General features: G+C 72.4%; 102 protein-coding genes (1 of these 102 running past the window's edge). 49 read left to right on the plus strand and 53 right to left on the minus strand.

Annotated elements, in window-relative coordinates; translation table 11 throughout:
• From ACIHFD_RS20920 to ACIHFD_RS20930, 3 genes are all read right to left on the minus strand, one after another.
• Positions 1–58: helix-turn-helix domain-containing protein (locus ACIHFD_RS20920; RefSeq protein WP_397368498.1), on the minus strand; the 58-nt coding region annotated here is incomplete at its 3' end.
• A gap of 147 nt (positions 59–205) precedes the next feature.
• Positions 206–919 carry a polysaccharide biosynthesis C-terminal domain-containing protein gene (locus tag ACIHFD_RS20925; RefSeq protein WP_397368323.1) on the minus strand — a complete coding sequence of 238 codons (714 nt, stop codon included), beginning with the start codon at positions 917–919 and terminating at the stop codon, positions 206–208.
• A 440-nt stretch (positions 920–1,359) separates the two neighbouring features.
• Positions 1,360–4,056, minus strand: coding sequence for an AAA family ATPase (locus ACIHFD_RS20930; protein ID WP_397368324.1), 2,697 nt, complete (start codon positions 4,054–4,056; stop codon positions 1,360–1,362).
• 536 nt (positions 4,057–4,592) lie between these two features.
• On the opposite strand from ACIHFD_RS20930, the gene ACIHFD_RS20935 reads away from it, so the two are divergent.
• The 9 genes from ACIHFD_RS20935 to ACIHFD_RS20975 all read left to right on the plus strand — a co-directional run bounded on the left by ACIHFD_RS20935 (position 4,593) and on the right by ACIHFD_RS20975 (position 15,810).
• Positions 4,593–5,381 carry a hypothetical protein gene (locus ACIHFD_RS20935; RefSeq protein WP_350740287.1) on the plus strand — a complete coding sequence of 263 codons (789 nt, stop codon included), beginning with the start codon at positions 4,593–4,595 and terminating at the stop codon, positions 5,379–5,381.
• Positions 5,382–5,383: 2 nt separating this feature from the next.
• A complete protein-coding gene (locus tag ACIHFD_RS20940; RefSeq protein ID WP_397368325.1) occupies positions 5,384–5,953 on the plus strand; it encodes a hypothetical protein in 570 nt (189 codons plus the stop codon).
• Positions 5,954–6,052: 99 nt separating this feature from the next.
• On the plus strand, positions 6,053–6,190 hold the full coding sequence (locus ACIHFD_RS20945; RefSeq protein ID WP_397368326.1) for a hypothetical protein: 138 nt from the start codon (positions 6,053–6,055) through the stop codon (positions 6,188–6,190).
• A 41-nt stretch (positions 6,191–6,231) separates the two neighbouring features.
• The gene (locus tag ACIHFD_RS20950; RefSeq protein ID WP_397368327.1) at positions 6,232–7,245 is read left to right on the plus strand and encodes a LacI family DNA-binding transcriptional regulator; all 1,014 of its coding nucleotides are present in this window, start codon (positions 6,232–6,234) and stop codon (positions 7,243–7,245) included.
• Between the two features lie 37 nt (positions 7,246–7,282).
• Positions 7,283–10,777 carry a protein kinase gene (locus ACIHFD_RS20955; protein ID WP_397368328.1) on the plus strand — a complete coding sequence of 1,165 codons (3,495 nt, stop codon included), beginning with the start codon at positions 7,283–7,285 and terminating at the stop codon, positions 10,775–10,777.
• A gap of 37 nt (positions 10,778–10,814) precedes the next feature.
• A complete protein-coding gene (locus ACIHFD_RS20960) occupies positions 10,815–11,867 on the plus strand; it encodes an NAD(P)-binding domain-containing protein (protein ID WP_397368329.1) in 1,053 nt (350 codons plus the stop codon).
• Between the two features lie 137 nt (positions 11,868–12,004).
• On the plus strand, positions 12,005–13,675 hold the full coding sequence (locus tag ACIHFD_RS20965) for a protein kinase (protein WP_397368330.1): 1,671 nt from the start codon (positions 12,005–12,007) through the stop codon (positions 13,673–13,675).
• A 113-nt stretch (positions 13,676–13,788) separates the two neighbouring features.
• The gene (locus ACIHFD_RS20970) at positions 13,789–14,787 is read left to right on the plus strand and encodes a coiled-coil domain-containing protein (protein WP_397368331.1); all 999 of its coding nucleotides are present in this window, start codon (positions 13,789–13,791) and stop codon (positions 14,785–14,787) included.
• Between the two features lie 12 nt (positions 14,788–14,799).
• On the plus strand, positions 14,800–15,810 hold the full coding sequence (locus tag ACIHFD_RS20975) for an aldo/keto reductase (RefSeq protein WP_397368332.1): 1,011 nt from the start codon (positions 14,800–14,802) through the stop codon (positions 15,808–15,810).
• A gap of 80 nt (positions 15,811–15,890) precedes the next feature.
• On the opposite strand, the gene ACIHFD_RS20980 is transcribed toward ACIHFD_RS20975, so the two are convergent.
• From ACIHFD_RS20980 to ACIHFD_RS20995, 4 genes are all read right to left on the minus strand, one after another.
• A complete protein-coding gene (locus ACIHFD_RS20980) occupies positions 15,891–17,372 on the minus strand; it encodes a sugar ABC transporter ATP-binding protein (RefSeq protein WP_397368333.1) in 1,482 nt (493 codons plus the stop codon).
• A gap of 403 nt (positions 17,373–17,775) precedes the next feature.
• A complete protein-coding gene (locus tag ACIHFD_RS20985; RefSeq protein ID WP_397368334.1) occupies positions 17,776–18,180 on the minus strand; it encodes a DUF5360 family protein in 405 nt (134 codons plus the stop codon).
• Entirely contained in the window at positions 18,164–18,715 is a 552-nt protein-coding gene (locus ACIHFD_RS20990) for a TetR/AcrR family transcriptional regulator (RefSeq protein ID WP_397368335.1), read from the minus strand. Before ACIHFD_RS20990 ends, ACIHFD_RS20985 begins: the two co-directional genes overlap by 17 nt.
• A 782-nt stretch (positions 18,716–19,497) precedes the next feature.
• Entirely contained in the window at positions 19,498–20,298 is an 801-nt protein-coding gene (locus tag ACIHFD_RS20995; protein ID WP_350740321.1) for a DeoR/GlpR family DNA-binding transcription regulator, read from the minus strand.
• A gap of 162 nt (positions 20,299–20,460) precedes the next feature.
• Between ACIHFD_RS20995 and ACIHFD_RS21000 the strand changes: the two genes are divergently transcribed.
• From ACIHFD_RS21000 to ACIHFD_RS21025, 6 genes are all read left to right on the plus strand, one after another.
• Entirely contained in the window at positions 20,461–22,992 is a 2,532-nt protein-coding gene (locus tag ACIHFD_RS21000) for a PA14 domain-containing protein (protein WP_397368336.1), read from the plus strand.
• A 255-nt stretch (positions 22,993–23,247) separates the two neighbouring features.
• On the plus strand, positions 23,248–24,324 hold the full coding sequence (locus ACIHFD_RS21005; RefSeq protein WP_397368337.1) for an ABC transporter substrate-binding protein: 1,077 nt from the start codon (positions 23,248–23,250) through the stop codon (positions 24,322–24,324).
• 1 nt (position 24,325) lies between these two features.
• Entirely contained in the window at positions 24,326–26,038 is a 1,713-nt protein-coding gene (locus ACIHFD_RS21010) for a sugar ABC transporter ATP-binding protein (RefSeq protein ID WP_397368338.1), read from the plus strand.
• Positions 26,031–26,990, plus strand: a complete 960-nt coding sequence (locus ACIHFD_RS21015) for an ABC transporter permease (RefSeq protein ID WP_185074262.1) — start codon at positions 26,031–26,033, stop codon at positions 26,988–26,990. The genes ACIHFD_RS21010 and ACIHFD_RS21015 overlap by 8 nt, the downstream gene beginning before the upstream one ends.
• A complete protein-coding gene (locus ACIHFD_RS21020) occupies positions 26,987–27,940 on the plus strand; it encodes an ABC transporter permease (protein WP_350740333.1) in 954 nt (317 codons plus the stop codon). The genes ACIHFD_RS21015 and ACIHFD_RS21020 overlap by 4 nt, the downstream gene beginning before the upstream one ends.
• 86 nt (positions 27,941–28,026) lie before the next feature.
• The gene (locus tag ACIHFD_RS21025) at positions 28,027–30,516 is read left to right on the plus strand and encodes a protein kinase (protein WP_397368339.1); all 2,490 of its coding nucleotides are present in this window, start codon (positions 28,027–28,029) and stop codon (positions 30,514–30,516) included.
• On the opposite strand, the gene ACIHFD_RS21030 is transcribed toward ACIHFD_RS21025, so the two are convergent.
• The 4 genes from ACIHFD_RS21030 to ACIHFD_RS21045 all read right to left on the minus strand — a co-directional run bounded on the left by ACIHFD_RS21030 (position 30,513) and on the right by ACIHFD_RS21045 (position 34,793).
• Positions 30,513–31,427, minus strand: a complete 915-nt coding sequence (locus ACIHFD_RS21030) for a pirin family protein (protein ID WP_397368340.1) — start codon at positions 31,425–31,427, stop codon at positions 30,513–30,515. The genes ACIHFD_RS21025 and ACIHFD_RS21030 overlap by 4 nt on opposite strands.
• 46 nt (positions 31,428–31,473) lie before the next feature.
• Positions 31,474–32,595 carry an MBL fold metallo-hydrolase gene (locus tag ACIHFD_RS21035; RefSeq protein WP_363968928.1) on the minus strand — a complete coding sequence of 374 codons (1,122 nt, stop codon included), beginning with the start codon at positions 32,593–32,595 and terminating at the stop codon, positions 31,474–31,476.
• A gap of 162 nt (positions 32,596–32,757) precedes the next feature.
• Complete coding sequence (locus ACIHFD_RS21040) at positions 32,758–33,348, minus strand: DUF3152 domain-containing protein (protein ID WP_350740345.1); 591 nt, start codon at positions 33,346–33,348, stop codon at positions 32,758–32,760.
• 206 nt (positions 33,349–33,554) lie between these two features.
• Positions 33,555–34,793, minus strand: coding sequence for an NAD(P)/FAD-dependent oxidoreductase (locus ACIHFD_RS21045; protein ID WP_397368341.1), 1,239 nt, complete (start codon positions 34,791–34,793; stop codon positions 33,555–33,557).
• 149 nt (positions 34,794–34,942) lie between these two features.
• Between ACIHFD_RS21045 and ACIHFD_RS21050 the strand changes: the two genes are divergently transcribed.
• Entirely contained in the window at positions 34,943–35,839 is an 897-nt protein-coding gene (locus ACIHFD_RS21050; protein ID WP_397368342.1) for a hypothetical protein, read from the plus strand.
• Positions 35,840–35,896: 57 nt separating this feature from the next.
• On the opposite strand, the gene ACIHFD_RS21055 is transcribed toward ACIHFD_RS21050, so the two are convergent.
• Positions 35,897–36,895, minus strand: a complete 999-nt coding sequence (locus ACIHFD_RS21055) for an AraC family transcriptional regulator ligand-binding domain-containing protein (RefSeq protein WP_397368343.1) — start codon at positions 36,893–36,895, stop codon at positions 35,897–35,899.
• A gap of 251 nt (positions 36,896–37,146) precedes the next feature.
• On the opposite strand from ACIHFD_RS21055, the gene ACIHFD_RS21060 reads away from it, so the two are divergent.
• Positions 37,147–37,980: an oxidoreductase gene (locus tag ACIHFD_RS21060; protein WP_397368344.1), complete on the plus strand. Its 834-nt coding sequence runs from the start codon at positions 37,147–37,149 to the stop codon at positions 37,978–37,980.
• A gap of 33 nt (positions 37,981–38,013) precedes the next feature.
• Here the strand turns inward: ACIHFD_RS21060 and ACIHFD_RS21065 are convergent, their stop codons facing one another.
• Positions 38,014–38,796 carry a MerR family transcriptional regulator gene (locus ACIHFD_RS21065; RefSeq protein WP_397368345.1) on the minus strand — a complete coding sequence of 261 codons (783 nt, stop codon included), beginning with the start codon at positions 38,794–38,796 and terminating at the stop codon, positions 38,014–38,016.
• Between the two features lie 113 nt (positions 38,797–38,909).
• A complete protein-coding gene (locus tag ACIHFD_RS21070) occupies positions 38,910–40,457 on the minus strand; it encodes a serine hydrolase domain-containing protein (protein WP_397368346.1) in 1,548 nt (515 codons plus the stop codon).
• Between the two features lie 328 nt (positions 40,458–40,785).
• Between ACIHFD_RS21070 and ACIHFD_RS21075 the strand changes: the two genes are divergently transcribed.
• Positions 40,786–41,769: an alpha/beta fold hydrolase gene (locus ACIHFD_RS21075; RefSeq protein WP_397368347.1), complete on the plus strand. Its 984-nt coding sequence runs from the start codon at positions 40,786–40,788 to the stop codon at positions 41,767–41,769.
• 104 nt (positions 41,770–41,873) lie between these two features.
• Here ACIHFD_RS21075 and ACIHFD_RS21080 read toward each other — a convergent pair whose 3' ends face one another.
• The 5 genes from ACIHFD_RS21080 to ACIHFD_RS21100 are packed head-to-tail and all read right to left on the minus strand — an operon-like array spanning position 41,874 to position 48,528.
• Positions 41,874–43,340, minus strand: a complete 1,467-nt coding sequence (locus ACIHFD_RS21080) for an alpha-N-arabinofuranosidase (RefSeq protein WP_397368348.1) — start codon at positions 43,338–43,340, stop codon at positions 41,874–41,876.
• A gap of 3 nt (positions 43,341–43,343) precedes the next feature.
• A complete protein-coding gene (locus ACIHFD_RS21085) occupies positions 43,344–45,467 on the minus strand; it encodes a family 43 glycosylhydrolase (protein ID WP_397368349.1) in 2,124 nt (707 codons plus the stop codon).
• 3 nt (positions 45,468–45,470) lie between these two features.
• Complete coding sequence (locus ACIHFD_RS21090; RefSeq protein WP_355199121.1) at positions 45,471–46,280, minus strand: carbohydrate ABC transporter permease; 810 nt, start codon at positions 46,278–46,280, stop codon at positions 45,471–45,473.
• On the minus strand, positions 46,277–47,188 hold the full coding sequence (locus ACIHFD_RS21095) for a carbohydrate ABC transporter permease (protein WP_397368350.1): 912 nt from the start codon (positions 47,186–47,188) through the stop codon (positions 46,277–46,279). The genes ACIHFD_RS21090 and ACIHFD_RS21095 overlap by 4 nt, the downstream gene beginning before the upstream one ends.
• The gene (locus tag ACIHFD_RS21100; RefSeq protein ID WP_397368351.1) at positions 47,188–48,528 is read right to left on the minus strand and encodes an ABC transporter substrate-binding protein; all 1,341 of its coding nucleotides are present in this window, start codon (positions 48,526–48,528) and stop codon (positions 47,188–47,190) included. Before ACIHFD_RS21100 ends, ACIHFD_RS21095 begins: the two co-directional genes overlap by 1 nt.
• A 124-nt stretch (positions 48,529–48,652) precedes the next feature.
• Between ACIHFD_RS21100 and ACIHFD_RS21105 the strand changes: the two genes are divergently transcribed.
• Complete coding sequence (locus tag ACIHFD_RS21105; protein ID WP_350734835.1) at positions 48,653–49,699, plus strand: LacI family DNA-binding transcriptional regulator; 1,047 nt, start codon at positions 48,653–48,655, stop codon at positions 49,697–49,699.
• A gap of 60 nt (positions 49,700–49,759) precedes the next feature.
• On the opposite strand, the gene ACIHFD_RS21110 is transcribed toward ACIHFD_RS21105, so the two are convergent.
• A complete protein-coding gene (locus ACIHFD_RS21110) occupies positions 49,760–50,185 on the minus strand; it encodes a hypothetical protein (RefSeq protein ID WP_397368352.1) in 426 nt (141 codons plus the stop codon).
• A 6-nt stretch (positions 50,186–50,191) separates the two neighbouring features.
• Positions 50,192–50,788 carry a hypothetical protein gene (locus tag ACIHFD_RS21115; RefSeq protein WP_397368353.1) on the minus strand — a complete coding sequence of 199 codons (597 nt, stop codon included), beginning with the start codon at positions 50,786–50,788 and terminating at the stop codon, positions 50,192–50,194.
• Between the two features lie 221 nt (positions 50,789–51,009).
• Here ACIHFD_RS21115 and ACIHFD_RS21120 point away from each other — a divergent pair, with 221 nt between their 5' ends.
• Both ACIHFD_RS21120 and ACIHFD_RS21125 read left to right on the plus strand, forming a co-directional pair.
• On the plus strand, positions 51,010–53,610 hold the full coding sequence (locus ACIHFD_RS21120; protein ID WP_397368354.1) for an NACHT domain-containing protein: 2,601 nt from the start codon (positions 51,010–51,012) through the stop codon (positions 53,608–53,610).
• A 204-nt stretch (positions 53,611–53,814) separates the two neighbouring features.
• A complete protein-coding gene (locus ACIHFD_RS21125; RefSeq protein WP_397368355.1) occupies positions 53,815–55,113 on the plus strand; it encodes a UDP-glucose dehydrogenase family protein in 1,299 nt (432 codons plus the stop codon).
• 563 nt (positions 55,114–55,676) lie between these two features.
• Here ACIHFD_RS21125 and ACIHFD_RS21130 read toward each other — a convergent pair.
• The gene (locus ACIHFD_RS21130; RefSeq protein WP_397368356.1) at positions 55,677–55,952 is read right to left on the minus strand and encodes a hypothetical protein; all 276 of its coding nucleotides are present in this window, start codon (positions 55,950–55,952) and stop codon (positions 55,677–55,679) included.
• Here ACIHFD_RS21130 and ACIHFD_RS21135 point away from each other — a divergent pair.
• Together ACIHFD_RS21135 and ACIHFD_RS21140 are read left to right on the plus strand one after the other, a co-directional pair.
• Positions 55,951–56,283, plus strand: a complete 333-nt coding sequence (locus tag ACIHFD_RS21135) for a hypothetical protein (RefSeq protein ID WP_397368357.1) — start codon at positions 55,951–55,953, stop codon at positions 56,281–56,283. The genes ACIHFD_RS21130 and ACIHFD_RS21135 overlap by 2 nt on opposite strands.
• Positions 56,284–56,725: 442 nt before the next feature.
• A complete protein-coding gene (locus ACIHFD_RS21140; protein ID WP_363968892.1) occupies positions 56,726–57,028 on the plus strand; it encodes a hypothetical protein in 303 nt (100 codons plus the stop codon).
• Positions 57,029–57,122: 94 nt separating this feature from the next.
• On the opposite strand, the gene ACIHFD_RS21145 is transcribed toward ACIHFD_RS21140, so the two are convergent.
• The gene (locus ACIHFD_RS21145; RefSeq protein ID WP_397368358.1) at positions 57,123–57,704 is read right to left on the minus strand and encodes a peptidase; all 582 of its coding nucleotides are present in this window, start codon (positions 57,702–57,704) and stop codon (positions 57,123–57,125) included.
• A gap of 377 nt (positions 57,705–58,081) precedes the next feature.
• Between ACIHFD_RS21145 and ACIHFD_RS21150 the strand changes: the two genes are divergently transcribed.
• From ACIHFD_RS21150 to ACIHFD_RS21160, 3 genes are all read left to right on the plus strand, one after another.
• Positions 58,082–59,080, plus strand: coding sequence for a LacI family DNA-binding transcriptional regulator (locus tag ACIHFD_RS21150; protein ID WP_363968888.1), 999 nt, complete (start codon positions 58,082–58,084; stop codon positions 59,078–59,080).
• Positions 59,081–59,183: 103 nt separating this feature from the next.
• A complete protein-coding gene (locus ACIHFD_RS21155; protein ID WP_397368359.1) occupies positions 59,184–59,324 on the plus strand; it encodes a PEP-utilizing enzyme in 141 nt (46 codons plus the stop codon).
• Between the two features lie 128 nt (positions 59,325–59,452).
• A complete protein-coding gene (locus ACIHFD_RS21160; protein ID WP_397368360.1) occupies positions 59,453–59,959 on the plus strand; it encodes an alpha/beta hydrolase in 507 nt (168 codons plus the stop codon).
• On the opposite strand, the gene ACIHFD_RS21165 is transcribed toward ACIHFD_RS21160, so the two are convergent.
• The 4 genes from ACIHFD_RS21165 to ACIHFD_RS21180 are packed head-to-tail and all read right to left on the minus strand — an operon-like array spanning position 59,935 to position 63,415.
• Positions 59,935–60,366, minus strand: coding sequence for a type II toxin-antitoxin system PemK/MazF family toxin (locus tag ACIHFD_RS21165; protein ID WP_350734816.1), 432 nt, complete (start codon positions 60,364–60,366; stop codon positions 59,935–59,937). The genes ACIHFD_RS21160 and ACIHFD_RS21165 overlap by 25 nt on opposite strands.
• On the minus strand, positions 60,350–61,516 hold the full coding sequence (locus ACIHFD_RS21170; RefSeq protein WP_397368361.1) for a glycosyltransferase family 4 protein: 1,167 nt from the start codon (positions 61,514–61,516) through the stop codon (positions 60,350–60,352). Before ACIHFD_RS21170 ends, ACIHFD_RS21165 begins: the two co-directional genes overlap by 17 nt.
• A complete protein-coding gene (locus ACIHFD_RS21175; RefSeq protein ID WP_397368362.1) occupies positions 61,440–62,309 on the minus strand; it encodes an SGNH/GDSL hydrolase family protein in 870 nt (289 codons plus the stop codon). Before ACIHFD_RS21175 ends, ACIHFD_RS21170 begins: the two co-directional genes overlap by 77 nt.
• A complete protein-coding gene (locus ACIHFD_RS21180; protein ID WP_397368363.1) occupies positions 62,306–63,415 on the minus strand; it encodes a glycosyltransferase in 1,110 nt (369 codons plus the stop codon). Before ACIHFD_RS21180 ends, ACIHFD_RS21175 begins: the two co-directional genes overlap by 4 nt.
• Positions 63,416–63,594: 179 nt before the next feature.
• Between ACIHFD_RS21180 and ACIHFD_RS21185 the strand changes: the two genes are divergently transcribed.
• On the plus strand, positions 63,595–64,707 hold the full coding sequence (locus ACIHFD_RS21185; RefSeq protein ID WP_397368364.1) for an anion permease: 1,113 nt from the start codon (positions 63,595–63,597) through the stop codon (positions 64,705–64,707).
• A gap of 13 nt (positions 64,708–64,720) precedes the next feature.
• Complete coding sequence (locus tag ACIHFD_RS21190) at positions 64,721–64,960, plus strand: hypothetical protein (RefSeq protein ID WP_397368365.1); 240 nt, start codon at positions 64,721–64,723, stop codon at positions 64,958–64,960.
• Positions 64,961–64,973: 13 nt separating this feature from the next.
• Here the strand turns inward: ACIHFD_RS21190 and ACIHFD_RS21195 are convergent, their stop codons facing one another.
• Positions 64,974–66,050, minus strand: coding sequence for an epoxide hydrolase family protein (locus ACIHFD_RS21195; protein ID WP_397368366.1), 1,077 nt, complete (start codon positions 66,048–66,050; stop codon positions 64,974–64,976).
• 51 nt (positions 66,051–66,101) lie between these two features.
• Here ACIHFD_RS21195 and ACIHFD_RS21200 point away from each other — a divergent pair, with 51 nt between their 5' ends.
• Genes ACIHFD_RS21200 through ACIHFD_RS21210 form a run of 3 tightly spaced genes read left to right on the plus strand, consistent with a single transcriptional unit; the run spans position 66,102 to position 68,967 of the window.
• Positions 66,102–67,046, plus strand: coding sequence for a helix-turn-helix transcriptional regulator (locus tag ACIHFD_RS21200; protein ID WP_397368367.1), 945 nt, complete (start codon positions 66,102–66,104; stop codon positions 67,044–67,046).
• A gap of 4 nt (positions 67,047–67,050) precedes the next feature.
• Complete coding sequence (locus tag ACIHFD_RS21205; RefSeq protein ID WP_397368368.1) at positions 67,051–67,824, plus strand: acyl-CoA thioesterase domain-containing protein; 774 nt, start codon at positions 67,051–67,053, stop codon at positions 67,822–67,824.
• Positions 67,825–67,866: 42 nt separating this feature from the next.
• Positions 67,867–68,967, plus strand: a complete 1,101-nt coding sequence (locus tag ACIHFD_RS21210) for a helix-turn-helix domain-containing protein (RefSeq protein ID WP_397368369.1) — start codon at positions 67,867–67,869, stop codon at positions 68,965–68,967.
• A gap of 34 nt (positions 68,968–69,001) precedes the next feature.
• Here the strand turns inward: ACIHFD_RS21210 and ACIHFD_RS21215 are convergent, their stop codons facing one another.
• From ACIHFD_RS21215 to ACIHFD_RS21225, 3 genes are all read right to left on the minus strand, one after another.
• Positions 69,002–69,352 carry a VOC family protein gene (locus ACIHFD_RS21215; RefSeq protein WP_397368370.1) on the minus strand — a complete coding sequence of 117 codons (351 nt, stop codon included), beginning with the start codon at positions 69,350–69,352 and terminating at the stop codon, positions 69,002–69,004.
• A gap of 223 nt (positions 69,353–69,575) precedes the next feature.
• Entirely contained in the window at positions 69,576–71,000 is a 1,425-nt protein-coding gene (gene gndA / locus ACIHFD_RS21220; RefSeq protein WP_397368371.1) for an NADP-dependent phosphogluconate dehydrogenase, read from the minus strand.
• 63 nt (positions 71,001–71,063) lie between these two features.
• Positions 71,064–71,756, minus strand: a complete 693-nt coding sequence (locus ACIHFD_RS21225) for an HAD family hydrolase (protein WP_350734796.1) — start codon at positions 71,754–71,756, stop codon at positions 71,064–71,066.
• Positions 71,757–71,780: 24 nt separating this feature from the next.
• Here ACIHFD_RS21225 and ACIHFD_RS21230 point away from each other — a divergent pair, with 24 nt between their 5' ends.
• From ACIHFD_RS21230 to ACIHFD_RS21240, 3 genes are all read left to right on the plus strand, one after another.
• A complete protein-coding gene (locus ACIHFD_RS21230; protein WP_397368372.1) occupies positions 71,781–72,419 on the plus strand; it encodes an SDR family oxidoreductase in 639 nt (212 codons plus the stop codon).
• Between the two features lie 5 nt (positions 72,420–72,424).
• Positions 72,425–73,459, plus strand: coding sequence for an aldo/keto reductase (locus tag ACIHFD_RS21235; RefSeq protein WP_397368373.1), 1,035 nt, complete (start codon positions 72,425–72,427; stop codon positions 73,457–73,459).
• An 82-nt stretch (positions 73,460–73,541) separates the two neighbouring features.
• On the plus strand, positions 73,542–76,025 hold the full coding sequence (locus ACIHFD_RS21240; RefSeq protein ID WP_397368374.1) for an ATP-dependent Clp protease ATP-binding subunit: 2,484 nt from the start codon (positions 73,542–73,544) through the stop codon (positions 76,023–76,025).
• Between the two features lie 132 nt (positions 76,026–76,157).
• Here ACIHFD_RS21240 and ptsP read toward each other — a convergent pair whose 3' ends face one another.
• Genes ptsP through ACIHFD_RS21280 form a run of 8 tightly spaced genes read right to left on the minus strand, consistent with a single transcriptional unit; the run spans position 76,158 to position 82,654 of the window.
• Positions 76,158–77,768 carry a phosphoenolpyruvate--protein phosphotransferase gene (gene ptsP / locus ACIHFD_RS21245; protein ID WP_397368375.1) on the minus strand — a complete coding sequence of 537 codons (1,611 nt, stop codon included), beginning with the start codon at positions 77,766–77,768 and terminating at the stop codon, positions 76,158–76,160.
• Positions 77,761–78,042 carry an HPr family phosphocarrier protein gene (locus ACIHFD_RS21250; protein ID WP_350734787.1) on the minus strand — a complete coding sequence of 94 codons (282 nt, stop codon included), beginning with the start codon at positions 78,040–78,042 and terminating at the stop codon, positions 77,761–77,763. The genes ptsP and ACIHFD_RS21250 overlap by 8 nt, the downstream gene beginning before the upstream one ends.
• A gap of 10 nt (positions 78,043–78,052) precedes the next feature.
• Positions 78,053–79,057 (minus strand): zinc-dependent dehydrogenase, encoded by a 1,005-nt coding sequence (locus tag ACIHFD_RS21255; RefSeq protein ID WP_397368376.1) that lies wholly within the window; start codon positions 79,055–79,057, stop codon positions 78,053–78,055.
• Positions 79,054–79,482, minus strand: a complete 429-nt coding sequence (locus ACIHFD_RS21260) for a PTS sugar transporter subunit IIA (protein ID WP_397368377.1) — start codon at positions 79,480–79,482, stop codon at positions 79,054–79,056. Before ACIHFD_RS21260 ends, ACIHFD_RS21255 begins: the two co-directional genes overlap by 4 nt.
• Positions 79,475–79,783, minus strand: a complete 309-nt coding sequence (locus ACIHFD_RS21265) for a PTS lactose transporter subunit IIB (protein WP_225963163.1) — start codon at positions 79,781–79,783, stop codon at positions 79,475–79,477. Before ACIHFD_RS21265 ends, ACIHFD_RS21260 begins: the two co-directional genes overlap by 8 nt.
• A 3-nt stretch (positions 79,784–79,786) precedes the next feature.
• Positions 79,787–80,908, minus strand: a complete 1,122-nt coding sequence (locus tag ACIHFD_RS21270) for a PTS mannitol transporter subunit IICB (RefSeq protein ID WP_364241617.1) — start codon at positions 80,906–80,908, stop codon at positions 79,787–79,789.
• Between the two features lie 31 nt (positions 80,909–80,939).
• Positions 80,940–81,896 carry a 1-phosphofructokinase gene (pfkB, locus tag ACIHFD_RS21275; RefSeq protein WP_397368378.1) on the minus strand — a complete coding sequence of 319 codons (957 nt, stop codon included), beginning with the start codon at positions 81,894–81,896 and terminating at the stop codon, positions 80,940–80,942.
• On the minus strand, positions 81,893–82,654 hold the full coding sequence (locus ACIHFD_RS21280; RefSeq protein ID WP_350734778.1) for a DeoR/GlpR family DNA-binding transcription regulator: 762 nt from the start codon (positions 82,652–82,654) through the stop codon (positions 81,893–81,895). Before ACIHFD_RS21280 ends, pfkB begins: the two co-directional genes overlap by 4 nt.
• Before the next feature lie 88 nt (positions 82,655–82,742).
• Here ACIHFD_RS21280 and ACIHFD_RS21285 point away from each other — a divergent pair, with 88 nt between their 5' ends.
• From ACIHFD_RS21285 to ACIHFD_RS21295, 3 genes are read left to right on the plus strand one after another with little or no spacing between them, the layout of a single operon-like run.
• Positions 82,743–83,597, plus strand: coding sequence for a hypothetical protein (locus tag ACIHFD_RS21285; RefSeq protein WP_397368379.1), 855 nt, complete (start codon positions 82,743–82,745; stop codon positions 83,595–83,597).
• Positions 83,597–84,538, plus strand: coding sequence for a phosphotransferase family protein (locus ACIHFD_RS21290; protein ID WP_397368380.1), 942 nt, complete (start codon positions 83,597–83,599; stop codon positions 84,536–84,538). The genes ACIHFD_RS21285 and ACIHFD_RS21290 overlap by 1 nt, the downstream gene beginning before the upstream one ends.
• Positions 84,539–84,571: 33 nt before the next feature.
• The gene (locus ACIHFD_RS21295) at positions 84,572–84,799 is read left to right on the plus strand and encodes a 4-oxalocrotonate tautomerase family protein (RefSeq protein ID WP_350734772.1); all 228 of its coding nucleotides are present in this window, start codon (positions 84,572–84,574) and stop codon (positions 84,797–84,799) included.
• Positions 84,800–84,814: 15 nt separating this feature from the next.
• Here ACIHFD_RS21295 and ACIHFD_RS21300 read toward each other — a convergent pair whose 3' ends face one another.
• From ACIHFD_RS21300 to def, 5 genes are all read right to left on the minus strand, one after another.
• Positions 84,815–85,162 carry an MmcQ/YjbR family DNA-binding protein gene (locus tag ACIHFD_RS21300; protein WP_364241605.1) on the minus strand — a complete coding sequence of 116 codons (348 nt, stop codon included), beginning with the start codon at positions 85,160–85,162 and terminating at the stop codon, positions 84,815–84,817.
• A gap of 10 nt (positions 85,163–85,172) precedes the next feature.
• Complete coding sequence (locus tag ACIHFD_RS21305; RefSeq protein ID WP_350734769.1) at positions 85,173–85,589, minus strand: CBS domain-containing protein; 417 nt, start codon at positions 85,587–85,589, stop codon at positions 85,173–85,175.
• Between the two features lie 85 nt (positions 85,590–85,674).
• On the minus strand, positions 85,675–87,081 hold the full coding sequence (locus ACIHFD_RS21310) for a pyridoxal phosphate-dependent decarboxylase family protein (RefSeq protein WP_397368381.1): 1,407 nt from the start codon (positions 87,079–87,081) through the stop codon (positions 85,675–85,677).
• Positions 87,074–87,694: an XRE family transcriptional regulator gene (locus ACIHFD_RS21315; RefSeq protein ID WP_350734765.1), complete on the minus strand. Its 621-nt coding sequence runs from the start codon at positions 87,692–87,694 to the stop codon at positions 87,074–87,076. The genes ACIHFD_RS21310 and ACIHFD_RS21315 overlap by 8 nt, the downstream gene beginning before the upstream one ends.
• Before the next feature lie 7 nt (positions 87,695–87,701).
• Positions 87,702–88,241 carry a peptide deformylase gene (gene def / locus ACIHFD_RS21320; RefSeq protein ID WP_355199052.1) on the minus strand — a complete coding sequence of 180 codons (540 nt, stop codon included), beginning with the start codon at positions 88,239–88,241 and terminating at the stop codon, positions 87,702–87,704.
• A 146-nt stretch (positions 88,242–88,387) separates the two neighbouring features.
• On the opposite strand from def, the gene ACIHFD_RS21325 reads away from it, so the two are divergent.
• Complete coding sequence (locus ACIHFD_RS21325; protein ID WP_397368382.1) at positions 88,388–89,182, plus strand: class I SAM-dependent methyltransferase; 795 nt, start codon at positions 88,388–88,390, stop codon at positions 89,180–89,182.
• A gap of 98 nt (positions 89,183–89,280) precedes the next feature.
• Here ACIHFD_RS21325 and ACIHFD_RS21330 read toward each other — a convergent pair whose 3' ends face one another.
• Positions 89,281–89,796, minus strand: a complete 516-nt coding sequence (locus tag ACIHFD_RS21330; protein WP_363968828.1) for a hypothetical protein — start codon at positions 89,794–89,796, stop codon at positions 89,281–89,283.
• Positions 89,797–89,931: 135 nt separating this feature from the next.
• On the minus strand, positions 89,932–90,858 hold the full coding sequence (locus ACIHFD_RS21335) for a hypothetical protein (RefSeq protein ID WP_350734758.1): 927 nt from the start codon (positions 90,856–90,858) through the stop codon (positions 89,932–89,934).
• A gap of 130 nt (positions 90,859–90,988) precedes the next feature.
• On the opposite strand from ACIHFD_RS21335, the gene ACIHFD_RS21340 reads away from it, so the two are divergent.
• A complete protein-coding gene (locus ACIHFD_RS21340; RefSeq protein ID WP_397368383.1) occupies positions 90,989–91,924 on the plus strand; it encodes a GNAT family N-acetyltransferase in 936 nt (311 codons plus the stop codon).
• A gap of 36 nt (positions 91,925–91,960) precedes the next feature.
• Positions 91,961–92,734 (plus strand): arylamine N-acetyltransferase, encoded by a 774-nt coding sequence (locus ACIHFD_RS21345; RefSeq protein WP_397368384.1) that lies wholly within the window; start codon positions 91,961–91,963, stop codon positions 92,732–92,734.
• Positions 92,735–92,759: 25 nt separating this feature from the next.
• Here ACIHFD_RS21345 and ACIHFD_RS21350 read toward each other — a convergent pair whose 3' ends face one another.
• Genes ACIHFD_RS21350 through ACIHFD_RS21360 form a run of 3 tightly spaced genes read right to left on the minus strand, consistent with a single transcriptional unit; the run spans position 92,760 to position 96,996 of the window.
• Positions 92,760–95,615, minus strand: coding sequence for an ATP-binding protein (locus ACIHFD_RS21350; protein WP_397368385.1), 2,856 nt, complete (start codon positions 95,613–95,615; stop codon positions 92,760–92,762).
• The gene (locus ACIHFD_RS21355) at positions 95,612–96,361 is read right to left on the minus strand and encodes a DNA polymerase beta superfamily protein (RefSeq protein WP_397368386.1); all 750 of its coding nucleotides are present in this window, start codon (positions 96,359–96,361) and stop codon (positions 95,612–95,614) included. Before ACIHFD_RS21355 ends, ACIHFD_RS21350 begins: the two co-directional genes overlap by 4 nt.
• Positions 96,358–96,996, minus strand: coding sequence for a DNA polymerase beta superfamily protein (locus tag ACIHFD_RS21360; RefSeq protein ID WP_397368387.1), 639 nt, complete (start codon positions 96,994–96,996; stop codon positions 96,358–96,360). The genes ACIHFD_RS21355 and ACIHFD_RS21360 overlap by 4 nt, the downstream gene beginning before the upstream one ends.
• 45 nt (positions 96,997–97,041) lie before the next feature.
• Between ACIHFD_RS21360 and ACIHFD_RS21365 the strand changes: the two genes are divergently transcribed.
• Both ACIHFD_RS21365 and ACIHFD_RS21370 read left to right on the plus strand, forming a co-directional pair.
• Positions 97,042–98,919 (plus strand): propionyl-CoA synthetase, encoded by a 1,878-nt coding sequence (locus ACIHFD_RS21365; RefSeq protein ID WP_397368388.1) that lies wholly within the window; start codon positions 97,042–97,044, stop codon positions 98,917–98,919.
• Between the two features lie 74 nt (positions 98,920–98,993).
• Positions 98,994–101,819, plus strand: a complete 2,826-nt coding sequence (locus tag ACIHFD_RS21370) for an NACHT domain-containing protein (protein ID WP_397368389.1) — start codon at positions 98,994–98,996, stop codon at positions 101,817–101,819.
• Here ACIHFD_RS21370 and ACIHFD_RS21375 read toward each other — a convergent pair whose 3' ends face one another.
• Positions 101,820–102,980 carry a sensor histidine kinase gene (locus ACIHFD_RS21375; protein ID WP_397368390.1) on the minus strand — a complete coding sequence of 387 codons (1,161 nt, stop codon included), beginning with the start codon at positions 102,978–102,980 and terminating at the stop codon, positions 101,820–101,822.
• A 2-nt stretch (positions 102,981–102,982) separates the two neighbouring features.
• Positions 102,983–103,639: a response regulator transcription factor gene (locus ACIHFD_RS21380; RefSeq protein WP_350734744.1), complete on the minus strand. Its 657-nt coding sequence runs from the start codon at positions 103,637–103,639 to the stop codon at positions 102,983–102,985.
• 152 nt (positions 103,640–103,791) lie between these two features.
• Here ACIHFD_RS21380 and ACIHFD_RS21385 point away from each other — a divergent pair, with 152 nt between their 5' ends.
• From ACIHFD_RS21385 to ACIHFD_RS21400, 4 genes are all read left to right on the plus strand, one after another.
• Positions 103,792–105,231: a phospholipid carrier-dependent glycosyltransferase gene (locus ACIHFD_RS21385; protein ID WP_397368391.1), complete on the plus strand. Its 1,440-nt coding sequence runs from the start codon at positions 103,792–103,794 to the stop codon at positions 105,229–105,231.
• A gap of 186 nt (positions 105,232–105,417) precedes the next feature.
• Complete coding sequence (locus ACIHFD_RS21390; RefSeq protein WP_397368392.1) at positions 105,418–106,305, plus strand: hypothetical protein; 888 nt, start codon at positions 105,418–105,420, stop codon at positions 106,303–106,305.
• A gap of 23 nt (positions 106,306–106,328) precedes the next feature.
• Positions 106,329–107,237 carry a hypothetical protein gene (locus tag ACIHFD_RS21395; RefSeq protein ID WP_397368393.1) on the plus strand — a complete coding sequence of 303 codons (909 nt, stop codon included), beginning with the start codon at positions 106,329–106,331 and terminating at the stop codon, positions 107,235–107,237.
• A 21-nt stretch (positions 107,238–107,258) separates the two neighbouring features.
• Entirely contained in the window at positions 107,259–108,143 is an 885-nt protein-coding gene (locus ACIHFD_RS21400) for a hypothetical protein (protein WP_397368394.1), read from the plus strand.
• 129 nt (positions 108,144–108,272) lie between these two features.
• Here ACIHFD_RS21400 and ACIHFD_RS21405 read toward each other — a convergent pair whose 3' ends face one another.
• Together ACIHFD_RS21405 and ACIHFD_RS21410 are read right to left on the minus strand one after the other, a co-directional pair.
• Positions 108,273–109,403, minus strand: coding sequence for a UDP-N-acetylglucosamine--N-acetylmuramyl-(pentapeptide) pyrophosphoryl-undecaprenol N-acetylglucosamine transferase (locus ACIHFD_RS21405; RefSeq protein ID WP_350734736.1), 1,131 nt, complete (start codon positions 109,401–109,403; stop codon positions 108,273–108,275).
• A 4-nt stretch (positions 109,404–109,407) separates the two neighbouring features.
• Positions 109,408–110,223, minus strand: coding sequence for a formylglycine-generating enzyme family protein (locus ACIHFD_RS21410; protein WP_397368499.1), 816 nt, complete (start codon positions 110,221–110,223; stop codon positions 109,408–109,410).
• 154 nt (positions 110,224–110,377) lie between these two features.
• Here ACIHFD_RS21410 and ACIHFD_RS21415 point away from each other — a divergent pair, with 154 nt between their 5' ends.
• The 3 genes in view from ACIHFD_RS21415 to ACIHFD_RS21425 are tightly spaced (at most 58 nt apart) and all read left to right on the plus strand, a layout consistent with a single transcriptional unit that may run on beyond the window.
• A complete protein-coding gene (locus ACIHFD_RS21415; protein WP_397368395.1) occupies positions 110,378–111,598 on the plus strand; it encodes a cytochrome P450 in 1,221 nt (406 codons plus the stop codon).
• A 15-nt stretch (positions 111,599–111,613) separates the two neighbouring features.
• Entirely contained in the window at positions 111,614–112,576 is a 963-nt protein-coding gene (locus ACIHFD_RS21420) for a Ppx/GppA phosphatase family protein (protein ID WP_350734730.1), read from the plus strand.
• A 58-nt stretch (positions 112,577–112,634) separates the two neighbouring features.
• A protein-coding gene (locus tag ACIHFD_RS21425) for a hypothetical protein (RefSeq protein ID WP_397368396.1) crosses the window boundary here: on the plus strand, positions 112,635–112,817 show its 5' portion. 177 nt of this gene lie beyond the right edge of the window; 183 of the gene's 360 nt are visible here — the first part of the coding sequence; it begins with the start codon at positions 112,635–112,637; its stop codon lies off the right edge, out of view.

Genomic DNA, 112,817 nt, shown 5'->3' on the forward strand with positions numbered 1-112,817 from the left:
CCTGCTCGGGGGTCGGGTAGAAGCGGTACTTGTAGGCCCGCTTCACCAGCTGCGCCACGCATCACATTTTTGCAGGAAGACCAGCCAAGTGCTGCCCGGTTGTCGTAGACAGCGGTCCGCCTGGCGGCGAATCGCTTGCTCCTGCCCTGCTCCGCAGGAGTCCGATTCCTTTCCCCGCCTGAAGGCGGGGGTCTCCTCGGAGGTATCAGATGACGACCGTGGCCGACATCGGGAGGCCCACCTTGGCCATGCGCCAGATCTCCCGCGGGCGGGGGCGTCCGGGCCACGGCGATTCTCCCGCCAGTCCCGGCAGGCGCAGCAGGAGAACGTTGGACACGGTGACGGCCAGGGCGGTGGATGCCAGGAGCGCGATGGCGGTGCCGTGGATGCCCATTCTCGGCACCAGGAGGAGGAGCAGGGTCACCTGTACGGCCGTGCTCGACAGGCTGGACCAGAGCACCAGCCGGCTGCGTCCCAGCGCGATCAGCACCCCGTTGGCGCCCCCGCCCGCGGCGGCCAGCAGCACCTGGAGGGCGAAGAGCGGAGGCACCGCCCCGAACTCGGCCGTCACCTCACGAGACACCCCGCCGACCCGCGCGATCAGAGGGACTCCGAGCATGACGCCTGCGCCGATCACCCCGAGCACGAGGGACAGCCAACGCGCGTCTTTCAGGATGGGCAGCGCCTCGGCGGGACGATCGCGGCAGGCGGCCACGAACGGAGCCATGCCGCGCAGGTCGCCGGACACGGCCGCGGTGACGGGGGTGAGCACCGCGCCGACGAGGGCGAAGGCCGCCAGTTGAACCGTCGCCTGGTGTCCGAGCAGGGAAGTGCCGACGAGCTGGGCGATGACCCCGGCGCTCATGGACAGGAAGAGAGGCGCTGCCGCGTTCATGATCACGCGGTGAGGAGTGGGCATGAAAAGCAAAATCCCGGGCGGCCAACCGCTCGGGACAAGGTCATTATACCCCGACCGAGCTCGCGCCGGGTGGTGGCGGTGAGCAGGCACGTAGGGTGCCCGGATGATCGGGATACCGGAGGTGTTCGCGCGGAGCACGGTCGAGCGTGAGGGAGACCCGGGCGCGTCGTGGCTCGCCGAACTGCCCGGGATCGTGGACGAGCTGCTGGAGCGTTGGGGGTGCGTGCCGGACGGCGAGGTCATGCATGGAGGCGTCGGCGTCGTCGTCCCGGTGCGCCGGCGCGCTCACGACTCCGCGGGTGCGCATAGGCCTGCAGCGAGGCCGGCACTCACCGGTCGGCGCAAGTCCGCAAGGCATCCCGGTCCGGGGCGGGTGTCAGTCGGCCCACCGCTTCGTCGGTCAACGGGTGGGCGGGCCCCGGCGAACGCCTGCAGCGGGCTCAGTGCATGAGCTTGGTGGCGAGGGCCACGCGTGAGCTCACCCCCAGCTTGGCGTACGCGTTCCCCAGGTGGTACTCGATCGTCTTCACGCTCAGCACCAGCTCCCTGGCCACCTGCCGGTTCGTCATCCCGGTGGCCACCAGTCGCGCCACCGCCTGCTCCTGCGGGGTCAGCCGCAGCAGTGGCGAGGCGCCCGACCCGGCGCGCGGCAGCCCGCACGCGCTCAGCTCCCGCTCGCACCGCCCCACGTACGGCGCCGCGCCCAGCTTGGTGAACAGCCCGAGCGCCAGCTCCAGGTGGGATTGGGCCTGCCTGCGGCGGCCCAGCCTGCGCAGGAACCGCCCGTACGCCAGCCGCAGCCGGGCCTCGTCGAACGGCAGCCCGGCCCCCGCCCCCGGGCCGGTCGAAGAAGCGTGTGCGAGAGCGGTGGTGAAGGCGGTGTCGGCCAGGGCGTTCTCGTGGCGGGCCGCGTGCAGGCCGCCCCGGCAGCGGGCCGCCGTGGCCAGTGCCGAACGCCTGCCGCGCCGCCCCGCCAGCCGCTCGACCGCGACCAGGCAGGTCTCGGCCCGGTCCAGCTCGCCCAGCCCCACCAGGGCGTCGATGAACAGGTCGAGCCACTGTACGACGCCGGGCTCGTACACGATGTCGTGCACCTCCACCGCCCGCAGCGGCTCCAGCGCCGTCACCGTCGCGGCGTGGTCGCCCCTGGCGGCGGCCAGGTGCGCGGCGGCGCTGCATCCGTGCGCGAGCGCCGCCACCGAGTCCGCGCCGGCGACGGCCGCCCGGACGTGGGACTCCGCGAGCGGCCAGTCGCCGCGCGAGGCCGGGACGAGGGCGGCCAGCCCGTGGCAGATGGGCGAGAGCCACCGCTGGTCGGCGTCGTCGGCCACGGACGCCGCGGTCTCGGTGTGCAGGGCGGCGTCGTCCCAGCGGCCGGAACGGTACTCGACCTGCCCCAGCATGGCCGTGGCCAGCATGCGGAACGGCACCGAACGCTCCCCGCACGCCGCCACCACCCCCGACAGGTCGGCCAGCCCGCCCGCCAGGTCGTCGGAGCAGGTGCGCAGCAGCCCGCGGCCGAGCAGCGCGTCCAGGTCGGCGATCGTCGCCGACGCGGGCGGCGGCAGGTCGGCGGTCGCGGCCAGCGCCGCGTCGATCTCGCCGGAGACGGCCAGGCCGGTGAGCTGGGTGAAGCGGTTGTAGTCGATGCTGAGGCGGTAGCCGGGGGAGTCGCGGGCGCGTTCGGCCCAGCGGGCGGCCTGCCCGCCCTCGGCCTTGACCAGGCAGAGCATGGCGAGCTGCTGCGCCGCCCGCGCCGCCAGGCCCGACTCGGGCGGCCCGGCCTGCTCCCAGGCCGTGATGAGCTGCGCCCGCGCCTCCTCGACCTGGCCGCGCACCATGGCCAGGTGGCCGAGCGCGTAGCCGCGCACCGCCGGGTGCGCGGCCTCGGGCAGGCTCGCGGTCAGCCCGGCCGCCTCGTCGACCCGTCCGTCCAGCAGCAGCGCCTCCACCGCCTCGGCGGCCAGCGGCGCGGGGTCGCCCGACAGCTCCGCCGCCGCCTTCAGATGCTCGGCCGCGCCGCCGAACGCGCCCAGCCGTACCTGCGCCCGGCCCAGCTCCGCCAGCTCGGCGGCCAGCTCCGGGCTCGGGCCCGCCACCGCCTCGATGCGGTGCCGCAGCCGCGCCTGCTCTCCCTCCGCCACCAGCGCCGCCCGCGCGTGCAGGGCCGAGCGCTGCGCCGGGCCGAGGTCGCGGTAGACGGCTGCGCGGATCAGCGGATGCGCGAACGCCGCCACGGGCCCGCGCGAAGAGGACCGTTCCAGCAGCACGCCCTCGCGCACGGCCTGCTCGAGCGCCTGCAGCGGCTCAGCCACCCCGGACACCCGCGCCGCCAGGTGCAGCGGGCACGACATGCCCAGCACGCTGACCGCGCCGACCAGCTCGCGCACCGGCGGCGCGCACCGGGCCACCTTGGCCAGCACCAGCATCGTGTACGACCTGGGCGCCGGCAGCGGCTGCGCCAGGTCGTCCAGCGCCTCCAGGGGCACCTCCTCCAGCAGCGCCCGCAGGTGCAGCGGCACGCCCTCGGTGTGGGCGACCAGCCTGGCCACGGCCCGCTGCGACACCCGCCCGCCGACCAGCGCGGCCACCTCCGGCTCCCGCAGCCCGCGCAGCCGCAGCCGGTGGGTGGTGTCGGCGGCGATGAGCCGCCGCAGCCCCTCGGGGCCCGGCAACGTGGCGGCCTCGCGCAGCATGAGCACCGCCATGACCCGGTCCACGCGCAGCCTGCGCAGGCAGAACGTCAATGCCCGCAACGTCGGCGCGTCCGCCCAGTGCACGTCGTCCACGACCAGGCAGAGCGGCTCGCTCGCCTGCCGCTCGCTCAGCTCGGGCAGCAGCGCCGCCCCGACCGCGAGCGGATCGGGCGGCTCCGCCGTGGCCGGCGCCTCGATCTGCGCGGGGAGCCCGCCGAACAGCCTGGTCAGCGTCCCGTACGGCAGCAGCGCCTCACCCTCGTCGCCGTCGGTGAACAGCACGTTGCCCGTCCCGCAGGTCTCCAGGAACCGCTGGACCAGCGTCGTCTTCCCGATCCCCGCCGGTCCCTCGACCACGACGAGCCTGGGCAGTCCGGCGCGGGCGCGCTCGAACTCCGCGGCCAGGCATCGGAGCTCCTGATCCCGTCCGACGAACGTCATACCGGCCTCCGCACGCTGGGAAATCCAACGTTGCGCGGCAGGGCGGGCGGCTCAAGTAAGACTTGCCTGTCCCCTTGTCCAGAGGTCGCGCGAAAACCAGGGGTTATCCCCAGGTCGCCGGGGCCGGTCCGGGTCCCCGCCGCCGTCGTACGGGTGGCCGGATCTGCCGCGCGGGCGCGGAGGCCCGTACTCCAGGGGAAATCCCCGGGGCGCTCCCTGAAGCGCGGGCCCCCGGGCCGGCGGATCATGTGAGGCGGGCCTCATCGGGAGGGGTGCGGGCGAGGGCTGCCGACGGTTCGCGCAGGACGGTCACGGTCCTCGCCGCGCAGGAGGGCACGCCTCCCGGACCCGTGTAACCATCGCCACACGGGAGGCCCGGCGGGGCGGTCACGAGCGTAGCCACAGGTGGCCGCCCCGATCCCGTTCATCGACTCGCGCCAGACCCGGCCGCGGGCCCGCGGTTGCCCGGGCCTTTACCGATCTGTGCTTCGCGCCATCATTGCACTGTGTGATAGTAATGTGACGTTGCGTATCCGATGAGTTTCGGGAGATTCTTCATGGTGGCGTACACGCTCTCAGTCGTGGCGGCGGTGGGCGCGGTGGCGCTCACCGCGCTGATCTTCAGGAAGGTCAAACGAGCCGAAGAGGACCGCGACCCCGGCGGGCCGTCGGTCGCGCACGCGGGAGCGATGCTGTCGGCGATGTTCCTGCTGGTCTTCGCCATCGCGATCATCGTTCCCTGGACCACGGCCGACGCCGCCCGCCTCAACACCCACACCGAGAGCCAGGCGGCCGTCGACGCCTACTGGGCGGCCGACGCCCTGCCGGGCACCGCGCCCCAGGACGTGCGCAGGGCGCTGCGCGACTACATCACGTTCGTGGTCAGGGACGAGTGGCCGCTCATGGGCGAGGGCAGGATGGACCCGGTCGGCGCCGCCAGGATGGACGAGCTGCGCGGCCGCGTCACCGACCTGCAGGTGACCGGCGACAAGCAGGACGACGCCAAGAGCGCCGTGCTGGAGAAGCTCAGCGCGATCTCCACCGCGCGGGCCCAGCGCACCGCCGACGCCGCCGCCACGCCTCCCGCGGGGCTGCTGCACCTGACCATCCTCACCGGGGTCCTGGTCACCATCTTCCCGTTCCTGGCGGGGGCCAGGCCGAGAGGGCTGGCGCTGCTGCCGCTGCTGGCGACGTCCGCGCTGCTGGGCTTCGGCATCTACCTGACGTGGGACATCTCCCACGCCTTCGCCGGGCCGCTGGCCGTCGGGCCCGAGGCGTTCCAGGGGGCGCTGCAGGAGTTCACCCGCATCGGCGGGGGAGTGTGAGCGTGGGCGTCCGGCGTGCTCCGCTGCTGTTCGCCGTCGCCCTGGCCGCCGTGACCGTCGCGGGCCCCGCCGCGGCCGACGGGGTGCCGTGGCCGCGCCCGGTGCCGCGGGTGACCGTACGTCCCCCGGCGCCGCCGGCACCCCCGAAGAACGTGACCGTCGGCCCCACGGTGACGGTGCCCCGGGTCCGGACGCGGCGTTCGCCCAGGCCCAAGGTGTCGATCTCGGTGCCGCCCCGCAAGCGCTGGGCGCCGCCCGCGGTCGTGCTGCCGCACGTGACGGTCTACCGCGACGGCGTGTGCACGGCGGAGGTCCACGTGGGGGAGTGCCCGCGCAGGAGAGCGGGCCGGGTGCGCCCGTCCGCCCCCTGGTCGGCGCCGGTGCCGGTGCCGACGCCCACCCCCACGAAGACGACGTCCAAGCCGAAGGCGGCCGTCCCGCTGACGCGCTACCAGCGGGCCGCGGCAGGCCCGTCCCGGCGCAAGAGCCCGCTCAACACCGTGCTGGTGATGACCGTGGTGGTGTCGGCGATCACCTCGACGACGGCCGTGGCCTTCCGCTCCCGCCGCTGAGCCGTTATTCGGATGCCCTGTCCCGGCGCCGCGTGACACACTGACCGCCGGGCCCCGGAGATCATCGTCCGGGCCCGGCGGTGATCGGGAGAGGCGGCCGTGGCCGACGAAGAGGTGCTGACCGGTGGCGGCGTCAACCACGTGGTCCGGGGCGACGGCCGGTTCTACGATGCGGACATGGCGCACCTGGCCCGCTGCGAGCCCGCGTTCCGGTCCGCCCTTGTGACACCCCGATGATCGGGCCGGCCGCGGCACGCCCGTCGAGGCGAGGAGGCACGATGCCGGACACCCCCAGGCGCGCCACCCTGGCCACCGTAGCCGCCTCGGCCGGCGTGTCGGTCGCGACCGTCTCCAAGGTGCTCAACGGCCGCAGCGACGTCGCGCCCGCCACCCGATCGCTGGTGGAGTCGCTGCTGCGGGAGCACGAGTACGTCCCGGCCACGGCGCGGCGCGAGCTGTGCGGGAGCGTCGAGCTGCAGTTCGACGACGACCTGAACGCCTACTCCATCGAGATCATCCAGGGCGCGGTGCAGGCCGGGGCCGAGATCGGCGTCGGGATCGTCGTCAGCATCAAGAAGGACGCCGGCCACAGCACCGCCTGGGTCCGCGACCTGGTCGCCGCCGGGCGCACCGCGCTGATCGCCGTCACCTGCGAACAGCTGGCCACCCAGCAGGTGGCCGCGCTGGCGCGGGCCCGTCTGCCGCTGGTGCTGATCGACCCGCTCAACCTGCAGAGCGCCAGCGTGACCAGCGTCGGCTCCACGAACTTCGCCGGCGGGCTGGCCGCCACCCGCCACCTGCTCTCGCTCGGCCACCGCCGCATCGCCTACGTCGGCGGCCCGGCGACCGCCGCCTGCAACCAGGCCCGGCTGCACGGCTACCGCGCCGCCCTGGAGGCCGAGGGCGCGCCGGTGATCCCCGGCTACGTGTGGACCGGCCAGTTCCGCTACCACGACGGGCTGCTGGGCGGCGCGGCCGTCCTCGATCTGCCGCGGGCGCCGACGGCGATCTTCGCGGGCTGCGACGAGCTGGCCCTGGGGGTCATGGAGGCCGCCCGGGCGCGCGGGCTGCGCATCCCCGAGGACGTCAGCGTCGTGGGCTACGACGACACCCAGGTCGCCCGGATGGCCTCGCCGCCGCTGACCACGGTCCGCCAGCCGCTGCGGGAGATGGGCGGGATGGCGCTGCGCACCGCGTTGCGGCTGGCGGCCGGCGAGAGGATCGACTCCCGTCACGTGGAGCTGGCCACCGAGCTGATCGTCCGCAGGTCCACGGCACCCGTGCCCGGGTGAGGCCAACCAATCGAGCCCCATCCGCATCAAAAGTCACGTGGAGAGTCTGGCGCCGGGTGATCCGGTCAAGATCGGCAAATACTGGCTGGCCGGGCGGCTCGGCTCCGGCGGCCAGGGTGTCGTCTATGAGGCCTACGACGACGACGGCGGCCGGTACGCGCTCAAGGTGCTGCACGCGGAGGTACGCGACCGGCTGGCCAAGGAGGCCGCCGCCGCCCGCCGGGTGGCGTCGTTCTGCACCGCCAGGGTGATCGACGCCGACCCGGCCGCCACCCCGCCGTACATCGTGAGCGAATACGTCGAGGGTGTAGACCTGCGGCGCGCCGGGCGGCGGTTCGCGGGCGACGACCTGCACCGGCTGGCCACCGCCGTGGCGACCGCGCTGACCGCGATCCACGAGGCCGGGGTCGTGCACCGGGACCTCAAACCGGACAACGTCCTGCTCGGACCCGACGGGCCGCGCGTGATCGACTTCGGCATCGCCCGCACCGAGGAGATGTCGCGCACGGCCGGCGACTACATCGCGGGCACGCCCACGTACATGGCGCCGGAGGTCTTCTCCGGAGACCGGGCCGGCGTCGCGGCCGACGTGTTCGCCTGGGGCGGGATCATGGTGTTCGCCGCCACCGGGCAGGACCCGTTCAGGGCGGAGACCCTGGCGGGGGTCATGCACCGGGTGCTCACCTTCGAGCCCGACCTGGACACGCTGCCCGCGTCGCTGCGGCCGCTGGTGGCGGCGGCGCTGAGCAAGGACCCCGGGCGGCGGCCGAGCGCGCGCGGGCTGCTGCTCGCCCTGGTCGGAGGCGCGATCGACCCGCTCGGCGAGGGCAGCCAGCGCGGCGAGGGCCTGCGCGCCGCGGCGGCCGATCCGGGGCTCGGCACCCTGGCCGAGGACGCGTACGACCTGCTCGCCCCCGAGGAGCGCGAGCTGGTGCCCGACCTGCTGCTGCGGCTGATCACGATCGACGGCGACGGCACGGAGACCGTACGGCGCGCGTCCGTGGACGACCTGCTCCCCGAGCGGCCCGCGCAGCGGCGGCGCATCCTGGACGTCTTCGGCTACATCCTCACCGAACGCGGCGGCGAGGTGAGCATCGTCCGCCCGGCCGTGCTGCGCGCCTGGCCCCGGCTGCGCGGCTGGGTGGAGGCCGACCGGCAGGGGCTCGGCGTCCTGCCCGAGATCTCCCGCGCCGCCCACGCCTGGCACGACCACGGCCGCAAGGACGGCGACCTGCTCCAGGGCAGCAGGCTCGAGGCCGTGCTCGACTGGGCCGCCACCGGCCGGAACCAGGTGACGCTGACGCCGCTGGAACGCGACTTCCTGGGCGCCGCGAGCGGCGTCACCCGGCGCCGGGCCGGCCGCCGCCGCCTGCTCACCGCGGCGCTGGCGGGACTGCTGGTGGTGGCGGTGATCGGCGCCGGGGTAGCGGTCCAGCAGGGACGCCAGGCCGCCGAGCAGCGCGACCAGGTGGCGGCCGAACGCGACCGCGCCCGTGGCCGCGAGCTGGTCCACCAGGCCGCCGACCTGCGCACGGTGAACCCGGTGCGGGCCATGCTGCTCAGCGTCGCCGCCTGGCGGCTGGCCCCGGGCACCGACACCCGCTCCAGCCTCACCTCGGCCGTCTACCAGCGCGAGACCACGTCGTTCAGCCCGCCCGCCGACAAGGGCGCGGCCACCCGGGCGGTCAGCGGCGACGGCCGCGTCCTCGCCGCCGTGAGCGAGCGCGGAGTGCGCGTGTACGAGGTCGCGACCGGCCGCCAGGTCGCCTCCTGGACCTCGTCGCGGCTGGCCGAGGGCGTGAACCAGGTGGCGCTGAGCCGCACCGGCCGGCTGCTGGCCGTCGCGGCCGGCCAGGCCGTGACCGTGTGGCAGACGCGCACCGGCCGCCTCGTTGGCGTCAAGAAGAAGCCGGGCGACGACCCGGAGCTGCTCCGCCCCGATTTCGGCGACCAGGACTCGCTGCTGTCGATCAGCGTCACCGACGGCGTGACGGACCTGTGGGACGCCGAGCGCGGCCGCGAGATCCCCACCAAGGAGTGGGGCGAGCTCACCCAGTTCACCGTTGCCTCCTCGGGCAGGCTGGTCGCGAGCGTGGCGCCCCCGGGGCAGACGATCCGCGTGTGGCGGCTGCCGGGCATGCGGCGCGTGCCCGCTCTCGAGAAGAGCTGCGGCATGGAACCGGTCGTGGGATTCAGCGCGGACAGCCGGCTCATGTACTGCGCCGGGGAGCGGTTCCAGCTCCGGGACACCGCCTCGGGCAGGCTGGTCGCCGACTCGGAGGCGGAGGAGGACGGCCTGACCTGGGGGGATGCGGTGAGCCAGGCGGCCCCCGGCACCCGGTGGGCGGTCCGGCTCAGCGCCGACAACCAGCTGGTCGCCGGCGCGCGCGGGCAGCGCGTCTGGGTCTGGAACGTGACCACGCACCAGGAGATCCTCAGATACGAGGCGCCGGGCGAGGTCACCGAGGTGTGGTTCGACCCGACCGGCCGGACGCTGCGCTACCGGGTGGACGAGCGCATCGTCAGCCTCGCCCTGCGGTCCGGCACCGCGAGCGCCCGGGCGCCCTCCGGAGCGCGGATCGAAGCGATCAGCCCGGACGCGCGCCGGCTGCTGATCAGCACGTCGTCCGCGTACCGGACGTGGGACGTGGCCGCGCGGCGCTCGATCGCGTCGTACCCCAATCCCGGCAACCCGACGCCGTGGCTGTTCAGCCCCGCCAACGACAGCCTGGTCTTCCAGGACGGGGAGGCGGTCATCGCGTACAGCCTCACCGACGGGCGGCGGCTGTGGTCGTTCGGGGGCATTCCGGCGTTCCTCCCCATGGGCGGGGCCTACAGCAGGGACGGCCGCCTGTTCGCGGCGGTCTTCGCGCAGAACAATCAGAAACAGGATGACTTCCGCCTGCGGGTGTGGGACGCGCGCACCGGGAAGGAGGTCAGCAGCGTGAAACTGCCGTTCGCCACCCGCGACTTCGTCTTCCTCGCCGACGGCAGGACGATCGCGTCGGCGAGCGGGCGGTTCTACGACATCATGACCGGCAAGCCCGTCGGCACCGGGTTCGGCGCGGCGCGGAGCCAGGGTTTCATGGTCGTCGATCCCGCCGGGCGGCGGCTGGCCACGCACGACGGGCACCGCCTCAGCCTGTGGGACCTGAGCGCCCGGCAGCTGCTCGTACCCGACCTGCGCGTTCCCGGCCAGGAGCTCGACGCCGTCGTGTTCGCCCCCCGAGGGGACGTGGTCGCCGTCTCCGACGCGGGCGGTGGGATCCATCTGTGGGACGTGGCGACCCGGCAGCCGCTGGGCGGGGAGATCCGGCTCGACAACAACGGCAGCGTGCACCTCATGGCCTTCACCGGCGACGGGAGACTGCTGCGGGTGGTCGACGTGTCGGAGCGGGTTCACGACCTGCCGGTCGCGCCGGAGGCGATGGTGGGCCAGGTGTGCGCGCGGGCCGGCCGCACGCTCAGTGTCCAGGAGTGGCGCGAGTATCTGGGTGCCACGCCGTACCGGGACGTGTGCGCGAAGACGTGAGGGAAGAGCGCGGGCCCGGCGGCGGTTTCACCTGATCGTGGAAGAGACCGAAGTGGTGGTGATCGGCGCCGGGCAGGCCGGGCTGTCCGGCGCGTACTTCCTGCGCCGGTACGGGTTCGAGCCGGTTGTCCTGGACGCGGCCGACGGCGCGGGAGGGGCGTGGCGCCACCGGTCGCCGTCGCTGACCATGGACAAGGTGCACGGCATCTTCGACCTGCCCGGCATCGCCCGTCCCCCGGGCGTGGACGGGCGCCGTCCCGCCGCCGAGGTGGTCCCTGCGTACTACGCGGCCTACGAGGAAGAGCTGGGGCTGGACGTCGTACGGCCGGTGCGGGTCGCCTCCGTCCGGCACGGCGACGGCGGCCGGCTGGTGATCGGCACGGACGCGGGGGAGTGGTCGGCCCGCGCCGTGATCAACGCGACGGGCACCTGGACCCGGCCCCACTGGCCCTACTACCCCGGCGCGCCGGACTTCGCGGGCCGCCAGCTCCACTACGCGGGTTACCGGGGGCCGGAGGAGTTCGCGGGGCGGCGCGTGATCGTGGTGGGCGGCGGGGCGTCGGCGATGCACGTGCTGTCGGAGATCGCCGGGGTCGCCGCGACCACGGCCTGGGTGACGCGGCGGCCGCCGGTGTTCCGGGACGACGACTTCGGCGAGAACGCCAGGCGCGAGGCCGTCGCGCTGGTCGAGGCGCGCGTGCGCGCGGGGCTCCCGCCGCAGAGCGTGGTGAGCGTGACGGGCCTCGGCTACAGCACGGTCGTACGCGAGGCCCTGGCCAAGGGCGCGCTGGAACGCCTGCCCATGTTCCGGCGCATCACCGCGGACGGCGTCACCTGGTCCGACGGCCTCCACCTGGAGGCGGACACGATCGTCTGGGCCACCGGCTTCCGCTCGGCCCTCGACCACCTCGCGCCCCTGCGGCTCAGGGAGCCGGGCGGCGGGATCAAGGTGGACGGCACCCAGGCCGTCAGGGAGCCGGCCCTGCAACTGGTCGGGTACGGCCCCTCGGCCAGCACCATCGGCGCGAACCGCGCCGGACGCGCGGCGGCGCGCAATGTCCACGGTTACCTGGCGCGGCAGGCGGCCTGACCGGACCTACTATGCGAAGTAGTAAGAATACCGATTGCGACAGCGGTCCGGTTACTCCCGCGAAGGGACTCGACACGGGGTGTGACCCCAGGTTAGCGTCCTGACATAAGGATCTTTATCCGGTCAGGAGGTCCCACATGGAAGTTCCCGGCTACACCGAGATCCGGGAACTCGGACACGGCGGGACAGGCCGGGTGATGCTCGCCGTACGGGACTCCGACGGGCTGGCCGTCGCGATCAAGCACCTGTCCGAGCCGCTGCGCGCGGACGCGGGGTTCGTCGAGCGGTTCCGGGCGGAGGCCGAGGTCATCCGCGAGATCGACAGCCCGCACACCGCCCGCCTGCTCGAATACGTCGAGGGCCAGGACGACGCCGTCATCGTGATGGAGCTGGTCGACGGCGTCACGCTGCGGCGGCTGCTGGAGCACGAGGGCGCGACGGGCCCGGAGGCGGCGCTCGTGGTGCTGAAGGGCGCGCTGCTCGGGCTGGCCGAGGCGCACCGGCGCGGTGTCGTCCACCGGGACTTCAAACCCGAGAACGTCATCATCACCCAGGACGGCCAGAGCAAGCTCGTCGACTTCGGCGTGGCGGCCCACTTCGGGGAGACGGCCGCGCTCGTCGGCACGCCCCCGTACATGGCGCCCGAGCAGTGGGACGACGGGCCGGCCAGCGCCGCGACCGACGTGTACGCCGCCACGCTGGTGTTCTTCGAGTGCCTGACCGGCCACCGCGCCTTCCAGGGTGAGAACGTGGCCGCGCTCGCCTACCAGCACCAGCACATCCTGCCCCCGCTGGGGGAGGTCGAGGAGCCGCTGCGGCCGCTGCTCGAACACGGCCTGGCCAAGGACCCGGCCGGGCGGCCCGCGTCGGCGGAGGCGTTCCTGGCCGAGCTGGAGGGGGCCGCGCTCGCCGAGTACGGCGAGGAATGGGAGACGCGCGGGCGGGCCGGGCTCGGCATCTTGATGCTGCCGCTGGCCGCGCTGTTACCGAAGCCGCAACCGGTCGCCGAGAGCACCACCAGCGTGGTGCAGAGCACGCTGGCGCCGGCGGCCAAGTTCGCGGTGACGGGCGGGCTGGTGCTGGCGACCGCCGCCGCGGTCGTGTCGGCGTTCGTGATCCTGGGGGACTCGCCGGAGCCGGGGCCTGGGCCGGGCGTCGCGCTCCCGCCCGCCACGTCCGCCGCGCCGGAGCCGTCGCGGACCCCGGCGCCCGCCTCGCCGACCTCCGCGCCGCCCACCTCCGCCGAGCCCACCCCGAGCGGGTCGGTCACGGGGACGCCGCCCGTCACGTACGCCGGTCAGCCGACTGCTCCCCCTACGGCTCCTCCCACGGCTCTTCCTACGGGCGGCCCCGGCTCGCGGCCGCCCACCGCCACCCGGGAGCCGACGCGGGAGCCGACCCGGGAGCCGACGCGGTCCGGCCGGCCGACCGAGCGGCCCACCGAGCGGCCGACCGAGCGGCCCACCACGCGGCCGCCCACCGGCGAACCCCCGGCCACGAGACCCCCGGCGACCAGGCCGCCCGCCACCCAACCGCCCGCCACCAGGCCTCCGGCCACGAGCGCGCCCGACCCCGGCACGCCGCCCGCGACCAGGAACCGGGAGCCGCTCATCTCCGTCTCCGTCAAGGTGTCGGTGAACCTGCCGATCCTCGGCGGCGGCGGCGATGACGGGCTGCTGGACGCCGACATCGACCTCGGTCTGGGGTCGAGCCTCCTGGGGATGGTGGTCGTACCGGGCTCGGTATTGGTCGGACGGCAGATCGTGGCGCGGAGGGTACGACGGCCGCGCGATACCGAAAAGTTGTGAGTTGTGTGCGGAGCGGGATGATCCCCTACTATCAGCAGTCGGATAGAGGGCGTCCCCCCGGCCTGGATTACTGCTGACCGGAACCTGCCCTGCGGCTCGGGGTGAGGAGAAGTGTGGCGGTTGCGTCCCACGCCGACCGGCTACGCGGACTGGTCCGTACGCTCTCCGCGGCGACGCTCGCCGTGGCGCTGCTGACGGCGGGGGCTCCGGCGCAGGCCGCGCCCAAGCCCACGGTGAAGCAGCTCAAGAAGGAGCTCGCCGCGTTGCAGAAGGAGTCGGACAAGCTCATCACCGACTACTACAGCAGCAGAGTCGCCCAGCAAAAAGCCGATAAATCGGAAAAGTCGGCGCGGGAGAAGCTGGCCGTGGCCCAGGCGGTCTACGACCGCGAGTCCGCCGAGCTCCGCGCCATGGCCGTCGCCCAGTACATCGGCGGCGACCCCGGCCAGATCTCCATGCTCACCTCCGACCGGGACCCGACGTCCCTGCTCGGCCGGATGGCGCTCAACCAGCACCTCGTCGTGCTCCAGGAGACCCGGCTGCGCGGCTACGCCCAGGTCAGGGACGCCCACCAGCAGGCCAAGGACGAGGCCGACGCGCGTGCCAAGGAGCTCGCCGAGACGGTGGACGAGCTGGAGAAGCGCAAGAAGAAGGCCGAGAAGCAGATCGACCGGATCAAGGAGAAGATCGACCAGCTGTACGTCGGGCCGGGCGTGCGGCGGCCGGACGGCACGTGGGTGCCGCAGCTGCCCGGCGGGGCCGACAACATCACGCCCCGGATGCGGCTGGTCAAGCAGCTCGTCCAGGAGCGGTTCGGCGTCCCGAACGGGATCGGGTGTTACCGGGCGATCCAGGACGGCGGCGAGCATCCGCTCGGGCGAGCCTGCGACTTCATGCTGAGCCGCGGCGGCGCGATGCCGTCGGGGGCGGAGGTCGCGCGCGGCAACGAGATCGCGGAGTGGGCGATCAAGAACTCGAAGCGGCTCGGGATCATGTACATCATCTACCGGCAGCGGATCTGGCACGCCAGAACCGGCTCCTGGCGCACCATGTCGGACCGGGGCGGCACGACGGCGAACCACTACGATCATCCCCATATTTCGGTCTATTAGGGGGTTCGGGCGATGCGCTATCGGCTGCTGGGCAACACCGGGTTACGGGTGTCGGAGCTGTTCCTCGGGGCTATGACGTTCGGGGAGCAGGGCGGGGTGGGCGCGCCGATCGAGGAGTGCCGCCGCATGCTCGACCTGTACGCCGACGCGGGCGGCAACGTCGTGGACACGGCGATCAACTACCGGGGCGGGGCCAGCGAGGCCATCGTGGGCGAGCTGCTCGAAGGCCGCAGGGACCGGTTCGTCCTGTCCACCAAGTACACCGTCAGCCGGGACGGCGCCGACCCGAACGCGGCCGGCAACCACCGCAAGAACCTGCGGCTGTCCCTGGAGACCAGCCTGCGCCGGCTCCGGACCGACTACGTGGACATCTACTGGGTCCACCTGTGGGACCGGCACACGCCGATCGAGGAGACGATGCGCGGTCTCGACGAGGCCGTGCGGTCCGGCAAGGTGCTCTACGTCGGCATATCCGATGCTCCGGCGTGGGTGGTGTCGAGGGCCAACACGGTCGCCGAGTTCCGCGGGTGGGCGCCGTTCGCGGGGCTGCAGGTGCCTTACAGCCTGCTCCAGCGGGACATCGAGCGGGAGCTCCTGCCCATGGCCGAGTCGTACGGGATGAGCGTGACCGCCTGGAGCCCGCTGGCCGGAGGGATCCTGTCGGGCAAGTTCACCCGGGGGACGGCGCAGCCGGGGACGCGGGTGGCGGCCGGCTCGGTCAGCGAGCACGACCACGCGGTGGCGCGGGCGGTGCAGGAGGTGGCCGACTCGCTGGGGGCGTCGAGCTCGCAGGTGGCGATCGCGTGGACCCGGGCACGGTCGCGGGCGGTGCTGCCGATCGTGGGGGCGCGGACGGTGGAGCAGCTGGCTGACAACCTCGGGGTGGTGGACGTCGACCTTCCGGAGGATGCCGTACGACGCCTGGACGAGGCGACGGGCTTCACCCTCGGCTTCCCCGCCGACTTCATCGCACAGACCTCACCCTGGGTCTTCGGCGAAGCCTCCCGCCACCTGGACGCCTGACTCTTCCGCCACCTGGACGCCTCCCGCCACGTGGATGCCTGGCCCTCCCGCCCTGGCCCGCTGCTGCTCCCGACCTGGGGCTAGTCCTTGGCCAGGGCCGCCAGCAGCCGGTCCTCCGTGACCTCGGGCCCGACCAGCTGATCGGTGATCGCCCCGTCGCGCAGGACGACCACGCTGTCGCAGTTCTCCACCAGTTCGCTCACGTCCGACGAGATCAGCAGGATCGCCAGCCCGTCCACCGCCAGCTCGTCCAGCAGCGCCTGCATGTCCACCTTCGTCGCCACGTCCACGCCCCGGGTCGGCTCGTCCAGCAGCAGCACCTTCGGGTGCATGGCCAGCCACCGCGCCAGCAGCACCTTCTGCTGGTTCCCGCCCGACAGCTCCCCGGCGGGCTGCCGGGGGGAGACGGCCTTGATCCCGAGCCGCTTCATGAACGTCGCCACGATGCTGTCCACCCGCGCGTCCGACACGATCCCCGCCCGCGACAGCCGGGGCAGGGCCGCCAGCGCGATGTTGTCGCGCACCGACAGCGTGGGCACGATGCCCTCGGTCTTCCGGTTCTCCGGCACGAGGCCGACGCCGGCGCGGATGGCGTTCCTGATCGACCACTTGCGGGAACGCGCCCCCGCCACCGTCACCTGGCCCGCGTCCACCGGCAGCACGCCCGCGATGGCCCGGGCCGTCTCGCTGCGCCCCGCGCCGAGCAGCCCGCCCAGGCCGACCACCTCGCCGGCCCGCATCGCGAGCGACACCCCGTCCAGTACGTGATGGCGGGTCAGACCCTTGGCCTCGAGCACCGGCAGGTCGGCGGACTCGGCCGGCTCGCCGGTGTGCAGGGCGGGCTCCACGGGGTGGAACGGCCGTCCCAGCATGAGCGAGACCAGTCGTAACCGGTCGAGCCCCGCCAGCGGTCCCGTGTGCACGACCCGCCCCTCGCGCAGCACCGTGACCCGGTCGCAGATCTCGTACAGCTCCTCCAGCCGGTGCGTGACGTACACGACAGACCGGCCCTCCTCGCGCAGCCGCCGCACGGCCCCGAACAGCGTCTCCAGCTCGCCGTGCGCCAGCGCCGACGTGGGCTCGTCCATGATGACCACCCGCGCGTCCGCCGAGGCGGCCCTGGCCAGCGCGACGAGCTGGCGCGCGCCCTCGCCCAGCGCGCCGAGCGGCCGGCGCACGTCCACCTCCAGCCCGTACGTGGCCAGCACCCGCTCGGCCTGCGCGTGCACGGCCGCGGAGTCGATCAACCCGAGCCGTCCCCTGGGCTCCCTCCCCAGGAGGAGGTTACGGGCGACGCTCATGGTCGGTACGAGGTTCGTCTCCTGGTGGACGGTGGCGATCCCGGCCCGCTTGGCGTCGGCCGGGCTGGCGAACCTGACCGGCTCACCCGTGAGGCGCAGCTCGCCCGCGTCCGGCTGGTGGACCCCGGAGAGCACCTTCACCAGGGTCGACTTGCCCGCCCCGTTGCCGCCGATCAGCGCATGCACCTCGCCGGGGCGTACGGACAGGGTGACGTGGTCGAGGGCGGTGACACCCTGGAACGTCTTGAGAACGCCTGCCACCTGTAGCACGGTTGCCTCCGCCTCGATCGTGGTCGAGGAAGGAAACATTACAGTAACGGCCTTGTCACATTCGATCAGAAACGAGCGCAACCCGTCACACCCACTCCGTCGCCAACCGTCCATCCCCGGGCCCCGGAGTCAAGGGTGTCGAGCCCCGACGGCCGAGCCCCGACGGCCGAACCCCGTCGGCACAGCGCACGTCATCCACTGCCACCACCCACCCCGGGCCGACGGGCTCGCTCCTTCGGCAGCATGCGGACAATCCTTGGCAAGGCGTCCCCTTGGCCACCGGCAGCCCCAGCCGCGCCCCCAACCCGGGCTCTGGCGTGTTATCGGTCGGGCAGGCAGGCCAATCAACCCGGCCACCTGCTCGGCGAACGCCGGCACCCACGTGCGGCTATCCCTATGAGGCGGTGAAGCTTGGTCGGGACCGCGTGAGACAGAGGATCGCGGGGACCGGGAAGAGCATGAGGTAGAGGTTCGGCAGCCACCAGACCAGCGAGAAGTCGCCGCGCAATGTCCAGAACGCGATCGCCATCAAGCCGGAGGCCATGGTCAGCACGAGCGAGACCAGCATCAGCCCCGGCCCGGACGGCGAGCCTCGGCGCAGGAGGTACAGGCTGGCCAGGCCGGTGGCGCTGGCCAGCAGGTCGATCCAGAGAAACGACCAGTTCCAATCGGCCATCAGCGGGTTGGTGTAGTCGGCGAACGCCCATTCGGGCGGGATCAGCCCCAGCCCGGTGATGGTGAAGTAGATGACGAACGCCAGATCCGTGAGCAGCATCAACGCCTTAGTGACGCGTAGCACGGTCGATTTCCTCCATCAGGTAGCGCCTGGTCTGTTCGTGCAGGGCCGCGTCCGGTTCGCCGAGTCCGAGAAGCCTGGCCGCCCACCAACCGTCGATGGCCAGCCGTACCGCCGTCGCCGCGGCCGGGTCGATGCCGTCGTCGGACAATCTGGCCTGCCAGGCGGCGAACCGCTCTCTCAGCGGCGCAAGCCCTGCCGGATCCACGAGCACCGCGGCCAGCAACGCGGCGGTCACCCGGTCGGCCGGAGCGTTGGCCGCCGTGTGGTGTTCGGGGATCGTCGCGTTCAGGTAAGCGCGCAGAAAGTCGCCCGGCTCGGTACCGGTCTCGGCCAGTGCTTGGTCGAAAACCTTGGTCAGGCGGTCGACCATGGCGGCGACCAATGCCTGCTTGGTGGGGAAGTGGTAGAACAAGCCGCCCTTGGACACGCCTGCCCGCCGTGCCACCGCTTCCAGAGTCAGGGCCTCGGCCCCCTCGGACAGCAACACCTCGGCCGCGGCGTCGAGCAGTCGTTCTTTCGAGCTGGGTCGCGGCATGGAGGAAACTATACCGGCTGACCGGTACAGTTTCCAGGCGGGCGCCGTGCTCGATTACCTTGCCCGCCCCTGTACTCGGCTGCCTTGCTCATGCCCCTGTGCTCGGTTGCCTCGTCGGCAGGCTGTCCTGCCGCCGTTGCTCGGCGCCTTACACGCCCGTCTCCCGCGCCTGCCCGCCTGCGCCCGTCTCCCGCGCCTGCCCGCCTGCGCTCGCCTCCCGCGCCCGCCTCGTCGCCTGCGCCTCCGCTTGCGCCCGCCCGGGTCGCCGGCCGTTCGTTGGCGCTGGTTCGTTCGCGCCCGCCCGCAGCGTCGCCTGGGCCCTTCCCGCATGTCCGCCTGCTCGTGCACGCCCGCTTGTCCCCGTGTCGGCCGTGGTTGTCTGCCCGGCTATGCCTTCCCGTGCGTGACCGCCTGCCTTTGGCTGCCATGCCCGTGCGTGCTGCCTGCCCCCAGCTCACGTCGGCTCGTCCGCGTCCGCCCGCCTGGGCCACCTGCCATCGGCCAGCGCCCGTTCGCCAGCCTGCGTAAACCGCCTCCGGCTCGCGTCTGTTCGCCAGCCTCTGCGTCAACCGCCCCTGGCTCGCGCCTGTTCAGCTGTGTCCGGCCGCGTTTGCCCGCCCGTTCTCGCGCGCCGCCTGCGCCCGTGTTGGGCGCGGCCGTTCGCCGGGCCATGGTCGCCGCGCCTGCTCCGTGCCGATCCTCCGCCCGCGGATGTCCCCCACCGGGGGCCGGGGCAGTGTACGGGCGATGTCGGGGCGCTCGGCCGGTTGGCCGGAAGGGAGTCAGAACTGGGCGATGTGGAGGCGGACGCCGCGGGCGCTCAGGTCGTCGAGTACGTCCCGAGGTGCCGCGTCGTCCGTGACCAGGTGGTCGATCCGGTCCGGCGGCACCGTCTGGACCATCGTGTCCACGCCGATCTTGGTGTGGTCGGCCAGCACCACGACCTCCTCCGCGGCCGCCGCCAGCGCTCGGTCGACGCCCGCCACCTGCATGTTGGGTGTCGACAGGCCGCGCTCGGCCGTCAGGCCGTTGCCCGAGATGAACGCCCGGCGCACCCGCAGCCCCGCCAGCGAGTGCTCGGCGGCGCTGCCCACCAGGGCCAGGATCGAGCCGCGCAGCGTGCCGCCGGTGAGCATCACCTCCACCCGCGGCGTCCCGGCCAGCACTTGGGCGACCAGCAGGGAGCTGGTCACCACGGCCAGCTCGGAGTGCCTGGTCAGGCGGCGGGCGAACTCCTGCGTGGTGGTGCCGGGCCCGATCACGATCGCGTCGCCGTCCTCGACGAGGGCGGCGGCCAGGTCGGCGATGGCGGCCTTCTCGGCCGACTCGAGCGACACCTTGTGCGCGTATCCGGCCTCGCGCGACAGCTCGCCGGGCAGGGTGGCGCCGCCGTGGTGGCGGTTGAGCAGGCCCTCCGACTCCAGCGCGCGCAGGTCGCGGCGGACGGTGACCTCGGAGGAGTGCACGGCCTGGGCGAGCTCGCGCAGCGACACCGCGCCGTTGGCGCGCACCAGCTCCAGGATGCGCTGCCGGCGCTCAGCGGCGAACACGGGTCTGCGTCCGTCGCTCTGCGTGTCGCTCACGTCCCGATCATAGTGGAAAGGCCAAGATGAGTTCACCTCTGATCGTATGAGAACGAATTTGATCGGAAATCTTGACCGGCTCGGTCCATCGGTGCTTACTTGAGAGCGTGTCAGGGTCAAAAGCTGTCCGAACCTGATCGGCGCGTTTCGAAAGGACCCCCCGTGCGCAAGCGCCTCGCGTTCCCGCTGGCCGTACTGATGTCACTGTTATGGCAGCCGTCGCTCCCCGCCACCGCCGCAGTTCCCGACCAGGCCGCCGCCGCCCCGAACGGGCTGCGCGGTGACTACTACCTCGCCTCCGGGGCGGGGAAGTTCGACTTCGCCGAGCTGAAAGCCAGCGTCGTCGACCCCAACCTGGAGCTGACAGACCTGAATCCGACGTTCAGGCTGCTGGCCGGCAGGGATGACGACGTCTCCGTGCGGTGGACGGGTCAGATCCAGCCCAAGTACTCCGAGACGTACACCTTCTCCATCATCGGCGACAACGGCTTCCGACTCTGGGTGGACGGCAAGCCGATCATCGACCACTGGGTGGACGACTGGGACCGGGAGCAGACCGGCACCCCGATCGCCCTGGAGGCGGGCAAGAAGTACGACGTCAAGGTCGAGTACTTCGAGCACTTCGGCGGCGCGAACCTGCGGCTGCGCTGGCAGAGCCCGAGCCAGCCGAAGCAGATCGTGCCCGCGGAGGCGTTCACGCTGCCCGAGGGGTTCGCGCCGCCCGGACCGTCCGACGCCAGGGTGAACGCGGCCGGTGACGTCGCGGCGCTGACGTTCGCCAAGCCCCTCGGCGCGCTGCCGGCGGACGCCCTCAGCAAGCTGGACATCACGGTCGCAGGCACCAAGTGGCCCACAAGCTCCGTAATCCTGAAAAATCCGCAAACGGTGGAGCTGAAGCTCAAATATCCGATCCCGTCCAAGGCCGGCAGCAGCATCCGCGCCGCCTACAACGGCACCGGCGGCCTCACCTACGCCGACGGCAGCGCGGTCGAAGCCTTCCCGTACGCCTACGTCGCCAACGGCTCCGCCTACATCCTGCGGACGAAGTGGTCTGACGACGTCAACCCGGCCGGCCCGCTGCCCGAGTACCCCCGGCCCCAGCTCGTCCGGGACCGCTGGCGCAGCCTCAACGGCAAGTGGCAGTTCGCCCCCGCCAAGGCGGACGAGGCCGCGCCCGTCGGCCGCGACCTGCCCGAGCGCATCGTCGTGCCGTACCCGGTGGAGTCGCAGCTGTCCGGCATCGGCCGGCACGAGGAGCGCATGTGGTACCGCAGGACGTTCGACGTGCCCCGCTCGTGGCGCGGCGAGCGGCTGCTGCTGCACCTCGACGCGGTGGACTGGCAGTCCACGGTGTACGTGAACGGCAAGCAGGTCACCACCCACAAGGGCGGCTACGGCCGGATCACCGTGGACGTGACCGACGCGCTCAGGCGCAGCGGCCCGCAGGAGCTGATCGTCGGCGTGTACGACCCGACCGACGCCGGCACCCAGGCCATCGGCAAGCAGCGGCTCGACCCGAGTGGCATCTGGTACACCGCGAACTCCGGCATCTGGCAGACCGTCTGGATCGAGCCGGTCGCCAAGCAGCGCATCGACCGCGTCGACACCGTGCCCGACCTGCGCGGCCAGGCGCTCTACGTGACCGTCCAGGGAACCGGCGGCAACGCGACGGTCACCGCCAGGGACGGCCGCCGCGTCGTGGGCAAGGTGACCGGCCCGGTGGGCCGCGAACTCAGACTCCCGGTGCCCAACCCCAAGCTCTGGACCCCGGACAACCCGCACCTGTACGACCTGGAGGTCAAACTCAAGGATGACAAGGTCGAGTCCTACTTCGGGATGCGCTCCATCGCGGTCTCCGGCAACCGCATCCTGCTGAACGGACAGCCCGTCTTCCAGCTCGGCCCCCTCGACCAGGGCTTCTGGCCGGACGGCATCTACACCCCGCCGACCGACGAGGCGCTGCGGTACGACCTGGAGCAGACCAAGGCGCTCGGCTTCAACGCCGTCCGCAAGCACGTCAAGGTCGAGTCCGACCGCTGGTACTACCACGCCGACAAGCTCGGCCTGCTGGTCTGGCAGGACATGCCGGCGGCGTTCCGTACGGATGACAGACCCCAGTTCGAGGCCGAGCTGCGCGAACTCGTCGACCAGCACCGCAGCAGCCCGTCGATCATCATGTGGGTGCCGTTCAACGAGGGCTGGGGCCAGTACGACCAGGCGCGCATCGCCGATCTGGTCAAGAGCTGGGACCCGTCGCGCCTGGTGAACAACATGAGCGGGATCAACTGCTGCGGCGCGGTCGACGGCGGCAACGGCGACGTCAAGGACTTCCACATCTACCCCGGCCCCGGCAACCCCGGCAAGCCGTCGGGTACGCGGGCGAACGTGCTCGGCGAGTACGGCGGGCTCGGCCTGCCGCTGATCGGCCACACCTGGTCGGGCGGCGGCTGGGGCTACGCGGTCGAACCCGACCCGGAGGCCCTCACCACCCGGTACGTCGGGATGGTCAAGGAACTGGAGCGACTGCACGCCTGCGAGCAGCTCAGCGCCGCGATCTACACCCAGACCACCGACGTGGAGACCGAGCTGAACGGCCTGATGACGTACGACCGGGCGGTCACGAAGCCGGACGTGAAGCGCGTACACGACGCCAACACGGCCCTGACGAGCGCCATCAACCCAACCTGCACCTGAAAGACCCCACCTGGACCACCGCACCCGTTACACGGAGCGCCTGAAACACCGCACCTGAAACACCGTGCGTGGAAGACCGCACCTGGAAGACCGTGCGTGGGACACCGCGTCTGGGAGCCACGTGCGCAGATCCTGCTCGAACCGCGTGCGCCGTGCCCCGCCTCAACCGCGGGCGTGGACACGGCGCTCACGGGTGAACGCCGGTCGCCCGGGCCCCTGTGGCCCGGGCGCCGGGACTGATAGGAAAGGAACGCCATGACCCCCCATATCCGGACAGCCGCATTAACACTGGCCGTCCTCCTCACCGCGACCGCGTGCGCCAAGGCGGAGGCGCCGCAGAGCGCGCCCGCCGTCGCGAGCACGGCGGGGCAGCAGGTCGTGCAGTCGCCCTCCGGCTCGGCCGGGCCGACGTGCACGCTGGATCAGTTCGGCGGGACGAAGTTCGACCTCAAGACGGCCACGGTCGGGTTCTCCCAATCGGAGAAGGAGGCCAACCCCTTCCGCATCGCCGAGACCAAATCGATCAAGGACGAGGCCGCCAAACTCGGCATCGCGAATCTCAAGGTCACCAACGCCCAGTCCCAGTTCTCCAAGCAGATCACCGACGTGCAGCAGCTCATCGCCCAGGGCGTACGGCTCCTCGTCATCGCGCCCCTGAACTCCGACGGCTGGGAGCCGGTCCTCCAGCAGGCCGCCGCCAAGAAGATCCCGATCATCACGGTGGACCGGAAGATCAACGCCAAGGCCTGCAGCGACTACCTCACGTTCATCGGCTCGGACTTCTACGAGCAGGGCAAGCGCGCCGCCGACCGCATGATCGAGGCGCTTGGAGGCGAGGGCAGCAAGAGCAGGGTCGCCATCCTCCTCGGTGCCCCCGGCAACAACGTCACCACCGAGCGGACGAACGGCTTCAAGGACCGCGTCAAGGAGAAGGCGCCCGGGATCACGATCTCGTTCGAGCAGACCGGCGAGTTCGCCCGTGAGAAGGGGCAGCAGGTCACCGAGCAGCTCATCCAGTCCAACCCCGACATCAACGGCATCTACGCCGAGAACGACGAGATGGCCCTGGGCGCCGTCACCGCGCTGAAGGGCGCGGGCAAGGAGCCCGGCAACATCAAGATCGTGTCGGTGGACGGCACCCGCAGCGCCGTCCAGGGCATCGCGGACGGCTGGCTGCACGCGGTCATCGAGTCGAACCCCCGTTTCGGGCCGCTCGCCTTCGAGACCGCGCAGAAGTTCCTCGACGGGCAGCCCATCCCGGACAAGGTGGTCATCTCCGACCGGGACTACGACACGGGCAACGCCAAGGACTCCCTCGGTGAGGCGTACTGACTTGGAACCGGTTCTCGAGGCCCGGGCGGTCAGCAAACGCTTCCCCGGTGTGCTCGCTCTCGACGGTGTGTCCCTCGCCCTCCGCCCGGGCGAGGTGCACGCCCTCGTCGGCGAGAACGGCGCGGGCAAGTCCACGCTGATCAAGGTCTTCACCGGCGTGTACCGGCCGGACGGCGGCGAGCTGCGCTACCAGGGCGCTCCCGCCGTCTTCGGCACCCCCATGGAAGCGCAGCGCGCCGGGATCTCCACCATCTACCAGGAGGTCAACCTCGTCCCGATGATGAGCGTGGCCCGCAACCTGCTGCTCGGCCGCGAGCCGCGCGGCCGCTTCGGGGTGATCGACGCGGCCGCGATGCACGGGGAGGCGCAACGCGTTCTCGCTGGATACGGGGTCGCGACCGACGTCCGCCGGCCGCTGCGCACCCTCGGGGTCGGGGCCCAGCAGATGGTCGCCCTGGCCAGGGCGGTCTCGGTGGACGCGCGGGTGGTCATCATGGACGAGCCCACGTCCTCGCTGGAGCCGCGAGAGGTGGAGACGCTGTTCGGGGTGATCCGGCGGCTGCGGGACGCGGGGATCGCCGTCATGTACGTCAGTCACCGGCTGGACGAGCTGTACCGGGTGTGCGACCAGGTGACGGTGCTTCGGGACGGCCGCGTCGCCCACTCGGGGCCGCTCGCCGAGGTGGAGCGGCTGCGGCTCATCTCGCTCATGCTGGGCCGCGACCTGAACGAGGTCCGTACGGGCGGCCTCACCCGCTTCTCCCGCACCCGCCACCGCACCACCACCCTTGCATCGTCCACATCCTCCCCACCGGGTCCCACAGCACCGGCGGCCTTCGAGGGGTCTGCGGTGTCGGCGGGGGCTGTGGGTGTGCCCGGTGCCGGTGCTTCGGTGACCGGCGGTGCCTCGACTGAGCCCCCGCTCGAGTCCGATGGGTTGGGCGTCGGGGTGGGTGCGCCTGTGGTCGAGGCGCGGGGGCTCACCCGCCGTCACGTCCTCGACGGCGTGGACGTGGCCATCGCGCCCGGTGAGGTCGTCGGGCTGGGCGGACTGCTCGGCGCGGGTCGGACCGAGACCGCGAAGGCCATCGTCGGCGCGCTCCCGATCGACGGCGGCCAGGTGCTGGTGGCGGGCCGGCCCGTCCGTAGGGGGACGAAGGCGGCGATCAGGGCGGGGGTGAGCCTGCTGCCCGAGGACCGCAAAGCCGAGGGCATCATCCCGACCCTCTCGGTACGGGAGAACATCGCGCTGGCCGCCCTCCCCACTCTGGGTACGGCAGGCGTGGTGTCCGATGCGAAGATCGACCGGGTGGTCGAGATCTTCATGCGGAGGCTGAGGATCAAGGCCGCGTCGCCGCATCAGCTGGTGTCCGAGCTGTCCGGTGGCAACCAGCAGAAGGTGCTGCTCGCCCGCTGGCTGGCCGTGCGACCCAAGGTGCTGCTGCTCGACGAGCCCACCCGGGGCATCGACGTCGGCGCGAAGGCCGAGGTGCAGGCGCTGATCGACGAGCTGGCCGAAGAGGGGCTGGGCGTGCTGCTGATCTCCTCCGATCTGGAGGAGCTGGTCGAGGGCGCCGACAGGATCCTGGTGCTGCGCGAGGGCGCGGTCGTCGGGGAGCTGTCGGGCGACGAGGTCACCGAGGAGAGGATCATGGCGACGATCGCGGAGCACACGGCCGTGGGTCAGGCGGGCGAGGAGCGGGGCGATGGCTGAGCTCACCGTGCAGGGGCGCGTCGCGGTGCTCAAACCGCGCCTGTTCGCCTGGGTCCAGGACTACGGCGTGTACGCGGCGGTGCTGGCGCTGCTGCTGTTCAACGTGCTGTTCACCCCGCACTTCCTGGACGCCGCGAACTTCCGCACCCAGCTCGTCCAGGTCACCCCCATCGTGATCGTCTCCCTCGGGATGGCGCTGGTGATCGGCACCCAGGGCATCGACCTGTCGGTCGGCTCGGTGATGGCGCTCGCGGCCGCGCTGGTCGTGCTCTACCTCGGGTACGGCTGGCTGCCCGCGCTGATCGTGGCCGTGGCCGGAGGCGCCGTGGTCGGAGCGGCGGGCGGGGCGCTGGTCGCGTACGTCGGGGTGCAGCCGATCGTGGCCACCCTGGCGCTGCTGGTCGGTGTACGCGGGCTGGCGAACGTCCTGGTGCCGCAGCTCGTCGAGTTCCGCAACCCGGACCTGATCGCGCTCGGCAGCAGTTCGGTCGCCGGGATCCCGGTGATCGTGCTCATCGCGGCGGCGCTGACGGTGGTCGTGCTGTTCGTGGTGCGGCGGACCACGTTCGGGCGGCAGGTGGTGGCGATCGGCGGCAACCGGTCGGCCAGCGAGCTGTCCGGGCTGCCGGTCAAACGCGTGCTCCTGACCGTCTACGTGATCTCGGGGCTGCTGGCGGCGCTGGCCGGGGTACTGGCCACGGCCCGGCTGCAGGCCAGCGACCCGACCTCGCTCGGGCTCTTCATCGAGCTGTCGGCGATCACGGCGGTCGTGGTCGGCGGCACCCCGCTGACCGGCGGCCGCATCAGGGTGCTGAGCACGGTCATGGGCGCGCTGCTCATGCAGCTGCTGTCGGCCACGCTGATCAAGCACAACCTGCCGCAGTCGTGGACCCAGATGGTCCAGGCGGTCATCATCCTGGCCGCCGTCTACGCCACCCGGGAGCGCCGATGAACCGTGAACAGGTGAGCCGCATCCTCCAGCAGCACGGCGCCATGATGGTGCTCGGCCTGCTGGTGATCGTGGGCAGCCTGGCGTTCGACTCGTTCGCCACGCCGGAGAACGCGGCCAGCGTCGTTGTGTCCTCGTCCTTCCTGGCGATCATCGCGATCGGGATGACGTTCGTCATCATCAGCGGCGGGATCGACCTGTCGGTGGGGTCGCTGTTCGTGCTCGGCGGCGTGCTGGCCGCGTACGGGTCGCAGTACGGGCTGATCGTGGCGCTGCTGCTGCCCCTGGCCGTGTGCGGGGTGGTCGGCCTGCTCCAGGGCCTGGTCATCGCGCGTACGGGGATGGCGCCGTTCATCGTGACCCTGGCGGGGCTGCTCGGCGTGCGCGGGCTGATGCTCGCGATCTCGAACGAGGGCGCCACCACCTATCTCGTGAAAAATCGGGCCTTCGCCACCCTCGGCCAGGGCGAGCTTCTCGGCCTGTCGTACCCCGTCTACATCACGATCATCCTGGCCCTGCTGGCGATGGTCCTGCTGCAACGCACCGGCTTCGGCCAGAACGTCTACGCCATCGGCGGCAACGAGCAGGCGGCGGCCTTCATGGGCGTCCCGGTCGTGCGCACGAAGGTCTACGTGTACGTGATGTCCGCCCTCCTCGCGGGCCTGGCGGGGGCGTTGAACGCCGCCCGGCTCTCCTCCGGGGTGACGATCCTCGGCATCGGCCTCGAACTGGACGCCATCGCGGCCGTCGTGATCGGCGGCACGTTGCTGACCGGGGGAGCGGGCGGCATCACCGGGACCGTGGCCGGCGTGCTGCTGCTCGGCGTCATCCAGAGCCTGATCAACCAGGTCGGGAGCCTGACGTCGGCGTTCCAGCAGGTGGTCAGCGGGATGTTCCTGGCGCTGGTCGTGGTGGCGCAGCGGCTGCTGAGCAAGGCGCAGCGGCTGACGTAGGCGAGCCGCTCTGCCGCCACGCGGACGGGAGGAAGGCTCACGATTGATGTAAGCCGTTTGCAAGATCCGGCGCTCATAATGCGCGCATGCCGCCGATAACTGAACTCAGAGCAGGAGATCCCTCCGGTCTCGGAGGCTACGAGATCCGGGGACGGCTGGGAGAAGGCGTTCAGGGTGTCGTCTATCTGGGCGTCGACGAGCAGGGGAGGCGGGCGGCCGTCAAATGGCTGCGGCCTGAGCTGGCGGGTGACGGGGCGGCGGCGGAGCGGTTCGCCAGGGAGGTGGCGGCGGCGCGGCGGGTGGCGCCGTTCTGCACCGCGAAGGTGCTGGACAGCGGCGTGCACGAGGGCCGCCCGTACATCGTCAGCGAGTACGTGGACGGCCTGGCGCTGGAGCGCGCGGTGCGCGAGGAGGGGCCGCGCACCGGGCCCGCGCTGCACCGGCTGGCCATCGGCACCGCCACCGCCCTCGCCGCGATCCACCAGGCGGGCATCGTGCACCGCGACTTCAGCCCCGGCAACGTGCTGCTGGGCAGCGAGGGGCCCAGGGTGATCGGGTTCGGGATCGCCAGGGCGCTCGACGTGACCTCCGGCGACACGACCGTGCCCGTCGGCGATTCGGCGTTCCTGGCGCCCGAGCAACTTCTGGGGGATCCCGCCGGGCCGGCGGCCGACATGTTCGCCTGGGCGTGCACCATCGTCTTCGCAGCCTCCGGCGCGGGGCCGTTCGCGGGCGGCACCATGCCCGCGACCGTGCAGCGCGTCCTCAACGCCGAGCCGGATCTGGGGCGGCTGACGGGGACGTTGCGCGAACTGGTCGCGGCCTGCCTGTCCAAGGATCCCGGGCGGCGGCCGACTGCCGAGCAGGTGATCCACCGCCTCCTGGAGCACCCGACCTCGAACCCGGACGCCCTCCACCAGGCCGCCGCCGCCTTCGGCGCCACCCCTCCGACGGGTGGCGAGCCTTCGGCCGGGGACGGGCCGCCGGTGGGTGGTGCGGCTTCGCCGGGTGGCGCCGCTCCGGTGGGTGGCGGTTCTCCAGCGGGTGGCGCGACCCCGCCGGGTGGCGCCGCTCCGGTGGGTGGGTGGTCCCAGGCGGGCGGGGCGCCTTCGACGAGTGGCGAGGTGCCGGGTGGTGGTGCGGGCTCGGTGGGAAGCGGGGGTTCGGGGGGTGGAGGGTCTGCGTGGCGGGCGCCGGGCGGTGATCGGGCCGGTGGGTCTGGGCCGCAGGCGTGGGCCGGGCAGGCGCCGTACCCCCAGGCGCAGTACCCCCAGGCGCCGTACCCCCAGCAGCCGTATCCCCAGCAGCCCTACCCTCAGCCGCCGTATCCCCCGCCGACCCCGCCGCCGCCCCCGGGGCAGTATCGGCCGTTGGGTGGGGATCAGCCGCCGCCTCCCGGCGCCCGGCCGGGGTTCGAGCCGCCCGCCCCCTTCCAGCAGCCGGGCACCCCACCCAGAGGCATCCCGTACGGTGGCCCGCCCCCGCCCCCGTCCGGCGGCAACCGGAGGAACTGGCTGATCGGCGGAGCCATCGCGGGCGTGGCGCTGGTGGCGGCGATCGCCATCGTCGTGGTGACCGTCATCAACCTGCCGCCCAAGCCGCAGGCGCTCCCCACCCCCGTTCCGAACACCACCACCGCGTCCCCGAGCCCCACCGTGTCCCCGGTCCCGACCGCGAACCTCACCCCGGTCCGGCTCCCCGGCACCGACGCCACCGTGTACGAGAGCCCGGACGACCCGGTCAGGCTGACGACGTACATGGTCAAGGACACCAAGACCAAGGACTGGGTCTACTACGCCCGCGACTCCCTGACGGGAGGTTTCACGAAATATCAGGACCAGTGGGAGAGCATGCTCTCCCCGGACGGCCGCTACCTCGCCCAGCGCGGCAAGAACTTCATCGACCACTACGACACCGTGGAGATCACCGACAAGACGACGGGCGAGCGGTTCTCGGTCAAGACCTCGCGGCAGCCGCTCAGCGCGTACATCCAGGCCTGGTCCCGCGACAGCACCCGCGTGCTGCTCAACGTCGGCAACCCCGTCAAGGACACCTGGCAGTCGACCGGCTTCGCCATCGTGGACGTGACCACCAGGAAGGCCACGGTCGCCTCCCTCAGGGAGAGCTCGCTGAAGGACATCAGGTACGGCTTCGACGACACCGACACCGGCGTGGTCGCCATGTCGATCGACGCCGAGCAGCAGGCCCTGCGCTTCTTCGACGCGAGCGGCCTGCGCGTCCGCCGCATCCCGAACGTCGGTGCCGGCGTCGCCGACGAGCTGTTCTCGCCGTCGGGCAGGCGGTTCGTCACCGACTGCCCGGGTCTGGAGAGCGGCAACAACTGCGTGTACGACAGCCGCACCGGCGCCGAGGTGAAGCGGATCGAGTCGGCCTGCGGCGGCCTGGCCGCCTGGTTCGACGACGATCACCTGCTCTGCTGGGTGCGCCCGGACGGCGGCTCCGACAAGCAGCAGGTCCAGGTGATCGACTTCACCGGGAAGATGGTGCGCCTGCTGGCCGAGGTGCCGACCAGGGGCGACGACATCGAGGTCGTCTACACGTTCAGGAAGGGCTAGCGCACCCGCCCGCGCGGCTTCAGCCGGATGGCGGGCAGGACGGGCGCGGGGAGCGGCGCCCCGTCGAACCCCTCGACGGCGCCGAACCCCTCGCCCTCCATCCAGTCCTCGCGGAACGCGGCGATCTCGTCGTGGGAGCGGCCGACGAAGTTCCACCACATGACGATCTCCTCGCCGAAGGGCTCGCCGCCGATCAGCAGGACCCGGCCGCGCCCCGACAGCCGCAGCGCGGAGCGCCCCGGCGGCAGGTACACCAGCGCCCCCGGCTCCAGCTGCTCGACCGCGCCGTCGAGCAACAGCACACCGTGCTCGAACCCGGGCGAGAGCGGCACCTCGCACGTGCCGTCCACCGCGATCTCGGCCCCCACCAGCGGGCTGAACGCGGTGGCCGGCGATTCGACCCCGCCGAGCGACCCCATGGCGACGATCGCCTCGAAACCGGGCCCCGCGAGCACGGGCAGCGCCGGATGGTGTTCGAACGCGGGCCCGGTGTGCCGGTGCTCGCCGGGCAGCGCCACCCACAGCTGCACCCCGTGCAGCACCGTCTCCGGCGACTCCTCCGAATGGGAGATGCCCCGGCCGGCGGTCATCAGGTTGAGCTGGCCGGGGCGGATCTCCTGAAGGCTGCCGAGGCTGTCGCGGTGCAGCACCTCGCCCTCGACCAGCCAGCTCACCGTCTGCAGCCCGGTGTGCGGGTGCGGCGGCACCCGCATCGTGGCGCGCTGGGGCCCGTAGGCGTCCACGAAACACCATGCGCCGATCATGCGCCGGTGCACGCCCGGCAGCGTCCTGCTCACCATCATCGCGCGTGGCCCGCCCAGCGGCACCTCGCGCCCCACCAGCACCTCGCCGTCCGCGCCCGCCTCGGCGCCGCAGCGGATCTCCTGCGGGTCAAGCTCCAGGTTGCTCACGCCATGACTGTACGGGGCAGCGGGGGCGCGGTCGGAGGGCAGGGGCTCAGCCGAGGATCTCCCACCAGCCCTCCACCACCTGGGCGGCGGAGGTGTCCACGGCCTCGCCGGGCCGGGGGACGGCGATCTTGACGTCGCGTGCCTTGGACTCGCGCCACAGCCGTTCCACCGGCTCGGACCACGGGTGCAGGGCCAGCGTGAAGGTCGCCCAGTGGACGGGGAGCAGCAGCGAGCCGCCGAGGTCGAGGTGGGCGTTGACGGCCTCCTCCGGGTTCATGTGGATGTCGGGCCAGGCGGGGCTGTAGGCGCCGATCGGCATCAGCGTCAGGTCGAACGGCCCGTGCGCCGACCCGATGCCCCGGTAGCCCTCGAAGTATCCGGAGTCGCCCGCGTAGAAGACCCGCTTGTTCGCCCCGGCCACCACCCAGGAACCCCACAACGTGTCATTACGGGTGAAGGCCCGGCCGGAGAAGTGCCGGGCCGCCGTGGCGACGAAGCGCAGCCCCGCCACCTCGGCCTCCTCCTCCCAGTCGAGCTCGATGATCCGGAACGCCGGCACGCCCCACCGCTCCAGGTGCGCCCCGATGCCCAGCGGCACCAGGAACGGGGCCTTCTGCGTCCTGAGCAGCGTGCGCACGGTCGCCAGGTCGAGGTGGTCGTAGTGGTCGTGCGAGATCGCGATGGCGTCGACCATCGGCAGCTCGCCGAGCTCGACGGGCACCGGGTGGTGCCGCTTGGGGCCGACGAACTGCGACGGTGAGGGCCGGTTGCTCCACACCGGGTCGAACAGCACCCGCTTGCCCTCGATCTCCACCAGCGTCGAGGCGTGGCCGTACCAGATCGCGCGCACGCCGTCGGCGGGCGGCGGGCCGGACGGCGGGACGCGCAGCGGGATGGGGCCCGCGGGGCGGCGCTGCTCCTTGTTCTTGGCCAGCTCGCCGAGCAGACCGGCGGGCGGGGCCGTCATCATGTTGGTCGGCTCCGGCATCGGGTTGAAGAAGGTGCCGTCCCTGAACTGCCGCGAGCGGCGCATCCGCGCCGCCCGGTCCGGCCCCGACGTCAGAGGCCGTACGCCCAGCTCGGCGGGGACATCGCGCAACGCCCAGCCCGCAGCCGCCAGGGCCACGCCGCCCGCGAGGACCCGCCGTGCCGTACGCATTCCTGCCATCAGCCACACTCCCCTGGAAAGTCTGTGCATCCCGCTCAACCGAGCGGGATTCCCCGGTGTTCCCGTCCTACGATATATCGCGATAGGTCAGGCTGCTTCGATCGTTTCGCCGACGCTCCCCAGCGTGCGGCGACCTCATCGACCGGAAGAACCTACCGGTCGTCATCCTCGCGCCTCGCGGCAGCCCCTGCCGTCACCGGGCGGGGTGTCGCCGCACCCGGGTTCACGGCCCCGGTCGGGGAAGGGCCACGGGTTGGGGCGGCAGCGGTCCAGCGACTTCGACTGCTGGGTCATGACGGGGGCGAGGCGGCCGGGCCCGGGACAGGGCTCGTGGCCGTGCCCCAGGCTGTGCCCGACCTCGTGGCTGATCAGGTAGGCCCGGTACGCGGTCAGGTCGCCGCGGTACTGCGGGACGCCCTTCGCCCAGCGCAGGGCATTGATGACCGAGCGGGTGCCGTTCCAGCAGGACAGCTCGCCCCCCGTGCGCAGGGGCTCGCACTGGAGGGTCGTGAGCAAGGGACTCGACAGGGCGACGCGGACCTGCACCGGGCCGTGGTCGACGCGTTCGAAGCGCGCCCAGCCGCGTACGTCGTTGAGCACCCGATGCACGTCGGCGGCGAACGCGGCCGGCTCGAACGGCAGGCCGGACTCCACCTCCACCAGGTACCGCACCACCTCCCCGGACCCCGGCCGGGCGGGCGCGCCGCCGGGCACGACCGTGTACCGGCCCGAGGCGGCGTACGGGACCCACACCTCCTTGGCGGGCGGGCGCTTCCTCGGGGTCGGGGAAGGACGACTCGGCGGGGGCGAGGGCACGGGCGCAGGTAGGGGGGCGGGCGGCGTGGAGGTACAGGAGGTCACCAGCAGGAGCAACATCAAGAGAGCGAGCAGCGGCAACGCGGCCTCCCCACGGCGTCACGGTGGGGAGGAATCTGATGTTACGTGAGTGCTTGCTGTGATTATCCGACGGCGGGCGCGTACGGCGTGATGTCGATGGGCGGCTCCTCGCCGAGGGCGAGCGCGGCCGCGATCTCGCCGGTGAACGGGCCCGCCGTCAGCCCGTACGCGCTCAGGCCCGTCGCCACCACCACGCGCCCGGTCAGCGGCCCGATGAGGGGGGAGCCGGGGGCGTACACGGGGCGCAGTCCGACCCTGGTCTCCGCGACGGTCGCGTTGAACAGCCCGGGCGCCACCCGCAGCCCCGCCTGGATCACCTCGTCCAGCCCGCCCAGCGTGACCCGCGGGGCGAACCCCACGTCCTCCACGGTCGCCCCGATCACGACGCGGGAGTCGGGGAAACCCAGCAGGTACGGTCCGACCCTCGGCAGCACGATCGGCCACCACGCGGTGTCCACGCCCTCCAGCGTCACGTGCATGATCTGCCCCCGCCGGGGGAACACCGGCAGCTCCACGCCCAAGGGCCGGCACACCTCGCCCGTCCAGGCCCCGGCGGCCACGATCACCATGTCGGCGTCGAGCGGCTCGCCCTCGCCGCCGAACCGGCGCGCCCCCGTCGGCACGGGAGGCTCGGCCGCCCGCGCGGTGGGCGCGCCCTGCCGCCAGGACCCGCCCTGATCGAGGGGCTCGTCGGGCACGCCCGCGGCGGCGTGGGCCGGGATCCACGGCTCGCCCTCGGCGTGTGCCTCGCCGGCCGGGGGGTGCACGAACACCTCGCCGCCCGGGGTGAGCCGCGCGGCGCCCACGCGTACCTCCGCCCCCTGCGCCACGGCGGCGCGCAGGAGCTCGTCGCGGACCGAGCAGCCGTCCACGCGCGCCGCGCCCGGCACGAGGATGGCGCTCAGGTCGTCGGACAGCGGCGGGAACAGCTCGGACGGGGTCGCCACGTCGACGACGTCGCCCATCTCGGGCGCGCCGGCGTGCCGGCGGCGCAGCAGCGCGCGCACCGGCTCCAGATCGACCGGATCCGCGGCGACCAGCAGCGCGCCCACCTTGGCGTAGCCGATGTCCTCGCCCAGCGCCTCCACCAGCCCCGGGTAGCGGCGGGTGCCCTCGCGGGTCAGCTGATACCAGTCGTCGTCCTCCGGGTGGTCCACCCACGGGCACACGATGCCGGCCCCCGCCTGGGTGGCCTCGCCCGGATATCCGCCGTCCACCACGGTCACCGCGGCGCCCCGCCGGCTCAGGTAGTAGGCCGCACCGGCCCCGACGATGCCGCTCCCGATCACCACAACACGCATGCGTCCCATGATCCCAGTCCGCCTGGCCTCGGCTGATACGGGGATCGCCCCCTTACCTACCGCATACCCCCGCGCGGGCCTCTCAGTGCTCGGGCACGTCGCTCGGGGCGGGGGCTGGCGCGCGGGGCCCGGACGGTTATGGTCAGCGCATGGACGTCGCCGTCACGAGGATCGACCTGCCGTGGCCCGCCCGGGTCGCCGCGTCGGACGGGACCACGGTCTGGTGCTCGGCGGCCGGCCGGATGCGGGTCTACACCGCCTCCGGCACACCGCTGGACGGCGGTGAGGCGGTGCGGCTGCCGGAGCTGAGCTCCCTGGCGGCTGTCCCGGCGACCGTGCCGCGCACGGCGGGCCTGCCGGGCACGTTGCCCGAGACCGTGGTCGTGCCCAGGACGTTCGCGGGGCCGCCCCATCTGGGCTCGTTATCCGAAAGCCCGCTGCGGGGAACGCTGGCGGGGACCGCGGAGGGCCGGGTCCACTGGCTCGACCCCACCGGCGCCCCGCTCGCCGACGCGTCCTTCGACGGCCGCGTGCTCGCGGGCGGCGGCGAGATCTGGGCCGTCGGCGCGGAGCGGGCACGCAGGCTGACCGCGCCCGGCGACTTCGGCGAGCCGGTGGAGTTACCCGGTCTGGACCGGTGCGCGGTCGAGGGCGAGCGGCTGTGGTGGACGTCGAAGCGGGACACCTGGCTGCGCGGCGGCCCGCGGGAGGTGGACCTCTGGACCCGCGAGCGCGGCGGCATGACCGTCTGCGCGGGTTCCCTGTGGATCAGCGTGGCGGGCGGCCTGGAGCGGGTGTCCGCCTGGTCGGGGGAGCCGCGCCGGTTCGTGAAGGTGCCGAAGGGGCCGGTGCCGTTCCTGGTCTGCGCGAACGGGGTGCTGGCGGGCGGGGAACGCGACCTGTTCGTGCTGGATCCGGGCGTGGGGCCCGCCCTCCGCGTGGTCCGGCTGGGGCTGAAGGCCCGCCTGGCCTTGGTGGTCGCGGCCGGCAAGCATATCTGGGCCTTCCCCGCCGACCGTCCCCAGGCGCTGATCGTGCCGTTGTGAGCGGCCGGTGCCTCCGTAGCCGAACTCATGCCTCCTGGCCGGCGGCACCGGATCCGGTCAGGCGCCGGTGGCGGCGGTGGCTCGGAGGGTGTCCGGGGTTGTCCCGGTCCAGGTGCGGAACGCCCGGTAGAAGGAGTTGGAGTCGTCATAGCCCAGGAGGTAGGCGATTTCGGCGGTGCGCATCGCGCTGTGGCTCAGGTAGTGGCGGGCGAGGTCCTCGCGAGTGCCGGCGAGGACCTCTTGGAAGGTGGTGCCCTCGAGTTGCAGCTGTCGCTGCAGCGTGCGCGCGCTGACGGCGAGATGGCGGGTGACCTCCGTCATGGAGGCGCCACCGGCCGGCAGCGTCTCGTGCAGGGCCGCGCGCACGCGGTCGGCGACGCTGGCCGCGGCCTGCAGGTCGGAAAGGCGTCGGCGTAGTTCGGGTGCGAAGAAGCGCCACATCTGCTCGTTCTCGGTCAGGAACGGGCGGTGCGCGTCGTGGCGGTCGAAGGTGATGGCGTGGGCGGGCCCGGTGCGTACGCGTACCCCGAAGAAGCCCTCGAGTGCGAGGCGGTCTGCGGGTGGCTGCGGGAGGCTGACGTCAACCGGCCGGACGTGGTGGCGGGTCGCGATCCGGGCCAGGGCGGCCCAGAACACCAGCTCGGCCGTGGCCAGCAGCTGCGGCGGGGTCATGCCCGCGGGCCAGTGGCAGGTGATCGTCAACCCGTCGCCGCCCTGGTCGAGCTCCAGCCGCATGGGGCCGATCAGCGGCTTGTACGTCGCGATGCGCTGCGCGGCGGTCGCGAGGTCGGCGCTGCACAGAGCGGCGAAGATGGGCGGGTTGAACATCTCGACCGAGATCGACCGGCCGATCGCGACAGCGAGATCGCGATCGCCGCCCTCGGCGTCGAGCGCCTCCCAGAACCGGAAGTACTCCTCGGGCGCGAGGGCGATCGGCCCGCGGCCGAACAGGTCGGTCGGCAGTTGGGCGCGGCGCAGCACGCGCGTCGGCGATACGCCGAGATCGTTCAGCAGTGCCTTGATGCTCGGGTCGAGGGTGAATCGCCGGCCGCTCATCGGTCCAGCCTAGAGGCCGCGAGCTCCGATGGTACTTACGGATCACGCCACCGTGCTTGCCGATCACGTCACGGTGTGCAGTGGCGCCAGATGCAAGTGGATCGGCGCGCTGTGCTAGTCGATGAGCCCGGATGGGCTCCTAGCGTTGCTGGCGAAGGTCGAGATCCCCTCGGAAGGCCGGCGGGAGCGGCAGGACGGGTGCGCCCGCGCGCCGACGACAACCAAGCTCCGACACGTTCGAAGGAACCACCATGACTACCAAGGTCGCACTGGTCACCGGCGCCTCCTCCGGCATCGGCGAGGCCACCGCGCTCAAGCTCCACGAGGCCGGCTACATCGTCTACGGCGCAGCGCGGCGGGTGCAGCGCATGCAACACCTCGCCGAGTCGGGCATCCGCCTGCTCGCGATGGACGTGACCGTCGACTCCTCCATGCAGGCCGGGGTCGAGAAGATCATCGCAGAGACGGGCCGGATCGACGTGCTGGTCAACAACGCCGGCTACGGCTCCTATGGCGCGCTCGAGGACGTGCCCATGGACGAGGCCCGCGACCAGTTCGAGGTCAACGTCTTCGGCGCCGCGCGCCTGACCCAGCTGGTCCTGCCGCACATGCGCGCGCAGCGCTCGGGCACGATCGTGAACATCACCTCCATGGGAGGCAAGATCTACACCTCCCTCGGCGCGTGGTACCACGCCACCAAGTTCGCGCTCGAGGCGATCAGCGACTGCCTGCGCATGGAGGTCAAGCCCTTCGGGATCGACGTCGTGGTGGTCGAGCCGGGCGGCGTCAGGTCCGAGTGGGGCGGCATCGCCGCGCAGAAGGTCCGCGCCGTCTCCGGCACCGGCCCTTACGCGCCGCAGGGCAACGCCGTGGCCGATTCGCTCAGCTCCGAGGCCAACGAGGGCCGCCTCTCGGCACCCGAGCTGATCGCCAAGACGATCGTGAAGGCCGTCAAGGCGCGCCGTCCCAGGACGCGGTACGCGGTCGGCTTCGCCGCCAAGCCGATGATCTTCTTGCACGGTGTGCTGCCCAACCGCACGTTCGACGCGTTCATGCGCCGGGTCACCGGCGTGCCCGCGTCCTGAGGCACGGTGGATGACGTTTGCGGCACGGCGCGGTCAGTGGGTTTCTGGTCTGGGGATGTGGATGCCGGCGGCGCGGAGCTTGGCCTCGACGAGCGCGACCCCCCGGGCCGTGGCCGATCCCTGCTCTTCGCCGTGGTGGGCGATCAGCGTGTACCGGGCTGCGGCGTCGGTGCGGGCTTGCAGGCCGGTCACGATCTTCAGGTGTGCGGGGTTGGCGAGGAAGTGGTCGGCCATGGCGGTGGCGAGTTCGGCCAGGCGCGGGTCGTCCGGCTTCCATGCCGTGGCTTCGATTGCGTGCTTGCTCAACGCGACGAAGCGGGGGTCGTCGAGGGCGTGCTCGACATGGGTGAGGTAGTCGTCGAAGCCCTCGGGGACCAGGGCCCTGGCCAGTACCCAGCCCTCCCTGGTGGCCGCCACCTCCTCCGCAGGGAAGCCGAGGCCGGACAGCCGCTCCAGCAGCGCCACCGCGCGGTCCGGCAGCAGCGCCCGGTCTCCGTCGGCGAGCCGGCGCAGCGTGTCACGGCGCGCGCTCAGCTCCTCGATTTGTTCGGTGAGCTGCCGCTCGACGTCGGCGAGCGCGGCGGTGAACAGCGCGGGGTCGGCGTCGAGCATCGGCCCGATCTCGGCCAGCGGCACCCCGGCGCCGGCCAGCGTCCGGACCTGCACCAGCCGCAACAGCTCGGCCGATCCGTACCTGCGGTAGCCGGAGCTGTCGCGTTCCGGCTCCTTCACCAGGCCGAGCTTGTGGTAGTGCCGCACCGTCTTCACCGTGACGCCGACGAACGCCGCCGCCTGCCCGATCGTGACTCCGTTCATCTGCGCAATCCTGCCTTGTGCTCGAGCTCGGCGACCAGGCAGACCACGGCCGAGCATGTGGACGGGCCACGCCGAGCTCGTCGAGCTCGGCGTGGCCCCTTGAGGCCTACGGGTCACAGGTGCTCGGCTCGTCGGCTGAACACTTCGTTGAGGAGCCTCTGCTGGGCGTTCTGGAACGCTGCCGCGATGGACAGGTCAGCGTCGTCCACGCAGCTCAGTGCGGCGGTCAGGGTCTTGCTGCCGTCGGGGGTGCTGTACATCAGCGCCGCGTGGCCCACGGCGGCGCCGTTGTGGGAGATGACCGTGCCGCCGTCGTCCGTGGTCACCACGAACACTCCCAGGCCGTAGTCCATGTTCGGGATGCCCGTCGGGTGCGGGGTGCACATCTCGGCCAGCAGCGGGGCCGGGAGGAGCTTGCCGCCCAGCAGCGCGGAGATGAACGTGTGCAGGTCCTGGGTGGTCGAGATCATGTCACCGCCGGTGGAGATCCAGGAGGGGTTCTGGCGGGTGATGTCGATCGTCTGCTCGCCGGCGTCCTCGTACCGGTAGTAGGCGTGCGCGTGCGGCTCGGGGATCTCCGGCGAGGCATCCGGCACCACCGTACCCGACAGGTTGAGCGGCCCCAGGATCAGCCGCCGCATCTCCTCGGCCAGCGAGCGGCCGGTGACCTTCTCGATCAGCAGCCTGGCCAGCACGTAGTTGGTGTTGGAATAGCTCCAGCCCGTCCCCGGCTCGAACCGCGCCGGCTTGGACAACGCCAGCTCCAGCAACTCCTGCGGCCGGTAGGTCTTGAGCCGGTTGTCCACCCACTCCTTGCCCGTGGTGCCGTAGGGGATGGGGATCCCCGGCACGATCGTCCCGTCGTCGTAGACCTCGCCGGTGAAGTTGAACAGCCCGCTGGTGTGCTGCAACAGCATCCGCACCGTGATCCGCCGGTCCAGCCCGAACTCGGGCAGGTAGTCATCCACCGGGATGTCGAGCCCGAGCTTGCCCTCGGCCACCAGCTGCAGCACCAGGGTCGCGGTGAAGGTCTTGGTGTTGCTGCCGATCCGGACATGCCCGTTGATCGGCGGCTTGGCGGTCCCGCCCAGCTCGGCCACCCCGGCGCTGCCAGCCCACTCGCCGCGCTCATCGTGCACGCGCAGCGACACCCCGAGGAAACCGGATTCGACGATCTCCTCGATCGCCTTCCGCAGTTCCGGGCGATCCTGCCCGGCCGCAGCTTCCGGCACGGCCCCGCTGTCCGCGGTGGCTGCCCTGGCGGCGTCGAGGGCTTCGGTGATCTTGCGGGCCATCGCGGTAGTGGCGGGGCTCGGCGGGCCCTGGTGCGTCTGGGCGGTTTCGACAGCGACGAGGACGGTGCTGCGGAAGTTGCCGGCCTCGGCCGGGTCCTGCTGCTTCAGCAGGTTCATGGCCGCGGTCAGGGCAGGCAGCACGCGGTCGGCGATCTCGGCCACGGACTTGCCGGCCAGGTCCTTGCCCTTGGGGTAGTCGGCGAGCACGTGTCCGACCAGGCCGGTGGCCGAGCCCAGCGCGATGCTGCCAGTGGTGGCGATCTTGTGGGGCTTGCCGGCGGCACCGGCGGCGGCCATCAGCGACACGGCGCCGTACGCGGCGATCCGCAGGGTGCTCTTGTCCTGGTCGGAAAGGGTGATCGTCATGGTGGTTTGTCCTTTGAATCTGTTATGTCCATGTCGGCGTCGCGCCGCTGCGCCGAGCTTCCACCCTGACCCAAGGTCAACCTCAACCGTGATCTGGCTCACAGCTACTGTGCGAGCTTGAAGCTTCCGGAGCGCGGCGCCGTCCCCGTCGGGTGACAGTCGCATCGCGCACGGTGGGCGGGTCGCATCGTGGAAGTTGCTGATCCGGCAACAGGATTCAGGCGACCGGCCAGGTCGGCGGGATGATCGGTGGTAGCGCCCGCGGAGCAAAAGGGGACGCGGAGCGGGTGCCGCCGGCAGAAGCGGGCACGCCATTTGGAGGAGACCCATGTCGCAGCATGTCGCAGAGATCACGCATCGTTCGGTGTCCGTGCCGGGCGGCCGGATTCATGTCGCGGAGCAGGGGAGCGGACCGCTGGTGCTGCTCGTCCACGGCTTCCCCGAGTCCTGGTACTCCTGGCGCCGTCAGCTCCCGGCGCTCGCGCAGGCCGGTTACCGGGCGGTCGCGCTCGACGTCCGCGGCTACGGCCGATCCTCCAAGCCGGCCACGGAGGACGGCTACCGGATGCTCGCTCTGGTGGAGGACAACATCGCGCTGGTGCACGCCCTGGGCGAGGAGTCCGCAGTGATCATCGGCCACGACTGGGGCTCGAACATCGCGGCCACGTCCGCCCTGCTGCACCCCGAGGTCTTCCGCGCGGTGGGGCTGCTGAGTGTGCCCTACGCGCCACCCGGTGGCCCCCGCCCCACCGGCATCTTCGCTCAGATGGGCGGTGACCAGGAGTTCTACGTCTCCTATTTCCAGGAGCCCGGCCGCGCCGAGGCCGAGATGGAACCCGACGTGCGGGGCTGGCTCGCGGGCTTTTACGCGGCGCTGTCGGCCGAGACCATGCCCGGCCCCGATGCCCCCGACCCGCACTTCGTCAGCCCCGGCGCAACGCTACGCGACCGGTTCCCCAGCGGCCGGCTGCCTTCCTGGCTCACCGAGGACGACCTGGAGGTATACGCCGGGGAGTTCGAACGCACCGGCATGACCGGCGCGCTCAACCGCTACCGCAACATGGACCGCGACTGGAAGGACCTCGCCGACTTCAACGGCGCCCCCATCAAGCAGCCCTCCCTGTTCATCGGCGGCAGCCTGGACGCCTCCACGACCTGGATGGCCGACGCGATCAACGCCTACCCGGCCACCCTTCCCGGGCTGGTCTCCTCCCACCTCCTGGACGGGTGCGGCCACTGGATCCAGCAGGAACGTCCCGAGGAGGTCAACCATCTCCTGACCGAATGGCTCACGGCCCTGCCCATCGCATAAAGGCCCTTCTGCCGCGTCCGCCCAGGCTCCCTGGCGCTCAAGGCCGTCGCCTTGCCGATGCCCGGCTCGCCGGTGATCAGCAGCGAGCCGGGCAGGCCTCCCGTCTACAAATCACTCTCCGCGAGAATCATCGTCCACGAGGCGGCGGGCAGCCGCGCCGTCAGCCGGTCACCGTCAGCCTGCACGGTCAGCGGCTGCGGAAGGGCCTCCACCCGGTGCGGGTCGTCCCCGGCGGCGATCACCGAGGCCGACACCGGCCTGACCGCCGCCGGGAGCCGGGCGGTGAGGTCGAGGTCCTGGTCGGGCGACCGGTTGACGGCGAACAGCGCCACCCGGGACCCGTCGACGGTGGCCACCGCCGACAGCGCGGGCGCCTCGCCGTACCGTTCGGTCTCCAGGAGCGGCCCGGACGGCTCCACCCGCAGCACGGTGCCGCGCGCGTGCCGGGCCGTCAGCGCGAACGGGTGGAAGATCGTCTGACGCCAGGCCGGGCCGCCGGGCTCGGTCCTGATCGGCGCGATGATGTTGGCGAGCTGCGCCTGGCAGGCGATGCTCACCCGGTCGGCGTGCCGCAGCAGCGTGATCAGGAAGTCCCCCACCACCACGGCGTCGGCGGCGGTGAAGGTGTCCTCGATCAGCTCCGGCGCCTCCTGGAACGGCGAGCGCTCGCGCCCGGCGAACCGGCTCTGGTACCAGACGTTCCACTCGTCGAAGGACAGGTTGATCTTCTTCTTGCGCCGGAGCTTCGCCCCGATGTGGTCGGCCGTGGCCACGATGGCCGAGATGTAGCGGTCCATGTCCACGGCGCTGCAGAGGAAGCCGGGCAGGTCGCCGTTCTCCTCGTAGTAGTTGTGCAGCGACAGGTAGTCGACCGCGTCGTAGGCGTGTTCGAGCACGGTGGCCTCCCACGCGCCGAACGTCGGCATCCCGCTGTTGGAGCTGCCGCACAGCACCAGCTCGATGTCGGGGTCGACGAGCCGCATGGCCTTGGCGGTCTCGTTCGCGAGCCGTCCGTACTCGTGCGCGGTCTTGTGGCCGATCTGCCAGGGTCCGTCCATCTCGTTGCCGAGACACCAGAGCTTGATCCCGTACGGGTCGGTCACTCCGTGTTTGACCCGCAGGTCCGACCACCGCGTACCCGAGGGGTGGTTGGCGTATTCGAGCAGGTCACAGGCCTCCTGGATGCCCCGGGTGCCGAGGTTGACGGCCATCATCGGCTCCACCCCGGCGGCCCGGGTCCAGGTCATGAACTCGTTGAGCCCGAACGCGTTCGTCTCGATCTGCCGCCAGGCCAGGTCCAGCCGGGAGGGCCGGTCGGGGCCGACGCCGTCCTCCCAGCGGTAGCCGGAGACGAAGTTGCCTCCCGGGTAGCGGACCACGCTCACGCCCATCTCGCGGGTCAGCTCCAGCACGTCGGTGCGGAAGCCGTTGTCGTCCGCCGCCGGGTGGCCCGGTTCGTAGATGCCGGTGTAGACGCACCGGCCCATGTGCTCGACGAACGAGCCGAACAGGCGCCGGTTGACGGGCGCGATGCGGAAAGAGGGGTCAAGGGTCAGGTGTGCTTGTGGCACAGGTCAGGCTCCTCGGTAGACGCGTACGTAGTCGAAGTCGGCGTTGACGGCCGGCTGGGCCCCGCCGTGGGCGACCAGGCCGATGCGCACGGCCGTGTCCTTGGGGAAGGTCCACACGCCGCCCCAGGTCCAGGTCTTGCCGTCGCGGCTGGATCCGGCGCGGAACTCGTGCTCCCCGTTGGCCGGGTCCACGTGGTGCGCCAGCCGCAGCCAGGTGGTCTTCGCGGGCGGGCCGACGATGTTGCCGCCGTAGGACAGGCGGCCGGCGAAGGTCAGCTCGCGGCCGTACTCGACCTGGCGGGTGTTCCAGATGGCGACCTGGGACAGGCGGGCGAAGTCGTCGTCGGAGGCGTAGGCGACCAGCCCGGCCTGCTGGTAGTTGCGTACGGTGTCCTCACCCAGGTCGAGCGTGACCTTGGTCTCCACGACGTAGTCGCCCTTGGGGGCCTCGCGCAGCAGCACCGACGCCTTGTTGCCGGTCCCGACCAGGTCGGCGCCCTGGACGGGCCAGCGCAGCACGCCCTCCTCGTTCTTGGCCGCGGCGTCCTGCCGGACCCAGGTCCAGCGGGAGTCGAGCGGCCCGTCGAACTCGTCGGCGTCCAGCAGCCTGCCCGTGCGCGGCGTCGGCGCGGCCTTGGTGACGGCCTTGAACAGCGGGGCGGCGGAGACGTTGTCGAAGTCGGCGCCCCCGTCGGAGACCAGCCCGATCGGGCCGTTCGCGCTGCCCGTGACGGTGACGCTCGCCTGCGGGTCACGGAGCCGGGCCTCGGTCACCTCGGCGGTGATCGTCCGTCCCTTGACGGTGACGGCCAGGTTGTGCCAGGTCGCGGCCCCTCCGGGCAGCGCCACCGTACGGGACGCGCCGCCCGAGGTGAGCGTCAACCCGTCGGGCGAAACGACCGCGGTCGTGCCGCCGATGCGGATCCCGGCGGACTTGTCCGTCTTGAGGTCGGTCTCGACGCGGACGTCCCCGCCGAGCGCCTTGCGGCTGATGAGCGTGCCCTGGCCACGGACATATCCATCCTGTACGGTCCAGCCGGCCGTGTTCCGCCAGCCCGACAGATCGCCCGCGAACCGATCGTCCACGACCCCGCGGGTCACCGGCGTCTCCCGCGACTGCTCGGAAGGCCCGGCCCCCGCACGCACGGCCGGCCAGCCGTCGATCCAGTCCAGCCGGTCCAGCAGCATGGGCCGCTCGTTGATCCCGTACGGCTCGTCCAGGAACGGGTCGCTTCGATCGATGGCGTGGTAGAGCATCCAGTCCTGACCGGAAAGGTCGGTGAGCTGGGCGTGGTGGCCGGTGCCGATGAAGCGGTTGCCGTTCTGGTCCAGGACGGGGGTGCCACCGGCGCGTGACGCCAGCAGCGGCACGCCCTCGCGGTCGACGAACGGCCCGCGCGGGCTGGTCGAGCGCCCGGCCAGCACCGAGTAGCCGGTGGTCGGCCCGGCGCAGCAGTTCGCCGAGGAGCCGAGCAGGTAGTAGTAGCCGTCGTGGCGCACCACGTACGCGCCCTCGAACTTGTTGTCGATCGCGACCTGCTGCGGCTGCCCGGTGGCGCGCAGCCCGTCGGCGGACAGCTCGGTCACCCACAGGCCGCCGAAGAACCCGCCGAAGTACAGGTACTTGCGCCCGTCCACGTCGGTGAACTGCGAGGGGTCGATCGTGTTCCAGTACGAGTTGCCCGAGGGACGCGGGGCGACGACCGGGGCGTCGATGTGCGTCCACGGCCCGGTCGGCGTGGGGGCCGTGGCGGCGCCGATCGAGTAGTCCCAGTTGGCGGGCGTGGTGGCGGTGTCGGTGACGGTGAAGTACATGACGTACCGGCCGTCGAGGTAACGGATGTCCGGCGCCCAGAACAGGCTGCCCGGCGCCGCGTACGACGGCAGGTTGTCCGGCCCGAACGCGTCGCTCACGTAGGTCCAGTTGACCAGGTCACTGGAGCGGGCGATCGGCAGCCTGTGCAGGACCTTCTCGCCCTCGCGCAGCGGGTCCGACGTGCCGTAGGAGTACCAGTAGCCGTCCTGCCCGCGGATCACCGATGGGTCGGCGAACGTGTCGGAGAAGGAGCCGGACACCGGATTGGTGAAGAGGGAGAGGATCAGTGTGGCGATGACAGCCAAGTGCATGTGTCAGCCCTTCAGGCCACTACGAGAGATGCCTTCGATGACGTACCGCTGGGTCAGACTGAAGAGGATCAGGACGGGGATGCTGGCCAGCACCGCGCCCGCCATGATCACCGGATAGTGGATCGTGTACGCCCCCTGCAGGATCGACAGGCCCGGCGGCAGCGTGAAGTACTCGGGACTGAAGATCACGTAGATCGGCCAGATGAAGTCGTTCCAGTTGGACAGGAAGCTCAGCACGGCCAGCGTGGCCAGCGCGGGCCGCGACAGCGGCAGCGTGACCCGCCAGAAGATGTGCCAGTGGTTGGCGCCCTCCATCAGCGCGGCCTCGTCCAGCTCGCGCGGGAGCCCGAGGAAGAACTGCCGCAGGAAGAACACCCCGAACGCGCCCGCCGCACCCGGCACGATGAGCGCCGTCAGGCTGTCCAGCCAGCCGAGCTGGTCGACGATCAGGAACTGCGGGATGAGGAAGACGAACCCCGGCACCAGCAGCGTGCCGACGATCATCCCGAACATCAGCTTCTTGCCGCGGAACTCCAGCCTGGCCAGCGCGTACGCGGCCAGCGACGACACCGCGAGCACCAGCAGCATGTGCCCGGTGGCGGCGATGAGACTGTTGGCGAACCAGCGCAGCACCGGCGTGTCCGTGGTGCCCTGGAAGACCGTCCCGTACGCGGACGTCGTCGGCTCGGCGGGCAGCAGCGTGGGCGGCACCCGGGTGGCCTCGGTCTGCGTCTTGAACGACACGCCCAGGGCCCACACCAGCGGCCCCACGAACAGCACGGCGAGGGCCACCAGGCCCGTGTAGCGCTTCATGACCGGGTCCTGAACAGCCGGAAGTTGGCCACGCTGACCAGGATCAGGAGCAGCGTGAGCAGGTAGCTCATGGCCGAGGCGCTGCCCATCTTGTACTCCCTGAGCCCCTGCTGGAGCATGTACATGATCGCGGTCCGCGTGTCCCCGCCCGGCGCCCCCTGGGTCAGCAGGTACGACTGCCCGAACATGTTCGCCGAGGCCAGGATCGTCGTCGTCACCACGAACAGCGCGACGGGCCGCAGCCCCGGCAGCGTGACGTGGACGAACTCGCCCCACCGTCCCGCGCCGTCCACCTTCGCCGCGTCGTACAGCTCGCGCGGGATGTCCTGCATCCCGGCCAGGTAGATCACCGCGTTGAACCCGAGCGTCCACCAGACCGTCACCCCGACCAGCGCGATCCAGGCCCACGGCGTCGCGGTGGTCCAGGGGATCGGCGTGCCGAGTATCCAGTCGACCAGGCCGAGGTTCGGGTCGAGCAGCAGCCGCCACATCAGGCACACCACCGCCACGCCCAGCACGAACGGCGCGAAGAACAGCCCCCGGAACAGCGTCCTGCCCCGGAAGGGCCGGTTGAGCAGCAACGCCACCCCGAGCGGCAGCACGACCAGGAACGGCACGCTGAACACGGTGAAGATCCCGGTCGCCCGCATCGACATCCAGAAGTCGCCGTAGACGGGCGACTGGTCGTCGAACAGCGCCGTGTAGTTGTCCAGGCCGACGAACGGCTTGCCCTCGAGCATGTAGTCCCAGTCGTGCAGGCTCACCCAGATCCCGAACAGGGCCGGGGCCAGCACGAACACGGAGAACAGGATCAGGTACGGCGCCAGGAACAGGTACGGCGTCGCCTTGCCCGATCGGGGAACGCGCACCTCCCGCCCCAGCGTCTCTTCCGCTGAGATCGCGACCATCAGGCGCCGTACTTCTTCCGGTTGGCCTCAAGGATCTTGTCGGCCTTGGCGGCGGCCTCCGTGAGCGCGTCCTTGGGGCTCTTCTTGAGCAGGATCGCCGCGTTGATCGCCTGGTCGACGACCGCGGAGGCGTCCCCGATGCCCGCCACCGACGGCAGGAAGTACAGGTAGTCGATCTGGGTGCCGATCGTTGCCTGCTCCTTCAGCGCCGCGAACTCCGCGCCGTCGCGGATCGACTTGCGCGCCGGCACCTGGCCGCCCTTGGCCCACTCCAGCGAGTGGCCGCTGATCCAGTTGATGAACACCTTGGCCGCGGTCAGCTTGTTCTGGTCGGGCGTACGCTGCTTGAACACCACGAACTGGTGCGAGCCCGCCCACGCCGCCGGCTTCGACCCGATCTGCGGGAGCGGCGCGACACCCCACTCCAGGTCCTTGATCTCCTTGAGCGTGTTGATGGACCAGATGCCGTTCCAGTTGAAGGCGGCCTTGCCGTTCTGCAGGGCGATGAAGTCGGCGTCCTGGCCGACGTTCTTGGGGCTGTAGCCCTTGTTGACGAGGTCGACGAGCCAGGTCAGGGCCTGCACGCCGGGGTCCTCGGCGAAGCGCGAGACACTGGCGTCGTCGGCGAACAACTGGCCGCCGTTCTGGTAGAGCAGCGTCCCGAACTGCATGCTTCCGGTGAACGGGAACGGCGTGGCCCAGTGCCCCTGGATGCCCGCCTTCTTCAGCGCCTCCAGCGCCGCCATGTACTCCTCGCCGGTCTTGGGCGGCTGCTCCGGGTCGAGCCCGGCCTTCTTCATGACCGCCTTGTTGTAGAACATGCCGAGCGGGTGCACGTCGAGCGGGATCGAGTAGCGCGCGCCCTTGTAGACGCCGGCCTTCCAGACCGGCGGGGAGAAGTCCGCCTCGGTGAGGTTGAGCGCGTTGGCCACGTCGTCGAGGGGCAGGACCACCTGCCGGGCCGCGTTGGTGGCGACGCTGTCGACGTGCATGATGCCGAGGTCAGGGCCTTGACCCGCGGAGACGGCCGCGGGGACCTTCGCGTAATAGTCTTCCCACTTGTAGACGTTCATCGACACCTTGATGTTCGGGTGCTCGGTGTTGAACTGGTCCACCAGCTTCTTCATGACCGGGCCGTCGCCGCCGGTGAAGCCGTTCCAGAACGTCAGCGAGACCGAGGGACCGGTGTATTCGGTGGGCGCCGCCGTGGTGGCCGGCGCGGTGGCCGGCGCCTGCGCCTGCTTGGGACCGCCGCCTCCGCCGCAGCCCGCGGCGCCGATGACCAGCGCGCCGAGGCCCAGGCCCAGTACGCGCCGCCTGGGGAGATTGTCGAGGGACATGCCAGATCACTCCTGCCCGTGAGGTTACGGACGTTTTACATCGTTGGTTCCAACGTTGTAAATTGCCTGGCGCCAGTTCGTTACATCGTTGTAAACCAGGTAGGGTTCCGGTGGCGAAGGGGGCATGGTGCGGCCGAGGCTGAAGGACGTCGCCGAACTGGCCGGGGTGTCGATCAAGACCGTGTCCAACGTGGTCAACGACTATCCCCATGTCAGTGGCGAGACACGCGCACGGGTGGAGGCGGCGATAGCCGAGCTCTCCTACCGGCCGAACCTGTCGGCGCGCAGCCTGCGCGCAGGCCGCTCCGGCGTGGTCGCGCTGGCGGTGCCCGACCTGGACAACCCCTACTTCGCCGAACTGGCCACGAACGTCATCGAGGCGGCCGACCGGCGGGGCTGGACCGTGCTCATCGACCAGACCCAGGGCGACCGGGCCAAGGAACGCGTGGTGATCTCCGGGATCCGCGACCACCTCATCGACGGGCTGCTGTTCAGCCCGCTCGCGCTCACGGGCAAGGACCTGGCCGGGCGCGACGAGCGTACGCCGATGGTGCTGCTCGGGGAGCGCATCGGGACGGGCCGCTCGCCGTACGATCACGTCGGCATCGACAACGTGGCCGCCGCGCGGGCGGCCACCCTGCACCTGGCCGAGCGCGGCAGGCGCAGGATCGCCGCCATCGGCGTGCAGCGCACGGCCGTCGCCGCGACGGGCCGCCTGCGGCTGAAGGGCTACCGGCAGGCGCTCGCCGAGGCCGGCCTCCCGGCCGACCCGTCCCTGGTCGCGCCGGTCGCACGCTGGGGGCGCGCCGACGGCGCCGAGGCCATGAGCCGCCTGCTCGACTCCGGCGCGCCGGACGCGGTCTTCTGCTTCAACGACACGCTCGCGCTGGGCGCCCTGCGAACGCTGCTCAAGCGGGGGTACGAGGTGCCGGGTGACGTGCTGGTGATGGGGTTCGACGACATCCAGGACGGCCGGTTCGCCACGCCCACGCTGTCGACCGTGGCGCCCGACAAGGCGCTGATCGCGCAGTCGGCGGTGGACCTGCTGGCCGAGCGGCTGAGCGGCGGGACGGACAAGGCACACGAGGTGTGCGTGCCGCATCGACTGGCATTTCGGGAGAGTACGGATTTGTCCGGGCAAGAGCATCCCCGGCACCCAGCTCACGCTTGATGCCGGAGACGGTCGGCGGGCGGACGGTGCTTCACCGGCGCGGCGTCGGGGAAACGTCGGTCACACACATCTGCTGTGGGTCGGGGGAACGCTGGCGAACGTGATCGATTTGCGCCAGCTCAGCCGGGCCCGCAGGACCAGGCATCCGCCCATCTTGTACGCGTTGACGAGCCGGTTCCGAGCGCTGTCATACAGATAAGCGAAGGCCAGCAGGCAGAAGGCGGCGACCACCTTGTGCGGGATCCTGGAGCAGATGAGCTGAGCCCCGGCCTGGGCGGTCCACTCCCTGGCATCCAGGGTGGTCTTGATCTTCGCGGTCTGTGCCCGGCTGAAGTAGTACCGGCAGGAGAGATCCCGGCACTGCAGCCCCACGGAGGCGGCCGTGTCCCGGGCGGTCGCCGCGGGAAACCGGGGGCTGTGGAGTGTCAAGATCAGAGCGAGGGACGCGAGGACGGCGAGTGCCTTGCCGGAGAGAGTGCGGAGCATGAGAGATCACTCGCTTTCCGTGGCCGGTCGAGCAATTGACTGAGGCGAGTCGGACGGGTTCGCGCAAAGGCGGTCCGCCAGGAGTCGCCGGCGGGTGGCAGCGCCGAGCAGGGCGAAACACCCGCCCCAGCCGCCGATGGCGAGCACGGCGGCGATCGGTCCGAGCATCGCCAGGGATGGTGTGAGGACGACGAAGACGTACAGGCCGGTGATCAGCGGGGCGAAGCGCCCGATGCCCGGCCAGTCGCCGCGGCGCACGGTGGCCACGCCCGCCACCAGCAGGCCGAGACCGGACAGCGGGGAGGCGATCGCGAAGATCATGCCTGCCGCGTCTGCCGAGACGAGGGCCGCGAGCTCGGCCGGAACGAACACGGCCACGGCCACGGCGGTCGTCCGGAAGCCGACCCTGGCGACCAGGCCGGATGCCGATCGTGCCAGCAGGAAGAACCCGGCCGCCTGGGGCACGTGCATGACGGCCAGGCACACCGTCCACCAGGCGGGTGAACGGCTGTCGAAACCGAGCGGAGAGACCAAGACCGCGACGAAGGCGGCCGCAGCCTGCAGCAGGCCGCCGATGATGAGCCAGGGAGCGGGGTGCTTCATGGCGTTGTTCCTTCCGTGAGGGCCGCGGGATCGCCCGACGGCCGCGACCGGGGTGTGAAGTGACATTCGGCGTCCGGAAGGTTGTCCGGCAACGGACGCGGACAGTTCGTCCGAGCGAGCCCTGGAGCCGCAGGTGATGGCCTACGCTTCAAGGCACGAGGGGTGTCCGGTGCCGCCGGACACCTGGTGGGGTCGGCGGTCGGCTGGGGCGAGGTGCTCGGGTGCTCGACGATTCGGATCCCCGGCTGCCGTTCGCGCGGCGGCTGCGGGCGTTGAAGGACGCCGCCGCGGTCTCGGTCCGCGAGCTGGAGGCGGCCAGCGGCCGAACGCCGCGCCGTCGTGCCGGGCAGCCGCCGTTGACGCTGAAACGCAGCACGATCGCCGGAATGATCAGCCAGACCCGCCCCGTTCGGCCGGAGCAGGAGCATGTCGAGGTCTTCGTCGACACCTGCCTGCGCCTCGCCCGGCAATCCGGCCGGAGCCTGCCCGCCGAGCTGAGCGAGCCCCAGGCTTGGGACGCGGCCTACTGGGAGCTGCTGGTGCGACTGGCCGAAACCCGCAGCGACAGGCGGCTGGCCGGCGAGGCCGCCAAGCGGCTGCGTTCCATGCCGGAGGCACCGGCGCGGCCCGCCGGTGAACCGGTCGGCGACGGCACAGGGCAGCGGATCCGGCACGGCCACGGTTCAGCCGGTCCGGCCTCCGTTCGCGCGGCGGCCGAGGCGGCGTGGTGGCCCGCGCCCTCGGCGCCGTTCCACGTCCGGCGCAGGACGGGTCCCGCGCCGGTGACGGCGCAGGCGATAGCGGCCGCCAAGGAGGTGCTGGCCGGGCTGGTCGGGCAGCAATGGCGCGTGGAGGCGACGCTGCGGTCGCTGGACGACCCCGACCCCATCCCGGTGCGCTGGCGGCTGACCGATGACCTACAGCTGATGGACCATCCGGCCAACCTCACCCCCGCCTCGTTGCCGCTGACCGCCTCGAGCGACGACGTCTCCGCACTGGCCGGCCGGTTACGCGCGATGCGCCGCCAACGCCTGGTGATCCTGGGCGGCCCGGGCACGGGCAAGACCACGCTGGCCGTTCAGCTGCTGCTGGAACTCCTGGCCACCCGCCACGATCATGAGGAAGAGCCGGTGCCGGTGCTGTTGCCCGTCGCCGACTGGGACACCGCGGTCTTCCCGCTGATGCACGACTGGCTGGCGGCGCGGCTCGCGCAGGACTACCCGGCGCTGCGCGCCACGGGCCTGGGTTCCGAAGCGACCGCGGTTCTGGCGGCACGCGGACACATCCTGCCGGTGCTGGACGGCCTGGACGAGCTCCCCGCTGCGGCCCGGGCGGCGGTCATCACCACGCTCAACCGTTCACTCGGGGCAACCGACCAGCTCATCGTGACCGGCCGCACCCGCGACTACCGCAGCGCCGTCGAGGGCGCCGGTGACGTGCTCACCTCGGCGGTGGTCATCGAGCCCGACCCGCTGGACCCCGCCGTGGCCGCCGGATACCTGCGGCGCTGCCTGCCGGGCCGGCCGCACCCGGCGTGGGAGCACATTCTCACCGGCCTGGCCGGCACCCCCGCCGACACGGTGGACCCCATCAGCACACTGGCCGGCGCCCCCGCCGACACCGCGGGCTCCATCGGCACGCTGGCCGGGGTCACCGCCACCCCGCTCGGGTTGTGGCTGCTCCGAGCCGTCTACATCGCCCCGCACGCCGACCCGGCCGCCCTGCTCGACGCCGCCCGGTTCCCCGACCCTGCCACGCTGCGTGCCCACCTGTTCGACCGGCTCATCCCGGCGCTGATCGGCACCCGCCCGCCCAGTGCCCTTCCGACCGACCTGTTCCGGCCTCGGCGCCGCCACGACCCCGCCCAGGTCCGGCACGTGCTCGGCTACCTCGCCCACCATCTCACCCATCCCCGCAACCCGGACGGCACCCCTCGTACGCGGGATCTGGCCTGGTGGCGACTGGCCGGCAGCACCCGTACCGTCACCCCCGTGATCCGGCTCGCCCTGGGGCTCATCGTCGCGCTCATGATCGCGACCGTCGCCACGGTCGCGACCGGGCTCGCCGAGGGCTTCGCACCGTTCCCGGTCCTCGGCCTGGTCTACGGGCTGGCGTTCGGACTCACCGCGGGCCTCGTCATCGCGTTCGCGGCGCGCTCCTGGGCGCGGCAGAGACCAGGTTTCGCCGACCTGCGCTTACGCGGGCGCCGGTTCAGACCCAGGTTCAGGCCGGTACGGGGGCTGCTCCTCGGCCTCGCCACCGGGCTGGCGATGGTGGTCATGATGTGGCTCACCGTCGAGTCCTTCGCGGCCGCGCTCGTCGCCGGGGTCTCTTCCGGCCTGGCGGTCGGCCTCGTCCACGGTTTCGCGGCCGGATTCGCCGCATGGGCCGAGGCCCCGTCCCCGGCCGGAAGGGCCAGCACCCCCCTGACCAGTTGGCGTGCGGACCGCACGCTCAACCTCGTCCGCGCCGCCACCGTCGGCGCCACCGCCGCCCTGACCGGCGGCCTGGCGGGCGGGCTCGCCGCCGGGCTCGTCGACACCCCCGCCTTCGGAGTCGCCGTCGGGCTGACCTACGCGCTCACCTTCGGCGTCACCGCCGGGCTCGCGGCCGGACATCACCACGCCTGGATGGCCTACCAGATCGCCACCGCCCGCCTGGCCCTGGCCGGCACCCTTCCCCGCGCGCTGATGTCCTTCCTGGACGACGCTCACCGGCTCGGGCTGCTCCGCACGGTCGGCCCGATCTACCAATTCCGGCACGCCGAACTCCAAGACCATCTGGCCACCCTCCCGACGCCTCCGCCGCCGACCCGGCGATGAAGACGACATGGAGCGTCAGGCCCACCCGCGCCGCGCCGCTTCGCCGAGTCCCGCGAAGCCACACGGGCCAGCCCGGGCCGTGAAAGAGGTGGCGGCTATGGTGGGACCTCCTTGTGAAGCTTGTGAAGGGACACCGGCACGCAGGTCCCGAGCCGCTCGGCTCTGCTCGGCCACGCGTTGCGGAGAAAGGGGACGGGCTGCCGCATGGTGGGAAAGCCGCACTACCGGCGTGTTGTTGTGTTCGGGGCGGGATACATCGGTCTGGTGACCGGTGCCTGCCTCGCCGACCTCGGCCACCGGGTGGTGGTCCGGGATATCGACCCGGAGAAGATCAGGCTGTTGCAGGCCGGCGATGTGCCGATCTACGAGCCGGGCCTGGGCGACATGATCGCCCGGAACAAGGAGCGGCTGAGCTTCACGCTGGACCTGGATGAGGCCGTCACCGGTGCCGAGATCGCCTATGTCTGCGTGGACACGCCGCCGTCGGCTTCCGGTGATGCGGACCTGTCACGGGTCTGGTCGGTGGTGACGGCCCTGAAGGACGCCGCTCACCTGCGGGCCGTGGTGGTCAAATCCACCGTGCCGGTCGGCACCGGCAGCCGGGTGCGAGCCGCGCTGGATGCCGCCGGGCTCGGCCACGTCGGCTATGCCGCGAACCCGGAGTTCACCGCTGAGGGCCGCGCGGTCAGCGACTTCATGCATCCCGACCGCATCGTCATCGGGACGTCCGAGGAAGCGACCGCCCGCCTGCTCACCGAGCTGCACGAGGGCGTGGACGGGCCGGTTGCGGTGATGAGCGTGCGCTCGGCGGAGATGGTGAAGCTCGCGGCGAACGCGCTGCTCGCCACCAAGATCAGCTTTATCAATGAGATCGCCACCTTGTGCGAGAAGACCGGGGCCGACGTCGAGGAGGTGGCTCACGCCGTCGGACTGGATCATCGCCTGGGACCGCACTTCCTGCGGCCCGGCATCGGCTGGGGCGGCTCGTGCTTCCCCAAGGACAGCGAGGCGCTGCGGCAGCTGGCCAACAACACCGGCTACCACCTGCAGCTGCTGTCAGCGGTGATCGAGGTCAACAATCTGCAGAAGCGGCGGGCGATCCAGAAGCTCAAGGACGAGCTCGGCACGCTGGCGGGTGCGCGGGTGGCGTTGCTCGGCCTGACGTTCAAGCCGGGGACGGACGACATGCGCGAGGCGCCCAGCACCGTCCTGGCGGCCCGGCTGCTCGCCGAGGGGGCCGAGGTGCACTGCTGGGATCCGATGGCCCGCCCGGCCACGGCCGAGCCCTGGACGTCGACAACGCGCCATGCGAGCGTGGAGCAGGCGCTGGAGGGCGCGGACGCGGCGATCATCGTCACCGAGTGGCCGCAGCTCACCCAGGTCGACTGGACGCAAGCCGTCGCGACGATGCGCCGGCCGGTGCTGTTCGACGGCCGGAACCTGCTGGATCCGGCGACGATGCGGGCCGCCGGCTACCACTACCTCAGCGTCGGCCGACCCTGACGGGCATGACGCTCGCCTCCTGATCCGCCCGTTCCTCCGGCGGGCGGATCAGGAGGAACGTCGAGGACCTCGATCCGGAGTTCCGCCGCGCCCGGGTGTTCTCCAAGGGCGGCGTCATCGAGTACGTACACCGGGCCACACCCACCGCCCGCACGCCACATCTGGACGATGCCGCCGACCGAGTTCTCCCCTTCGCCGTCGCGTCATAGCTCTTGCCGTTGCCCATGATTGCAAGGCCCTCGACAGAACGCCCTAAGGGACATTTATTGCGTGTCATTCATCCGTGAGCTCGACTCAGCGGAGATGCCGCGAAAAATTCGGCTCCAAAGAGGCGTTGGGGTGAGCCCGGCTGACGTCGCAGGACATTAGAGTGCCACTCTTCCGTTTTTCTTCCGTCCGTCTTCCGTCGCAGGTGAGCGATGGAATTCCCGTCTGGGAAGCCGCTTTCCTCCGCCGATCGAACGAAGGGGATTGCTATCGGAGCGGTTCCAGAATTCGCCGCCGCCCGCAGATGTCGGGCGAATCTGCTATACCTCTCAAGGCCGCGCGAAATGTGCGTGGCATTAACGGTCGCGGAGTGCCTGACACAGGTCGGTAATCACCGCGTCGTCGAGACACACAACGTTCCGGAAAGGGATCCGCATGTCCATGTACGAACGGCAAGCCCCCACCCAATTCGAAGACCGGCGCGTCGCCATGGCCCCCCAGAGGCCGGCGAACTTAACCCGAGCGGTGTACGCGGCCATCGCCACGGCGGCGCTCAACGTGATCAGCGCCATCGGAATCATCGTCTCCGGCACAGAGGCGATCAAAGAACAGATCGCCGCGAATTCGGACATGGGCTCTGCCCCCGTGAGCCTCGACGAGGTCGACGTCCAGAGCGACCGGTTCGAAGGGCTCCAGATGATCTACTCCGGGCTCGCCTACAGCACGATCTTCTGGTCGCTCGTGCTCGTACTGCTCGCCTGGCTGGCGCTGCGCGGCGGCACCGCCGTCCGGATCTTCGCCACCATCATCGTCATCTTCTCCGTCCTGTTCAAGGTGGTGAGCCTGTTCATCACCCTGCCCACCCTCACGCTGGTCGCCGACGTGCTCGTCGCTGTGCTGGGTGTGGCCGCGACCATCCTGTTCTTCGGTGCCGGTGGCAAGGCCGCCCGCCAGGGAAGGTGACCCGCTCCGCCTTATGGCTGGGACCCCAATGTCCGGGTCCGAGCCATAAGGCGTGCAGTCGCACCACTGGAGCGGCGGCACCACCGCCACGGGGCCTGACCGCCAGTTCGCCAAGCTGGTCGCCCCTCGCGCCCGCCGCAGGTGACGGGGGCTGTCACAGGTGAGTACGGGTCTTCGCCGCCGTTCGGCGCAGGCCACGGTGTGCGGGCGACGGTATGCCGGTCGGTGCCCGCGAGTGCCGTGGCTCGCAGAATGATCTTGCTGCCTGCGCGAGGGCGCTCATCCTGGCCGGCGCGCCACGCGGCATGTGTCGCGCTCTCTCCCGACCGGCAGGCGTTCCTCTGCCCGTCATCTGAGGCCCTGGCGTGTCGCTCGCCTTAAGTGACTAATCAACTACTGACTGTGCATGATTAGGGGGTTGTCTTCTTAGAAGGGATCCGCTATGCGTTCCATCCTCGCCCTGCTGACCGTGGCCGCCACGGCCGTCACGCTCACCGCCACCCCGGCCACCGCCGCCTCGGGAGCCGTGATCATCAGCAACCTCGGCGAGCCTGCGTGGGGGATCGGGGACCCACGGCCCGGCGATTGCCACGACCTCGGCCCGGGCTACCACGCCGTGATCAACGAAACCGACGGCCCGATCTTGGTCTACTCCGACCATGCTTGTGCGGGGGAGCCCATGCTCGTGCACGCCTACGACAGAACCCAATACGGCCTGCACTACTCCTTCGAGGCGATGACCTGACCACTGCTGTCATAGCCGCGCGGCCGCACTGCGCCTTTTTCGGAGTGGTGCGGCCTGCTTGGCAGAACGCCCCTTGCCGGGCGACGCGATCCGGCTAGACGCGCCGCATGCTCAAGGCGATGCCCCGGCCGGCGAAGAAGGACGCGAACACCTCGATGGGGAGCCTCGCCCGGCGGGCGTCGGGGGTGTGTCCCGATGGGTTGTGCAGATGCAGCAGCCCGTGGTCGTGGCCGGTGATGAGGACCAGGTGCCCGCCGCGGCCGGGTGCGGGCACCTGGGGTCGGCGGATCTCCTTGTGGACGGAGGCGATCACCAGGTGCCCGTCCGCGAGCAGGTCGGGCAGTTCGGCCGCGGCGAGATGCGGGTGCACGTCAGCGGGCATGCCGTGCTCGGCGCGCACGTAGTCGGCGAACGGGGCGTAGATCAGGCCCTTGATCTGGCCGTCGTCGTCCTCGACATAACCGCCGTAGTCGCGGCAGCCGCGCAGAAGCTCCAGGAGGGGCGGCGCATGGCCATCGCGATGATCAAGGGCCATGTGCAGGCAGGCCATCCCGCAGCAGTGCCGGCACCAGCGGCCGTACTCCGCCTGGGTGTGTGCTCCCGAAAGGTGCCATCGTGGATCGTCGGCGGGATCGGCTCCGTCGTAGACGATGGCGCCGATCAGATCTGCGCTCATGAACTGGGTGTACAGGGTGACACCCTCATGAACTGCCTGCTGACTGCTGCCCACTCCGGGCGTGCAGGCCAGACACCCCACCATCTCTCCCAACAGCGGTTGCGCGGCCGACCGGCGACCGGAGCGTGGTCCAGGAGATGTCGCCCCCGGACAGGACCACGCCCATTGTGCCGGAAGTGATCTCGATCCGCCGCGCTACCGGGCTCGACGATGACCTGGTTGATGTCGAACGGCAGTGGCGGCAAGGTGCCGGCTCCGTACACCGGCTTCTTCGACCGACCCGGCCGCGGCCTCGGACGGAGGTTGTCACACCTGGTGTCGAACCCCTGGTCGAAGGCGTTATGATCAAAGCGACATTACGCCTGCGACGAGGAACGATGTCGAGCATCAAAGAGGTCGCCCGGCTCGCCGGGGTCTCCGTCGGCACGGTGAGCAATGTGCTCAACCGGCCCGACATGGTGGCCCCCGACACCCGGCTGCGGGTGCGGGCCGCGATCGCCCGCCTCGGCTACGTCCGCAACGGCTCCGCCCGGCAACTGCGGGCCGGCCACAGCCGGACCATCGGCGTGGTCGCGCTCGACCTGGCCAACCCGTTCTTCATCGACGTGCTACGCGGCGTCGAGACCGCCGCGCAGCGGGCCGAGCTCACCGTGATGGTCTTCAACAGCAACAAGGACGCCGGCCGCGAGGCGGGGCTGCTGGAGACGTTCGAGGAGCAGCGTCCGCTGGGCGTGCTGATCACGCCGGTCAACGACAGCGCCGAGGAGGAGCGGCTGCGCCGGCTCGTCTCGCGCGGCATCCCGGTGGTGCGCTTCGACAGCTCGGCCCCGCACAGCCACGGCTGCGCGGTCGCGGTCGACGACGTGCTCGGCGGGCGGCTGGCCGGTCGGCACCTACGGGAGCGGGGGCACCGCCACATCGCCTTCGCCGGCGGGCCGTTCACCGTCCGCCAGGTGCGGGAGCGGCACGAGGGCCTGTCCGCCGTGCTCTCGCCGGACGACCGGCTGACCGTCATCCCCCTGCCCGACCTCACCATCGCCACCGGGCGGCTGGCCGGCGAGGAGATCGCCACCCGGCCGCCGTCCGAGCGGCCCACCGCGGTCTTCTGCGCCAACGACCTGGTGGCCATCGGGGTGCTGCAGGAGATGACGCAGCGCGGGCTGCGGGTCCCGGACGACCTGGCCATCCTCGGGTACGACGACATCGACTTCGCCGCGGCGGCCGCCGTGCCGCTGTCGTCCATCCGGCAGCCGCGCGAGCAGCTCGGCCACACGGCGGCCGTGATGCTGCTGGAGGAGGCCAACCGGCCGGTCGGCCACGAGCACCGCCAGGTGATCTTCCAGCCCGATCTGGTGGCACGCGCCTCCACCAGGTAACCCCACCGCGCCGCAGCGCGCACCGCCCTCCGAAGGCGTCGCAGCCGGCGGGTGCCCCTTGTGCGCGTGATCGGCCCGGCGGCGCGCCCGCCAGTGGGGCCGCATGCATGATCGGCTCGGCGTCGCCCGCGAATACGGCATCCCGGCCGTCCTCGGCACCGGCGCGGCCACCGGGCGCCTTGCCGACGGCCGGCGGGTCGTCGTCGACGGCGACGCGGGAACCGTCACCCCCGTCCACTCCTGATCCTCATCCGAGAGCAGGCACCGCCATGGAACTCATCCCCTTATGGGAGGGCGCCTCGCAGGAGGCGATGCTCGGCCACGAGACCTTCCTCCCCGAGATCACGACGGCCGGGCAACTCCGGCTGCATCATGGACGCCATCAAGACGTACGCCCGCGTCGCCAAGGACGATGCCCTCCTGGCCATGCGCGTCGTCCGCGAGCGGGCCGCCACCTGGGGCGTCGACCCGCGGCGCATCGGGATCATGGGTTTCTCCGCGGGCGGCCTGCTCACGACCGTCACCGCGACGGGGTACGACGCGGACACCCGGCCCGGCTTCGCCGCGGCGATCTACGGCACCTCCTTCGAGCCGTACACCGTGCCGCCGGACGCGCCGCCGCTGTTCATCGCGTTCGCCGGTGACGACGTGGGCGAGGGGGTCGTGTCGTCCGGTCTCGCGCTGTACGCGGCCTGGCACGCCGCCGGCCACCCGGCCGAGATGCACGTCTACGCCACGGGCGGCCACAGGTTCGCCGGGGCCCCGCCCGGCCCGCCGAGCAGCTCGTGGACGGGACCGGTATCTCGACTGGCTCGGCCAGGCGGGTTTCCTGGGCTGACGCGCCGTGACGGGGGCTACCGGCCGGCGTCCCAGCCGTAGGTCTTCATGAGCCGGGCCGCCACCCGCGCGAAGCGGTCGCCGTCGAGCACCGCGCCCTCGCGCCGGATGTCGTCCTCGTCCAGCACGAACACCCGGTCCAGCCGTACGTACGACACCCGCTCGTCCCGGCCCCAGGCGCCGAGCTCTACCCAGTCGGGCCCGTCGTCGCCCTTGCTGGAGAGCATCACGCCGAGGAGCCGGCGCCCGGTCCGGCCCACGACCAGCAGGGGGCGGTCCTTGCCGCGGGACGGGTCCTCCTCGTAAGGAACCCAGGCCCAGACGATCTCCCCCGGGTCGGCCAGGCCGTCGAGGTCGGGGGAGTAGGACAGGGTGGCCGAGTCGCCGAGGGAGTGGATCTCGCGTACCGCGCCCCGGACGGGCCGGGGGTCCTCACCTAGATCGCGCATTGGGGGAGCCTACGGTGGCGCGCCGCCGAAATCCAGCCGAACCCGGAGAGGCCGGCTCGCCCGTCACGACGCCGTGATAGTGGCCGACCAGCTCCTCGCACACCGAGGTCCAGTCGCGGTCGCGCACCGACTCCCTGGCCTGCCGGGCCATGCGGGCGCGGCGATCGGGGTCCCCGGCGAGGGCGGCGACGGCCGCGCGCAGCGCCGACGGGTCGCCGCCGGCGTAGAGCAGGCCGTTGGCCCCCGGCCGGACCAGGTCGAGGGGGCCGCCCGCGGCCGGGGCGACGACCGGCACGCCGCAGGCGAGGGCCTCCTGGACGGCCTGGCAGAAGGTCTCGTTGCTGCCGGTGTGGACGAACACGTCCAGAGAGGCGAGGACGCGGGCCAGGTCGGGGCCGGTGCGCAGGCCGAAGAACTCCGCCCCGGGCAGCAGCCCGCGCAGCCGCCGCTCCATGGGGCCGGTCCCCACGACGGCCAGCCGCACCCCGGGGACGTCGGCGAGCGCGGCGAGCAGCTGAGGCTGTTTCTCGGCGGCCAGGCGACCGGCGTATCCGACGATGGTCTGGCCGTCCGGGGCGAGCCGGCGGCGCAGCTCCTCGCTGCGGTGCCGGGGATGGAACAGGTCGAGGTCGACGCCGCGGCCCCACAACGACAGGCGGGGTATGCCGTGGCCGGCCAGCTCGCGCAGGGTCGGCGTGGAGGGGGCGAGGGTACGGGTGGCGTGCCGGTGCACCCGCCGCAGCCACGACCAGATGACCGGGTCGCCGCGGACGCCGTACTGGCGGGCGAATCCGGCCAGATCGGTCTGGAACACGGCCACGGTGGGCAGGCCCAGCCGCCGGGCGGCGGCCATCCCGGCCGCGCCCAGCAGGGCGGGGGAGGCGAGGTGGACGACGTCGGGCTTGAAGCCGGCGAGCGTACGGGACAGGCGCATGCCGGGCAGGCCCACCGTGACGGAGCGGTAGAACGGCAGGGCGAGGCTGCGGACCGGGTGGACCGGGAAGCCCGCGTAGGACGGGGGAGCGGGGGCCGGGGCGACCACCATGGCGTCGTGCCCGGTGGCGGCCAGGTGGTCAAGAACGCGGCAGACCGAGTTGGTGACCCCGTTGACCTGGGGCAGGAACGACTCGGCCACAATGGCGACCCTCATGTGATGTTTCATTCCGGTTGGGGGCGACGTCCGGTTCACCGGCAGTCGCCCGTACGGCGAATTTCTCGTGCCAGATCTCCTGGGCGACGAGCCTCGCGAAGGCGGGCAGGAAGTCGCGGGACCGCCGGACCAGCCAGGCGGTGCCCGCGGTGGCCAGCCAGAAGGCGCTGGCCCAGGCGGTGGGCTCGGCGTTCGCGGGCTCCGGGTCCGGCAGCCGCGCGGGGACGCCGCGCTCGCGCAGTTCGGCGGCGAAGAGCCGGGCCAGGTGGCGGTGCCCGCGTTCGCTGGGGTGCAGGCGGTCGGCGCCCCACATGCGCCGCTCGTACAGGGCGGGTTGCCGGGCGAGATCGAGGTGGATGGTTCCGTGGCGGTGCGCGAGGCCGGTCACGATCGTGTTGACGACGTGGACGCGCCGGGCGAGGGGGCGGCGCAGCAGCTCCGGAATCCGCAGCATGAGGCCGGGGTCGGGCAGCGTGGCGGTGAGCACGGTGACCTGGTCCGCGCGCAGCCGGGTGATCAGGCGTTCCAGGTCCGCGTGGATCTGGCGGGGGGCGAAGTCGCCGCGCAGGGTGTCGTTCACGCCGACGAGCACGGTGGCGAGGGACGGGCGCAGGGCCAGCGCCCGGGGGAGCTGGTCGCGTACGACGTCGGCGACGCGGGCGCCGCAGACGGCGAGGTTGCTCAGCTCGGCGGGCGCCAGCGCCTCGGCCAGAAGCCCGGCCCAGCCGCGCCCCGGCACCGGATCGCCCAGTCCGACCGTGACCGAGTCGCCCAGGGAGACCATCCGCGTCATCGCGGCCTCGCGGGCGGGCCGATCAGGCCGTGCGCGTCCAGGAAGCCCCGGACCGCGGCGGGCCAGCCGTACCGCTCGGCCCTGGCCCGGGCCCGCTCCCGGCGCGCGGGGTCGGACAGCAGCTCCTCGATCGCGCCGGCGTAGGCCGCCGGGTCGTCGGCCACCGCCGCCCCCGCCGGGCCGATGACCTCGGGCAGGGCGCTGTCGCGCGTGGCCACGACCGGGGTGCCGCTGGCCAGCGCCTCCAGCGCCGCCAGGCCGAACGTCTCCACCGGGCCGGGGGCGAGGGCCACGTCCGCGGTCGCGAGCAGCGCGGCCAGCGCGTCCCGGTCGGCGAGGTGGCCGAGGAAGCGGACCGGCAGTCCGTCCGCCAGCCGGGTGAGCCTGCGCCGCAGTGGCCCGTCGCCGGCCACCACCAGCACGGCCGGGACACCCCTGCGGCGCAGCTCGGCGAGGGCGCGGATGGAGCGGTCGGGCCGCTTCTCGGGAGACAGGCGGCCGCAGTGCACCAGCAGCGCCTCGCCCCGCGCGGCCAGGCGGGAGCGCAGGCCGGGGTCGAAGCGCTCGGGGGAGAACGTGGCGAGGTCCACCCCGAGCGGCACCCGGACCAGGTTCGTCACGCCCAGCCTGGCGAACTCGGCCGCGGCCCAGGCGGTCGTGCACACCACAGTGTCGAACCGGGCCGCGGTGGCGCGGTTGACGGGGTCGGCCAGCCGGCCGAGGGGACCGTACAGGCGCAGCAGCGCCGACAGGCTCTCGTGCGAGACCATGACCGAGCGGACACCCGCGGCCCTGGCCCAGGGGCCGAGCCAGCGCAGGGTGGTGCGGTCCGACACCTCGATCCGGTCGGGTGCCAGCTCCTCCAGGAGGCGTCTCAGCGTGCCGCGGGCGGCGATGACCCGGTAGCCGCCGAGACCGGGGACCACCGGGCCCGGCAGGGTGACGACCCGTCCGGCCGGGGTCCGCTCGTCGCGGGCCGCCACGCCGGGGACGACCAGGACGGGCTCGTGTCCCGCCGCCGCGTAGCCGGTGCCGAGCTCATGCAGGGCGGTACGCAGCCCGCCCGACGTGGGAGTGACGAAGTTCGCTAACCGAACGATACGCACGTCTGGATGATGGCCGGACATATGTCCTAATCGGCTAATTAACCATGAACCACTCCGTAACCCTCCTTGGCCGGTATTTGGCGGTGCCGCGGGTATGCATGATGGCCGACAGGAGTTCACGGCCGGTTCATCGCCCCGGTCTACCGTCCTGGTGACGTCGAGACGATGGGGAAACCCTCATGGAGCATGTGACGTTCCTGGTCGTCGTGGTGATCATCACGGCGCTGGTGTTCGACTTCACGAACGGCTTCCACGACACGGCCAACGCGATGGCCACCTCGATCGCGACCGGCGCGCTGCGGCCGCGGGTGGCGGTGGCGATCTCGGGCGTGCTGAACGTGGTGGGCGCGTTCCTGTCGGTCGAGGTGGCCAGGACGATCTCGGGCGGGATCGTGGACGACACCCTGGTGACCCCGCCGATGGTGTTCGCCGGGCTGATCGGCGCGATCCTGTGGAACCTGCTCACCTGGCTCCTGGGGCTGCCGTCCAGCTCCTCGCACGCGCTGTTCGGAGGGCTCATCGGCGCGGTGTGGGTGGGCGCCGGCATCCAGGGCGTGAACTTCGGCACGGTGGTACAGAAGATCCTCATCCCGGCGGTGGCCTCGCCGCTGATCGCCGGGTTCGTCGCGATGACCGCCACCTTCCTGGCGTACTCGCTCACCGCCAGGGCCCGGCACGAGTCGGTGACGGGCACGTTCCGGTTCGGGCAGATCGTCTCGGCCTCGCTGGTGTCGCTGGCGCACGGCACCAACGACGCCCAGAAGACCATGGGCGTCATCACGCTCACGCTGATCTCGTCCGGGGCGCTGGCCTCCGGCTCGAACCCGCCGCTGTGGGTGATCGCCACCGCCGGGCTGGCCATCGGGCTGGGCACGTACCTCGGGGGCTGGCGGATCATCCGCACCATGGGCAAGGGGCTCACCGAGATCGAGTCGCCGCAGGGCTTCGCCGCCGAGGCGAGCGCGACCACGGTCATCCTCGCCTCCTCCCACCTGGGGTTCGCGCTGTCGACCACGCAGGTGGTGTCCGGCGCGATCCTCGGCACCGGGCTGGGCCGCCGGCTGGCCAAGGTGCGCTGGAGCGTGGCGGGCCGGATGGCGCTGGCCTGGCTGCTGACCCTGCCGTCCGCCGCCGCGGTGGGCGCGGTTGTGGCGGCCGTGGCCACCACCGGCACCCTCGGCGTCGCCGTCACCGCGCTGGTGGCGATCGCGGCGGCGGGCGGTCTGTACGCGGCCAGCCGCCGCGAACCCGTTCACGCGGGCAACGTCAACGACGTGCCCGCCCCGGTCTGAAGGGCGGACGCCGATGGACATCAAATGGGACGCCCTCGGACAGGTCTTCGTCATCAGCCTGGCCGTCAGCGTGATCGTCGTCGCGGTATTCTCGCTCGGCGCGCTGGCGCTCGCGGCCCGTCAGTCGGCCCGTCAGTCGGCGCAGGAGCGGGGCACCGGCGCCGGCGGCCTGGCCGCGGCCGTCCTGTGCTTCACCGCCTGCGCCGCGGTCGTGCTGTACGGCATCTACCTGATCGTCCCTCAGTTCCACTGACCTCCGGGGGCGTTCACAGCCCTGCGAAGAAGGTCCTGATGTCGGCGGCCAGCAGGTCGGGGGCCTCCAGGGCGGCGTAGTGGCCGCCCGTCGCGAACTCCGACCAGTGCACCACGTTGTGCGCCTGCTCGGCGTACCGCCGGACCGTGCTGTCGCCGGGGAAGACCGCCACGCCCGTCGGGGTCTTGCCCGGCGCGTCCGGCACCGCCCAGTCGCCGCCGCTCTCCCGGTAGATGCGGGTGGAGGATCCGGCGGTGCCGGTGAGCCAGAGGATGGAGACGTCGGTGAGGACGTCGTCGGCGGGCACCCCGCCCACGTCCCGCCCCCAGGAGGCGAACGCGTCGAGGGTCCAGCCGAGCAGCCCGGCCGGCGAGTCCGCCAGGGCGTACGCGAGCGTCTGCGGCCTGGTGCCCTGGATGGCGGCGTACCCGGAGAACTCCTTCCGCCACCGCTCGACGCCCCGGGCCCGCTCCGTCTCGGCCTCGGTCAGGCCCGACATGTCGTCGGTGACGAACGCGGTGAGCGCGTTCACGTGCACGCCGACCACCCGTTCGGGGGCCAGTCGCGCGATGGCGGGGGAGACCAGGGCGCCGAAGTCGCCGCCCTGCGTGCCGTAGCGCTCGTAACCGAGCCGCGCCATCAGCTCCACCCAGGCGGCGGCGACCCGCCGCACGCCCCAGCCCGGCTCCGTCGTGGGGCCCGAGAACGCGAACCCCGGGATGGACGGGATGACCAGGTGGAAGTCCCGGCTGAGCGGCCCGGCGACGCGCGAGAAGTCCGCGAACGTGCTGGGCCACCCGTGCGTCAGCAGCAGCGGCAGCGCGTCGGGCCGGGGCGAGCGCACGTGCGCGAAGTGCACGCGCTGCCCGTCGATCACGGTCGTGTACTGCGGGAAGGCGTTGAGCCTGGCCTCGTGCGCGCGCCAGGAGTAGCCGTCGAGCCAGTACGCGGCCAGCTCGCCGACCGCTTCGGGCGGCACCCCGTACGACCAGCCGACCCCGTCGAGGGCGTCGGGCCGGCGGGTGCGCTGCAGCCGCTCACGCAGGTCGTCGAGCCGGTCCTGGGATATGTCGATGACGAATTCGTCCATGCCTGAAACGCTAGGAGCCATTGCGGCCAGATTCGGGCCACAATGGTGTCCGTGTTGGACACCTCGGCGAGATTGCTGCGCCTGCTGGCCCTCCTGCAGGCCCGGCGCGAGTGGCCCGGCGCCGACCTGGCGGAGCGGCTCGGCGTCGCCCCCCGGACGATGCGCCGCGACGTCGACCGGCTGCGCAGCCTCGGCTACCCGGTCCATTCGACGCCCGGCGTCTCCGGCGGCTACCGGCTGGGCGCGGGCGCGCAGCTGCCGCCGCTGCTGCTCGACGACGAGGAGGCCGTGGCGGTCGCGGTCGGCCTGCGCACCGCCGCGAACGGCACCGTGACCGGCATCGAGGAGACCTCCGTTCGCGCGCTGGCCAAGCTCGAACAGGTCCTGCCCGCCCGCCTGCGGCAGCGGGTCAACACGCTGCAGCGGCACACCGTACGCATCGACCGCGCGGGCCCCACCGTGGACCCTGACGTGCTCACCCACGTGGCCGCCGCCTGCCGCGACCACGAGCAGCTCCGCTTCGACTACACCGGCCACCGGGGCGAGAGCGCGCTCAGGAGGGCCGAGCCGCACAGCCTCGTCACCAAGGGCAACCGCTGGTACCTGGTCGGCTGGGACGCCGACCGCGGCGACTGGCGCACGTACCGGGCCGACCGGATGCGCCTGCGGACCCCGAACGGCCCGCGCTTCACGCCGCGCGAGCCGCCCGCCCCCGACGTGGCCGCCTGGGTGCAGCACCGCCTGGCGCACGAGATGTGGCCGCACGAGAGCCGCTTCCTGCTGCGCGCGCCCGCCGAGCGGATCGAGGGCCGGACGGCGGGCGCCGTCGAGCCGGTGGACGAGCACACCTGCCTGCTCACCCTGCGCGGCGACGACCTGCGCATGATGGCCATGGTGGTGGCCTTCCTGGACGTGGACTTCGAGGTGCTGGAGCCCCTGGAGCTGAAGGAACACCTGCGTGCTCTCGGTGAACGGCTGCTCTCCTCTAGAATCTGATTCTGTGTCAGCGTTCTTCACCCAGAAGAAGGGCGAGCTGGTCCCCGCGCCGCACGCCCGAGGTCCCTGGTCCCCCGACATGCTCCACGGCCGCCTGCTCGGCGGGCTCGCCGCCCGCGCCATCGAGCGCCGCTACGCCCAGCCGGGGCTGCACTTCGCCCGCCTGACGGTCGATCTGTTCCGCAACAGCCCGATGGTGCCGGTCACGGTGGAGACCTCGCTGGTCAGGGCCGGGCGCAGGATCCTCGTGGCCGACGCGGTGATCATCACCGAGCAGGGGGTGATCGGGCGGGCCGGCGCGGTGCTGCTGCGGCAGGGGGAGCAGCCGGAGGGGGAGCAGACGTTCGTCACACCCCCGTGGGACACGCCCGCGCCCTCCGAACCGCCGGTGGACGGGCAGGTCACGTGGAAGCCGCCGTTCGACCTGTGGCGGGTGACCGAGTGGGGGGCACCCGGGCCGGGGCGGGTGTGGATGCGGGAGTCGTATCCGCTGGTGGACGAGGAGCCTTTGACGCCGTTCGTACGCGCGGCGTTGGCCGCCGACTTCGCCAGCCCGCTGAGCAACTCCGGGGTGGAGGGGCTGCGCTTCATCAACGCCGACTACACGCTGACGCTCGCCCGGCTCCCGTCCGCGGAGCTGATCGGGGTCGAGGCCACCGGCCACCTGTCCGCCGCCGGGGTCGCCACGGGGCAGGTCACCATGCATGACGCGAGCGGGCCGTTCGGGTTCTGCGTGGTCACGGCGGTCGCCAACACGATCGGCATCGGCGGCCGCTAGTGCCGCAGGAGAATGTCGTACCCGCGGCGTAACGTTCCGCGGGTGCGTTCAGCTGTGCGTCTCGCTGCCGGGGACGGGTTCCACCTCGATGCCGTGACCTGCGCCGACGACCATCGCGGGTGGTCGGCGGCGGAGCTGGGCTCCGCGCACCGCCTGGTGCTGGTGCGCCGCGGCCTGTTCCGGCGCAAGGCGGACGGCCGGGCCGCCGTGATCGACCCGACGATGGCCTACCTCGGGGTGCCCGGCGAGGAGGAGCACTTCGCCCACCCGGCGGGCGGCGACGTGTGCACCTCGGTGTCCCTGACCCCGGAGCTGTGGCACACGCTCGCGGGGGAGGGCCCGCCGGGCCGGCCGACCCTGTACGTGGACGCCCGCCTCGACCTCGCCCATCGGCGGTTCCTGGTGGCGGCGCGGGGCGGGGACACGGCTTTCGAGCTGGCCGAGTCCCTGCTCTCCCTCATCGCCACCAGCCTTGCCCAACTGACCCCAACCCCGACACCGGCCTCCTCCGGCTCGGGCGTCACCGATGCGCCCCGCCTCGGAGCGAGCACCACCGAGGCGTCCGTCCCCAAGACCACGGCGCCTGCCCTTGGGCCGGAAAGCATCGAAGCGCCGGCTCTTGGGCCGCGCGGCACCGAGGCAACCGCCGGCGTGATGCCCGGCCCCCGGCTGGGTACCGACGCCGCCGCCGCTCGGACGGACGACGCCGGGGTTGGTGGCACGGGAGGAGCCGACACCGGGGGGCGGGGTGTCGCGAAGGCGTATGCAGCCAAGGGGAGCGCCTCCCGGGGCGGCGATGGGCCGAGGTCCGGGGCGGTGATCGCCGACGCCGCCCGGGAGGCCATCGCCGCCGATCATCCGGCGGCCGGTGGGCTGATGTCGCTGGCCGAGCTCCTGGCCGTCTCGCCGTACCAGCTCAGCCGGGCGTTCACCCGGGAGCTGGGCGTCTCCCTGACCCACTACCGCAACCGCGTGCGTGTGGGCCGGGCGCTCGACCGGCTGGAGGACGGCGAGCCGAGCCTGGCCGGCCTGGCCGCCGACCTCGGGTTCGCCGACCAGGCCCACCTCACCCGTACGATCCGCCTCCACGTCGGCCACACCCCGACCGCCCTGCGCCGCCTGCTCGCCCCCCGCACTGCCTGAACGAGAGCGCGAGGGACCCCGGACCCCGGACGAGTCAGCCGCCCATGACGCAGAAGGGGTGGCCTTCGGGGTCGAGGAGCACGGTCCAGTCGCCGCCGCCCGGCTGGAAGTCGGGCACGGTGGCGCCGAGATCGGCCAGTTCCTTCATGGCGGCCTCGACGTCGGGGACCGTGAAGTCGAGGTGCGCGTGCTTGCCGCTGTCCGGCCAGGCCGGGCCCCGGTAGCCGTCGATCCGCTGGAAACCGACCGAGACCGGGCCGCCCTCGAGGCTGACGAAGTCGGGGTCACCCGGGGTGATCCGCCAGCCGGTGGCCTGCGCGTAGAAGGACGCCAGGGCGGTGGGGTCGGCGCAGTCGATGACGATGGAGGTAAGTGTCGCTGTCATGCGCCCAGCCTCCCGGGGAGGGGGCGTCCGGGTCTTGAACATCCTTGCACCACCGCCCACCGCCGCCACCCGCCCCCGACACGACCACCCCACCCCTGAGACGGCCACCGCCCACCGGCACAGTCGCCGCGTGTCGGTGGCGGCGCGGCCGGAGGGCGGATCGTTGGGCCGGCGGGTGGCGTGGCCGCCGGGGCTCCGGGGCGGCGGTGGTGGTGGGTGTGGGTCAGGCCGGGTGTTCGGTGCGGTCGCCGGACCAGTCCGTGTGGAAGGAGCCCTCCTTGTCCACCCGGCGGTAGGTGTGCGCGCCGAAGAAGTCGCGCAGCCCCTGGATCAGCGCGGCCGGGAGGCGGTCGCGGCGCAGGCCGTCGTAGTAGGCCAGCGCCGACGAGAAGCCGGGCGTGGGCACGCCGATCTGTACCGCCGTCGTCACCACGCGCCGCCAGGCCTCCTGCCCCGCGTCCAGCGCGGCCGCGAAGGTCGGGTCGGCCAGGAGCGTCGGCAGGGCCGGGTTGGCGTCGTACGCGGCCCGGATCCGGTCCAGGAACTTGGCCCGGATGATGCACCCACCGCGCCAGATCGTGGCCATGGCCCCCAGGTCGACGTCCCAGCCGTACTCACGGGAGGCGGCGGCCATCTGGTCGAAGCCCTGCGCGTACGCGACGATCTTGGACGCGTACAGGGCCTGCCGGACGTCCTCCACCAGCTCGCTCCCCCCGACCCCGGAAAGGCCGGGACCCTGCAGGGGCGCGGCGGCGGCGCGCTGCTCCGGGTGGCCGGACAGGGCGCGGGCGAAGGTCGCCTCGGCGATGCCCGTCACCGGCACGCCCAGGTCGAGCGCGCTCTGCACGGTCCACCGGCCGGTGCCCTTCTGCTCGGCCTGGTCCACCACGACGTCCACGAACGGCCGGCCCGTCTCGGCGTCCACCTGGTCGAGCACCTCGGCGGTGATCTCGATCAGGTACGAGTCCAGCTCACCCCGGTTCCACTCGCGGAACACCGCGGCCAGCTCGGCCGGGGTCGCGCCCAGGGCCTGGCGCAGCAGGTCGTACGACTCGGCGATGAGCTGCATGTCCGAATACTCGATGCCGTTGTGGACCATTTTCACGAAATGTCCGGCACCGTCGGGGCCGACGTGGACACAGCACGGCACCCCGTCCACCTTGGCCGAGATGTCCTGCAGGATCGGGCCGAGCGCCTCCCACGACTCCTTCGAGCCGCCCGGCATGATGCTGGGCCCGTTCAGCGCGCCTTCCTCGCCGCCCGAGATGCCGGTGCCGACGAAGTGCAGGCCGCGCTCGCGCAGCGCCGCCTCGCGCCGGCGGGTGTCGTCGAAGTGCGCGTTGCCGCCGTCGACGATCATGTCGCCGGGCTCCATCAGGTCGGCGAGCTGGTCGATCACCGCGTCGGTGCCCGCCCCCGCCTTCACCATGATGATCGCCCGGCGTGGCCGCTTCAGCGAGGCCACGAAGGCGGCCAGGTCCTCGGACGGGACGAACGTGCCCTCCCCGCCGAACTCCTTGACCAGCTGCTGCGTGCGCCCATATGTGCGGTTGTGCACGGCTACCGCGTATCCGTGCCTGGCCAGGTTACGGGCCAGATTGCGCCCCATGGTGGCCAGGCCGGTGACGCCGATGTCTGCCAAGTCCATCTCAAGCTCCTTTGTGGGGGATACGCATGATCCAGCTCGGTGGTTCCAGGGGATATTCCAGCATCAGTCGGACTGTCGGACGCCCAGCTCGTCGAGCCTGTCCAGCATGTCAGCCGGATCGGCGTAGACCCTGAAGGCGCCGGCGCGTTCGAGCTCGTCCCTGCCGTACCCACCGGACTGCAGCCCGATGCCCAGCGCGCCGGCCCGGCGGGCGGCGAGCAGGTCCCAGACGCTGTCGCCCACCACCATGGCATGCGCGGGGTCCACCCGGACCAGTGCCGCACCGGCCAGGAACAGGTCGGGGTCCGGCTTCGCCCGGCGCACCATGTCGCGCGTGATCATCGGGGTGTCGTCCGGCAGGCCCAGCATGCCCAGCGCGAGCCGCGCCGTGCGGGCGTACCCGCTGGTGGCGATCGCCCACGGCACGCCGCGCGAGGAGAGCTCCGACAGCAGCTCCGCCGCGCCGGGCAGCGGCCGGACGGAGTGGACCTGCTGCTCGTACGCCTCCATGTGCGTGGTCTGCAACTGTTCGATCTGCTCCCGCGTCAGCTTCAGCCCGGTCTCGCGCAGCAGGGCGCTGACGAACAGCCCGCCGCTCATGCCGATGCGCCGGTGGATCCGCCACACCGACAGGTCGATCCCCATGCTCGACAACGCCTGCCGCCATGCGATGACGTGCTGGTAAACGCTGTCTATCAGGGTGCCGTCCAGGTCGAACAGGAATGCCGGCGTCGGGGCCTCCGGAAACTCGCTCATGGGTCCATGACACCATGAGGGACTATGCGGATCATCATCGCGGGTGGTCACGGGAAGATCGCCCTGCTTCTGGAGGAGCGGCTCAAGTCCGGCGCGGTCGGCATCGTGCGCAATCCCGCGCATGTCGCCGACATCGAGGCCACCGGAGCCGAGGCAGTGGTGTGCGATCTGGAGCGGGCGACCGTCGAAGAGGTGGCGGCGATCGCCGAGGGCGCCGACGCGGTGGTCTTCGCGGCCGGAGCCGGTCCCGGCAGCGGCGCGGCCCGCAAGGACACCGTGGACCGGGCCGCGTCCGTGCTGCTGGCCGACGCCGCCGAGCGCGCGGGTGTGCGGCGGTTCATCCAGGTCTCCTCCATGGGCGCGGGCAGAGCGCCGCAGGGTGGCGACGAGGTCTGGGCCGCGTACATCACGGCCAAGACCGAGGCCGAGGAGGACCTGCGCGCCCGCGACCTCGACTGGACGATCCTGCGGCCCGGACGGCTGACCGACGAGCCCGGCACGGGCCTGGTGCGGCTGGCCCCCGAGGTCGTGCGGGGGGCGGTGCCGCGCGACGACGTGGCCGCCGTCATCGCGGCCCTGCTGGAAGCCCCCGGTACGGCCCGCAGGACCCTGGAACTCGTCTCTGGGGACACTCCCATCAAGACCGCCATTGGGACAGAGTGACTTCTGTGACTGAATATCGCGTACTTGGACGTACTGGACTCAAGGTAAGCCCGCTCTGCCTGGGAGCGATGATGTTCGGCGGGTGGGGTGAATCCGACCCCGCGGAGTGCGCCAGGATCATCGACCGCGCGCTCGACTCGGGGATCAACTTCATCGACACCGCCGACGTCTACGCCCAGGGCCAGTCGGAGGAGTTCGTCGGCCAGGCGCTCGCCAAGTCGGGCAGACGCGACGACGTGGTGCTGGCCACCAAGGCCCACGGCGCCATGGGCGAGGGCCCCAACCAGCGGGGCAACTCCCGCCGCTGGATCATCCAGGAGGTCGAGAACAGCCTGCGCCGCCTCGGCACCGACTGGATCGACCTCTACCAGATCCACCGGCCCGACCCGGCCACCGACATCGAGGAGACCCTCGGCGCGCTCACCGACCTCGTACGGCAGGGCAAGGTCCGCTACATCGGCAGCTCCACCTTCCCCGCCCACCAGATCGTCGAGGCCCAGTGGGCGGCGGAGCGGCGCTCGCTCGAGCGGTTCGTGTGCGAGCAGCCGCCGTACTCGCTGCTCGCCCGCGGCATCGAGGCCGACATGCTGCCCGTGGCCGAGAAGTACGGCATGGGCGTCATCGTGTGGAGCCCGCTGGCCGGCGGCTGGCTGAGCGGCCGCTACCGCAAGGGGCAGGAGCAGCCGCAGACGCGCAGGGCGTCCCGGCTGCCCGAGCGGTACGACCTGACCAAGGAGGTCAACCAGCGCAAGCTGGACGCCGTCGAGCAGCTCGCCGTGCTGGCCGAGGAGGCGGGCGTCACGCTGGTCGAGCTGGCGATCGCGTTCACGATCAGGCACCGGGCGGTGACCTCGGCCATCATCGGGCCGCGCACCATGGAACACCTGGAGGGCCAGCTCACGGCCGCCGATGTGCGGCTGACGGACGACGTGCTCGACAGGATCGACGAGATCGTCCCGCCCGGCGTCACGCTCAACCCCGCCGACCGGGGCTGGCAGCCGCCGGAGCTGGGCGACGCGGGCCTGCGCCGACGTCCCTGACCTGGCCCGAGGCTTTGCCTGACGCTGGGTGTGACGTTCGGCGTACGCGGTAGGGGTCCCCCGAATCGAGGGGGGACATGCGATGTCGTTTTTCGGTGGGGACCCGTTCAGAGGGTTCGAAGAGCTCACGGGCCGGGTGTTCGGCGGCATGGAATCCTGGCCGCCTACCCGGCCCGGCGTGCAGCGGGTGGACGTCGGCCGGCTGCTGTCCGCCTCGGCGAGGGAGGTCCTGGCGCGGGCCATGGACGCCGCCGGTGAGCGCGGCGCCCCCGACCTGGACGTGCTCGACATCCTCGACGCCCTGACGGAGGACGACGCCATCCGCAACACGCTGCGCACGGCCGGGGTGGACGTGGGCCGGGTGCGCGACCGCATCGACGAGGTGGCCGGGCCGGGCGAGGCCGGCGAGCCGCCCGCCACGCTCTCACCGGCCGCCAAGAGGGCCATCCTCGACGCCCAGCGGATCTCGCGTGCGCTGCGGTCGTCGTACATCGGGCCCGAGCACCTGCTGCTCGCGATCGCCGCGCGCCCCGACTCCGGCGCCGCCCGGATCCTCCAGGACCAGGGCGTCTCCGCGAACGAGCTGCAGGAGGCCATGACGGCCGTCCCGCGCCGGACCGACGGCGAGCCGCGCCGCAAGAGCGACACGCCGACGCTCGACGAGTACGGCAGGGACATGACCGAGGAGGCCAGGCAGGGCAGGCTGGACCCGGTCGTCGGCCGCGAGGAGGAGATCGAGCAGGCCATCGAGGTGCTCTCGCGCCGCACCAAGAACAACCCGTGCCTGATCGGCGAGCCGGGCGTCGGCAAGACCGCGATCGTCGAGGGCATCGCCCAGCGCATCGTGAACAGCAGCGTCCCCGACACGCTGAAGGACCGGCGCGTCGTCGGCCTCGACCTGACCGGCATGGTGGCCGGGACGAAGTACCGCGGCGAGTTCGAGGAGCGCATCAAGAAGGTCATCGACGAGGTACGCGCGCACTCCGACGAGATCATCGTCTTCATCGACGAGGTCCACAACCTGGTCGGCGCGGGCGCCGCCGAAGGCGCCATGGACGCGGCCAACATCCTCAAGCCCGCCCTGGCCCGCGGCGAGCTGCACGTCATCGCGGCCACCACGATCGACGAGTACCGCAAGAACATCGAGAAGGACGCCGCGCTCGAACGCCGCTTCCAGCCCATCCTGGTAGCCGAGCCGAGCGTGGAGGAGACGGTCGAGATCCTGGCCGGGCTGCGGGACGCGTACGAGGCGCACCACCAGGTCCGCATCACCGACGAGGCGCTCGACGCGGCCGCGACCCTGTCCGACCGCTACGTCTCCGACCGGTTCCTGCCCGACAAGGCCATCGACCTCATGGACCAGGCCTCCGCCCGGGTGCGGCTGCGCTCGCGCACGCCCGGCGCCGACGTACGGGAGCTGGAGGAACGGCTCGACGCGCTGCGCCGGGACAAGGACCAGGCCGTCTCCGCCGAGGACTTCGACCGCGCCAAGGACCTCACCACGCAGATCGACAAGATCAGACCGGAGGTCGAACGCGCCCGGCACGGCACGGACAGCGTGCCCCTGGTCACGGTCGAGGACATCGCCGAGATCGTCTCCCGCCGCACCGGCATCCCGGTCACCCAGCTCACCCAGCAGGAGCGCGAGCGCCTGATGCGCCTGGAGGAGCACCTGCACGAGCGCGTGATCGGCCAGGAGGAGGCCGTCACCGCCATCGCCGAGGCCGTACGCCGGGCGCGGGCGGGCCTGAAGGACCCGAACCGCCCGATCGGCAGCTTCCTGTTCCTCGGCCCGACGGGGGTCGGCAAGACGGAGCTGGCCCGGGCGCTCGCCGCGGCGCTGTTCGGCGGCGAGGACCACATGGTGCGCATCGACATGAGCGAGTTCCAGGAGCGGCACACGGTCTCCCGCCTCATCGGCGCGCCGCCCGGATACGTCGGGTACGAGGAGGCCGGTCAGCTCACCGAGGCCGTCCGCCGCCGCCCGCACGGCGTGATCCTGCTGGACGAGATCGAGAAGGCCCACCCGGACGTCATGAACATCCTGCTGCAGATGCTCGACGACGGCCGCCTCACCGACGGCCAGGGCCGCACGGTGGACTTCACCAACACGATCGTCATCATGACCAGCAACATCGGCGCCCAGCTCATCCTGGACTCGCCGGGCGACGTCAAGGAGCTCGAGGACCGGCTCATGGACCTGCTGCGGCACTCGCTTCGGCCGGAGCTGCTCAACCGCATCGACGAGACGATCATCTTCAAGCGGCTGGAGAAGGAACAGCTACGCCAGATCGTGGACCTGATGCTGGAGCGCACCCGGCAGCGGCTGCGCGGGCAGGGCGTCGCGCTGGAGGTCACGGACGCGGCCAAGGACTGGCTGGCCGAGCGCGGCTACCAGCCGGAGTTCGGGGCCCGGCCGCTGCGCCGCGCGGTGCAGCGGGAGGTGGACAACCGGCTGGCCACGATGCTGCTGACCGGGGAGGTCGAGGAGGGGGGCCGGGTGACGGCGGACGTCGAGGGCGACCACCTCGCCTTCCGCGCCACCGCAGCGCAGCCGACCCCCTGACCACCGCGATCCCGCGGCCCGCCGCACGTGGCTGGTGTCCTTTGAGGGAGACGAAAGGAGGCGGGCGGCCGCACGCGCATTGCGGCATCATGCGAACGCGCGCCGAGGGACCCTGGGGGAGCCGGGGCGCGGTCAGGCGAGGGCGGCCGCGGCGCGTTCGCGGCAGTCGGCCAGCGTGAGGTCCGCCAGGGCCTCGCGTACGGCGGGGACGCACACCGGGGCCATGGACAGGCTGGTCACGCCGAGCCCCACCAGCAGGGGTGCGAGCAGCGGGTCTCCGGCCGCCTCCCCGCACACCCCGACCGGCTTGCCCGCCTCCTGCCCCGCGGCGGCGCACATGGCGATCAGCTCCAGCAGCGCGGGCTGGCGCGGGTCGAGCAGGTCGGCGAGGGCGGAGTGCTGGCGGTCGGCGGCGAAGGTGTACTGGGCCAGGTCGTTGGTGCCGATGCTGAGGAAGTCCATCTCCCGCAGCAGCCGCCCGGCCCGCAGCGCCGCCGCCGGGACCTCGATCATCGCGCCCACCCTGGCGATGCCCCTGGCGCGGGCGCGCCGCGCGAACCCGGTCGCCTCCGCCGTCGTGGTGACCATGGGCGCCATCACCCATGCCTCCGCGCCCGTCTTGCGGGCGGCCTCGGCGATGGCGTCGAGCTGGGTGTCCAGGACGTCCGGCAGCAGCCGGTCGACGCGCAGGCCGCGCACGCCGAGGGCAGGGTTCGGCTCGCCGGGCAGGCCGAGGAAGGGCAGGGGTTTGTCGGTGCCCGCGTCGAGCGTCCGCACGATCACGCTCTCCGCCTGGGCGAACACCTCCGCGTACGCGGCCACCTGCTCCTCGAACGACGGCGCCGTCGTACGGTCCAGGAACAGGAACTCCGTCCTGAACAGCCCGACCCCCTCGGCGCCCGGCCGCAGGTCCCCGGCCGAGCCGATGTTGAGCAGCAGCTTCACCGGGTGGCCGTCCGACGTCCGGCCCGGGCCCCGCCCGGCCGCCAGCCTGGCCCGCTCCGCGCGGTCTGCCTCCTGGACCTCGGCCGCCTCCCGCTCGGTGAGGCCGACGGCGAGCTCGCCGGTGCGGCCGTCCACGCCGACCACGGTGCCGTCCGGGACGTCCATGATCCCCTTGCAGGCCACCACGGCGGGCAGGCCCCGGCCGCGGGCCAGGATCGCGGTGTGGCTCGTCGGCCCGCCCCGCTCGGTCACCAGCGCCAGCACGTCCGGGCCCAGGCCCGCGGTGTCGGCGGGGGAGAGATCCTCGGCCACCAGCACGTACGGGTGGCCGGGGGAGGGGAGCCCCGGCATGGGGAGGCCGAGCGCGAACGCCACGGCCCGGTGCTTGAGGTCGTCGAGGTCGGCGGCCCGCTCGGCCAGGTAGCCGCCGAGCGCGGCCAGCGTGTCCCGGTGCTGCGCGAAGGCCGCGTCCAGCGCGTGGGCGGCGTCCATGCCCTCCTGGGCCCGCCCCTGGGCGTCCTCCAGCAGCATCGGGTCGTCGGCGATCATGGCCAGCGCCTCGAGGATGTCCGCCGCCTCCCCTGAGGCGGCGGCGGCGCGCCGGGTGAGGTCCGCGGCGACCGCCTCCAGGGCGGCGGCGACGGCGGACGACTCGGCGGCGGGGTCGGCGGCGGGGCGCGGCGGGGGCAGCGTCGGAGGGGCGGCCATCCGCATCGTCGGCCCCGCCGCCCGCCCCTGGCTGACCCCGAGGCCGGTCAGAAGCCCGCCCGAACCGGAGAAGGCGGGCCGGTCAGGCATCGAGGGCCTCTTCCGCGTCAAGGTCGCGCGCGAGCAGCGCCGCCAGCGAGTCCAGTGCCTCCTCCGCCCCCGGCCCGTCCGCCTCCAGCGTCACCTCCGTGCCGCGCACGGCCCCCAGCGACAGCACGCCGAGCATGCTCTTCGCCGGGACCGCCTTCTCCCCGAGCCGCACCGTCACCGGCACCCCCAGCCGCGCCGCCGCCTGCACGAACAGCTTGGCGGGCCGGGCGTGCAGGCCGCTGGCAGAGGCCACGATCACCGTTCGCTGTGCCATCCCGAACCTCCTAGGGCTCAATAGTGACCTTGATGGCCGCGCCCCTGCTGACGAGGTCGATCCCGTCGAGCACCCGGGGCAGCGGCAGCCGGTGGGTGATGAGGTCGGACACCACCACGTCCCCCGAGGCTACGAGCCGCAGCGCCTCGGCGTTGTGGGCCGGGCTGGAGCCGTTCGCGCCGACGATGGACAGCTCGCGGTAGTGCACGAGGTTGGAGTCCAGGGTGACGAGCGGGTCGTCCTTGGGCAGGCCGCCGAAGAAGCTGATGCGCCCCTGCCGGGCCGCCATCCGTACCGCCTGCTCCTGCGCCGCACCCGAGGCCGCCGCCGTGATCACCACGTCGGCGCCGCGCCCGCCGGTCAGCTTGAACACCTGATCGACCGGGTCCGCGTCGATCGCCGCGTCCGGGCGCACCAGCTCGGCGGCCATCGCCAGGCGCTGCGGGTTGACGTCCACGAGGAAGACGCGGGCGGCGCCGCGGGCCCGCGCGAGGCGTACGTGCAGGCAGCCGATCGGGCCCGCGCCCATCACCACCACGTCGTCGCCCGCCCCCACGCGCGCCAGCGACTGCCCGTTGAGCACGCAGGCGAGAGGCTCGGCCACCGACGCCTCGGCGAAGCCGACGCCCGGCGGGATGGCGTTGACGCCGTTCACGGCCAGCACCTTGGCCGGGATCACCATGTACTCGGCGAAGCCGCCGTCGTAGTGGTAGCCCATCGACTCCTGGTTCGGGCAGACGGTCAGGCGGCCGCGCAGGCACTCCGCGCAGGTGCCGCACGGGATCGCGGCGATCACCTGCACCCGCTCGCCCGTGTCCACGACCTCGCCGGCGATCTCGTGGCCCATCACGCGTGGCGGCCTGATGTGGTGGTGCCCGAACTTGAGGATCTTGGCGTCCGTGCCGCACGTCGAGCAGTTCCGTACGCGGATCTTCAGCTCGCCGGGCCCGGCGACGGGCTCCGGCGCGTCCTCGATCCGGATGTCGCCGGGAGCATGGAATCTGGCGACCTTCACGCTGTGAGCTCCTTCATCACTTGTGAGACTTCGGTGGCCTCGCGCAGCGTCCTGGCGCGGTCGGGGTCGAGCAGGATCTCGGCCAGCGCCGCCAGCAGCGGCACGTGCCCGCCGTCCTTGGCCGCGATGCCGACGCAGAGCGTGACCTGCTCGCCGTCCCAGTCGATGCCGCCGGGGAAGCGCACCACGCAGATGGCGTCGCGCTTGACGTCCCCCTTGGAGGCGTTCGTCCCGTGGGGGATGGCCACGCCCTCTCCGACGTACGTGGAGATCGTCCGCTCCCGTTCGAGCATCGCCTCGACGTACGGCTCCGCGACCGCCCCCACCTCGACCAGCGCCCGCCCGCACCGGCGGATGGCCGCGGCGCGGTCGGGGGCGCTCTCGTGCAGCAGCACGGCCCGCGGGTCGAGCAGGCCGTCACGCATCGACCGTGCCGCCGTTCTTGATGGTGTTGACCAGCCGGGTCACCGCCGGGTCGCCGAGGAAGATCTGGAACGAGACCAGGACCTTCCCGGGGGCGGCGGCCCTGGCACGGGCGGCCAGCCCGGCGTGGCACAGGACCACGTCGGCGTCGTCGGGGATGGAGTTGACGGGCGTGTGCTCGACGCTGACGCCGGTGTCCTTGAGCTGCTTGCGCAGCGTGGAGGCGAGCATCACGCTGCTGCCCATGCCCGCGTCGCAGGCCACGATGATCTTGTGGATGTCCTTGCTGTCGATGCCGGCCATGGCTCAGGCCTCCTTGTTGGCGGGTGCGGTGGCGGGTTCGGTGACGGTTTCCTGCGAGTCCGCGGACTCGTCCTTCTTCTCGCCGCGGCCGAAGCCGAGCAGGATCGCGGCGACGGCGAACGACACGCCCGTGGCCACGAGGATCCCCAGGCTGGAGCCGAGCCAACCGCCCTTCGGCGTGACCGCGATGTAGGCGAAGATGCTGCCCGGCGACGGCGTGGCGACCAGGCCCGCCCCGGTGACCATGAACGTGAACACGCCGGCCGCGCCGCCCGCGATGACCGCGAGGATGAGGCGGGGCTTCATGAGCACGTACGGGAAGTAGATCTCGTGGATGCCGCCGAAGAAGTGGATGATCATGGCGGCGGGCGTGCTCGGGCGCAGCTCGCGCGGGCCGAACAGCAGGTACGCCAGCAGCAACCCGAGGCCGGGTCCCGGGTTCGACTCCAGCATGAACAGGATCGACTTGCCCGTCTCCGCCGCCTGGGCGACGCCGAGCGGGCCGAGCACGCCGTGGTTGATGGCGTTGTTCAGGAACAGGACCTTGGCCGGCTCGATCAGCACGGAGGCGACGGGGAGCAGGTTGTGGCCGATGAGCCAGCTCACCGCGTTGCCCGCGGCCGTGGTGACCGTCTGGACGATCGGGCCGATGCCGAACATCCCGACCACGGCCATCGCGCCGCCCACGATGCCGGCGGAGAAGTTGTCCACGAGCATCTCGAAGCCGGCCTTGGTCCGCTGCTCCGTGAACTTGTCCACATATTTCAGGATCAAGGCGGTGAGCGGGCCGATGATCATGGCGCCGAGGAACATCGGAGAGTCCGTGCCCACCACGACGCCCATCACCGCCACCGCGCCCACGACCGCGCCGCGCTGCCCGTGCACCATCCGGCCGCCGGTGTAGGCGATGAGAATCGGCAGCAGGGTCGAGATGATCGGGCCGACCATCTTCGCGAGCGTCTCGTTGGGCAGCCAGCCGGTCGGGATGAACAGCGCGGTGATCAGGCCCCAGGCGATGAACGCGCCGATGTTCGGCATGATCATGCCGGCCAGGTGGCCGCCGATGCGCTGGATGGTGGCCTTGACACCGGTTCCGGTGACCGGGGGAGTGTAACTGTCGGCCATGGACTTGCTCCTTCGGGGGATGAGCAGTTGATCAGCCGCTGTGCGGGACAAGGGGAGAGGTGAGGGGGCGGGACGGGTCGGGCGGGTGGACGGCGACGACGACGGGGTCGATGTCGGCGGGGCCGGGCATGCGGCTGCCGGGCAGGCGGACCGCCGCGGCACCCCAGGCCAGCGCCCGCGCCAGCGCGTCGGGGCCGCGCCCGCCGCCGGCCAGGAAACCGGCCAGCATGGCGTCCCCGGCGCCGACGGAGCTGCGCGGCTCGGTGACGGCGGCCTCGCCGTACCAGATGCCCTGCTCCTCGACGAGCACCGCGCCGTCGGCGCCCAGGCTGGCCAGCACGGCACGCGCGCCCGCGGCCCGCAGCTTGCCGGCCGCCTCGACCACGTCGCCCAGGCGGCGGATGAGCATGCCGGTGGCGGCGGACAGCTCCTCGAGGTTGGGCTTGACCAGCGCGGGGGCGGCGCCGAGCGCGCACGCGAGCGCCGGGCCGCTGGTGTCGACGGCCATGTGGATGCCCGCCCCGGCGAACCTGCGGCACAGCCGGGCGTAGACGTCGGCCGGGACCTCGGGCGGCAGGCTGCCCGAGGCGACCACCCAGTCGGCCTCGTGGGCGGCGTCGAGCACGGCGTCGGCGATCGTGTCCAGCTCCTCGGCCGACAGCGCCGTGCCCGGCTCGTTGATCTTGGTGATGGTGCCGTCGGGTTCGGCCAGGGTGACGTTCGACCTGGTCGGGCCGGCCACCGGGACGGTGACCATGTCGAGCCCCTCGGCCGCGAGGAGCCGTACGAGCTGCCTGCCCTCGTCGCCGCCGAACGGCACCACCGCCCGGCTCGCCACGGCGTTGGCCAGCAGGGCACGTGAGACGTTGACGCCCTTGCCGCCCGGGTCGAGGTGCGCGGCGGCGGCCCGGATGACGGCGCCGCGGTCGAGCGCGGCGATCTCGATGGTGCGGTCGAGGCTGGGGTTCAGGGTCAGGGTGAGGATCACGCCCGGATCACCTCCGGGCCCGCCGCCGCCAGGTCGGCGGCGAGCGCGACATCCAGCCCGGTGTCGGTGATGAGCACGTCGATCTCGTCCAGGCCGGCGAACCTGGCCAGGTACGTGTTCGTGAACTTCGTGTGGTCGGCCAGCAGCACGCTGCGCTGGGCGGCCTTGACCATGGCCCGCTTGATCGCCGCCTCGGCCGGGTCGGGCGTGGTCAGGCCCCTGGCGAGCGAGCAGCCGTTGGCCGCCATGAAGGCCACGTCCACGTTGAGGTCGGCCAGCGGGCGCAGCGCCCAGTCGTCGACCGTGGCGAGCGTCTTGCCGCGCACCCGGCCGCCCAGCATGATCACGTGGAGGTTGGGGCGGGCGGCCAGGGCGGTGGCCAGCGGCGGCGAGTTCACCACGACGGTGAGCTCGCGGTCGGCGGGCAGCACCTTGACCAGCCGGCCCGTCGTGGTGCCCGCGTCGATGATCACGGAACCGTCCTCGGGCAGCTCGGCCAGCGCGGCCTTGGCGATGCGCTCCTTCTCGGCCGTCATCACCTCGTCGCGGGCGGCCAGCGCGGGCTCGAACCCGAGGCGCTCGACGGGGATCGCGCCCCCGTGCACCCGGCGCAGCACGCCCGCCCGCTCCAGCGACGTCAGGTCGCGGCGGATCGTCTCGGTGGTCACGTCGAGCTCGGCGGCCAGCGTCACCACGTCGACGCGGCCCGCGGCGCGCGCCCTCCGCAGGATCTCCTGGTGCCGCTCCTCGGCGTACATGATGTTGGTTCACCGCCGTTTCGGGTTGGTTTCATCTTTGTTTATACCCGCTTTGTTGGCCGGGTCAAGGCTTGGTAGGTATAGGCGAATGCGAAGCAAGCCCCTGGCCGCCGCGATGGCGGCCGTCCCCCTTGTCGTCGGGCTCGCCACGCCCGCCCAGGCGGCCCCGCGGGTGCCCGCGGGCACCACAGCGTCGTGGCTGGTGTTCGACCGGCAGGCGGGCAAGTTCGTGGCCACGCGTAACGCGCACCGGAAGTTCCGCTCGGCCTCGGTCGTCAAGATCCTCATCGCGATCGACTACCTGGAGCGGCGCAAGAGCGTGCCGGCCGCCGACGCGCGGCTGCTGAAGATCATGCTGCGCTCCAGCGACGACGACGCGGCCTCGGCGTTCTGGGACCGCGCCGGAAAGGGGCAGATCATCGTGCGGATGGCGCGCAAGCTCGGCCTGTCCGACGCCGCGCCGCCGCCCGCCTCCAAGCCCGGCTTCTGGGGCTACACCTCGCTGAGCGCGTACGACATCGTGCGCACGTACCGCTACCTGCTCGACAGGGCCGAGCCCAGGGTCCGCGACACGATCCTGGGGCACCTGCGGCAGTCCACGCCGTGCGGGACCGACGGCTTCGACCAGACGTTCGGCATCCCCGGCGCGGTGCCCCGGCCGTGGGCGGTCAAGCAGGGCTGGTCGGGGTTCGGCGACACGCCGCCCACGCGGTGCTCCGGCGCCCGGGCGGTCGGGGCGCCCATCTCGTGGATCGCCCAGCGCGCCACCGGCTCGGGCGTGCCCGACTACGGCCGCCCGGTGCTGCACACGACGGGACTGGTGGGCAAGAACGAGCGGTACGTCATGGCGGTGCTGACGGCGCACCCGGCGGGCGGCACGTGGGCCTCCTCGGTCACCCGCGTCACCAAGCTGACGGGCGACCTGTATCGCGGCCTTTCCTGATGACGGGCATGCCGCACGCCACCGGCGGCCGGCGCATCACCTGGGCCGAGGTGCCCGCCGAGGTGCGGACGGCGATCGAGAAGCTGCTCGGAAGCAAGGTGGTCGGCGCGGCCGGCCAGCCGGGCGGCTTCTCCGAAGGCGTGGCCGCCCGGCTGCGCCTCGCCGACGGCGGGCGGGCGTTCGTCAAGGCGGCGAGCTCGCTCGTGGCGCCGGGGGTGGCCCGGTTCCACCGCCGGGAGATCGAGGTCTCCCGGCGGCTCCCCGCCGGGGTGCCGGCGCCGCGGCTGCTCCACGCCCATGACGACGGCACGTGGGTGGCCCTGGTGTTCGAGGACGTCGAGGGACGGCTGCCGGCCCAGCCGTGGGTACGCGACGAGCTCGACCGGGTGCTCGCCGCCGCGACCGGGCTGGCGCGGGTGCTGACCCCGTCGCCGATCGACCCGGCCGTGCTCGCCCGGCCACGGCTCGGCGGGTGGCGCGCGCTGGCGGACGAGGGCGGCGCCATGCTGTCGCGGTGGGCCGGCGATCATCTGGACGAACTGGTCGCGCTGGAGGAGGCGGCCGCGCCGTCCCTGGCGGGTGAGACGCTCCTGCACGGAGATCTCTATCCGTTCAACATCATGCTCACCCCGGACCGCGTCCTCGTCGTCGACTGGCCCCACGCATGGGTCGGGGCCGCGCACTGCGACGTGCTCACCCTGCTGTCGAGCGCCTCGCTGAGCGGGGTGGACCCGCAGCCGTTCGCCCAGGAACATCCGCTGACCCGCGACCTGCCCCCGGAGGCGATCGACGCCTTTCTCGCCACGCACGCCGGCTTCCTGCTGCGGCTGGCGGCCGGCGCCGGGCCGGGCGCCGATCGCCACCTGATCGACATGGCCACCGCGCTGGGCAAGGCGTCGCTGCACTGGCTGCGACGGCGGCTGGCCGGGTTTGCCCCTTAGGTGCGGGGGCAGGTCCGCTGGAGGGGGGAAGCCATGCCGCTCATCAACGTGAAGGTCATCGAGGGCGTGTTCAGCGCCGCTCAGAAGGCCGAGATGGTGGAGAAGCTGACCGACGTGATGGTCGCCATCGAGGGCGAGAACATGCGCCCGCTGACCCTGGTCATCGTGGAGGAGGTCAAGAGCGGCGACTGGGGTGTCGGCGGGAAGCCGGTGACGACCGCCGAGGTGAAGGCGATGGCCGCGGGCCTGCGACCCCGCTGAGCTGCCGCGGGCCCATCACCGGGCCTGGGCCTGCTGTTCCAGGCGCACCTTCTTCGGCACGCACATCCGCCACGCCTCCAGGACCAGCTCCCGCATCTCGGCCGGGTCGAGGGCGTCCATGCGCGCCACCACCCAGTTGAAGCGCAGGTCGGACTCTCCGGGCATGAGGAACTTGTCCGGCTCGGCCGCCACCAGGGCGGCGCGTTCCTCCTTCGGGAAGCCGAAGCCCATCAGCGTCTCGTCGCGCGAGAACGCCACGTAGACGATCTTGCCTACGCGGAACTTGACCCGGTCCCGGATGAGGTGCTCCGACGAGCGGGGGAGCGTGCGGGCGAACTGCCGTACATCGTCGACTGTGAACACGGGGCAAACGTTACTGGTTGCCCTCCGCGGCCGAAATGTCGGCGAGCGCGGAATGCGGGTCGCGCTCCAGGGCCAGGTCGCCGAGGCTGACGATGCCGACCGCGCGGCCGTCCTCCAGCACCGGCAGGCGGCGGACGGCATGCGAGCGCATGATCCGCACCGCCTGGTCGATGGTGGTGTCGGGGTCGATGGCCTCGACGTACGGGCTGCACGCCTCGCGTACCGGCGTCTGGGAGGACTTCTCGGCCGCGACGACGCGCACGGCGATGTCGCGGTCGGTGATGATGCCCTGGATCCGGCCGTTCTCGTTGACGATCACCGCGCCGGTGTCGTGGTCGCGCATCAGCGCGGCCGCGACGGACACCGGCTGGTCGGCCTCGACCGCCGCCGGGTGGGACGTCATGACCTCTGCCACGGTGTCGGCCATGGGGATCCTCCTGCCTGATCGGTCCCCGACCCCCTACCCGGGCGGATGCGCGGCTCACCGGCCTTTGCCGGGTCTCTGCGTTCGGCTAGAACGTCTTGGCCGCCAGGCGGATCTCCTCCAGCAGGACGGTCAGGTCCCGCTCGGTGGTGTCCGGGTGCAGGAAGCAGGCGCGCAGCGCGTCGCGGCCGCCCAGCCGGGTGCCGGTGATGAACGCGTTCCCGCGCGCCTGAACCGCGCCCGGGATCGCCCGGTTGAGGGCATCCAGGTCGTCGGGACCGGACCGGTAACGGAAGGCGGTGATCGAGGTGGTGACCGGCGCCAGCAGCTCGAAGTCGGCGGCCTCCTCGACCATGGCGGCGAGCGTGCGGGCCAGCCCGGTCGTGTGGTTCACCAGGCGCTCGACGCCGGAGCGGCCCAGGTGCGACAGCGTGGCCCAGGTCTTCAGCGCGCGGAACGGGCGGGTCTGCTCGGGCCCGTACTCGGAGAACCACCCCAGATCGCCCGCGTTGTCGTCGATCAGGTACGACGGCACCAGGCTGAACGCGGCCCGCGCCGCCCCCGGGTCGCGCAGCAGGGCGCAGCCGCAGCCCACCGGGACGCCGAGCCACTTGTGCGGGTCGAGGGCCAGCGAGTCGGCCCGCTCCAGGCCCGCGTAATGCGGCGCGGCGCCGTCGGCCAGGACGCCGAGCGCGCCGTACGCGCCGTCCACGTGGAACCAGAGCCCGTGCTCGGCGGCCACGTCGGCGATCTCGTCGAGCGGGTCGACCGCGCCGGAGTTGACGGTGCCCGCGCTGCCCGCCACGCAGAACGGCCGCAGGCCCGCCCGCAGGTCCTCCTCGACCATGGTGCGGAGCGCGCCCACGTCCATCCGGTACGCGCCGTCCACCGGGACCACGCGGACCTGCCGCGATCCGAGGCCGAGGAGCTGGGCGGCCTTGTGCAGGCAGCTGTGGCCCTCCTCGGTGACGTACATGACCATGGGCGGCCGCCCGGACAGGCCCTCCTCGCGGGCGTCCCAGCCGTCGGCGAGCGCGGCCCGCTGGCGGGCGGTGGCCAGGCAGATCACGGTGGCCATGGAGGCGCCGCTGGTCAGCAAGCCGCCACCCGGCGGGTGCGGGAAGCCGACCAGCTCGGCCAGCCACCGCACCACCGCGCGCTCCAGGTGCGGGCCCGCGTGGTCGCCGCCGGCGCAACTCGGGTTGAAGGCGGCGGCCAGCGGCTCGACGAGCACGCCCGCGGGGTTGGGCGGGGAGTTCACCCAGCCGAAGAAGCGGGGGTGGCCGTTGCCCATGGGGTACGGCAGCACATGCGTACGGGCGTCCTCGAGCAACTCGCCGAGGGGCCGCCCGCGTTCGGGCAACTCCTGGCCGCTCAGCCAGGCCCGCTCGGCCTCCGGCACGGGCCGCCACACGGGCCGCTCGCCGAGGCCCGCCAGGTGCTCGGCGGCGATCGCCGCCGCCGCGGCCACGTCGGTCGGGTGGAGATCAGCCATCGGAGGGCTCCTTCCAGGGGTCGTGCTGTCCGGCGCCGCCCAGCTCCATGGCGAGGTAGTAGACGCAGTCGTCGGCGCCGTCGTTGGCGAAGGCGTGGCGGCAGTCGCCGGGGTAGTAGGCCGAGTCGCCGGTCGCCAGCTCGTACGGCCTGCCGTTGATCGTCAGCCGCAGGCTGCCGCGCTCGACCGCGAGGTACTCCCGCGACCCCGGCGCGTGCGGCGCGAACTCGCCCGCGTCCACGCCGGGCCCGAGGGTCGTCCGCATGAACTCGAACTCCACGTCCCCGAGCACCGGCGACAACACGCGGCGCTCCCAGCCGGACGGGTCGCGCAGGACCCGCTGCCCGGCGTGGCGCAGCACGCGCATCGCCGAGTGCGCCGGCTCGTCGAGCAGCCGGGCGATCGACGTGCCGAGCGCCGTGGCCAGCCGGTCGAGCACCAGCACCGTCGGGGTCTTGGCGCCCCGCTCGACCTCCGAGACCATGCTCCGGCTGATGCCGCTCAGCGTGGCCAGCCGCTCGACGGTCAGCCCGCGCGCCCGCCGCTCCGTGCGGATCCGCAGCCCGAGCTCGGCCATCGACAGGCCGCTCGACAGGACCCCTTCGCCTTCCATTCCTCCACTATAGCGGTGCTTTGTCCGCGATAGTGGAACGGGCCTCCTCGTAGGCGGCCAGCACCCGCTTGCGGCGTTTGGCGGGAAGGCGGTCGATGTACAGGTAGCCGTCGAGGTGGTCGGTCTCGTGCTGGAGGCAGCGGGCCAGCAGCCCCGTCCCCTCGACCGTGACGGGCTCCCCGGCGGCGTCGAACCCGTGCACGGTGGCGTGGTCGGGGCGGGGGAGCGGCGCGTACTGGCCGGGCACCGACAGGCAGCCCTCGTCGTCCGCGTCGAGATGGCGCTCGCCCACCTCGGGGAGCTCCAGGGTGGGGTTGACGACGACGCCCTTGTGGTGCTCCCCGTCCGCGTCCGGGCAGTCGTAGATGAACACGCGCAGGGCCACGCCGATCTGGTTGGCGGCCAGGCCCACGCCCTCCGCCGCGTACATGCTCGCGAACATGTCCTCCACCAGCGCCGCCAGCGCGTCGTCGAACCGGGTGACCGGCTCGCACGGGTGATGCAGCACCGGGTCTCCGACGTGCACGATCGGCCGGACCTCTCCCACGACCAACGCCTCTCTCCGAATTTGCGAACGTTTCGCAACAAAGTTTACGGTCTCTTCGCCGTCTCATAATTCAAGACGTTTCTTCTTGGATGATGAGACGAGCGCTAGAGTGATCGGCGTCGGAGCGGAGACGAAGGAGTTTGCCGATGAACGCCGTGTACACGCATGGCCACCATGAGTCCGTGCTGCGCTCGCACCGCTGGCGCACCGCCGAGAACTCGGCCGCGTACCTGCTGCCCCACCTCAAGCCGCACATGAAGGTGCTGGACGTGGGCAGCGGCCCCGGCACGATCGCCGCCGACCTGGCGGGCCTGGTCGGCCACCTGACGGCGTCGGAGGTGACCGAGGAGGCGCTCGAGCTGTCCAGGACCGAGATCACCGCCAGGGGGCTGGACAACGTCGACTTCGCCGTCGCGGACGCGCACGCCCTCGACTTCCCCGACGACACGTTCTGCGTGGTCCACGCGCACCAGGTGCTGCAGCACGTCGGCGACCCGGTGCGGGCGCTGCGGGAGATGGGCCGGGTGACCAAGCCGACCGGGTACGTGGCGGCGCGCGACAGCGACTACGCGGCGTTCGCCTGGTATCCGCTGCTGCCGGAGCTGGAGGAGTGGATGGCGCTGTACCAGAAGCTCGCGCGGGCGAACGGCGGCGAGCCGGACGCGGGGCGGCGGCTGCTGTCGTGGGCCAGGGCGGCGGGCTTCACCGACGTCACCGCCACCTCCTCGACGTGGTGCTTCGCCACGCCGGAGGACCGGGCCTGGTGGGGCGGGATGTGGGCGGACCGCATCCTGGGCTCCGCCATGGCCGAGCAGGCCCTGTCGACCGGCGCGGCCACGGAGGCCGATCTGCGGCGGATCTCGCAGGGGTGGCTGAAGTGGGCGGAGGCCGAGGACGGCTGGATCTCCATCGTCCACGGTGAGATCATCTGCCGCGCCTGACGACGCCCGCCGCCACGACGCGCGTCAACGGGCGCGGGCGCCCGTCAGTGGGCGCGCTCGCGTCCCCGGGCGCGCGTCCCCGGCACGCGCGGGGTGGGTCACAGGCCCAGGGTGTGGGCCCGCTGCCACTGGGGGTCGCGGTAGAGGACCATGTCCGAGCCGATCATCTCGTCCGGCGCCGACAGCATGGTGATCTCGCCCGCGGCCTGCATCTCCAGCAGCAGGTCGCGTACCCGCGGGCCGACCGGCAGCCGTCCGGCGGGCAGCCCCATCCCGGTCCGCACCGCGTCGGCGGCCTCCGACAGGTGGAACGGCCCGTCGAAGTTCGCCACGATCCCGCGTACGACGGCGATCGTGATGAGGTGCTCGGCCTCGGCGTAGGCGAGCTGCCAGATGACCTGCTCCTTGCGGCCCCCGGTGGCCGCGCAGGCCGTGCAGCCGTGCGTCAGCCCGGGCGCCATCTCCTCCTGGCCGGATCCGAGGCAGACCGAGCACAGGCCGTTCTCGGCGGCGTGCAGCTCGGCCGTCATCCGCCCGGCGAGCACGGCGCCGCACTCACAGGCGAACGCGTCACCCAGGATGCCGGTCTGCGGGGAGATCGCATGCGTCGTCACCGGGCCGACTCTACCGCCGCCCGCCGCCGTCCCGGGCACCCGGCGCACCCCGGGCCACCCCCGGACCGCCGGCCACGCACGTCGGCGGCGCCCATCCGCCACGAGCGCCAGGCACGAGCGCCGGGCCGCCGCACGTCAGCCGCGCAGGTCCGCGAGCCCGTGCAGCCGGCGCAGGGCCTTGCGGGCCGCGGCGGCGACGCGCTCGTCGGGGTGGTGGTCGATGAGCACCCGCAGCACCTGCCCCGTCCACGGATGGTCCCCGAACGCCAGGATCGCGATCGTCCCCGCCTGCTCCTCCGCGTCCATCCCCATGGCGATCGACTCGATCACCTCGCCCGCCTCGCCCCCGAACTCCAGCAGCGCCGCCGCCATGTCCACGAACACCCAGGCGATCTCCTCCGGGGCGGCCGGGCGGTCGTCGCGCTCCGTCCTGGTGGCGATCACCGCCCCGAGCCCGGGCTCCTCCAGCAGCCCGGCCAGCGCCCGCTTCCCCTCCTCGCCGAAGTCCGACGACAGCAGCTCCACGCCGACCGCCCGGCTGAGCGGGCTCACCGGGGCCAGCGCCGAGGCGATCTCGGCCACCGCCGCGTCCGGGTCCCGGCCCTTGAGCCACCCGGCCAGCTCCTCGCCGCGTTCCGTCTCCGGGTAGGAGCGCAGGCCGTGCAGCAGCTTGGTGGCGTCGGCGTCCGCGAGCGACCCGATGACCGGCACCTCCTGCCCCGTGGTCTCCGCGATGATCAGCCGCGCCGCCCACAGGCCGAGCCAGCTCAGCGTGTACGGCTCCGCCTGGCGTACCAGGCCCAGCCCGGTCAGCACCTCGGGCACAGCGCCCGGATGCGGCTCGCGCGACAGGAACATCCTGATGAGCTCCAGCAGCAGCCCCTGGTCGGCGGCCAGCCGTTCGCGGCAGTGGCCCGCCCAGAAGGTCAGGACCTCCGCGTCGGAGCCCTCCGGCTTCAGCTCCTCGGCCAGGGGGGCGGCACGGACGGCCGCCGCGAGCGTGGCCTCCTCGGGCAGCCGGATCGGGGGCTGCAGGGGCAGGGTGTCGTCGTAGGACCTCACGAGCCCATCCTGTCGCGATATTTCCGCTACAGTGCCCCGTGACGCCGAAAAGTCGGAAGAAAGGAGGCGCTGAGATGTTCGGCACTACTTCGGGCACTCACTGTGCCCGCTTCTACTTCTCGGAGGAATTGTGCTTTTCCGTCCCGCGGTCGAGGACGATCTAGACCGCCTGCTCGGCTGCGTCGTCGACGAGTCCATCAGCTGGGCGCATCCCGAACGCCTGCTCTCGTTCCTGGAGAGCGGCAACTACCGATACGACCGCATCTGGCTCGCCGTCGCCGACGACGGCGAGATCCTGGCCCGCGCCGTCTGGTGGAGCTTCCCCGACGGCGACAGGCCCCTCGCGCTCGACTGCGTGTACGTCCATCCGTCGGTGGACGATCGCGTGGGGCTGGCCGCGGAGCTGCTGCGCCGCGCCCACGACGCGTACGGGCGGGCGATCGAGTACCACGTGTTCGTCACCCGCGGCTGGCGCGACCATCCGAAGGCATCGGCGGCCATCGCCTGGCGCTGGGAGGCGGCCGGCCGCGCCGGGCTGACCGAGGAGCTGGAACGGCTCCGGTACGAATGGACGGCCGGGCCCGTCCCCGAGCCGTCCGACCGGCTGGTCTTCCGTGGGGATGACGACGACGAGGTGTTCGTGGAGGCGTTCCGCCGGGTGGCCGTCGGGACGCTCGACTTCCACACCCGGCAGGCCCTGGTCACCATGGACCCCCTGGAGCAGGCGCGCGAGGACGTCCGCGACAACCGGTCCATGCGGGGCGACCGGTCGTGGTGGCGGCTGGCGTACGACAAGAGCGGGGACCTCGTCGGGGTCGCCCTGCCGTCGGCCAACGACGGCGGGCCCGTGGTCGGCTACCTCGGCGTGGTGCCCGAGCACCGGGGCCACGGGTACGTGGACGACCTGCTCGGCGAGATCACCCGCGTCCACGCCGAGCGCGGGGTCCAGCGGATCCTGGCGGACACGGACTCCGGCAACATGCCGATGGCCAGGGCGTTCGAACGCGCCGGCTATCACAACTTCGCCATCAGGCTCGTCCTGTCGGCGAATCCCGTGAACGCGTGATGCGGGCGGGCCGTCGCGTACGAGATCGTCGATCTCATGACATGGGACATCGACAAGCTCGATCTCGAGGCGTACCTGACCAGGATCGGACACGGCGGCCCGCTCACGCCGACATATGAGACGCTGCGCGCGCTGCACCTCGCGCACGTGCGCTCGATCCCCTTCGAGAACCTCGACGTGGTCCTCGGCCGGGGCATCGCCCTCGACGTGGGCAGCCTCCAGGACAAGCTCGTCACGGGCGGGCGCGGCGGCTACTGCCACGAGCAGAACCTGCTGTTCGCCGCCGCGCTCGAACGCCTCGGCTTCGTCCTGACCCGGCACCTGGCCAGGATCCGGCTGGGCCGCCGCCACCTGCCGCGCTCGCACGCCACGCTCACCGTCGAGGCGGACGGCCGCACGTGGCTGGCCGACGTGGGCTTCGGCGGTGAGGGGCTGGTGGTGCCGATCGCCTTCGAGGACGGGGCGACGGCGCGGTCCGGCCCGTGGGAGTGGCGGCTGGGCCGGGACGGCGACTTCCGGGTGCTGCACGCGGGCCCGGCCGAGCTGTACGCGTTCCGCCTGGACGAGCCGCACTATCCGAGCGACTTCGAGGTGGCCAACTTCTACGTCGCCAACAACCCCCGCTCGCCGTTCGTCCACCACGTGCTGGCCCAGCGCACCACGGCCGACGCCCGCGTCCGCGCCGAGGACCTGGCGGCGAGCACGCCCGCGGAGCTGGCCGAGGGGCTGCGCGAGCGCCTCGGGATCGAGATCACCGAGGAGGACGCCCGCGAGTTGCTGCCCGTGCTCCAGGCCGACCGCACGGGCTGACTCACTGGCTGACTCACGGGCTGACTCATTGGCCGGGCTCGTGCGCCAGCACCTGCCTGGTCAGCTCCACCCGGCTGTTCACCCCCAGCTTGGCGAACGCGTGGCGGAGGTGGCTGTCGACCGTGTGCGGCGACAGGAACAGGGCGGCCGCCGCCTCCCGGTTCGTCATGCCCCGGGCGACGAGCCGGACGACGCGTAGCTCGGAGGCCGTCAGCGCCGCCCACCCGCGCCCTGTCACCCCCCGCCGCACCCTCCCCGCCGCGGCCCCGCACGACCGGTAGACCTCGAAGGCCTCCTCCCGCCGCCCCGCCTCCTCCAGGGCCGCCGCCAGCCCGAGCGGCCGCGGGGCGCTCCGGTACAGCTCGACGGCCTCGTCCAGCCTGCCCTCCGCGTGCGCGAGCCCGGCCGCGAGGGACGTGACGCCGGGGTTGCGGCGGGCGAGGTCCCGCACGCACGCGACCACGCGCGGATCCGCCCGCCACCGCGCCGCCGTCCACGGCTCCTGCACGATCAGGTAAGCCAGGGCCCCGCCATGGGACGGGCCTCCATCGGAGACGCCCGTGCCCGTCGCCTCGTCGAGGAGCTCGCGCCGCCACCGCAGCTCCTCGGACACCAGGCCGGGCCCCTCCCCGGCCAGCTCGCGGCCCCGATCCAGGTATCCGCGTGCCGCCTCCGTCTCGTCCCGGAGGAGCGCCACGTGGCCGAGCACGCCGAGCAGCGCCGGGGCCAGCGCCATCGCCGAGAGCTGCCCGGCCACCCGCAGTCCCGCCTCGGCCTCGGCCGCCGCGTCGTCGAGCCGCCCCCAGGCCAGCAGCAGCTCGGCCCTGAACCGGTGCAGCAGCGGCAGCGCCCACGCCGTGCCCAGCCGCCCGGCCTCCCGTTCGACCACCGCGTACAGGCTCTCGGCCTCCTCGAACCGGTCCAGCGCCACCATCGCCGCGCCCAGCCACAACCGCGGATGCCGGTGGGCCGCCTCGCCGCCCGCCGCGTCGGCCAGCTCCACCGACCGTTCGGCGTGCCGCAGCGCGCCGTCGAGGTCGCCCCGGAACAGTGCCACGGTGGATCGCGCCTGCAACCCCACCACCTGGGCGAACACCTCGCCCTCCGCGACCGCGCCGGCCGCCGCCTCGGCGGCCGCGTCGATCTCGCCGGTCATCATCAGCGCGTGGGCCCGTACGGCCAGCAGCCGCGCCCGCTCCCGACCCGGCACGCCCGAGCGGCCCAGCACCTGTCCGGTCCGCCGGATGACGCCCCGGTCGTCGCCGATGTGCTTGAGCGCCTCGGCCAGCCCGAGCGCGACCCCCGCCTCCTCGGCCGCCGTGAGCGGTACGCCGAGGCGGTCGGCGAGCTCCCTGGCCTCACCCAGCCGCCCCGCCGAAGCCAGCAACCGCACGGCCCCAGCCACCAGCGGCGCGGTGTCGCGCGTGGCCTCCGGCGTGGTGCCATGCGTGGCCTCCGGCGTGGTGCCTTGCGTCGCCTCCGGTGCGATGTCGCGGCGGTGGGCCAGTTCGAGGGCACGCAGCATCAGGTCGGCGGCGGCCGAAGGGGCGGCGGCCGTCATCTCCTCGGCAGCCGCCCGCAGCTCCCGGACCGCCGCCGCGTCCCCCCGTCGGGCGCCATGCCTCAGGTGCTCGGCCAGCTCGGCGGGCGGCCGGCCTTCGGCCCGCAGCACGGACGCCGCCTCCCGGTGCAGCGCCGTCCTGATGGGCGCGCCGAGCCCGCCGTAGACGGCCTCCCGGATGAGGTCGTGCCGGAACGCCAGCCGATCCCCCTCACCGACGAGCGCGCCCGCCCTCACGGCCTCCTCCACGCGCCCGAACAGCGCCCCCGCCGTCACCCCCAGCACCCCCGCCGCCTCGTGCACCGAGAACGGCCGCCGCAGCACGGAGGCCGCCTCCAGCAGCCGCCGCGCCTCGGCGGACAGGTCGCGCAGCCGCCTCTCGACCGCCGCCACGAACCCGGCGGGCAACGCCACCCCGCCACCCGCCCCGCGACCCGCTGGGCCACCCGCCGCGCCACCCGCTGGGCCACCCGCCGCGCCACCCGCTGGGCCACCCGCCGCGCCACCCGCTGGGCCACCCGCCCCGCGACTCGCCGCGCCATCCGCCCCGCGGCCCGCCCCTCCACCCGCAGGGCCACTCGCCCTGCCACCCGCTGGGCCCGTGACCGGGTGCGCGCCGCCCGCCGCGACCTCGGCCACGCCGTCGCGCACCGAGATCCGGCCCTCGGCGTGCAGCCCCGTCAGCACCTCCTCCAGCAAGAACGGGTTGCCGCCGCTGCCCCGCACCAGCTCCAGCACCGACGGGCCGGGTGCGGCGCCGAGCAGGCGCGCGCCCAGCTCGGCCGCCTCCTCCGGGCCGAGCGGAGGCAGCGGCACGCGCCGGGCACCCTCCTCGATGAGCCGGTCCACCGCCTCCTGCCGGGGCAGCGGCCGCCGCCCCAGCAGCCACACCACGGGGGACCCGGCCAGTCCCGGTACGAGCTGCCGCAGCGCCAGGCAGGTCAGCTCGTCCGCCCATTGCACGTCGTCCAGGACGATCGCCAGCGGCCGGGTGCGCGTGAAGCGCTCGACCACCTCACCGACCCGCTCGATCACCCGGAACCCGTCACCCCCGAACCCCGGGCCCAGCGGCCCGCCATCGGAGGTGAGCGGGCGGAGGAGGGTGGACAGGGGCGCCACCCGGTCCAGCTCGGTGGCGCGGCCGAGCACCACCGCCGTCCCGCGCACCCGCGCCCGCGCCGCGGCCTCCTCCAGCAGGCGGCTCTTGCCGATGCCCGCCGGTCCCTCCACCACCACGCACCCCGACCCCGCCGCCAGGACCCCGCCGACGACTCCGAGCGCGTCCGTCCTGCCCACCAGCTCCGCGCCTGCCGACGTCACGTCAGGGAGCTCCACCCGCGCACGCGCGCCCGCACCACCAGGTCGTGCAGCGCCGCCTCCGCCGTGGCTCGCTCGGGCAGGACGGAGGAGTCACGCGCCGCCTCCAGCGCGGCCGTCATCCGCTCCACGTCCGCCTCCAGGCCGAGCGTGGAGGGCGCGCGCACGTGCTCGGCCTCCACCTTGCGGGCGACCAGGTCCGGCAGGTACGCGGGCCCGTACGCGTACAGGCGCGTCAGGTCGGCCTCCAGCTCGCCGGTGCGCATGAGGTGCGTCCCGGTGGCCAGCACGCGGAAGGTGTAGAGCAGCGGCTTCAGCTCCAGACGCTTGGTGAACAGCCGCCACTGCGTCCGCGCGAACCCCAGGTAGTGGTGGGCGTGGTGCCGCGTCAGGCAGCCGGGGGCCAGCGCCACCAGCTCCTCGTGCACCGGCGACGACGTCACGACCAGCGGCGACAGCAGCTGCTCCAGCACATAGCCGTTGCGCCCCAGCAGTAATCGGCAGAACTTGGCCAGGTCGTGCGTCACCAGGTCCACCTCGACGCCGTCGCGCGTCCACATCCGCTCCAGCGTCTGCGGCCCGTGCCGCAGACCCGCCACCTCCTCCACCGGCAGCACGTGCACGCCGCGCAGGTCCACGTCGGAGTCCACCGAGGGGAACCCGTACAGGTGCGCCCCGCTCACCGTCGCGAACACCAGCGGGTACGGCTGCTCACCAGGGATCTCGGCCAGCCAATCGGGCAGTTTCACAGGTGCTCCTTCCGCACGCCGACCAGGAACTCCTCCACCCGCTCCCGGTCCGGCCGCTCCGGCAGCACGCTGCCGGCGGCGCCCACCTCGGCGGCCAGTTCGATCCGCCAGGCGTCCACCTCCGCCCACGGCACCTCGCCGCGCCGGATCGCCAGCAGCCGCTCCCGATAGGGTCCCACCTGGACCAGCGGTTCGCCGTGGCGGATCAGGTGCAGGCCGCTGAGCAGCAGCCGGATCATGTGCATGGCCTGCTTCCACTTCGGCGCGGCCGGGTCGAGCCGGCGGAACTGCGAGTCGGCGTACCCGGCGAACGAGTGCCGCGCCCGTTCCGACAGGAAGGCCCGGCGCAGCTCGCGCAGCCGCCGCCCGGCAGGCGTGATCACCTCCACCATGGGGGACCACAGGCACTCCAGCGCGGTGGGGTTCGCCTCGAGAGCGAGGACGCAGAAGCGCTCGACCTCCCACGAGAACTGCTCGGGCAGCGGCCCGTCCCGGTGCGTCGCCGGTTTCTCCAACCGCCAGAACGCGGCCGTCGGCGCCACGAAGACGCCCCGCCGGTCGGTGTCGGAGGCTTCCGTCTCGAGTCCGTACGCCCTCGACCCCATGACGACGGTAAGGATCATGTCATCGGTCACCCGGATATCTTGCGCCATGGGCCCGTGGACTGGTCTGATCGATAAGTGAGCGGTTATGGCGAGGCTTACCGGCAGGCTTACCGGCGCAGCATCGAGCAACCCGACGAGTTCTGGTCCGAGGCGGCACTGGGGATCTCCTGGGACGTGGCGCCGGCGACCGTGACGGCCGGCGGCCGGTGGTTCCCCGACGGGCGGCTCAACACCTGCTTCAACGCGGTCGACCGCCACGTGGCGGCCGGGCGCGGCGACCAGGCGGCGCTGATATACGACAGCCCGGTGACCGGGACGGCCCGCACGTACACGTACGCCGAGCTGCTCGACCAGGTGGCCAGGACGGCCGGCATGCTGCGCGACCTCGGCGTGACGGCGGGCGACACCGTGGTGATCTACATGCCCATGGTGCCGGAGGCCGTGATCGCGATGCTGGCCTGCGCGCGGCTCGGGGCGGTGCACTCGGTGGTGTTCGGCGGGTTCGCGGCCAGGGAGCTGGCCGTGCGGATCGACCACGCCAGGCCCAAGGTGGTGCTCTCGGCGTCCTGCGGCATCGAGCCGTCGCGGGTGGTGGCGTACAAGCCGCTGCTGGACGCCGCGCTGGAGCAGGCCGAGCACCGGCCCGCCAGGTGCGTGATCCTGCAGCGGCCGCAGGCCGTGGCCGAGCTCGACGAGGGCCGCGACCTCGACTGGGCGCGGGCGGTGCGCGACGCCGAGCCGGCCGACTGCGTCAGCGTGGCCGCCACCGACCCGCTCTACATCCTCTACACCTCCGGCACCACCGGCCTGCCCAAGGGCGTGGTGCGCGACAACGGCGGGCACGCGGTCGCGCTCCACTGGAGCATGTCCCACGTGTACGGCGCCGCCCCGGGCGAGGTCTACTGGGCGGCCTCCGACGTGGGCTGGGTGGTCGGCCACTCCTACATCGTGTACGGGCCGCTGCTGGCCGGCTGCACGACCGTGCTGTACGAGGGCAAACCGGTCGGCACCCCCGACCCGGGCGCGTTCTGGCGGGTGGTGTCCACGTACGGGGTGCGCACGCTGTTCACCGCGCCGACCGCGATCAGGGCCATCAAAAAAGAGGACCCATCCGGCCTTTTCCCGAAAAAGTGGGACCTGTCGGGGCTGCGTTACCTCTTCCTCGCCGGCGAACGCCTCGACCCCGACACCTATCACTGGGCCTCCGACCTGCTCGGCATCCCCGTCATCGACCACTGGTGGCAGACCGAGACCGGCTGGCCCATCGCCGCCAACTGCGTCGGCATCGAGCCGCTGCCGCTCAAGCCCGGCTCGCCCACCAAGCCCGTCCCCGGCTGGGACGTGCGCATCCTCGACCCCGGCGGCGACGAGTGCCCGCCGGGCGTGGACGGCGCCGTCACCATCAGGCTGCCGCTCCCGCCCGGCGCGCTGCCCACCCTCTACCGCGACGAGGCCCGCTTCGCCCGCTCCTACCTGGAGCGCTACCCCGGCCACTACCTCACCGGCGACGGCGGCCACGTGGACGCCGACGGCTACCTCTACGTCATGGGCCGCATCGACGACGTGATCAACGTCGCCGGGCACCGCCTGTCGACCGGCGCGATGGAGGAGGTCATCGCCTCTCACCCCGACGTGGCCGAGTGCGCGGTGATCGGCGTGGCCGACGAGCTGAAGGGCCAGCTGCCCGTCGGGTTCGTGGTGCTCAAGGCGGGCGCCGACCGCGACCCGGCGGAGATCGAGCGCGAGCTGACCGCCCTGGTACGCGAGCGCATCGGTCCCGTTGCCGCCTTCCGCCGCGCCGTCGTGGTGGCCCGGCTGCCGAAGACGCGCTCGGGCAAGATCCTGCGCGCGACCATGCGGGACATCGCCGACGGCAACCCGTACACCACGCCCTCCACGATCGAGGATCCCGCGGCGCTGCCGGAGATCGAGGAGGCCGTGAAGCGAACATGACGGCCCGGTAACTTCCGCCAAAAGGCCCGGCCGCACACCGCATGATGGGACTCCCAGTCCCCGGGAGAAGGCACATGATCGAGACCCCGAGCTACGCCGATGCCCTGAGGATCCTCGGGTGCAAGGACGCCCGGCTCGTCAAGGTGGTCGGGTTCGCCGCGGCGGCGGCGCGTACCGGCTGGGCGCTGGCCGGGGCGGGGCAGCTCACGACGGGCCTGACCGACATGCGCAACAGCATCGTCGGCTACGGCGAGGACGTCGTGCGGCGCATGCCCGAGCTGAAGAGCGGCGTCGACCGGTACACCCGCACCCAGCGGCTGGCCTCCGCGCACGCCGTGATCGTCATCTCGGCCTACTTCGAGGCGCTCGGCGAGGCGAAGCTGCCGTTCACGCTCGACCAGCTCGACCGCGGCGGCAAGATCTCGCACGGCGTGCCGACCGCCGAGCGCTTCGCCCGGCTGGTGGCGAGCCTGCTGCTGGAGCGGCTGCCCACGCCCGAGCCGCATCTGCCCTACTCCGAGACCCGCCTCGCCGTGGAACGTGCCTACCAGCGCATGTCGGAGGCCATGGCCGGATACGTGGGCGGGCTGAGCGTCTGGGACGACCTGACGGTCGACGACCAGCTCCTGCTGCCCCGCATGCTGGCCGAGGGCCCGCCCGCCCGCGCGCTGCGCATCTACGACGAGGACTACCGGTCGCTGGCGCTCGACAGCCACGAGTTCGGGGTGCGCAGCCTCGTCACCGAGAAGCCGGCGCCCGCCACGGCGCTGTCGCGGGTGGCCTGGCTGCTGGCCGAGCTGGCCCCGCCCCGGGTGGGCGACCGTCCGGTGATCCACCAGGCCAGGATGGCCGCCAACGCGCTCGACCAGCCCCTCCTGCACGCCGGCAAGCTGCCCGAGGACGTCTGGCTCCCGCTGCTCGGCGAGGGCTACCTCAGCCCCCGCTTCCGGGTCGCCGAGCTGACCCGGGACGCCACTCCCGCGCAGCTGGACTGGTGGGAGGACCGGCGGCCGGTGCCCGACACCGAGGCGTTCCTGGTGGGCCACCTGACCTCGCTGCGCGCCACCCAGGCGCCCCTGCTCGTGCTGGGCGAGCCCGGCTCGGGCAAGACCAAGCTCACCGAGGTGCTCGCCGCGCGGCTGGCCAGGTCGGAGTTCCTGCCGATCCGGGTCGAGCTGGCCGGCGTGTCCGCGCGGGCGGGGGTCACCGCGCAGGTCGAGCAGGCCCTCGGAACGGTGCTGGGGACGGAGGTGGACTACGCCGAGCTGGTGACGGCCGCCGACGGGGCGATGCCGGTGATCCTCCTCGACGGGTTCGACGAGCTGGTCCAGGGCGGGGTCGACCGCCACGACTACCTCGAACGGGTGCAGGAGTTCCAGACCAGGGAGGCGGAGCTGGGCCGCCCGGTGGCGGTGATCGTGACCGGCCGCACGGTGGTGGCCGACCGGATCAGGTTCCCCAAGGGGCTGCTGGGGCTGCAGCTCCAGCCGTTCGACGACGACCAGGTGCGGCAGTGGCTGACCATCTGGGACCGCCGCAACCGCGGCCTGCTCGCCCGCCGCGACCTGAAGCCCCTGCCCGCCGAGGCGGCGCTCGTCCACGGCGAGATGGCCAGGCAGCCGCTGCTCCTGCTGCTGCTGGCCCTCTACGACGCGGGCAGCAACGCGCTCCAGCGCGACCACGGCCCGCTCGGGCGCGCCCGCCTGTACGAGGTGCTGCTGCGCGACTACACCGAACGCGAGACCGGCGGCGTGCGCCGGGTGGCCATCGACCAGGAGCTGGTCCTGCTCGGCGCGGTGGCCCTGTCCATGCTGGCCAGCGGCCGCCAGGTCATCACCGACGAGGCGCTCAACCGTGACCTGCCCGCCCTGTGTCAGGGCGGCGAGGACGACCCCGGCGATCCCGATCGACCAGGGGAGACCCGCGTCGACTGGGCGCGCAAGGCCACCGAGCGGTTCTTCTTCGTGCGCAGGAACGGGCACGCCTTCCTGCACGCCACGTTCGGCGAGTTCCTGGTGGCCTGGCTGACCATGTACGCGCTGCGCGACCTCGACCGGCGCCGCCGCCTGGCCGGCGACGAGCCGCTCGCGCTGGTGCAGGCCGTGGACGACGACCTGCTGTACGCGGTCACGTCCCACTCGTGCCTGGCCGAGCGCGGGCCGACCGTCGGGTTCATCCTGGAGCTGCTGGACGAGGTGCCCTCCGCCGTACGCGAGCGCTGCGTGGAGCTGCTGGCCGGGCTGCTGCGCCGGTCGCTGCACGAGCGGCCCCGCCGCCACTTCATCGGATTCCGGCCGGTACGCCACACGATGACCCGCCGCCTGGCCGCCTACTCGGCCAACCTCACCCTGCTCATCGTCTGCGCGTCCGAGCAGCCGGTCCGCGTGTCGTCGATCCTGTCCGGGCCCGACCACCTGGAGCAGTGGTCCTCGCTCAGCCACCTGTGGAAGGGGCAGCTCGGGCAGGAGGGCTGGACCGGGCTGGTGACCGCCCTGTCGGCGCATCGCGTACTTGAAGACGGCAAGGAGGACGTCGTGCTCGGCGGCGCGGAGACCGGCGGCATGGGCGACGTCGTCGTCGCGGTCGCCACCGGCCACTCGGCCCGGCACCGGCGCCTGCTCGACCTGCTGGTCGCGGCGCTGGGGGAGGGCCGCTTCCTGCCGTACCGGGACCGCCTGGCCATCCTGGACGAGCTGGTGCGGACCGTGGCCGTCCGGTCGCCGGCCATGCACCGGGCCCTGGGCGCGATGTGGACCGAGGAGGGCGCCGACCACACGGAGCTGCGGCCGCTCCTGCGCGCCATGCTCGCCGACCCGGCCGACCGGGTGGGCACCTGGGAGCAGCTCGTCAAGGCGGGCGTCCCGGAGACGGCGCTCTGGGAGATCCAGGGCCTGGACTGATCAGGCCGGCTCGGAGCCGACCGGCAGCTCCACGCTGATCGTCAGACCGCCCTCGTCCCTGGGCGTAGCCGTGACCGTGCCGTCGTGCGCCTCGGTGATCACCCGTACGATCGACAGCCCCAGCCCGCTGCCCCGGTCCGAGCGCAGCCGGTCGCCGTGCAGCCGCCGGAACGGCTCGAAGATCGTCTCGATCTCGTACGACGGCACCTGCAGCCCCGAGTTGGCCACGACCAGCTCGACCCGATCGGCCCGCCGCCGCGTCGTGACCCACACCTCGCCCTTGGCGTGGTTGTGCCGGATGGCGTTCTCCACGAGGTTCTGCACCAGCCGCTCCACCAGCACCGCCTCGCCCGCCGTCGGCGCGGGGTCGAGCAGCCGGTGCATGGTCACCTCACGCTCGGCCGCCTCGGCCGCCGCCTGGTCGAGCACGTGCTCGGCCACGTCCGCCAGGTCGAACGGCCGCCGGTCCAGCACCGCCTGCTCACCCTCGGCCAGCGCCAGCAGGCCGTCGATCAGGCGCTCGTGGCGGGCGTTGACCAGCAGCAGCGACTCGCCGAGCCGCTTGACGTCCTCGGTCGCGTCCGGCCGCCGCACGGCCACGTCCACGAGCGTCCTGTTGATCGTGAGCGGGGTGCGCAGCTCGTGCGAGGCGTTCGCGACGAACCTGCGCTGGCCGTCGAACGAGCGCGCCAGCCGGGCGAGCATGGTGTCGTAGACGTCGGTCAGCTCCTTGATCTCGTCCTGGGGGCCGTCGTAGCCGATCCGCTCGCTCAGGTTGTGGCTCTGGGCGACCCGGCGGGCGGTGTCGGTGACGTTCCTGAGCGGGCGCAGCACCATGCCCGCCGTCCGCCAGCCGATCCCGAACGCCACCCCGGTACCGGCGAGCACCGCGAGCCCGCCGGCGGTGCGCAGGTTGGCGAGGACGCTGGTCTGGTAGGTGAGGTGCGTCTTGAGCGCGAACCCCCTGGCTATCTCGTACCCGTCCTGGTAGCGCGGGGCGTAGAGGCTGTAGCCGTCCCGATCCACCCGGATCTCGTCGGGGGTGAACACGGAGGCCCGGTACTGGAGGGTCGTCTGGACGACGAAGTAGACGGTGGCCAGCGCGAGGGCGGCGACCACGAAGAACACGCCCCCGCTGAGCAGGGCGAAACGCAGGCGCATGCTCATGGGATGCGATACCCCGATCCCGGCACGGTCTCGATGACCTGCGGCTCGCCGAGCTTCTTGCGCAGCTTCATCATCGTGGTGCGGACCGTGTTCGTGAACGGGTCGATGTGCTCGTCCCACACCTTCTCCAGCAACGTCTCCGCCGAGACCACCGCTCCCTGGGCCCGCAGCAGCTCGGCCAGCACGCCGAACTCCTTGCGGGCCAGCGGCACGTAGCGGCCCTCCCTGAACACCTGCCGGTGCGCCCAGTCCAGCCGCACCCCGGCCCGCTCCAGCATGGGCGGGTCGGCCCTCCTGGCCCGCCGCCCGAGCGCGTGCACCCGCGCCACCAGCTCCTCGAACGCGAACGGCTTGGGCAGGTAGTCGTCGGCCCCCAGCGACAACCCCACCACCCGGGAACGCACGTCGCTCGCGGCGGTCAGCATGAGCACCCGCACCAGCCAGCCGCGCTCGACCACGGCCTTGCACACCTCGTCCCCGTGCACCTGCGGCAGGTCGCGGTCGAGGATCAGCACGTCGTAGTCGTGCACGCCGAGCCGTTCGAGCGCCGCGTCCCCGTCGTAGGCGACGTCGACGGCCAGTGCCTCTCCGCGTAACCCCTCGGCGATCGAGTCGGCGAGCATCCGCTCATCCTCAGCGACCAAAACGCGCACCTTGCCCCCAAAAGATGTTAAATGCCCGCCAGTCTGCTCTGGCCGGCATAACGCGCGCATAACCAGAATCGGTGACGTTCAGGTTATAGGCGGCGCGCTGGACTGGCCCCCCTGAAGCCGGGATCCGCCTGGCGGTCTCGGGGGAGAAGACCATGGCGCCCACGCTCGCGGGGCCACGTGACCACGGGTTGTTCGGGTGCGTGCTCGCACTCGCCGCCGCGCTGCGCGTGCTGGTCATGCTGGGGTACGACACGGCGCGGCTCTATTGGTACGACTCGTTCACCTACCTGGACACGGCCGTGCGCCTGCGGCCGCAGGGCGCGTTCCACCCGGCGGGCTACTCCTGGTTCCTGTGGGCGCTGCGGCCCTTCCAGAGCGTGGAGCTCGTCGCGGGGGTGCAGCACGCGATGGGGCTGGCCGTCGGGGTGATGATCTACCTGCTGCTGCGCCGCCGGTCGCTGCCCGCCTGGGGAGCGGCGCTGGCGGCGGTGCCGGTGCTGTTCGATCCGGCGTTCGTGCGCCTGGAGCACGCCGTGCTGTCGGACACGCAGGTGATCTTCCTCGTCGTGGCCGCGCTGCTGGTGCTCATGTGGCGCGGGGAGGTGTCCACGCGGGCGGCGGCGGTGGCCGGGGTGCTCCTCGCCCTGGCCGGTCTGACCCGTACCGCCACCGTGCCGCTGCTCGGCCTGGCCGCCCTCTACCTCCTGCTGCGGCGGACCGCGTGGCAGGCACGGTGGCAGGCACGGTGGCGCGCGACCCTCGCCCTGGTGGTGGCGGGGGCGCTGCCGCTGGCCGCCTACGCCGGCTGGTACGCCCAGCACCACGGCAGGTTCGCGCTGAGCGGCTCGGACGGCGTCGCCCTGTGGGCCCGCACCATGACCTTCGCCGACTGCTCGATCATCAGGCCGCCCGCGGACCAGGCCGCGCTCTGCCCGAACGGCACCGTCCTGGACGCCGCCTCCGAGTACGTCTGGGACCCGCGGGCCTCGCTCAACCGCCTGCCCGGCGACCGGTTCACCCACAACGACCTGGCCAGGGCGTTCGCGCTCCGGGCCATCGCCGCGCAGCCCCTGGACTACCTGCGCGAGGTCGTCCGGGACGCCTCGCTCGCCTTCACGTGGGAGCCCGTCGCCCACCCGAAGCGCATGAGCCCGACCACGGCCTTCCAGCGGGGCTCCTGGCCGCTGCCGTCCGGCCAGCCCCTCGTGGACCAGGTCAGAAAGGAGTACGACCCGGACATCCGGGGCATGCGGTCCGTCGAGCCGTTCGCCTCGATCCTGGCCGCCTACCCGTACCCGTGGTTCCTGCACGGCACGCTGTTCGGCGTCCTGCTGCTGGCCGGCGGGGCCGGCGCCGTGCTGCGCCCGCGCACGGCGCTGCTCCCGTGGTCGTTCGCGGTGTTCCTGCTCGTGGCGCCGGTGGCCGCGCTCGACTTCGACCACCGCTACGTCCTGCCCGCCATCCCCGTCGCCTGCGTGGCCGCCGCCCTGGCCGTGCGGCGGCCGGCGCCGCGCCGGGCGGGTGGTTACCCCCGTGGCTACGATCATGTTGCGCGTCCGAGAGCATCGGCGAACGGGTCTCGCGCTTCCTGAAGGGCCGGGCGGCCCGCCGCGCTGCTGGTCGAGGCGCCCTCATGAGCCTGGCCGGCAATGGGGGCACCCCGGGATCGCCCCCGCCGATTCCCCCGCCTGACCCTTTTGAGGCTGACACTCCACCGGAATGTTACGTAATATCCGTACATCACGAGCGTTGGGGGCGCCAGGGTGCCAGGACAGAGCGTGGGTGTGGTCGTCGATCCCGGAGTGCCTCCGGAAGTAGCCGGACTGCTGCGTGCCAACGCCCCGCTGCTGTCCAGGATCAGAGCCGGATGGGTGCCGCCCGCCGAGACGCCCCCGTCCAGCCGCAAGAGCCCGTCCAGCGCCATGCTCCTGGCCGCGACCCCCTTCGTGGTCGCGCTCATGGGCCTCCTGCTCGCCTCGCCGTTCGCGCCGGCCGGGTTCGTGCTGCTCGGCACGTACGTCTTCATCGTCCTGGTCAAGATCGCCTCCATGAGCGAGGTGCCCGAGGACGACCGGCCGCAGGAGCGCGCCGTGTACGAGCAGGCCCGCTGGTACGACGGCCGCTACCTGCTGCTCGAGGACTTCGACCCGGAGGCGCGAGCCGTCCTGGTCAGGGCGCAGCGGGCCATCGGGTCGGTGCTGCGCTCCCACGTCAACGCCGAAGGACTGCTCGACGACGCCCGCAACGCCGTGATGCTGCCCGCCCAGGAGTGGGAGATCGCCCGCCTGCTCGCCAAGCTGTCGGCGCTGCGCCTGGAACACCGGGAGCTGCTGGCCAGGGGCATCGCGCCCGAGGTGGCCGCGGTGATCGAGCCGCTCGAACGGGCCCTGGTCAACAGCGAGGCCGCCGTCGTCGCCCGCGTGGAGGCGCTGGAACGTTACGCCGGCCACGTGGCCGAGGCCGAGCGCGCCTACCACGCCCGCGGCCAGATCGAGGAGCTGCGCGCCCGGCTGCCGCGCTACGAGGAACTGCTGGCGGAGTCGGGCGCGGACAAGCTCGCCGTGCCCGAGATCGAGCGCCTGACCGAGGACGCCGACGTGCTCGAACGCACCTTACGACGCAGCGTCCGGTCCGCCCACGAGGCGTTCCGCTATCTCGAAGGATGACGCCCGGACATAGGATCGATAACGTGCCCGGACGTCATGCGAAGGTGATAGTCGATCCGGCGGTGGCCGACGACGTCGCGGCCCTCTTACGTGACAACCGCAAGCTCCTCGTACGCATCCACGCCGGCTGGGTGCCCGCGCACAAGCGCCATCGCCCGCTGGTCGGCGTCGTGACCAGGCTGGCGGCCACCGGGACCGCCGCCGTCGCGGCCGTCTACGGCCTGGCCCTCTTCGTCGCCGGACGCTACACCCCCTTCGCCGTGATCATGACCGGCGCCGCCCTGCTCGTCGTCAGCGTCCTGCTCAGGCCCAGGCCCGACGCCGAGGTGGAGCGCGCGCACGCGCTGGAGCTGGCCGTCTACGACAGCTCCCGCAGGCACGAGGGCCGTTACGTCGTACGCGACCAGCTCGACGAGCCCGCCAGGGCCCTCATGATCCGCGCCCAGACCGCCATCGACCAGGTCATGGGCTCCAGCGTCCACGCCGAGGGCCTCCTGGACGACGTGCGCAACGCGGTGATGCTGCCCGCCCAGGAGTGGGAGATCGCCCGCCTGCTGGCCAAGCTGTCGGAGCTGCGGGCCGAGCACGAGGAGGTCGTCTCCGAAGGCCTCACCCCCGAGGTGGCCGCCGTCGCCGAACCCCTCGCCCAGGCGCTCGACAGCAGCCAGCAGGCCGTGATCGCCCGCGTCGAGGCGCTGGAACGTTACGCCGGCCACGTCGGCGACGCCGAGCGCGCCTACCGCGCCCGGCACCAGATCGAACGCCTCAGCGCCAAGCTGCCCCGCTACGAGGAGCTCCTCGCCGAGTCGGGCGCCGACGGGTCGTCCGTACCGGAGCTGAGCCGGTTGTCCGACGACGCCGACCGCCTCGAACAAGCGCTTCGTGACAGCGTCAGCTCCGCGCACGAAGCTTTTCGCCACCTGAGGGGGTGACTTCCCTTAGGATCCGATTTCGTGGCGGATGTGGTGGTAGACCCCGAGGTGCCGCCGGATGACGCGCAGCTGCTCAGGGAGAGCCGGCTGGTGCTGCTCAAGATGCGCCAGGGCTGGGCTCCCGAGTCGAGGCGGGCCCTGTCGAGCGCGCAGTACCGGATAGTCGCGGCGTTCGGATCGGTGGCGCTCTTCGGGATGATGGCCGTCAGCGGGCTGGTCGGCCGGGGCCTCGGCCTGCTGATGCTCGTCCTGCTGGGCATCCCCATGATGATCGTGCTGTTCATCCGCAACGACCTGCCCGACGACGACGAGGAGGAGTACGAGCGGGAGGTCTACGAGCAGCTGCGCTGGTACGAGAGCCGCTACGTGCTCACCGAGGATCTCGACGAGGCCTCCGCCCGCCTGCTCGCCCGCGCCCAGCGCGCCATCGCCGTCGTGACCGAGTCCCGGGTCAACGCCGAGGGCCTGCTCGACGACGTGAGCAACGCGGTGATGCTGCCCGCCCAGGAGTGGGAGATCGCCCGCCTGCTGGCCAAGCTGTCCGCGCTGCGCACCAAGCACAGGGAGACCGTGTCCAAGGGGCTCACCCCCGAGGTGGAGGCCGTGGCCGAACCCCTCGCGCGGGCCCTCGACAGCAGCGAGGCGGCCGTGCTGGCCCGCGTCGAGGCGCTGGAACGTTACGCGTCCAACGTCGCGGACGCCGAGCGCGCGTACCAGGCCCACCACCAGATCGAGGAGCTGCGGGGGCGGCTGCACCAGTACGAGGAACTGGTGGCCGAGACGGGGGCCGACGGGTTCGCGGTGCCGGAGCTGGAGCGGCTGGCGCAGGACGCGGACCGGCTGGAGCAGGCGCTGCGGCGAAGCGTCACCTCCGCCCACGAAGCCTTCCGCTACCTCGACCCCTGACCCCTCCGCCGTACCCAGGCCGGTGACGCGGCCGTGCGGCCGGCGGCTCCCGACCTCCGGCCGATGCTCCTCACCTCGAAGGGACCTCAGCCGGAGTACGGTCCGCACTTCGGACGAGGGGGCGCCTGGTCAGGTGGGCCGGGCGGTTTCCAGGAGGAGGTCGCACAAGGCGTCGGCGGCGTCCACGCGGCCGAGCTTGGCCGACGCCTGCCCCATCGAATGCCGCAGCCCCGGGTCGGCCAGCAACGGCATCAGCTCGGCCAGCAGCTGCTCGGCCGTCGGATGCGGCTCCAGCAGGGCCCGGGCCGCCCCCGCCGACACCAGGTACGCGGCGTTCTTGCGCTGCTCGTCACCCCCGGTGGGGATCAGGGGCACCAGCACGGAGGGCTTGCCGATGGCGGTCAGCTCCGACACCGTCCCCGCCCCGCTGCGGGAGATCACCACGTCGGCGGCGGCGAACAGGTCGGCCAGCTCCCCGCCCACGTACGGCACCGGATGGTAGCGATCCGCCAGGTCCACGGGCAGCGCCACGGCCCGCATCTGGTCGATCCACGCCGGCCCGCACTGGTGCACGACCTGCGCGTGCGGCAGCAGCCGCGGCAGGATCTCCGCGATCAGGGTGTTGACCTGCTTGCTGCCCTGCGCGCCGCCCGTCACGTAGATCAGCGGCACCTCGAACGTCAGCCCGAACAGGTCGTACGCCGCCGCCCGGTTGCCCTGCAGCAGCTCGGGCCTGATCGGGTTTCCGGTCACCACGGCCCTCGAGCGGGCGGAGGCGGGCAAATAGTCCAGCGACGACTCGTGCGACAGCGCGATCCTGGTCGCCAGTCTGGCCAGGATGCGGTTGGCCAGCCCCACGACGGTCGTCTGCTCGTGCATCACCAGCGGCCGGCGGATCAGCTTGGCCGCGACCCCGATGGGCACCGCCACGTAGCCCCCGGTCGACAACACCACGTCCGGCAGGTAGCGGGCCGCGTGCCCCACCGCCTGCAGCACCCCGATCGGGATGCGGAAGACGTCGGCGATGTTGGTGCCCAGCTCCTTGAGGTTCGGACGGCGGCGCAGCTTGCCCGTGGTGATCGCCTTGAACGGGATGCCGTGCTCGGACGTGATCCGCGCCTCCAGGCCGTTGGCAGTGCCCACCCAGAGCACGTCGTGGGGCACCTGACGCCGCTGGACGGCCGACAGGGTGGTCAGAGCCGGATAGGTGTGACCACCGGTGCCGCCGCCGGTGATCAACAGTCGCAGGGTTCGTGACATGCGATCAGACTAGGGCCGCACAGCGGAAACCCGTGTGCCCGGTGGAGGAGTCAGGCGTGTTGGAGGTGCGGGCGGCCACGCGGTAGCGGTTGCAGTAGGAGTCGTGGCACATGTACGAGCCGCCGCGGATCACCTTCGTCGCGCCCTGCGCGGGACCGGCCGGGTTGTCGGCGAACGCCTCCCAGGCCGTGCCCCACCAGTCGGCCGTCCACTCCCAGACGTTGCCGGAGACGTTGTAGAGGCCGTACCCGTTGGGCTGGAACGACTTGACCGGCACCGTCCCCTTGCTCGGCGCCACCGGGAAGCGGCCCTGCCAGATGTTGCACCGCTGCCGCCCCTTGGGCGTCAGCTCGTCGCCCCACGGGTAGCGCTTGCGCTCCAGGCCGCCGCGGGCGGCCATCTCCCACTCCGCCTCCGTGGGCAGCCGCTTGCCCGCCCACGTGGCGTACGCGGTCGCGTCGTTCCAGGACACGTGCACGACGGGGTGGTTCTGCCGGTCGCCGGCCGACGACCCCGGGCCCTCCGGCGAGCGCCACGAGGCGCCCTCGACGCCCGCCCACCAGGGCGCGCCGGGCACACTGGCGTCCATCACCCCGCCCGTGGCGAACTGGGTGAACACGAACGACCAGCCGATCCGCTCGGCCTCCGTGACGTAGCCGGTCTCCTTCACGAACGTGGCGAACTGCGCGTTGGTCACGCACGTCGGATCGATCATGAACGGATCCAGCCGCACCTCGCGCACCGGCCCCTCGCCGTCCTCGGGCCGCCCGTCGGGGTCGTCGCCGCCCATGAGGAACGTCCCGCCGGGCACGCGGACCATCCCGCGCGGTGCCTCTCGCCGCACGGCGATCACCGGCTGCGCGTAGGGCCCCGCGTACGGTTGCGCGGCGGCGCCGTCTCTGCTCGGCCCACAGCAAGTGCTCAAAAGCCCCCCAAACGTGTCCACGACACCAAGGAAGGGTAGTCCCTGGAACATGTCCACGATCACACGGCTGCCCCGGGTCACGGCCGAAGAGACCCTGGCCCTGGCCGCCGCGGTGGCGCTGCCGTCGATCGCGCAGGGCCCCGTCGCGCGCCGCCCGTACGCGGTGCGGCTGGCGGAGCTCGCCGACGCCGACGGCCGGGCGATCCGGCTGCTCGCCCGGCTGCGCGCCGAGCACGGCGAGGGCCCGCTGCTCGTACGGGTGCCCGGACGCGGCTGGGTGATGCTGCCGCTGGCCGCGCGCGACGTGCGCGCGGTGCTCGACGACCGGGACTTCACCCCGGCGACCAGGGCGAAACGCGGCGCGCTCGGCCACTTCCAGCCCGACGGCCTGCTGATCACCCGCGACCCCGGCCTGCGCGAGCGCCGGCGCGCCCTGAACGACCAGGTGCTCTGCTCCGGTTTCGCCCCCTTCGCCCGGGTCGTCGAGGAGGAGGTCGCCACGCTGCCCCGCCACGGGCTGCTGACCTGGCCGCGCTTCCACGCCACGCACTGGCGGATCGTGCGGCGCATCGTGCTCGGCGACGGGGCGCGGGACGACGTGATCCTCACCCGGCAGCTCGACCGGCTGCGCGCCGACGCCAACTGGTCGGATCTGCGCGGGCTCCGCACCGACGTGTTCAACGCCTTCCGGCGCCGGCTGGCCGGGCACCTGGCCCGGGCCGAGCCGGGCAGCCTGGCGGCCGAGCTGGCCCGTGCGCACGCCGCGGCCGACGTGCACCCCGATGGGCAGGTGCCGCACTGGCTGTTCGCCTTCGACGGGGCCGCCGCCGCGGCCTACCGGGCGCTCGCGCTGGCCGCTCACCAGGAGCCCGCCCATCAGGGGCCCGCCGACCTGAGGGCCACCGTGCTGGAGTCCGTGCGGCTCTGGCCCATCACGGTCACCATCGTGCGCGAGGCCGTCGGCCCGACCGAATGGGACGTCCCCGAGGGCACCACCGCGGCGATCTACAGCCCGTACGTGAACAGGGCCGAGCCCGGCGACTCCTACCGCCCCGAACTGTGGCACGACGGCGGTGGCGAGTGGGCGGGCGTGCCGTTCAGCGCCGGGTTCGCGAGCTGCGCGGGGGAGGACCTCGTGCTGTTCACCGCCGCGGCCCTCCTGGACGCCGTCCTGCGCGAGCGCTCAGTCAGACCGTCCGTACGCTTGGAGGGGGCGCTGCCGGCCATGCTCAACCACTTCCGACTCAACTTCGCTGTAAAAGCCGCATAACGGTAGCGTTTTCCCATGCGACTCGGCGTGCTGGACATCGGCTCGAACACTGTCCATTTACTGGTCGTCGACGCCCACAGGGGCGCCCGGCCCATGCCCGCCTACTCCCACAAGGAGGGGCTCCGACTCACGGAATATCTGGGCGAGGACAACCGGCTCGTTGACGAGGGCGTCGAGCGGCTCGGCGCCTTCGTCGAGGAGGCCGTGCACCTGGCGGAGGACAAGGGGGTGGAGGACCTGCTGGCCTTCGCCACCTCGGCCGTGCGCGAGGCGGCCAACGGCGTGGAGGTCCTGGCACAGGTCGAGGAGCGCAGCGGCGTGCACATCGAGGTGCTGTCCGGGCGTGACGAGGCCAGGCTGACGTTCCTGGCGGTGCGGCGGTGGTACGGGTGGTCGTCGGGGCGGTTGCTGGTCTTCGACATAGGCGGTGGCTCGCTGGAGATCGCCTCCGGTGTGGACGAGGAGCCCGACGTGGCCGTCTCGCTGCCGCTGGGCGCCGGGCGGCTGACGCGTGACTGGTTCACCGCCGACCCGCCGTCCGCCGAGGAGGTGCGCAAGCTGCGCAAGCACGTACGGACCGAGATCGCCCGCACGGTCGGCGACGTCGTCAGGAACGGCGAGGCCGACCGCGCGGTGGCCACGTCCAAGACGTTCAAGCAGCTCGCCAGGATCGCCGGCGCGGCGCCCTCCAGCGACGGCCCGTACGTCTCCCGCCCGCTGTCCAGGCAGGCCATGGCCGACTGGGCGGTCAAGCTGACCACCATGGGCGGCGCCGAGCGGGCGCAGCTGCCCGGCGTGTCCGAGGGGCGGGCGGCGCAGCTCGCGGCCGGGGCGCTGGTCGCCGACGCGGCCATGGACCTGTTCGAGGTGGACCGGCTGGAGGTGTGCCCGTGGGCGTTGCGCGAGGGCGTGATACTGCGCCGGCTCGACATCCTGCCGGGGCGGTTCGACCTGCGCAGCGATAGCGCGCTGGAGTAAGGACGATCTATCCCGAAAATTTGGCATAAAGCGCTGGGTGCGGGGCATTCTCCGCCGAATGATGGAGGTGCTCGGCACGATCGGCTCCCTCGCCGTCGTGCTCCTGCTCATCGTCCTTGCCGTGCTGGCCATCTCGGTGGTCGCGCTGGTCGTCCTCGGGTGCCTGGCCGGCTCGATGGCGACCGACTGGCGCGGCCTGTGGCGGCGGCTGGCCAGGCTGGCCCGGCGCGGGCCGAGGCTG

The organism is Nonomuraea sp. NPDC051941 (assembly GCF_044593615.1).

What these genes read in the sequence shown, in the direction of transcription:
- gndA (WP_397368371.1), bottom strand. Translation starts at nt 71,000, where the DNA reads ATGGACTTGGCAGACATCGGCGTCACCGGCCTGGCCACCATGGGGCGC.
- ptsP (WP_397368375.1), bottom strand. Translation starts at nt 77,768, where the DNA reads ATGCCTGACCGGCCCGCCTTCTCCGGTTCGGGCGGGCTTCTGACCGGC.
- ACIHFD_RS21305 (WP_350734769.1), bottom strand. Translation starts at nt 85,589, where the DNA reads ATGGCCGACACCGTGGCAGAGGTCATGACGTCCCACCCGGCGGCGGTC.
- ACIHFD_RS21185 (WP_397368364.1), top strand. Translation starts at nt 63,595, where the DNA reads ATGGAGCATGTGACGTTCCTGGTCGTCGTGGTGATCATCACGGCGCTG.
- ACIHFD_RS21260 (WP_397368377.1), bottom strand. Translation starts at nt 79,482, where the DNA reads ATGCGTGACGGCCTGCTCGACCCGCGGGCCGTGCTGCTGCACGAGAGC.
- ACIHFD_RS21100 (WP_397368351.1), bottom strand. Translation starts at nt 48,528, where the DNA reads ATGTCCCTCGACAATCTCCCCAGGCGGCGCGTACTGGGCCTGGGCCTC.
- ACIHFD_RS21295 (WP_350734772.1), top strand. Translation starts at nt 84,572, where the DNA reads ATGCCGCTCATCAACGTGAAGGTCATCGAGGGCGTGTTCAGCGCCGCT.
- ACIHFD_RS21155 (WP_397368359.1), top strand. Translation starts at nt 59,184, where the DNA reads ATGCATGATCGGCTCGGCGTCGCCCGCGAATACGGCATCCCGGCCGTC.
- ACIHFD_RS21015 (WP_185074262.1), top strand. Translation starts at nt 26,031, where the DNA reads ATGGCTGAGCTCACCGTGCAGGGGCGCGTCGCGGTGCTCAAACCGCGC.
- ACIHFD_RS21250 (WP_350734787.1), bottom strand. Translation starts at nt 78,042, where the DNA reads ATGGCACAGCGAACGGTGATCGTGGCCTCTGCCAGCGGCCTGCACGCC.
- ACIHFD_RS20935 (WP_350740287.1), top strand. Translation starts at nt 4,593, where the DNA reads ATGAGTTTCGGGAGATTCTTCATGGTGGCGTACACGCTCTCAGTCGTG.
- ACIHFD_RS21110 (WP_397368352.1), bottom strand. Translation starts at nt 50,185, where the DNA reads ATGCTCCGCACTCTCTCCGGCAAGGCACTCGCCGTCCTCGCGTCCCTC.
- ACIHFD_RS21035 (WP_363968928.1), bottom strand. Translation starts at nt 32,595, where the DNA reads ATGGCAGGAATGCGTACGGCACGGCGGGTCCTCGCGGGCGGCGTGGCC.
- ACIHFD_RS21050 (WP_397368342.1), top strand. Translation starts at nt 34,943, where the DNA reads ATGGACGTCGCCGTCACGAGGATCGACCTGCCGTGGCCCGCCCGGGTC.
- ACIHFD_RS20990 (WP_397368335.1), bottom strand. Translation starts at nt 18,715, where the DNA reads ATGCCGCGACCCAGCTCGAAAGAACGACTGCTCGACGCCGCGGCCGAG.
- ACIHFD_RS21375 (WP_397368390.1), bottom strand. Translation starts at nt 102,980, where the DNA reads ATGCGCCTGCGTTTCGCCCTGCTCAGCGGGGGCGTGTTCTTCGTGGTC.
- ACIHFD_RS21085 (WP_397368349.1), bottom strand. Translation starts at nt 45,467, where the DNA reads ATGCACTTGGCTGTCATCGCCACACTGATCCTCTCCCTCTTCACCAAT.
- ACIHFD_RS21265 (WP_225963163.1), bottom strand. Translation starts at nt 79,783, where the DNA reads ATGGCCGGCATCGACAGCAAGGACATCCACAAGATCATCGTGGCCTGC.
- ACIHFD_RS21125 (WP_397368355.1), top strand. Translation starts at nt 53,815, where the DNA reads ATGGTGGGAAAGCCGCACTACCGGCGTGTTGTTGTGTTCGGGGCGGGA.
- ACIHFD_RS21385 (WP_397368391.1), top strand. Translation starts at nt 103,792, where the DNA reads ATGGCGCCCACGCTCGCGGGGCCACGTGACCACGGGTTGTTCGGGTGC.
- ACIHFD_RS21240 (WP_397368374.1), top strand. Translation starts at nt 73,542, where the DNA reads ATGTCGTTTTTCGGTGGGGACCCGTTCAGAGGGTTCGAAGAGCTCACG.
- ACIHFD_RS21090 (WP_355199121.1), bottom strand. Translation starts at nt 46,280, where the DNA reads ATGAAGCGCTACACGGGCCTGGTGGCCCTCGCCGTGCTGTTCGTGGGG.
- ACIHFD_RS20965 (WP_397368330.1), top strand. Translation starts at nt 12,005, where the DNA reads ATGGAAGTTCCCGGCTACACCGAGATCCGGGAACTCGGACACGGCGGG.
- ACIHFD_RS21140 (WP_363968892.1), top strand. Translation starts at nt 56,726, where the DNA reads ATGCGTTCCATCCTCGCCCTGCTGACCGTGGCCGCCACGGCCGTCACG.
- ACIHFD_RS21145 (WP_397368358.1), bottom strand. Translation starts at nt 57,704, where the DNA reads ATGAGCGCAGATCTGATCGGCGCCATCGTCTACGACGGAGCCGATCCC.
- ACIHFD_RS21170 (WP_397368361.1), bottom strand. Translation starts at nt 61,516, where the DNA reads ATGAGGGTCGCCATTGTGGCCGAGTCGTTCCTGCCCCAGGTCAACGGG.
- ACIHFD_RS21420 (WP_350734730.1), top strand. Translation starts at nt 111,614, where the DNA reads ATGCGACTCGGCGTGCTGGACATCGGCTCGAACACTGTCCATTTACTG.
- ACIHFD_RS21165 (WP_350734816.1), bottom strand. Translation starts at nt 60,366, where the DNA reads ATGCGCGATCTAGGTGAGGACCCCCGGCCCGTCCGGGGCGCGGTACGC.
- ACIHFD_RS21055 (WP_397368343.1), bottom strand. Translation starts at nt 36,895, where the DNA reads ATGAGCGGCCGGCGATTCACCCTCGACCCGAGCATCAAGGCACTGCTG.
- ACIHFD_RS21225 (WP_350734796.1), bottom strand. Translation starts at nt 71,756, where the DNA reads ATGAGCGAGTTTCCGGAGGCCCCGACGCCGGCATTCCTGTTCGACCTG.
- ACIHFD_RS21310 (WP_397368381.1), bottom strand. Translation starts at nt 87,081, where the DNA reads ATGGCTGATCTCCACCCGACCGACGTGGCCGCGGCGGCGGCGATCGCC.
- ACIHFD_RS21070 (WP_397368346.1), bottom strand. Translation starts at nt 40,457, where the DNA reads ATGACGATCACCCTTTCCGACCAGGACAAGAGCACCCTGCGGATCGCC.
- ACIHFD_RS21270 (WP_364241617.1), bottom strand. Translation starts at nt 80,908, where the DNA reads ATGGCCGACAGTTACACTCCCCCGGTCACCGGAACCGGTGTCAAGGCC.
- ACIHFD_RS21405 (WP_350734736.1), bottom strand. Translation starts at nt 109,403, where the DNA reads ATGTCACGAACCCTGCGACTGTTGATCACCGGCGGCGGCACCGGTGGT.
- ACIHFD_RS20930 (WP_397368324.1), bottom strand. Translation starts at nt 4,056, where the DNA reads ATGACGTTCGTCGGACGGGATCAGGAGCTCCGATGCCTGGCCGCGGAG.
- ACIHFD_RS21345 (WP_397368384.1), top strand. Translation starts at nt 91,961, where the DNA reads ATGACATGGGACATCGACAAGCTCGATCTCGAGGCGTACCTGACCAGG.
- ACIHFD_RS21060 (WP_397368344.1), top strand. Translation starts at nt 37,147, where the DNA reads ATGACTACCAAGGTCGCACTGGTCACCGGCGCCTCCTCCGGCATCGGC.
- ACIHFD_RS21230 (WP_397368372.1), top strand. Translation starts at nt 71,781, where the DNA reads ATGCGGATCATCATCGCGGGTGGTCACGGGAAGATCGCCCTGCTTCTG.
- ACIHFD_RS21290 (WP_397368380.1), top strand. Translation starts at nt 83,597, where the DNA reads ATGACGGGCATGCCGCACGCCACCGGCGGCCGGCGCATCACCTGGGCC.
- ACIHFD_RS21150 (WP_363968888.1), top strand. Translation starts at nt 58,082, where the DNA reads ATGTCGAGCATCAAAGAGGTCGCCCGGCTCGCCGGGGTCTCCGTCGGC.
- ACIHFD_RS21215 (WP_397368370.1), bottom strand. Translation starts at nt 69,352, where the DNA reads ATGACAGCGACACTTACCTCCATCGTCATCGACTGCGCCGACCCCACC.
- ACIHFD_RS21370 (WP_397368389.1), top strand. Translation starts at nt 98,994, where the DNA reads ATGATCGAGACCCCGAGCTACGCCGATGCCCTGAGGATCCTCGGGTGC.
- ACIHFD_RS21025 (WP_397368339.1), top strand. Translation starts at nt 28,027, where the DNA reads ATGCCGCCGATAACTGAACTCAGAGCAGGAGATCCCTCCGGTCTCGGA.
- ACIHFD_RS21005 (WP_397368337.1), top strand. Translation starts at nt 23,248, where the DNA reads ATGACCCCCCATATCCGGACAGCCGCATTAACACTGGCCGTCCTCCTC.
- ACIHFD_RS21415 (WP_397368395.1), top strand. Translation starts at nt 110,378, where the DNA reads ATGTCCACGATCACACGGCTGCCCCGGGTCACGGCCGAAGAGACCCTG.
- ACIHFD_RS21325 (WP_397368382.1), top strand. Translation starts at nt 88,388, where the DNA reads ATGAACGCCGTGTACACGCATGGCCACCATGAGTCCGTGCTGCGCTCG.
- ACIHFD_RS20925 (WP_397368323.1), bottom strand. Translation starts at nt 919, where the DNA reads ATGCCCACTCCTCACCGCGTGATCATGAACGCGGCAGCGCCTCTCTTC.
- ACIHFD_RS21160 (WP_397368360.1), top strand. Translation starts at nt 59,453, where the DNA reads ATGGACGCCATCAAGACGTACGCCCGCGTCGCCAAGGACGATGCCCTC.
- ACIHFD_RS21115 (WP_397368353.1), bottom strand. Translation starts at nt 50,788, where the DNA reads ATGAAGCACCCCGCTCCCTGGCTCATCATCGGCGGCCTGCTGCAGGCT.
- ACIHFD_RS21095 (WP_397368350.1), bottom strand. Translation starts at nt 47,188, where the DNA reads ATGGTCGCGATCTCAGCGGAAGAGACGCTGGGGCGGGAGGTGCGCGTT.
- ACIHFD_RS21045 (WP_397368341.1), bottom strand. Translation starts at nt 34,793, where the DNA reads ATGCGTGTTGTGGTGATCGGGAGCGGCATCGTCGGGGCCGGTGCGGCC.
- ACIHFD_RS20950 (WP_397368327.1), top strand. Translation starts at nt 6,232, where the DNA reads ATGCCGGACACCCCCAGGCGCGCCACCCTGGCCACCGTAGCCGCCTCG.
- ACIHFD_RS21075 (WP_397368347.1), top strand. Translation starts at nt 40,786, where the DNA reads ATGTCGCAGCATGTCGCAGAGATCACGCATCGTTCGGTGTCCGTGCCG.
- ACIHFD_RS21190 (WP_397368365.1), top strand. Translation starts at nt 64,721, where the DNA reads ATGGACATCAAATGGGACGCCCTCGGACAGGTCTTCGTCATCAGCCTG.
- ACIHFD_RS21065 (WP_397368345.1), bottom strand. Translation starts at nt 38,796, where the DNA reads ATGAACGGAGTCACGATCGGGCAGGCGGCGGCGTTCGTCGGCGTCACG.
- ACIHFD_RS21285 (WP_397368379.1), top strand. Translation starts at nt 82,743, where the DNA reads ATGCGAAGCAAGCCCCTGGCCGCCGCGATGGCGGCCGTCCCCCTTGTC.
- ACIHFD_RS20975 (WP_397368332.1), top strand. Translation starts at nt 14,800, where the DNA reads ATGCGCTATCGGCTGCTGGGCAACACCGGGTTACGGGTGTCGGAGCTG.
- ACIHFD_RS21020 (WP_350740333.1), top strand. Translation starts at nt 26,987, where the DNA reads ATGAACCGTGAACAGGTGAGCCGCATCCTCCAGCAGCACGGCGCCATG.
- ACIHFD_RS21130 (WP_397368356.1), bottom strand. Translation starts at nt 55,952, where the DNA reads ATGTCCGAATTCGCGGCGATCTGTTCTTTGATCGCCTCTGTGCCGGAG.
- ACIHFD_RS21105 (WP_350734835.1), top strand. Translation starts at nt 48,653, where the DNA reads ATGGTGCGGCCGAGGCTGAAGGACGTCGCCGAACTGGCCGGGGTGTCG.
- ACIHFD_RS21135 (WP_397368357.1), top strand. Translation starts at nt 55,951, where the DNA reads ATGGGCTCTGCCCCCGTGAGCCTCGACGAGGTCGACGTCCAGAGCGAC.
- ACIHFD_RS21195 (WP_397368366.1), bottom strand. Translation starts at nt 66,050, where the DNA reads ATGGACGAATTCGTCATCGACATATCCCAGGACCGGCTCGACGACCTG.
- ACIHFD_RS21175 (WP_397368362.1), bottom strand. Translation starts at nt 62,309, where the DNA reads ATGACGCGGATGGTCTCCCTGGGCGACTCGGTCACGGTCGGACTGGGC.
- ACIHFD_RS21280 (WP_350734778.1), bottom strand. Translation starts at nt 82,654, where the DNA reads ATGTACGCCGAGGAGCGGCACCAGGAGATCCTGCGGAGGGCGCGCGCC.
- ACIHFD_RS21410 (WP_397368499.1), bottom strand. Translation starts at nt 110,223, where the DNA reads ATGGTCCGCGTGCCCGGCGGGACGTTCCTCATGGGCGGCGACGACCCC.
- ACIHFD_RS21315 (WP_350734765.1), bottom strand. Translation starts at nt 87,694, where the DNA reads ATGGAAGGCGAAGGGGTCCTGTCGAGCGGCCTGTCGATGGCCGAGCTC.